This window comes from Pseudomonas sp. QS1027 (assembly GCF_002814235.1).
Lineage (GTDB): Bacteria > Pseudomonadota > Gammaproteobacteria > Pseudomonadales > Pseudomonadaceae > Aquipseudomonas.
On record NZ_PHSU01000009.1, the window covers coordinates 1 to 115343 of the forward strand.

General features: G+C 62.4%; 97 protein-coding genes, 1 tRNA gene and 3 pseudogenes (1 of these 101 running past the window's edge). 55 read left to right on the forward strand and 46 right to left on the reverse strand.

All coding sequences use genetic code 11. From position 1 onward, the window contains the following. The coding region (locus CWE01_RS09760) for a LuxR family transcriptional regulator (protein WP_218274280.1) at positions 1-808 on the forward strand (808 nt) is incomplete at its 5' end. A gap of 156 nt (positions 809-964) precedes the next feature. Here the strand turns inward: CWE01_RS09760 and CWE01_RS09765 are convergent. The 7 genes and pseudogenes from CWE01_RS09765 to CWE01_RS09790 all read right to left on the reverse strand — a co-directional run bounded on the left by CWE01_RS09765 (position 965) and on the right by CWE01_RS09790 (position 7208). Continuing rightward, complete coding sequence (locus tag CWE01_RS09765) at positions 965-1525, reverse strand: alpha/beta hydrolase (protein WP_100940324.1); 561 nt, start codon at positions 1523-1525, stop codon at positions 965-967. Between the two features lie 451 nt (positions 1526-1976). Next, positions 1977-2074 (reverse strand): annotated as a pseudogene (locus tag CWE01_RS34250) (IS3 family transposase); the annotation flags it as partial. A gap of 925 nt (positions 2075-2999) precedes the next feature. After that, positions 3000-3075 (reverse strand) — tRNA-Phe (locus CWE01_RS09770). A 103-nt stretch (positions 3076-3178) separates the two neighbouring features. Then, positions 3179-3451: an oxidative damage protection protein gene (locus CWE01_RS09775; protein WP_100940325.1), complete on the reverse strand. Its 273-nt coding sequence runs from the start codon at positions 3449-3451 to the stop codon at positions 3179-3181. Further along, the gene (gene mutY / locus CWE01_RS09780; RefSeq protein WP_100940326.1) at positions 3448-4515 is read right to left on the reverse strand and encodes an A/G-specific adenine glycosylase; all 1068 of its coding nucleotides are present in this window, start codon (positions 4513-4515) and stop codon (positions 3448-3450) included. The genes CWE01_RS09775 and mutY overlap by 4 nt, the downstream gene beginning before the upstream one ends. Beyond that, positions 4512-6725, reverse strand: a complete 2214-nt coding sequence (locus CWE01_RS09785; RefSeq protein ID WP_100940327.1) for an AsmA family protein — start codon at positions 6723-6725, stop codon at positions 4512-4514. Before CWE01_RS09785 ends, mutY begins: the two co-directional genes overlap by 4 nt. Positions 6726-6809: 84 nt before the next feature. Then, the gene (locus tag CWE01_RS09790) at positions 6810-7208 is read right to left on the reverse strand and encodes an acetyl-CoA sensor PanZ family protein (RefSeq protein WP_100940328.1); all 399 of its coding nucleotides are present in this window, start codon (positions 7206-7208) and stop codon (positions 6810-6812) included. A 281-nt stretch (positions 7209-7489) separates the two neighbouring features. Here CWE01_RS09790 and CWE01_RS09795 point away from each other — a divergent pair, with 281 nt between their 5' ends. From CWE01_RS09795 to CWE01_RS09825, 7 genes are all read left to right on the forward strand, one after another. Next, positions 7490-9151 carry an OFA family MFS transporter gene (locus tag CWE01_RS09795; RefSeq protein ID WP_100940329.1) on the forward strand — a complete coding sequence of 554 codons (1662 nt, stop codon included), beginning with the start codon at positions 7490-7492 and terminating at the stop codon, positions 9149-9151. A 277-nt stretch (positions 9152-9428) separates the two neighbouring features. Further along, positions 9429-10022, forward strand: coding sequence for an imidazoleglycerol-phosphate dehydratase HisB (gene hisB / locus CWE01_RS09800; protein ID WP_100940330.1), 594 nt, complete (start codon positions 9429-9431; stop codon positions 10020-10022). Then, positions 10022-10660 (forward strand): imidazole glycerol phosphate synthase subunit HisH, encoded by a 639-nt coding sequence (gene hisH, locus CWE01_RS09805; RefSeq protein ID WP_100940331.1) that lies wholly within the window; start codon positions 10022-10024, stop codon positions 10658-10660. Before hisB ends, hisH begins: the two co-directional genes overlap by 1 nt. After that, positions 10661-10921 (forward strand): DUF2164 domain-containing protein, encoded by a 261-nt coding sequence (locus CWE01_RS09810; RefSeq protein WP_100940332.1) that lies wholly within the window; start codon positions 10661-10663, stop codon positions 10919-10921. It begins immediately after the preceding gene. Between the two features lie 41 nt (positions 10922-10962). After that, positions 10963-11700, forward strand: coding sequence for a 1-(5-phosphoribosyl)-5-[(5-phosphoribosylamino)methylideneamino]imidazole-4-carboxamide isomerase (gene hisA / locus CWE01_RS09815; protein WP_100940333.1), 738 nt, complete (start codon positions 10963-10965; stop codon positions 11698-11700). A gap of 9 nt (positions 11701-11709) precedes the next feature. After that, positions 11710-12480, forward strand: coding sequence for an imidazole glycerol phosphate synthase subunit HisF (gene hisF / locus CWE01_RS09820; RefSeq protein WP_100940334.1), 771 nt, complete (start codon positions 11710-11712; stop codon positions 12478-12480). 73 nt (positions 12481-12553) lie between these two features. After that, positions 12554-13309 (forward strand): ABC transporter substrate-binding protein, encoded by a 756-nt coding sequence (locus CWE01_RS09825; protein WP_100940335.1) that lies wholly within the window; start codon positions 12554-12556, stop codon positions 13307-13309. Positions 13310-13319: 10 nt separating this feature from the next. Here CWE01_RS09825 and CWE01_RS09830 read toward each other — a convergent pair whose 3' ends face one another. From CWE01_RS09830 to gpmI, 4 genes are all read right to left on the reverse strand, one after another. Further along, positions 13320-14096 (reverse strand): divergent polysaccharide deacetylase family protein, encoded by a 777-nt coding sequence (locus CWE01_RS09830; RefSeq protein WP_100940336.1) that lies wholly within the window; start codon positions 14094-14096, stop codon positions 13320-13322. Position 14097: 1 nt separating this feature from the next. Further along, on the reverse strand, positions 14098-15423 hold the full coding sequence (locus tag CWE01_RS09835) for a S41 family peptidase (protein WP_100940337.1): 1326 nt from the start codon (positions 15421-15423) through the stop codon (positions 14098-14100). A 30-nt stretch (positions 15424-15453) separates the two neighbouring features. Then, positions 15454-16740 (reverse strand): murein hydrolase activator EnvC, encoded by a 1287-nt coding sequence (locus tag CWE01_RS09840; protein WP_100940338.1) that lies wholly within the window; start codon positions 16738-16740, stop codon positions 15454-15456. Between the two features lie 139 nt (positions 16741-16879). Next, positions 16880-18415 (reverse strand): 2,3-bisphosphoglycerate-independent phosphoglycerate mutase, encoded by a 1536-nt coding sequence (gene gpmI / locus CWE01_RS09845; protein ID WP_100940339.1) that lies wholly within the window; start codon positions 18413-18415, stop codon positions 16880-16882. A 148-nt stretch (positions 18416-18563) separates the two neighbouring features. Here gpmI and CWE01_RS09850 point away from each other — a divergent pair, with 148 nt between their 5' ends. Genes CWE01_RS09850 through secB form a run of 3 tightly spaced genes read left to right on the forward strand, consistent with a single transcriptional unit; the run spans position 18564 to position 19763 of the window. Then, positions 18564-18977, forward strand: coding sequence for a rhodanese-like domain-containing protein (locus CWE01_RS09850; RefSeq protein WP_100940340.1), 414 nt, complete (start codon positions 18564-18566; stop codon positions 18975-18977). A gap of 1 nt (position 18978) precedes the next feature. After that, positions 18979-19233, forward strand: a complete 255-nt coding sequence (gene grxC, locus CWE01_RS09855) for a glutaredoxin 3 (RefSeq protein WP_100940341.1) — start codon at positions 18979-18981, stop codon at positions 19231-19233. Positions 19234-19280: 47 nt separating this feature from the next. After that, positions 19281-19763 carry a protein-export chaperone SecB gene (gene secB, locus CWE01_RS09860; RefSeq protein WP_100940342.1) on the forward strand — a complete coding sequence of 161 codons (483 nt, stop codon included), beginning with the start codon at positions 19281-19283 and terminating at the stop codon, positions 19761-19763. Positions 19764-19811: 48 nt separating this feature from the next. Here the strand turns inward: secB and CWE01_RS09865 are convergent, their stop codons facing one another. Next, positions 19812-20267: a tRNA (cytidine(34)-2'-O)-methyltransferase gene (locus CWE01_RS09865; RefSeq protein ID WP_100940343.1), complete on the reverse strand. Its 456-nt coding sequence runs from the start codon at positions 20265-20267 to the stop codon at positions 19812-19814. Here CWE01_RS09865 and CWE01_RS09870 point away from each other — a divergent pair. Next, the gene (locus tag CWE01_RS09870) at positions 20266-20706 is read left to right on the forward strand and encodes a hypothetical protein (protein WP_100940344.1); all 441 of its coding nucleotides are present in this window, start codon (positions 20266-20268) and stop codon (positions 20704-20706) included. The two genes, CWE01_RS09865 and CWE01_RS09870, sit on opposite strands and share 2 nt — an antisense overlap. A 908-nt stretch (positions 20707-21614) precedes the next feature. Here the strand turns inward: CWE01_RS09870 and ntrC are convergent. The 7 genes from ntrC to glnA all read right to left on the reverse strand — a co-directional run bounded on the left by ntrC (position 21615) and on the right by glnA (position 28504). Continuing rightward, entirely contained in the window at positions 21615-23051 is a 1437-nt protein-coding gene (gene ntrC / locus CWE01_RS09875) for a nitrogen regulation protein NR(I) (RefSeq protein WP_100940345.1), read from the reverse strand. After that, positions 23048-24133 carry a nitrogen regulation protein NR(II) gene (gene glnL, locus CWE01_RS09880; RefSeq protein WP_100940346.1) on the reverse strand — a complete coding sequence of 362 codons (1086 nt, stop codon included), beginning with the start codon at positions 24131-24133 and terminating at the stop codon, positions 23048-23050. Before glnL ends, ntrC begins: the two co-directional genes overlap by 4 nt. Before the next feature lie 251 nt (positions 24134-24384). Beyond that, positions 24385-25020 carry a DUF4124 domain-containing protein gene (locus tag CWE01_RS09885; protein ID WP_100940347.1) on the reverse strand — a complete coding sequence of 212 codons (636 nt, stop codon included), beginning with the start codon at positions 25018-25020 and terminating at the stop codon, positions 24385-24387. A 7-nt stretch (positions 25021-25027) separates the two neighbouring features. Beyond that, positions 25028-25567, reverse strand: a complete 540-nt coding sequence (locus tag CWE01_RS09890) for a DUF4124 domain-containing protein (RefSeq protein ID WP_100940348.1) — start codon at positions 25565-25567, stop codon at positions 25028-25030. An 83-nt stretch (positions 25568-25650) separates the two neighbouring features. Next, positions 25651-26220, reverse strand: coding sequence for a chorismate mutase (locus CWE01_RS09895; RefSeq protein WP_100940349.1), 570 nt, complete (start codon positions 26218-26220; stop codon positions 25651-25653). Positions 26221-26505: 285 nt separating this feature from the next. Further along, a complete protein-coding gene (locus CWE01_RS09900) occupies positions 26506-26892 on the reverse strand; it encodes a cupin domain-containing protein (protein WP_100940350.1) in 387 nt (128 codons plus the stop codon). 205 nt (positions 26893-27097) lie between these two features. Further along, positions 27098-28504 (reverse strand): type I glutamate--ammonia ligase, encoded by a 1407-nt coding sequence (gene glnA, locus CWE01_RS09905; protein WP_100940351.1) that lies wholly within the window; start codon positions 28502-28504, stop codon positions 27098-27100. A 331-nt stretch (positions 28505-28835) separates the two neighbouring features. Between glnA and thiI the strand changes: the two genes are divergently transcribed. Continuing rightward, complete coding sequence (thiI, locus tag CWE01_RS09915; RefSeq protein WP_100940352.1) at positions 28836-30290, forward strand: tRNA uracil 4-sulfurtransferase ThiI; 1455 nt, start codon at positions 28836-28838, stop codon at positions 30288-30290. A 139-nt stretch (positions 30291-30429) separates the two neighbouring features. Beyond that, positions 30430-32250 (forward strand): translational GTPase TypA, encoded by a 1821-nt coding sequence (gene typA / locus CWE01_RS09920; RefSeq protein ID WP_100940353.1) that lies wholly within the window; start codon positions 30430-30432, stop codon positions 32248-32250. A 105-nt stretch (positions 32251-32355) separates the two neighbouring features. Here the strand turns inward: typA and CWE01_RS09925 are convergent, their stop codons facing one another. After that, positions 32356-32790, reverse strand: a complete 435-nt coding sequence (locus tag CWE01_RS09925) for a YkgJ family cysteine cluster protein (RefSeq protein WP_100940354.1) — start codon at positions 32788-32790, stop codon at positions 32356-32358. A gap of 265 nt (positions 32791-33055) precedes the next feature. Here CWE01_RS09925 and CWE01_RS09930 point away from each other — a divergent pair, with 265 nt between their 5' ends. From CWE01_RS09930 to CWE01_RS09950, 5 genes are all read left to right on the forward strand, one after another. Further along, positions 33056-35506, forward strand: coding sequence for a glycogen/starch/alpha-glucan phosphorylase (locus CWE01_RS09930; protein ID WP_100940355.1), 2451 nt, complete (start codon positions 33056-33058; stop codon positions 35504-35506). A gap of 96 nt (positions 35507-35602) precedes the next feature. Further along, positions 35603-39244, forward strand: coding sequence for a DUF2339 domain-containing protein (locus CWE01_RS09935; protein ID WP_100940356.1), 3642 nt, complete (start codon positions 35603-35605; stop codon positions 39242-39244). Positions 39245-39276: 32 nt separating this feature from the next. Beyond that, positions 39277-40605 carry a DUF3999 domain-containing protein gene (locus CWE01_RS09940; RefSeq protein ID WP_371917135.1) on the forward strand — a complete coding sequence of 443 codons (1329 nt, stop codon included), beginning with the start codon at positions 39277-39279 and terminating at the stop codon, positions 40603-40605. Positions 40606-40757: 152 nt separating this feature from the next. Then, positions 40758-41768, forward strand: coding sequence for a class 1 fructose-bisphosphatase (locus tag CWE01_RS09945; RefSeq protein ID WP_100940358.1), 1011 nt, complete (start codon positions 40758-40760; stop codon positions 41766-41768). A 4-nt stretch (positions 41769-41772) separates the two neighbouring features. Then, positions 41773-42375: a DUF924 family protein gene (locus CWE01_RS09950; RefSeq protein ID WP_100940359.1), complete on the forward strand. Its 603-nt coding sequence runs from the start codon at positions 41773-41775 to the stop codon at positions 42373-42375. Between the two features lie 134 nt (positions 42376-42509). Here CWE01_RS09950 and CWE01_RS34255 read toward each other — a convergent pair whose 3' ends face one another. Together CWE01_RS34255 and CWE01_RS34260 are read right to left on the reverse strand one after the other, a co-directional pair. Further along, the gene (locus tag CWE01_RS34255; RefSeq protein ID WP_370868260.1) at positions 42510-43388 is read right to left on the reverse strand and encodes a methyl-accepting chemotaxis protein; all 879 of its coding nucleotides are present in this window, start codon (positions 43386-43388) and stop codon (positions 42510-42512) included. Continuing rightward, positions 43368-44402, reverse strand: a pseudogene (locus tag CWE01_RS34260) (cache and HAMP domain-containing protein); the annotation flags it as partial. The pseudogene CWE01_RS34260 and the gene CWE01_RS34255, both read right to left, overlap by 21 nt. A 397-nt stretch (positions 44403-44799) precedes the next feature. On the opposite strand from CWE01_RS34260, the gene CWE01_RS09960 reads away from it, so the two are divergent. Both CWE01_RS09960 and CWE01_RS09965 read left to right on the forward strand, forming a co-directional pair. Beyond that, the gene (locus CWE01_RS09960) at positions 44800-45054 is read left to right on the forward strand and encodes a hypothetical protein (protein ID WP_100940361.1); all 255 of its coding nucleotides are present in this window, start codon (positions 44800-44802) and stop codon (positions 45052-45054) included. Between the two features lie 30 nt (positions 45055-45084). Beyond that, complete coding sequence (locus tag CWE01_RS09965; RefSeq protein ID WP_100940362.1) at positions 45085-45642, forward strand: lipocalin family protein; 558 nt, start codon at positions 45085-45087, stop codon at positions 45640-45642. 208 nt (positions 45643-45850) lie between these two features. On the opposite strand, the gene CWE01_RS09975 is transcribed toward CWE01_RS09965, so the two are convergent. Continuing rightward, positions 45851-47215, reverse strand: a complete 1365-nt coding sequence (locus CWE01_RS09975) for a formimidoylglutamate deiminase (protein WP_100940363.1) — start codon at positions 47213-47215, stop codon at positions 45851-45853. Positions 47216-47359: 144 nt separating this feature from the next. Here CWE01_RS09975 and hutC point away from each other — a divergent pair, with 144 nt between their 5' ends. The 12 genes from hutC (at position 47360) to hutG (ending at position 62049) form a co-directional block, all read left to right on the forward strand. Continuing rightward, entirely contained in the window at positions 47360-48070 is a 711-nt protein-coding gene (gene hutC / locus CWE01_RS09980; protein WP_177144642.1) for a histidine utilization repressor, read from the forward strand. Further along, positions 48067-48645, forward strand: a complete 579-nt coding sequence (locus CWE01_RS09985) for a HutD family protein (protein WP_100940365.1) — start codon at positions 48067-48069, stop codon at positions 48643-48645. The genes hutC and CWE01_RS09985 overlap by 4 nt, the downstream gene beginning before the upstream one ends. A gap of 400 nt (positions 48646-49045) precedes the next feature. Beyond that, a complete protein-coding gene (gene hutU, locus CWE01_RS09990; RefSeq protein WP_100940366.1) occupies positions 49046-50746 on the forward strand; it encodes a urocanate hydratase in 1701 nt (566 codons plus the stop codon). Between the two features lie 124 nt (positions 50747-50870). Next, a complete protein-coding gene (locus CWE01_RS09995) occupies positions 50871-52340 on the forward strand; it encodes a cytosine permease (protein ID WP_100940367.1) in 1470 nt (489 codons plus the stop codon). A gap of 116 nt (positions 52341-52456) precedes the next feature. Next, positions 52457-53425 (forward strand): ABC transporter substrate-binding protein, encoded by a 969-nt coding sequence (locus CWE01_RS10000; RefSeq protein ID WP_100940368.1) that lies wholly within the window; start codon positions 52457-52459, stop codon positions 53423-53425. A 71-nt stretch (positions 53426-53496) separates the two neighbouring features. Then, positions 53497-54348 (forward strand): proline/glycine betaine ABC transporter permease, encoded by an 852-nt coding sequence (locus CWE01_RS10005; RefSeq protein ID WP_100940369.1) that lies wholly within the window; start codon positions 53497-53499, stop codon positions 54346-54348. Next, entirely contained in the window at positions 54345-55175 is an 831-nt protein-coding gene (locus tag CWE01_RS10010) for a glycine betaine/L-proline ABC transporter ATP-binding protein (RefSeq protein WP_100940370.1), read from the forward strand. Before CWE01_RS10005 ends, CWE01_RS10010 begins: the two co-directional genes overlap by 4 nt. A 41-nt stretch (positions 55176-55216) precedes the next feature. Next, a complete protein-coding gene (gene hutH, locus CWE01_RS10015) occupies positions 55217-56740 on the forward strand; it encodes a histidine ammonia-lyase (RefSeq protein ID WP_100940371.1) in 1524 nt (507 codons plus the stop codon). Between the two features lie 109 nt (positions 56741-56849). Then, entirely contained in the window at positions 56850-58388 is a 1539-nt protein-coding gene (gene hutH / locus CWE01_RS10020; RefSeq protein ID WP_100940372.1) for a histidine ammonia-lyase, read from the forward strand. 213 nt (positions 58389-58601) lie between these two features. Continuing rightward, positions 58602-60011, forward strand: coding sequence for an amino acid permease (locus tag CWE01_RS10025; protein ID WP_100940373.1), 1410 nt, complete (start codon positions 58602-58604; stop codon positions 60009-60011). A gap of 17 nt (positions 60012-60028) precedes the next feature. Continuing rightward, positions 60029-61234, forward strand: coding sequence for an imidazolonepropionase (gene hutI / locus CWE01_RS10030; RefSeq protein WP_100940374.1), 1206 nt, complete (start codon positions 60029-60031; stop codon positions 61232-61234). Between the two features lie 11 nt (positions 61235-61245). Continuing rightward, positions 61246-62049, forward strand: a complete 804-nt coding sequence (gene hutG / locus CWE01_RS10035; protein WP_100940375.1) for an N-formylglutamate deformylase — start codon at positions 61246-61248, stop codon at positions 62047-62049. A 1-nt stretch (position 62050) separates the two neighbouring features. Here the strand turns inward: hutG and CWE01_RS10040 are convergent, their stop codons facing one another. After that, positions 62051-62971 (reverse strand): hypothetical protein, encoded by a 921-nt coding sequence (locus CWE01_RS10040; RefSeq protein WP_100940376.1) that lies wholly within the window; start codon positions 62969-62971, stop codon positions 62051-62053. Between the two features lie 272 nt (positions 62972-63243). Between CWE01_RS10040 and pip the strand changes: the two genes are divergently transcribed. The 5 genes from pip to CWE01_RS10065 all read left to right on the forward strand — a co-directional run bounded on the left by pip (position 63244) and on the right by CWE01_RS10065 (position 70305). Next, positions 63244-64215 carry a prolyl aminopeptidase gene (gene pip, locus CWE01_RS10045; RefSeq protein ID WP_100940377.1) on the forward strand — a complete coding sequence of 324 codons (972 nt, stop codon included), beginning with the start codon at positions 63244-63246 and terminating at the stop codon, positions 64213-64215. Next, positions 64212-64649 (forward strand): D-aminoacyl-tRNA deacylase, encoded by a 438-nt coding sequence (dtd, locus tag CWE01_RS10050; RefSeq protein ID WP_100940378.1) that lies wholly within the window; start codon positions 64212-64214, stop codon positions 64647-64649. Before pip ends, dtd begins: the two co-directional genes overlap by 4 nt. A 265-nt stretch (positions 64650-64914) precedes the next feature. After that, positions 64915-66750 carry a glucan biosynthesis protein G gene (locus tag CWE01_RS10055; RefSeq protein ID WP_100940489.1) on the forward strand — a complete coding sequence of 612 codons (1836 nt, stop codon included), beginning with the start codon at positions 64915-64917 and terminating at the stop codon, positions 66748-66750. Further along, entirely contained in the window at positions 66743-69313 is a 2571-nt protein-coding gene (mdoH, locus tag CWE01_RS10060) for a glucans biosynthesis glucosyltransferase MdoH (protein ID WP_100940379.1), read from the forward strand. Before CWE01_RS10055 ends, mdoH begins: the two co-directional genes overlap by 8 nt. A gap of 191 nt (positions 69314-69504) precedes the next feature. Next, on the forward strand, positions 69505-70305 hold the full coding sequence (locus CWE01_RS10065) for a transporter substrate-binding domain-containing protein (protein ID WP_100940380.1): 801 nt from the start codon (positions 69505-69507) through the stop codon (positions 70303-70305). Between the two features lie 123 nt (positions 70306-70428). Here CWE01_RS10065 and CWE01_RS34265 read toward each other — a convergent pair whose 3' ends face one another. From CWE01_RS34265 to ubiE, 11 genes and pseudogenes are all read right to left on the reverse strand, one after another. After that, on the reverse strand, positions 70429-71301 hold the full coding sequence (locus CWE01_RS34265) for a methyl-accepting chemotaxis protein (protein ID WP_371917136.1): 873 nt from the start codon (positions 71299-71301) through the stop codon (positions 70429-70431). Next, positions 71287-72372: pseudogene (locus tag CWE01_RS34270) on the reverse strand (methyl-accepting chemotaxis protein); the annotation flags it as partial. The pseudogene CWE01_RS34270 and the gene CWE01_RS34265, both read right to left, overlap by 15 nt. Positions 72373-72530: 158 nt before the next feature. After that, the gene (locus tag CWE01_RS10075; protein WP_100940382.1) at positions 72531-73238 is read right to left on the reverse strand and encodes a 16S rRNA (uracil(1498)-N(3))-methyltransferase; all 708 of its coding nucleotides are present in this window, start codon (positions 73236-73238) and stop codon (positions 72531-72533) included. Next, on the reverse strand, positions 73235-74020 hold the full coding sequence (tatC, locus tag CWE01_RS10080) for a twin-arginine translocase subunit TatC (protein WP_100940383.1): 786 nt from the start codon (positions 74018-74020) through the stop codon (positions 73235-73237). The genes CWE01_RS10075 and tatC overlap by 4 nt, the downstream gene beginning before the upstream one ends. Continuing rightward, positions 74017-74478 (reverse strand): Sec-independent protein translocase protein TatB, encoded by a 462-nt coding sequence (gene tatB / locus CWE01_RS10085; RefSeq protein ID WP_100940384.1) that lies wholly within the window; start codon positions 74476-74478, stop codon positions 74017-74019. Before tatB ends, tatC begins: the two co-directional genes overlap by 4 nt. A 10-nt stretch (positions 74479-74488) precedes the next feature. Continuing rightward, on the reverse strand, positions 74489-74767 hold the full coding sequence (locus CWE01_RS10090; protein ID WP_100940385.1) for a twin-arginine translocase TatA/TatE family subunit: 279 nt from the start codon (positions 74765-74767) through the stop codon (positions 74489-74491). 23 nt (positions 74768-74790) lie between these two features. Then, positions 74791-75123, reverse strand: coding sequence for a phosphoribosyl-ATP diphosphatase (locus tag CWE01_RS10095; RefSeq protein WP_018929162.1), 333 nt, complete (start codon positions 75121-75123; stop codon positions 74791-74793). 2 nt (positions 75124-75125) lie between these two features. Then, positions 75126-75518 carry a phosphoribosyl-AMP cyclohydrolase gene (gene hisI, locus CWE01_RS10100; protein ID WP_100940386.1) on the reverse strand — a complete coding sequence of 131 codons (393 nt, stop codon included), beginning with the start codon at positions 75516-75518 and terminating at the stop codon, positions 75126-75128. Between the two features lie 80 nt (positions 75519-75598). After that, on the reverse strand, positions 75599-77200 hold the full coding sequence (gene ubiB / locus CWE01_RS10105) for a ubiquinone biosynthesis regulatory protein kinase UbiB (RefSeq protein ID WP_100940387.1): 1602 nt from the start codon (positions 77198-77200) through the stop codon (positions 75599-75601). Beyond that, positions 77197-77820 carry an SCP2 domain-containing protein gene (locus CWE01_RS10110; protein WP_100940388.1) on the reverse strand — a complete coding sequence of 208 codons (624 nt, stop codon included), beginning with the start codon at positions 77818-77820 and terminating at the stop codon, positions 77197-77199. Before CWE01_RS10110 ends, ubiB begins: the two co-directional genes overlap by 4 nt. Then, positions 77820-78590 carry a bifunctional demethylmenaquinone methyltransferase/2-methoxy-6-polyprenyl-1,4-benzoquinol methylase UbiE gene (gene ubiE, locus CWE01_RS10115; protein ID WP_100940389.1) on the reverse strand — a complete coding sequence of 257 codons (771 nt, stop codon included), beginning with the start codon at positions 78588-78590 and terminating at the stop codon, positions 77820-77822. The genes CWE01_RS10110 and ubiE overlap by 1 nt, the downstream gene beginning before the upstream one ends. 154 nt (positions 78591-78744) lie before the next feature. Here ubiE and CWE01_RS10120 point away from each other — a divergent pair, with 154 nt between their 5' ends. The 3 genes from CWE01_RS10120 to CWE01_RS10130 all read left to right on the forward strand — a co-directional run bounded on the left by CWE01_RS10120 (position 78745) and on the right by CWE01_RS10130 (position 80429). After that, a complete protein-coding gene (locus CWE01_RS10120; RefSeq protein ID WP_100940390.1) occupies positions 78745-79020 on the forward strand; it encodes a polyhydroxyalkanoic acid system family protein in 276 nt (91 codons plus the stop codon). Positions 79021-79159: 139 nt separating this feature from the next. Further along, the gene (locus CWE01_RS10125; protein WP_100940391.1) at positions 79160-79582 is read left to right on the forward strand and encodes a phasin family protein; all 423 of its coding nucleotides are present in this window, start codon (positions 79160-79162) and stop codon (positions 79580-79582) included. Positions 79583-79592: 10 nt separating this feature from the next. Next, a complete protein-coding gene (locus CWE01_RS10130; RefSeq protein ID WP_100940392.1) occupies positions 79593-80429 on the forward strand; it encodes a phasin family protein in 837 nt (278 codons plus the stop codon). Positions 80430-80560: 131 nt separating this feature from the next. Here CWE01_RS10130 and CWE01_RS10135 read toward each other — a convergent pair whose 3' ends face one another. The 10 genes from CWE01_RS10135 to CWE01_RS10180 form a co-directional block, all read right to left on the reverse strand. Continuing rightward, positions 80561-81181 carry a TetR/AcrR family transcriptional regulator gene (locus CWE01_RS10135; protein WP_100940393.1) on the reverse strand — a complete coding sequence of 207 codons (621 nt, stop codon included), beginning with the start codon at positions 81179-81181 and terminating at the stop codon, positions 80561-80563. Between the two features lie 63 nt (positions 81182-81244). Then, the gene (gene phaC / locus CWE01_RS10140) at positions 81245-82927 is read right to left on the reverse strand and encodes a class II poly(R)-hydroxyalkanoic acid synthase (protein WP_100940394.1); all 1683 of its coding nucleotides are present in this window, start codon (positions 82925-82927) and stop codon (positions 81245-81247) included. Positions 82928-83056: 129 nt separating this feature from the next. After that, positions 83057-83914, reverse strand: a complete 858-nt coding sequence (gene phaZ / locus CWE01_RS10145) for a poly(3-hydroxyalkanoate) depolymerase (RefSeq protein ID WP_100940395.1) — start codon at positions 83912-83914, stop codon at positions 83057-83059. Positions 83915-84061: 147 nt separating this feature from the next. Continuing rightward, the gene (phaC, locus tag CWE01_RS10150) at positions 84062-85741 is read right to left on the reverse strand and encodes a class II poly(R)-hydroxyalkanoic acid synthase (protein WP_100940396.1); all 1680 of its coding nucleotides are present in this window, start codon (positions 85739-85741) and stop codon (positions 84062-84064) included. Between the two features lie 241 nt (positions 85742-85982). Next, complete coding sequence (locus tag CWE01_RS10155; RefSeq protein ID WP_100940397.1) at positions 85983-86363, reverse strand: gamma-butyrobetaine hydroxylase-like domain-containing protein; 381 nt, start codon at positions 86361-86363, stop codon at positions 85983-85985. A 125-nt stretch (positions 86364-86488) separates the two neighbouring features. Next, a complete protein-coding gene (gene hslU, locus CWE01_RS10160; RefSeq protein WP_100940398.1) occupies positions 86489-87823 on the reverse strand; it encodes an ATP-dependent protease ATPase subunit HslU in 1335 nt (444 codons plus the stop codon). A 44-nt stretch (positions 87824-87867) separates the two neighbouring features. Then, positions 87868-88398 carry an ATP-dependent protease subunit HslV gene (gene hslV, locus CWE01_RS10165; protein WP_100940399.1) on the reverse strand — a complete coding sequence of 177 codons (531 nt, stop codon included), beginning with the start codon at positions 88396-88398 and terminating at the stop codon, positions 87868-87870. A 226-nt stretch (positions 88399-88624) separates the two neighbouring features. Then, positions 88625-89335 carry an SPOR domain-containing protein gene (locus CWE01_RS10170; protein WP_100940400.1) on the reverse strand — a complete coding sequence of 237 codons (711 nt, stop codon included), beginning with the start codon at positions 89333-89335 and terminating at the stop codon, positions 88625-88627. 1 nt (position 89336) lies between these two features. After that, the gene (gene argS, locus CWE01_RS10175) at positions 89337-91076 is read right to left on the reverse strand and encodes an arginine--tRNA ligase (protein WP_100940401.1); all 1740 of its coding nucleotides are present in this window, start codon (positions 91074-91076) and stop codon (positions 89337-89339) included. A 225-nt stretch (positions 91077-91301) separates the two neighbouring features. After that, complete coding sequence (locus tag CWE01_RS10180; RefSeq protein ID WP_100940402.1) at positions 91302-93521, reverse strand: primosomal protein N'; 2220 nt, start codon at positions 93519-93521, stop codon at positions 91302-91304. Positions 93522-93707: 186 nt separating this feature from the next. Between CWE01_RS10180 and rpmE the strand changes: the two genes are divergently transcribed. Continuing rightward, positions 93708-93929, forward strand: a complete 222-nt coding sequence (rpmE, locus tag CWE01_RS10185; protein ID WP_100940403.1) for a 50S ribosomal protein L31 — start codon at positions 93708-93710, stop codon at positions 93927-93929. Between the two features lie 288 nt (positions 93930-94217). Beyond that, the gene (locus CWE01_RS10190; protein ID WP_100940404.1) at positions 94218-95486 is read left to right on the forward strand and encodes a malic enzyme-like NAD(P)-binding protein; all 1269 of its coding nucleotides are present in this window, start codon (positions 94218-94220) and stop codon (positions 95484-95486) included. Positions 95487-95703: 217 nt separating this feature from the next. Here CWE01_RS10190 and CWE01_RS10195 read toward each other — a convergent pair whose 3' ends face one another. Beyond that, complete coding sequence (locus CWE01_RS10195) at positions 95704-98136, reverse strand: penicillin-binding protein 1A (protein WP_371315551.1); 2433 nt, start codon at positions 98134-98136, stop codon at positions 95704-95706. A 205-nt stretch (positions 98137-98341) separates the two neighbouring features. Between CWE01_RS10195 and CWE01_RS10200 the strand changes: the two genes are divergently transcribed. The 12 genes from CWE01_RS10200 to CWE01_RS10260 all read left to right on the forward strand — a co-directional run. After that, positions 98342-99406: a pilus assembly protein PilM gene (locus CWE01_RS10200; protein ID WP_100940406.1), complete on the forward strand. Its 1065-nt coding sequence runs from the start codon at positions 98342-98344 to the stop codon at positions 99404-99406. After that, positions 99406-99972: a PilN domain-containing protein gene (locus CWE01_RS10205; RefSeq protein WP_100940407.1), complete on the forward strand. Its 567-nt coding sequence runs from the start codon at positions 99406-99408 to the stop codon at positions 99970-99972. The genes CWE01_RS10200 and CWE01_RS10205 overlap by 1 nt, the downstream gene beginning before the upstream one ends. After that, complete coding sequence (pilO, locus tag CWE01_RS10210) at positions 99969-100598, forward strand: type 4a pilus biogenesis protein PilO (RefSeq protein WP_100940408.1); 630 nt, start codon at positions 99969-99971, stop codon at positions 100596-100598. The genes CWE01_RS10205 and pilO overlap by 4 nt, the downstream gene beginning before the upstream one ends. Continuing rightward, positions 100595-101122: a type 4a pilus biogenesis lipoprotein PilP gene (gene pilP / locus CWE01_RS10215; RefSeq protein ID WP_100940409.1), complete on the forward strand. Its 528-nt coding sequence runs from the start codon at positions 100595-100597 to the stop codon at positions 101120-101122. The genes pilO and pilP overlap by 4 nt, the downstream gene beginning before the upstream one ends. 11 nt (positions 101123-101133) lie before the next feature. Next, positions 101134-103209: a type IV pilus secretin PilQ family protein gene (gene pilQ / locus CWE01_RS10220; protein ID WP_100940490.1), complete on the forward strand. Its 2076-nt coding sequence runs from the start codon at positions 101134-101136 to the stop codon at positions 103207-103209. Between the two features lie 4 nt (positions 103210-103213). Then, positions 103214-103732 (forward strand): shikimate kinase AroK, encoded by a 519-nt coding sequence (aroK, locus tag CWE01_RS10225; protein WP_026145113.1) that lies wholly within the window; start codon positions 103214-103216, stop codon positions 103730-103732. Positions 103733-103881: 149 nt separating this feature from the next. Further along, positions 103882-104982, forward strand: a complete 1101-nt coding sequence (aroB, locus tag CWE01_RS10230) for a 3-dehydroquinate synthase (protein WP_100940410.1) — start codon at positions 103882-103884, stop codon at positions 104980-104982. 10 nt (positions 104983-104992) lie between these two features. Continuing rightward, entirely contained in the window at positions 104993-106576 is a 1584-nt protein-coding gene (locus CWE01_RS10235) for an AAA family ATPase (RefSeq protein ID WP_100940411.1), read from the forward strand. Between the two features lie 349 nt (positions 106577-106925). Next, the gene (gene gltB / locus CWE01_RS10245; protein ID WP_100940412.1) at positions 106926-111374 is read left to right on the forward strand and encodes a glutamate synthase large subunit; all 4449 of its coding nucleotides are present in this window, start codon (positions 106926-106928) and stop codon (positions 111372-111374) included. 33 nt (positions 111375-111407) lie between these two features. Beyond that, positions 111408-112826 (forward strand): FAD-dependent oxidoreductase, encoded by a 1419-nt coding sequence (locus CWE01_RS10250; RefSeq protein ID WP_100940413.1) that lies wholly within the window; start codon positions 111408-111410, stop codon positions 112824-112826. Between the two features lie 113 nt (positions 112827-112939). After that, positions 112940-114007, forward strand: a complete 1068-nt coding sequence (gene hemE / locus CWE01_RS10255; RefSeq protein WP_100940414.1) for a uroporphyrinogen decarboxylase — start codon at positions 112940-112942, stop codon at positions 114005-114007. Between the two features lie 542 nt (positions 114008-114549). Further along, positions 114550-115343: the 5' portion of a lytic polysaccharide monooxygenase gene (locus CWE01_RS10260; RefSeq protein WP_100940415.1), read on the forward strand. It continues 670 nt past the right edge of the window; the window shows 794 of its 1464 coding nt (coding positions 1-794); its start codon is at positions 114550-114552; the stop codon falls past the right edge of the window.

Here is a 115343-nt window from a genome sequence, read left to right on the forward strand (position 1 = left end):
AAGGCCAGTGCAAATGACCCCACCGCGCCCTGAAGAACACTTTCAGGGTGTCTGCTGCCGGCCAGCTTGTGGCTCTTCGACAGCAACACCATCACCCATCGAATCGTTCTCGGACTTCAATCGGATCAGCACAATTAACGAATGGTGTGCTTGCATGAAGGAGCGGGTCCTGTGTCTGGGGTTCAGCCGTTTTCTGTTCTGTTTGAGATCCAGGGTCAAGGCCGACGGTCGCAGTGCCCTGGTCATCGGCGATTTCCCGACATCCTGGATCGAGGCCTATGATCGTGCCGGTTACGCCAAAATCGATCCGCTGGAGCAACACTGCATGCACAGTGTTCTGCCGGTGATATGGACCGATCGGTTGTACACCAGTAGCAATCAGCGGGAGCTGCGCGAAGAAGCCCGCAGCCATGATCTGATCAATGGTGTGACCTTGGCCCTGCATGGTCCCCAAGGCCAGTTCGGCACTTTTGGCTTGAGCATCGATGGGGTCGATGAGTACGCCGCCAAAGTGGTGATCCAGGCGAATTGGCACGGACTCTCATGGCTCAAGGACACCGCCTTGCAAAGCGCTCTGAAATTTCTCTGCGTACCTGAGGCTGCCAATGATGTTCGACTGACCAGACGTGAAAAAGAAGTCCTTCAATGGAGCGCAATTGGCAAAACCAGTTGGGAAATCTCCAGCATCTGTAACTGTTCGGAAGCCAATGTGGACTTTCACTTCAAGAACATCCGCAGAAAATTCGGGGTGACCAGCCGCCGCGCCGCCGTGGTGCAAGCACTGTCCATGCAGATCATCCAGGTTTAGATTGAATACGAGGCGATTGACTGAACGCTGCGCCCCCCCCCGGGACCAGGGGGATAACGTCGAGACAGTGGACAAAAGTGCAGTGCGTGCAAGCATATCGTCGTCCTGATCGATAGGATCACGCAGGCGCCCGACCGGGCACCTGCACTAGGAGGCTCAAACCATCAGCGCCCGGGTGAAATCTTGCAGAAGGCATAATCCTGTCTGCCAGTAACCCAACTCCGACTTGCCGTTGATGTGCCCCAGCGCCCCGACGTTCACATACTCGCAGCTCAATTGCCGGGCACTGTGCTGGACATATTCAAGGGTGCCATACGGGTCGTCTTCGCTGGAAACTATGGTCAGCGGCAAGCGGCTGGACAAGTTATCGGCCGAGCGAAAGCCAGTGGCCTCTTGGGGAAACCTGGGGCTACGGGGGTCAGGCACCGCCACCAGAAACGCCCCCAAAACCTTGCCCGGATCTGACGCATACTCCGCCGCCCACTCCAATAGCAACAGGCAACCCAGGCTATGGGCGACCACCACCGGGCGCTGGTGGGTCGAGAGCAATCGTTGCAACTCCCCGACCCACTCGTCACGGCATGGTCTATCCCAGTCGCGATGCTCCAGCCACAGGGTATTGGAGTGCTCGGCCTCCCAATGACGCTGCCAGTGAGTTGGCCCGGAGTTGCCAATGCCCGCCAGAAACAGCCAGTCAAACGCCAAATCAGCCTTCATATTCAATCCTCACGCCGTCAAACCACAGGTAATCCTGTAGTCCGTACCTTGTTGTCCGCGTTGTTATAACCATCTTGTATGTGTGAGTCATGAAGCTGTAGTGCAGTAGCAGCGCGTGAGCCTGCATTGAGTAACTAAACTGTCTATGTTATGCGCTGTATAGATATTTTCCAGCGCGCGGCGAACAGCATTCAATATGCTCCCCCCGTTATAAGTTTTTGTCACGGCGATGGAGGATCTCGGCTCTTCCCTGCAATAAACAGTGTGGTGAGGTAACCGAAAATTAACAGCTTTCTGATACGAATAAACCTATCTATTCTGATAGTTTTCAGGTTTTCTCATTTCAGTTAGGTTCCGCTGTGAACCCCTAAATCTCAGGCTACCGTTGCTACCTGCCAACACCGGTTGAAAGCTGCCTCCCCCTGGGGAACGGCAGAAATTTTGGACTGGTTTATGCCGTGAGTCCTAGGCTCTCTCGGTATCCAAGGGGGCTGAGCGAACCAAGGGAGCTTTTGATTCGTTTTTGTTGTACCAGCGGATGTAGGAGTTAAAAAAATAGGAATGAAAAAACGGCGCTAGGCCGGGCTTTGGCTCATTATTTTTTCTGTTTCGGAGCATACATTGAGCTGATCTACCGCACCTCATCCATACCACCGTTCAGTATCGGCGCCTTCTTCAAAATATACTGAGGGAATTTAGTGACCCGGTAACTCTCTGATTCGGCAACTCCTCGACCACTGCTCAATGAGCCACAACCGGTTAAAACTGAAGGTGGGGCGCCTCCTCAATTTTGAGGACACCTCACAATCTGTCTTGGAGACATTTTTGACTTGCTTCGTTTTCAAACGCGACCAAGCGGCCTTGTCGCACCTACTCACTGTCGAAATGAATTTCGACCTCTGACCGGCCTAGCTGCTGCAAGTGTTGGTGAACATAGCCTGTCAGGGTTTCCATAACCCGATCTGTCTCAAGGCCGAGATCGGACGCCACCAGAGGGCCGACTCGGGTTAGCCAGCTCCACCAGTCCCTCGATCTTCTGCGCCTGTCTCGCCGTTTGTCGAGCCGCGTCTGGGTTTGCCATCGGTCATCAGTTGTCGTGCCTCTGATCGCTTCTTGCGGGTCTGCACCAGGGGCTTTGGGGTATGAGCCAAACGCCAGCCGGTTCTCTTTTCCAAGGTGCCGATATTTCAGGCGTCAGAGCTTGGAGCCTGTGGAAATGATTTAGAGATACAGACCCTCGCAGTCAGAGAACTTGTAAGGCTTCTCCTTGGGTTTGGCTGCCTTGAGGGCGGAATCGGTCAGTCAGGGCCGTGGAGCACCATTTTGGGGGCATGCAAGCTGACCGAACCGGCCACGTCCCCAAAATTCTTGGCTGGCAAGGTAGGTTTGGGAAATCACAGGCAACAAAAAACCCGCACTAGGCGGGTTTCTTGTGGGCTTTCAGATGATGTTGACACCACCTGAAACTAATTAGTGGTGCCCAGAGACGGAATCGAACCGCCGACACGGGGATTTTCAATCCCCTGCTCTACCGACTGAGCTATCTGGGCAACGGGGCGCATTAAACTGGTTTTTCGAGGGGTCGTCAAGCGCGATTTCAAAAAATATTTAATTATTACCGTCGCTTACGACCCAAAGCTGTTCCAGCCCTGATTATTCGGCCGGCGGAACGTAGCCTTCGGCCTGGGCGTATTCCTCGCCGGAAAAGAACTTGTCCATCTCGCCCTGGATATATTTGCGGTCTTCGCCGTTCATCATGTTCAGGCGTTTTTCGTTGATCAGCAGGGTCTGGTGCTTCAACCAGTCGCCCCAGGCTTTCTGCGAAATATGTTCGAAAATGTCCTGGCCCTTGGCACCCGGGTACGGAGGGCGCTCAAGGCCGGGCAGTTCTTCGTGGTACTTGCGGCACATTACGGTGCGGGTCATGACGACTCTCCTGCATTCAAAACGTCGGCTGCCCGTTTGAGCAGCTTTTTCACCGGGGCGGCAAGGCCCAGGCGCGGCGGGGTGGCGAGGTTATACCAGAGCCAGTCGGCCTCGGCCACGTGATGGGCACTCTCCTCGACCTGCACCAGCCACGGCTCGATGGCCAGCTGGAAATGGCTGAAGGTGTGGGTCAGGTTCGGCAGCGCCTGTTGCGCGCCCAGTTCCAGCGAGTGCTGCGACGCCAGGTGTTGCAGGTCGTCGAGGTCGTCGAGTTCCGGCAGGCTCCATAAACCGCCCCAGAGGCCGCTGGAAGGGCGACGGTAAAGCAGAATGGCGCCTTCGCGGTTGGCGAGCAGCGGCATCAGGGTGCGCTTCTGCGGCACGCTCTTGCGCGGCTTGGGAATCGGGTAGCGGGTCTCCAGGCCGAGCATGTGTGCTTCGCAGCCGGCTTTCAGCGGGCAGAGCAGGCAACTGGGCTTGCTGCGGGTGCACAAGGTCGCGCCCAGGTCCATCATCGCCTGGGTGTAGTGGTTGACCCGGGTGTCGGGGGTAAAGCGCTCGGCGTTGGCCCAGAGCTGCTTGGCCACCTTGGGTTCGCCCGGGTAGCCCTCCTGGGCCGTGTAGCGCGCCAGCACGCGCTTGACGTTGCCGTCGAGGATCGCCGCGCGCAGGCCCATGCTGATGCTGGCGATGGCGCCGGCGGTGGACAGGCCGATGCCCGGCAGTTCGGTGAGTTTCTCGACGTCGCGGGGAAACTCGCCGCCATGTTCGGCAACGACGATCTTCGCGGTCTTCTGCAGGTTGCGCGCCCGGGTGTAGTAGCCCAGGCCAGTCCACAGGTGCAGTACTTCATCTTCCGGCGCGGCGGCCAGGGCCTCGACCGTCGGCAACGAGGCCATGAAGCGGTCGAAGTAGTTCAGCACGGTGCTGACCTGGGTCTGCTGCAACATGATCTCCGACACCCACACCCGATACGGTGTGATGCCCTGTTGCCAGGGCAGGTCGTGGCGGCCGTGGCGGTCATACCAGTCCAGCACGGCGCTGGAAAACTGCTCGGCTCTCATCGCTTGAACAGCCCCTTGAGTGCGTCCTTGAGTGCAGGGCTGACCTTGTCGCCGAGCTTTTCTTCAACTTTCTCGCTCAGCTTGTTGCCGGCCAGCCGCGCGGCGACCTGGCCGAGGCCGTCCTTGTCGATGCGGCAGGCCTTGGCGCCCAGCTCCAGCGGGCCACGGCAGCGCAGCGGCCATTCGATCCCGGCGAAACGTTCGTTGACCTGGCAGGCCGGGTCCGGCATGTCGCTCTTGTCGCCTTCGACGATGATGCCGATGCGGTAGTCCATGCCCAGCACGCGCAGGTCGATATCGCCGTTGCCGTTGACGCTCAGGCCCGGGATGTTGACTTTCAGGTCCGGGTTGCTGGCCACGCCGTTGTGCAGGTTCAGGCTGCCCTTGAGGTCCTGGAACGGTGTGTCCTTGCCCCGTGGCTCGCCGCTCAGGGTCTTGCGGTTGAGGGTGGCGATGCCGGTGCACAGTTGCTGTTCGAGGTTGGCGTTGAGCAGCAGGCCGTCGTTGAGGACGAAGCTGGCCGTGCCGTTGAGGCTGTCGATCAGGGCTTTCTGGCTGTTGCCGCTGGCGGTGAGGTCGCCGTTGAGGGTCAGGGCGCCCTTGACCGGAGGCTTCTGTCCCTGGGCTTGCAGGACGCGTTCGACCGGCACCCGGTTCAAGCGTGTTTGCAGGCTCAGGCGCGGTACGTCGGGGCGCACGTCGAGGCTGCCCTTGGCGCTGAAGCTGCCGCTGTAGAGTTCGCCGCGCAGGTCGCCGAGGGTCAGTACGCCACCCAGGCCGGTGGCCTTGAGGGCGGCGTTGTTGATCGGCAGCTTCTTCAGGGTCAGTTGGTCGAAACTCAGGTCGGCATCCACATCAACCGTGCGCAGGCGCTCGATGGGCAGCAGCTTGTCGCTGCTCCAGGCGCCCTTGGTCGGGGCTTCCGGCAAGGGCGAGCTACTGGCGATGGCGTTGGCCTCGCTGTTCATCACATCGGCCTGGCGGACTTTCGAGGCGCTGTCGGCGTCGGCCGATTTCGGTGGCAGGTAGCGATCGGCGTCGAACTTGTCGCCCTTGAGCTGCACGCGCAGGGATTGCTTGGCGAAATCCTCGATGGCGACGCGGCCGGTGAAGTTGCTGTCATCGAGCTTCAGGTTGAGGCCGTCCAGCACCAGGCTGGTGGGCGTGCCGGTGAGGTGGGTGACCAGCTCGACCTTGCTCAGGCTGCCATCGGCCACGGTGGGCAGGGGCTGGCCGATACTGTCGAGGAACTTCATCAGGTCCAGCTGGGCAATCGACAGCGTGCCGTTGAGCTGCGGGGTCTTGTTCAGGTCGTTGGCCTTCAGCTCGCCGAGGGCGCGCAGCTGGTTGGCCGACAGTTTCAGGCTGGTCCATTCGGCGACGTTCGCCGCCATGTCCACCAGCAACTGGCCCTGGGCCGAGAAGGTCAGCGGCTTGCCTTGCAGCGGGTCGCCCGAGAGTTCGCCACCCAGGCGCATGTCTTCGAACTGGTAGCGCTTGAGCACGCGGTCGAAACGCAGGTTGCCGCTGAGTTCGGTACGGGCCCGCAGGACTGGCTGGTTGGTGCCGAAGAAGGCGGTCATCTTGACCGGGATTTCCTTGCCGTCATGCACCGCGCCGGTGCTCAGCTGGATGCTTTCCGAGGTGATCTGGCGGCCGGTCTTTTCATCGTTGAACTCGATCCGGGCGTTGTTCACGGTCAGGCTGTCGATGTCCAGGCGGATCGGCTGCGAGGGTTTGTCTTCCGCCTCGGTGCCGGCCGGTTCGGCGGCCTTGTCGGTCTGCGCGGTGACGCTGGCACTGGGGGCCGGGCGGCCGATGTCCTGCCAGTTGCCGTGGCCGTCCTTGTCGCGGGTAAGCCGCAGGTTGAGGCCTTCGACGCGGACATCGCTCATCTGCACTTCGCGGCGCAGCAGCGGCAGGACGCGCACCGACAGGCCGAGCATCTGCAGGTCGGCAAATGGCTGGGTCGGGGTGACCAGGGTCGCCACGCTGGCATCGTGCAGCTCCAGGCCCAGCCAGGGGAAAAGGCTCCAGCCGATGTCGCCATTGAGGGTCAACTCAATGTGGGCCTTGTCGCGGGCAATCTGGCGAATCTCGTTTTTATAGTCGTTGGGATTGAACAGGTGGGTCAGGGCAAAGCCTGCCGCCACGATGATCAGCAACAACCCGAGAAGCCCCAGACCCAGGATTTTGCCGAACGCTTTCATGGGCGAGTCCTTGTAGTCAGTGGAATTTTAAATTTAGCCCGCGAGTATAGCGTCACGGGACTGGCGGCAGGGCAGGGATGATCCCTAGAGCGGATCCAGGGGAATCCGCAGCTTGGCCGCCAGTGCCTGGGCTTCGGGATGTCCGGCGGGGGCCAGGAGCCGCAGTTCCGCGCCGGCCAGCCTGGCCATTCGTGAGGCTTCCGCCACCAGTCGTTCGGCTACCCCACGGCGTCTGGTGATTTTTCTGACGCAAAGTTGGGATAAAAGCCAGAGATCCGCGCGCCGTTCCAGGCGCGCCGCGCCCAGCAGTCGGTCATTGAAGCGTCCGGCGATCAGGCTGCCATCGGCCAGGGCGGTTTCGATCAGTTGCTGGCCGTCGGCTTGCGGCGCGAAAAGCCACGCGGGGGCGTCCAGGTAGATCTTCTGCAGGTCCTGCTGGTCCTGATAGGTGGCTTCGGTGAGGGACTCGACAACGATAGGCATAAATTCCTCGAATATCCGGGACAGGCTTTTCTGTAGGAGCAGGTCGACAATCCCATGGGGTTGGGGATGTCAAGAGCAGTGCAGTTGCATTACATAAAGACCGTATCAGTCTGGTTGTTCTGTGATGCGTAAATGGTAACCTCTCTCGGTTCGCCAGTCCTTCTGCGACGTATTGTCGCGTAACAAGCATCGCTCAATAACACGGCCAAGCCTGCGTGCACCAAGGCCGGGAGTGATGTGTGGCCGGCGGACCATCATTTCAATTGGGGGAGACACTTCAAATGAGCACTAGCATTACGGCGGACATTCAATCCGCTGAACCTGCGTTTCTGTCAAAAGAGCGCATTATCGCCAAACCCGGCTTCAACCGCTGGCTGGTTCCACCGGCCGCCCTGGCCATCCACCTGTGCATCGGCATGGCCTACGGCTTCTCGGTGTTCTGGTTGCCGCTGTCCAAGGCCCTGGGCATCACCGCACCGGTCGCTTGCGCGCCGGACATGAGCTTTATCTCACAGGTCTTCTCGTCGCAGTGCGATTGGCCGATCTCCATGCTTGGCTGGATCTACACCCTGTTCTTCATCTTCCTCGGCTGCTCGGCCGCGATCTGGGGCGGTTGGCTGGAACGTGCCGGTCCGCGCAAGGCCGGTGTGGTGTCCGCACTGTGCTGGTGTGGTGGCCTGCTGATTTCGGCGCTGGGGGTCTATACCCACCAGATCTGGCTGATGTGGATCGGTTCCGGGGTGATCGGTGGTATCGGTCTGGGCCTGGGCTACATTTCGCCGGTCTCGACCCTGATCAAGTGGTTCCCGGACAAGCGCGGCATGGCCACCGGCATGGCGATCATGGGCTTCGGCGGCGGCGCGATGGTCGGTGCACCGCTGGCGGCGGCCTTGATGGGTCACTTCGCCTCGCCCACCAGTGTCGGCGTGTGGCAGAGCTTTGCGGTGATGGCGGCGATCTACTTCGTCTTCATGATCGGCGGCGCGCTGTCCTACCGGGTGCCTCCGACCGGCTGGAAGCCCGAGGGCTGGACCGCACCGGTGAAGAAGAGCAGCAACGCGATGATCACCCACCGTCACGTGCACGTGAACGTGGCCTGGAAGACCCCGCAGTTCCGCCTGGTGTGGCTGGTGCTGTGCCTGAACGTATCCGCCGGTATCGGCATCCTCGGCATGGCCTCGCCACTGTTGCAGGAAGTCTTCGCCGGTAAATTGCTCGGCAACGGCCTGACCTTCAGCCAGCTGGACGCCGCGCAACTGGGCCAGATCGCCGCCATCGCGGCCGGTTTCACCGGTTTGCTCAGCCTGTTCAACATCGGTGGCCGGTTCTTCTGGGCGTCGTTCTCGGACTATATCGGCCGCAAGGCGACCTACTTCGTGTTCTTCGCCCTGGGCTTCGCGCTCTATGCGTCGGTACCGAGCCTCGGTCACCTGGGCAGCGTCGCGCTGTTCGTCGCCGCGTTCTGCGTGATCCTGTCGATGTACGGCGGTGGTTTCGCCACGGTGCCGGCCTACCTGGCGGACCTGTTCGGTACGCAGATGGTCGGTGCGATCCACGGCCGCCTGCTGACCGCCTGGGCGGCAGCCGGGGTGCTGGGGCCGGTGCTGGTGAACTACCTGCGTGAGTATCAACTGAGCGTCGGCGTCGAACGTGCCGCGGCCTACGACATCACCTTGTACATCCTCGCCGGCCTGCTGGTGCTGGGTTTCATCTGCAACCTGCTGGTGCGTCCGGTGGCCGACAAGTACTTCATGACCGACGCCGAGCTCGCCGCCGAACAGGCGCTGGGTCATGACAAGGGCGCCGACAGCACTACGGTGCTGGAGTGGAAAGCGGCGCCAGGCAGCAAGCCGATGGCGATTGCCGCCTGGCTGGTAGTGGGCATTCCGTTGGCGTGGGGCGTGTGGGTCACCCTGCAGAAGACGGCGGTGCTGTTCCACTGATCACCGTGTAGGCGCCGGCTTGCTGGCGATTGCGATTCGACAGGCGACATCTTCGTCGCCTGGCACGCCGCTATCGCCAGCAAGCCGGCTCCTACAGGTGGGTGCAGTGCCGAGGCATTGCGATTCTCTTCAGACAACGTTTCTGCTTGTCCTGACAGGTATATCCCCGGTGCGCCTGGATTCAGCCCGTCCGGGAGTTCACCTTGCGTGTTTCTGTTTGCCGCCCGCGCCCCTATAATGGCTGCCTTTTTCGCCCAATGATTTTGCGGAGCTGGTGATGGCCGAACGTAAGGCGTCCGTCGAGCGCGACACTCTGGAAACCCAGATCAAAGCCTCGATCAACCTGGATGGCACCGGAAAGGCCCGATTTGATATCGGTGTCCCTTTTCTTGAACACATGCTCGACCAGATCGCCCGTCACGGGCTGATCGACCTGGATATCGAGTGCAAGGGCGACCTGCATATCGACGACCACCACACCGTGGAAGACGTCGGTATCACCCTGGGTCAGGCCTTCGCCAAAGCCATCGGCGACAAAAAAGGCATCCGTCGCTACGGTCACGCCTATGTGCCGCTGGACGAAGCGCTGTCGCGAGTGGTCATCGACTTCTCCGGCCGTCCCGGCCTGCAGATGCACGTGCCCTACACCCGCGCCACCGTGGGCGGCTTCGACGTCGACCTGTTCCAGGAATTCTTCCAGGGCTTCGTCAACCACGCCCTGGTCAGCCTGCACATCGACAATCTGCGTGGCACCAACACCCACCACCAGATCGAAACCGTGTTCAAGGCCTTCGGTCGCGCCCTGCGCATGGCCGTCGAGCTCGATGACCGCATGGCCGGGCAAATGCCCTCGACCAAGGGCGTCCTGTAATGCAGACGGTCGCGGTTATCGATTACGGCATGGGTAACCTGCACTCGGTGGCCAAGGCCCTCGAGCACGTGGGGGCCGGCAAGGTGCTGATCACCAGCGATGCCGATGTGATTCGCGAAGCAGACCGGGTGGTATTCCCCGGCGTCGGCGCGATTCGCGACTGCATGGCCGAGATCCGTCGCCTGGGTTTCGACTCGCTGGTGCGTGAAGTCAGCCAGGATCGTCCGTTCCTCGGCATCTGTGTCGGCATGCAGGCCTTGCTCGACCACAGCGAAGAGAACGCCGGCGTCGACTGCATCGGCCTGTTTCCCGGCAAAGTGAAGCTGTTCGCCAAGGACCAGCACGAAGACGGCGAGCACCTGAAAGTGCCGCATATGGGCTGGAACGAGGTGACGCAGGTAGTGGATCACCCCCTGTGGCACAACATCCCGGACCTGGCGCGCTTCTACTTCGTGCACAGCTACTACATCGCCGCCGGTAACCCGCGGCAGGTGGTGGGCCGCGGGCACTACGGCGTCGACTTCGCTGCGGCGCTGGCCGAGGGCTCGCGTTTCGCCGTGCAGTTCCACCCGGAGAAAAGCCATACCCATGGCCTGCAATTGCTGCAGAACTTCGCCGCCTGGGACGGACGCTGGTAAATGGCCGCGAAGAAGACCAAGCCGCCGATCCTGACCCTCACTCCGGAACAGGAGAACGAGGCCAATCAGAAGATCAAGCGCTTCATGGAGGAGCGCTTCGAGCTGGACCTGGGTTCGTTCGAGGCGGCTGAAATCCTCGACCTGTTTACCCGTGAAATTGCTCCGCACTATTACAACAGGGCGATTTTCGATGTGCAGACGCACCTTAAAGAAAGGTTCGAAAGCATCGAAAGCGACCTGTGGGCACTCGAGAAAAACTGATTTCCGAGTAAAGCTGAAAAAACGACTCTAAGGTTTGCCAGATGCTGATTATCCCCGCTATCGATCTCAAAGACGGTGCCTGCGTTCGTCTGCGCCAGGGCCGCATGGAAGATTCCACGGTGTTCTCCGATGACCCGGTGAGCATGGCTGCCAAGTGGGTGGAGGGCGGCTGCCGTCGTCTGCATCTGGTCGACCTGAACGGCGCGTTCGAAGGCCAGCCGGTCAATGGCGAGGTGGTCACCGCCATCGCCAAGCGTTACCCGAACCTGCCGATCCAGATCGGCGGCGGTATCCGCTCCCTGGAAACCATCGAGCACTACGTCAAGGCCGGCGTGAGCTACGTGATCATCGGCACCAAGGCGGTGAAAGACCCGGCGTTCGTCGCTGAGGCCTGCCGCGCGTTCCCGGGCAAGGTCATCGTCGGCCTGGACGCCAAGGACGGTTTTGTCGCCACCGACGGCTGGGCTGAAATCAGCACCGTGCAGGTGATCGACCTGGCCAGGCAGTTCGAAGCCGACGGCGTCTCCGCCATCGTCTACACCGATATCGCCAAAGACGGCATGATGCAGGGCTGCAACGTGCCCTTCACCGCCGCCCTGGCCGCGGCCACCCGGATTCCGGTGATCGCTTCCGGCGGTATCCACAACCTGGGCGATATCAAGGCCCTGCTGGACGCCAAGGCTCCGGGCATCATCGGCGCGATTACCGGCCGGGCGATCTACGAAGGCACCCTCGATGTCGCCGAGGCGCAAGCCTTCTGCGATTCGTACAAAGGCTGAGGACTCACCATGGCGCTGGCCAAACGCATCATCCCTTGCCTGGACGTCGACAACGGTCGCGTGGTCAAGGGCGTCAAGTTCGAGAATATCCGCGATGCCGGTGACCCGGTGGAAATCGCCCGGCGTTACGACGAGCAGGGTGCGGACGAGATCACCTTTCTCGACATCACCGCCAGCGTCGACGGCCGTGACACCACATTGCATACCGTCGAGCGCATGGCCAGCCAGGTGTTTATCCCGCTGACGGTCGGCGGCGGCGTGCGTACCGTGCAGGACATCCGCAACCTGCTCAATGCCGGGGCCGACAAGGTCTCGATCAACACGGCGGCGGTGTTCAACCCCGAGTTCGTCGGCGAAGCGGCGCAGCATTTCGGCTCGCAGTGCATCGTCGTCGCCATCGATGCGAAGAAGGTCTCGCTGCCGGGTGAAACCCCGCGCTGGGAAATCTTCACCCACGGTGGGCGCAAACCCACCGGGCTCGATGCGGTGGAGTGGGCTTCGAGGATGGAAGGCCTCGGTGCCGGCGAGATCCTGCTCACCAGCATGGACCAGGACGGCATGAAAAGCGGCTTCGACCTCGGCGTGACCCGGGCCATCAGCGATGCCTTGGGCATTCCGGTGATCGCTTCGGGTGGCGTCGGCAATCTCCAGCACCTGGCCGACGGGATTCTGGAAGGCCACGCCAGCGCGGTGCTGGCGGCGAGCATCTTCCACTTCGGCGAGTACACGGTGCCGGAAGCCAAGGCCTATATGGCCGCGCGCGGTATTGTGGTGCGCTGAGGGCAACAGGCCACTGGACAGTATGGCGGCCTCAAGTCACTCTTGAGTCCGCCACGGATTCCGGTTGCCTACTATGTCTAAACGCTTTTTCCTTGCGCTGTTTTGCCTGATCGGACTGTTGTCGGGCACGGCGGGTGCGGCGGACGCAGCCGATGATGGCATTGTCCTGCTGACGGAGAACTTCCCGCCCTACAACATGGCGAAAAATGGCAAGAACTTCGCCAAGGACGAGAACATCGAAGGCATCGCCGCCGAGATCGTGCGCGAAACCTTCAAGCGCGCCGGTATTCCCTACAGCCTGACCCTGCGTTTCCCCTGGGAGCGTATCTACAAGCTCGCCCTGGAAAAGCCCGGCTATGGGGTGTTTGTCATGGCCCGGCTGCCGGAGCGCGAGAGGCTGTTCAAGTGGGTCGGGCCGATCGGTCCTGATGATTGGGTGCTGCTGGGCAAGGCGGACAGCCCGATCGCCTTGTCGGACATGGAGCAGGCCCATCGCTACCGGATCGGCGCCTACAAGGGCGATGCCATCGCCCAATACCTGGCGCAGCACGGATTCAACCCGGTGCTGGCCCTGCGTGACCAGGATAATGCGAAGAAGCTGGTCGACGGCCAGATCGACCTGTGGGCCTCGGGCGATCCCGCCGGGCGCTATCTGGCGCGGCAGGAGGGCATTACCGGGCTCAAGACGATCTTGCGCTTCAACAGCGCCTCCCTTTACCTGGCCCTCAACAAAGAGGTGCCCGACGCGGTCGTCGCCAAGTTGCAGTCGGCACTCGATCAACTGCGTCGTGAAGGTGCGGTGGATCAGGCCTTTGCTCGTTACCTCTGAGAGGTCCCAATCAGCGATAAACGCCCTGCTTGCCGTGGGCTTCGCCCGCCTGGTTACCGCGTAGGGCGATCATCGACTTGATATCGATCCAGTCGATGCCCTGCTCCTTGAGCTTGGGCAGCTCGCGTTCGAGGACTGCCAGGGTCTGCGGGTAGGGATGGCCGATCACCACCGCCGAGCCGTGCTTGCGCGCCAGCCTGATCGCTTCTTCCAGTTGCGCGGTGATGGCCGGCTCGGTGCGTTCGTTGTCGAGGAAGACATCCCGCGACACGCTGGGCAGGCCGATCTTCTGTGCTTCTGCCGCGGCGACGGTCTTGGCGCTGGTGCGGCTGTCGACGAAGAACTTGTTGCGCCGCTGCAACTCGCCCATCAGCCAGGCCATGGCCACCGGTTCGGCGGTCATGCGGCTGCCTTCATGATTGTTGATCCCGCTGGTAAAGGGCACGGCCTTGAAGGCCGCGGCCAGGCGCGCTTTCAATTCATCGAGGGGCAGGTCGGGATGCCAGGCGAAAGGCCCGGTGGCCGGGTCCATGGGCATGTGCAGCATGACGATCTTGCCGGCGGCATGGGCCTCGCGGGCAAATTCGGCGGCATGCAGGGTGTCGGGCATGATCGAGGGGGTAACCGGCCCGGGCAGGGCCAGCACCCGACGATCCCGGGGCAGGTTTTGCCCCAGGTCATCGATAATCAGGGTGAGGTAGGCCTTGGCCGGTACCGGCGACTCGACCGGCGCTGCCTGGGCAACGCCGATCAAACAGCCGATAAGGAGCAGCAGCCAATGGCGCATCTCAGTTGCCGCGTGTCACGCTCAGGCCCTTGAGCAGGCTCAGGGCCTGGCCCAGCTGGTAGTCGTCATCCTGCAAGCGTGGCTTGGCCTTGACCGGCTTGACGCTCGGTTTGTCCGCACCGCCGTTGCCGTTGCCCAGGTGACCCTGGAGATCGGCTTCCTTGAAGGTGTCGTCGTCCTGGGCGCCGGTGACCTTGGCCTGGCGCACTTCCACGTCCGGGATGATGCCCTGGGCCTGGATCGAACGACCGTTGGGGGTGAAGTACAGCGCGGTGGTGATCTTCAGCGCGCGATCATTGCTCAACGGCAGCACGGTCTGGACCGAGCCCTTGCCGAAGCTGGTGGTGCCCATCAGCACCGCGCGTTTCTGGTCCTGCAGGGCGCCGGCAACGATTTCCGAAGCCGAGGCGCTGCCGCCGTTGATCAGGACCACCATCGGTACCGCTTCGCTTTCGTCGTGGCCGGTGGCCGAGAAGCGCAGTTCGGAGTTGGCGATACGGCCTTTGGTGTAGACGATCAGGCCCTTGGTAATGAAGTGGTCGACCACTTCCACCGCCGCCTGCAACACGCCGCCCGGGTTGTTGCGCAGGTCGAGGACGATGCCGTTGAGCTTCTTGTTGCCGTTTTCCTTGCGCAGGTCGGCGAGGGCCTTGGAGACCTCTTCGCCGGTCTTGACTTGGAACTGGGTGATGCGGATATAGCCGTAGCCGTTTTCCAGCAACTGGCTGCGCACGCTCTTGGTGCGGATGATCGCCCGGGTCAGGGTCACGTCGAACGGCGTGCCGCCGCCGCGGACCAGGGTCAGGGTGATTTTCTGGCCGACCTTGCCGCGCATCTTGTCGACGGCTTCGGTCATGGTCTGGCCGCGGGTCGGCTGGCCGTTGATCTTGACGATCAGGTCGCCGGCCTGCACACCGGCCTTGGATGCCGGGGTGTCGTCGATCGGCGAGACCACCTTGACGAAGGTGTCTTCCATGCCGACTTCGATGCCCAGGCCGCCGAATTCGCCGCTGGTGTCTTCCTGCAGCTGGGCGAAGTCGTCCGGCCCGAGGTAGGCGGAGTGCGGGTCAAGGTTGCTGAGCATGCCCTTGATGGCATTCTCCAGCAGGGTCTTGTCGTCCACCGGCTCGACATAGGCGGCCTTGATCCGGTCCATGACCTCGGCAAAGGTGCGCAGCTCGTCGAGCGGCAGCGGGGCCTTGGCGGTGACGGCCGGAGCAGCGGCAGCCGGCGCGGGCTGGGCAGGTTGCGCAGCGAACGCGTGGGGCGCACCGATCACCAGGGCGATCGTCAGGGCCAGCGAGGTGAGGCGGGACAAATGCAACATGTCGAACGAACTCCTGATTAAGATGCGGGCCTATCCTTGGGCGCGGCACCATTGGGCCGGATCACTCGGGTGACCCTGCTGACGTATAGCGAAATACAACGCGGGTGCGTCCTGACCGCCACTGTTGCCTACAGTAGAGATCGACTCACCGGCTTTTACCACATCGCCTGCGGACTTGAGCAGCGTCTGGTTGTGCCCGTAGAGACTCAGGTAACCGTTGCCGTGGTCCAGAATGACCAGCAAACCGGCGCCGCGCAACCAATCGGCGAAGACTACGCGGCCACCGTGCACGGCGTGCACCTGGCTACCGGCGGCGGCGCTGATCATCACCCCGTCCCACTTGGTTCGGGCGTCATCGCCACGGGTTTCACCAAAGCGCGCAAGCAATCGACCATCAACTGGCCATGGAAGTTTGCCGCGCGCTGAAGCAAAAGGGCCGCCAAAGGATTCTCCTGCACTCGATACCAGGGCTCCGGGCGTGGTTTTACGCGGTGGGCGTGGGCTGTCGTCGCTGGCGACCGCAGCCTCACGCTGGCGCTTTTTTTCGGCTTCCTGCTGGGCGAGCAGCGCTTTCTGGCGCGCTTCTTCCGCCTCGCGGGCCTGGCGCGCCAGGGTTTCTTCGATGGTCTTGAGGACTTTCGACAGGTCGGCCTGGTCCTGTTCGCGGCTGGCGAGCTTCTGGTCGCGGGCTTTCACGTCGTCACTGAGCTTGGCCAGGGCCGCCTGGCGTTCCTTGCGGACCTTGTCCAGTTCGTCGCGCTGGTTGTCCAGGCTGCTTTTCTGCACCAGCAACTGGGCTTGCTGCAGATTGATGTCGTTTTCGACATTGGCCAGTTGGCGCAGGGTTTCGTTGAAATTCTTCAACTGCTCCATGCGCGCCTTGCTCAGGTAGTCGTAGTAGGTCAGGGTGCGGGCGAATTTTTCCGGGTTTTGCTGGTTGAGCAACAGCTTGAGGTACTCCTGGCGGCCACCCTGGTAGGCGGCGCGGGCCTGGATCGCGATCAGTCGCTGCTGTTCAGTGCGTGCGCTCTGGAGTTTTTTTTTCTCTCCATCGAGCCGCTGCAGTTCGCTTTCGCTCTTTTTCAGCTCTTTCTGCAGGGCATCGACCTGCTTCTCCAGCTTGCCCATCTCGGTTTCGGTACCGCGCAGCTCTTTCTGCACCCCGGATTTTTCTTCCTGTAGCTTGCCCAGGAGCTTTTTCAGCTCAGCGATATCCTGACGCGTGGCGTCCAACTGCTGTTGGGTTTGTGCGCGCTCGTCGGCAAAGGCCGGTTGGAGCAGGCAAATCAGGGCTAGGGCGATAAGGGCGCGAAGCATGGGGCGGGCGACACCTGGGAACGAGACGGCCTAGTATGCCCGCCGCGGGCTGCAAAAAAAACGCCCAAAAGCGGTTGCTTTCAGGCGTTTCCGATAAAGAGGTAGGCCGCAGGCCTGCGGCCTACCTGATTTGTGGCGTTTAGAGGTCAGTCAGGATCGACGTACCAGTCATCTCTTTCGGCTGTTCCAGCCCCAGAAGCTTGAGCATGGTCGGTGCGACATCCGCCAGTACACCGCCTTCACGGACCTTCAACTGACGCTTGCCGACATAGATGAACGGTACCGGCTCGGTGGTGTGGGCGGTGTGGGCCTGACCGGTGGATTCGTCTTCCATTTGCTCGACGTTGCCGTGGTCGGCGGTGATCAGCGCTTCGCCGCCGACCTTGTCCAGGGCCTCGACGATACGTCCTACACACAAATCCAGGCATTCCACGGCTTTAACGGCCGCATCGAACACGCCGCTGTGGCCGACCATGTCGCCGTTGGCGTAGTTGACCACGATCACGTCGAAGCGTTGGTTCTCAATGGCATCGACGATGCGATCGGTCACTTCCGGCGCGCTCATCTCCGGTTGCAGGTCGTAGGTAGCGACTTTTGGCGACGGGATCAGAATGCGTTCCTCACCCGGGAAGGGTTCTTCTCGCCCACCGGAGAAGAAAAAGGTGACGTGGGCGTACTTCTCGGTTTCGGCGATGCGCAGCTGGGTCTTGCCGTTTTTCGCCAGGTAGTCGCCCAGCACGTTTTCCAGGCTGCCCGGGGCGAAGGCCGACGGTGTGTGAATGCTGGCGGCGTACTGGGTCAGCATGATGAAACCGGCGGTTTTCGGCTGGCGGGCGCGTTCGAAGTCCTTGAAGTCGTCTTCGACGAACACCCGGGTCAGTTCACGGGCACGGTCGGCGCGGAAGTTCATGAACACCACGGCATCGCCATCTTCGACCGTGATTTTCTCGCCAATCCCGGTGGCCTTGACGAATTCGTCGCTCTCGCCACGTTCATAGGCGGCCTGCAGGCCTTCCTGGGCGGTGGCGGCGTGGAACTCGGCCTGGCCGTCGACGATCAGGTTGTAGGCCTGGGCGACGCGGTCCCAGCGGTTGTCACGGTCCATGGCGAAATAGCGCCCGACCAGGCTGGCGATGCGGCCCTTGCCCAGGGTGCGGAAGGTTTCGTCGAGCAGCTCGATGGACGACTGGGCGCTTTTCGGCGGGGTGTCGCGGCCGTCTAGGAAGGCGTGCAGGTAGATCTTCTCGGCGCCGCGCTTGAAGGCCAGCTCGGCCATGGCCACCAGGTGGTCCTGGTGGCTGTGCACGCCGCCTTCGGAGAGCAGGCCGAGGATGTGCACCGCCTTGCCCGCGCCCACGGCCTTGTCCACCGCCGCGCAGATGGTCGGGTTCTCGAAGAACTCGCCGTCGCGGATCGATTTGGTCACGCGGGTGAAGTCCTGGTACACCACCCGGCCGGCGCCGAGGTTCATATGGCCGACTTCGGAGTTGCCCATCTGCCCGTCCGGCAGGCCGACATCCATGCCGGAGCCGGAGATCAGGCCGTTGGGCTGGGTCGCGACCAGGCGGTCAAGCACCGGCTTTTTCGCCGAATAGACGGCGTTGTAGTCATGGCTCTCACTGTGACCGAAGCCATCCAGGATGATCAGGACCAAAGGTTTAGGCGTGGTAGTCATGGACGGCACTCGCGGCTGGATTGAAAGGTCATGGAAAAAAGAGTCGCAGTTTAAAGCCAAGTTCAAATGCAGTCACCGCCGGGCGGGGTTTGGCCGACCTTGACGGCTGTGTATACTGGCCCACATTTTAACGCCCTGGAACCTCCTGATGGTCGATCACCTGATTGCATTTGCCACTAGCCACTACCTGTTAGCCGGCGCCTTCGTGCTCCTGCTGGCCTTGCTGATTGCCCATGAAATGAGCCGCGGCGGCGCCAGCCTCAGCACTGGCCAGCTGACCGCGTTGGTCAACCAGGACCAGGGCGTGGTCATCGACCTGCGCCCGAGCAAGGACTTTGCTGCCGGTCACATCGTCGGCGCGCTGAACATTCCCCAGGACAAACTGATGGCTCGCATCGGCGAACTGGAGAAGCACAAGGCCAAGACCCTGATTCTGGTCGACGCCCAGGGCCAGCACTCCGGGACTCACGCCCGTGAGCTGCTCAAGTCCGGTTTCACTGCCGCCAAGCTGTCCGGTGGCATTTCCAGCTGGAAAGCCGACAATCTGCCGTTGGTGAAGTGATATGAGCCAGGTCGTCGTTTATTCCAGCGATTACTGCCCTTACTGCATGCGGGCCAAGTCGTTGCTCGGCAGCAAGAACGTTGCTTTCGACGAGATCAAGGTCGACGGCAAACCGCAGGTACGGGCCGAAATGTCCCAGAAGGCCGGGCGTACGTCCGTGCCGCAAATCTGGATCGGCGACCGGCACATCGGTGGTTGCGACGACCTGTTCGCCCTCGAGCGCGCCGGCAAGCTGGACGCGTTGCTAGAAGCTTGATTCCCCCAACCCTTTAAAGACCTGAAGATCAAGAAGGATCTGCTGCGATGACTGACCAACAGAACACTGCTGCTACCGAAGACGATAGCCAACCGCAATTCTCCTTGCAGCGTATCTACGTGCGCGACCTGTCCTTCGAAGCCCCGAAAAGCCCGGCTATCTTCCGCCAGCAGTGGGAACCGAGCGTCGGCCTGGACCTCAACACCCGTCAGAAAGCCCTGGAAGGCGACTTCCACGAGGTGGTGCTGACCCTGTCGGTGACCGTGAAGAACGGTGACGAAGTGGCCTTCATCGCTGAAGTGCAGCAGGCCGGTATCTTCCTGATCAAGAACCTCGATGCGGCTTCCATGAGCCACACCCTGGGTGCATTCTGCCCGAACATCCTGTTCCCGTACGCCCGTGAAACCCTGGACAGCCTGGTCACCCGTGGTTCGTTCCCGGCGTTGATGCTGGCCCCGGTGAACTTCGATGCCCTGTACGCGCAAGAGCTGCAGCGTCTGCAGGAAGACGGCGCGCAAACCGTTCAATAAACGGATTGCCTGCCCACAAAAAAGCGCCTTTTCCGGCGCTTTTTTTGTTCAGGCAAAGCCCAGCTGGCGCCAGCCTTCGTAGACCGCCACCGCCACGGTGTTGGACAGGTTCAGGCTGCGGCAGCCTTCGCGCATCGGCAGGCGCAGGCGTTGTTCGCCGGGCAGGGCGTCAAGCACCTCGGCCGGCAGGCCACGGCTTTCCGGGCCGAAGAGAAACGCATCACCCTCGGCGAAGCGCGCCTCGTGGAACACTCGCGAACCCTTGGTGGTGAACGCGAACAGGCGCGGGTGGCCGAGGCTTTCCAGGCAACTGGCGAGGTCGGCGTGGGTCTTGAGCGTGGCGTACTCGTGATAGTCGAGGCCGGCGCGGCGCAAGCGCTTGTCGTCCATTTCAAAACCGATGGGCTCGATCAAATGCAGGTGGCAGCCGCTGTTGGCGCACAGCCTGATAATGTTGCCGGTGTTCGGCGGAATTTCTGGTTGAAAAAGGATGACGTGAAACATGCACGGCTCCGAAGATGAAGATGGGCAGCATTCTACCCCCGAAGAGGACCCGCGATCGAAGCTATTGCCGCGGGTGTTGGGATCGCTGGCGATTGTCGGCTTGATGGTCGGGATGATGATCGGTCGCCTGACCGCGCCCGAGCCCCTGGTTTTGCAGCAGGTCGAGGTGGTGCCCGAAGGTGTGGTGGTCTGGTTCAGTGCCGAGCCCAAGGTGCATGGCGAGCAGGTCGACGGCACGGTGGCGTTGCTGTTCGACGCCGAGGGCAAGGCGCAGAACGGCCACTTGCAGGTGGCCGGCAAGGATGCCAACTGGCGTGTGCGCTTGAGTGACAAGGGGTTGTTGCTGACGTTGCTGGCGGCGCGTCCGTTGCACGGCGAATGGGCCGGGGCGAAGGTGGACGGGCGCTGGAGATTGGCGATCAATCTGCGGGAGGAATAAAAGAGGGAATCTGCGGCCTGCCTGTACCGCAGCTCCCGGAACTGCTGTCGGGCTCGTCGCTGTGAGCGGTATGAGTCCTGGTGTAAAGAAGGGAATTCCTGACCTGCCTGTATCAGGGTTCCCAAAAGCGCTTTGGAACTCGTCGCTGTGAGCGGTATGAGTCCCGGTGTAAAGAAGGGAATTCCTGACCTGCCTGTATCAGGGTTCCCAAAAGCGTTTGGGACTCGTCGCTGTGAGCGGTGTGAGTCCTGGTGTAAAGAAGGGAATTCCTGACCTGCCTGTACCAGGGTTCCCAAAAGCGTTTTGGGACTCGTCGCTGTGAGCGGTGTGAGTCCCGGTGTAAAGAAGGGAATTCCTGACCTGCCTGTATCAGGGTTCCCAAAAGCGTTTTGGAACTCGTCGCTGTGAGCAGTGTGAGTTCCGGTGTAAAGAAGGGGAGTCCTGACCTGCCTGTATCAAGGTCCCCGAAAGCATCTGGACTCGTCGCTGTGAGCGGTATGAGTCCTGGCGTAAAGAAGGGAATTCCCGGCCTGCCTGTACCAGGGTTCCCAAAAGCGTTTTGGGACTCGTCGCTGTGAGCGGTGTGAGTCCCGGTGTAAAGAAGGGGAGTCCCTGACCTGCCTGTATCAGGGTCCCCAAAACTGGGTTGTACTGGGGTTGTTGCAGGGCGCGTGCCAGCTTTTGAAAAACGCCAATAATCGGCCTGATAATTTTCAAGATGGGTCTGTAAGCCCCGGAATACGGGGTCTTTCTGCGAGAGCGTAAAAACGCTGGTGACGCCTGCGGGGCCTGATTCCCTGCTCGATAGCGGTTCAAGGCGCATTGCCGTGGTGCACGCTCACCCATTTGCCGGGCAATAAAAAACCCTCTACAGCCAGGCTGTAGAGGGTTTGGCTTGAAGCGACGGATCATCCTTCGTCGCTGTCGTCCTCATCGCCGCCATCGACCTTCATGCCCAGTTCCTTGATCTTGCGGGTCAAGGTGTTGCGGCCCCAGCCCAGCAGCACGGCGGCGTCGCGACGACGGCCGGCGGTGTGCTTGAGGGCGGTCTCGATCATGATCCGCTCGAAACTCGGCACGGCGCTGTCCAGCAGGCTCGATTGCCCGCGTGCCAGCGCCTGGTCGGCCCATTGGCGCAGTGCCTGCTCCCAGTTGGTCACCGGCGCCGAATCCTGTGGCAGGTTCAGCAGCTCCGGCGGCAGGTCGCTGATATGCACCTCGCGACCGGAAGCCATCACGGTGATCCAGCGGCAGGTGTTCTCCAGCTGGCGCACGTTGCCCGGCCACGGCAGGTTCTTCAGGTATTCCTCGGTTTCCGACTTCAGCAGCTTCGGCTCCACCGACAATTCCTGGGCAGCGCGGGCGAGGAAGTGCTTGGCCAGGGTCGGGATGTCTTCGCGACGGTCCGACATCCGTGGGATATGGATGCGGATCACGTTGAGGCGGTGGAACAAGTCCTCACGGAATTTGCCCGCATGAACCAGGGTTTCCAGGTTCTGGTGGGTCGCGGCGATGATGCGCACGTCGACCTTGACCGGCGTATGCCCGCCGACCCGGTAGAACTCGCCGTCCGCCAGCACCCGCAGCAGACGGGTCTGGGTGTCGGCCGGCATGTCGCCGATCTCGTCGAGGAACAGGGTGCCGCCGTCGGCCTGTTCGAAACGCCCGCGACGCAGGTTGGCCGCGCCGGTAAAGGCGCCTTTTTCATGGCCGAACAGCTCGGACTCCATCAGGTCCTTGGGAATCGCCGCCATGTTCAAGGCGATGAACGGTTGGGCCGCCCGTGGGCTGTGGCGGTGCAGGGCGTGGGCCACCAGCTCTTTACCGGTGCCGGACTCGCCATTGATCAACACCGTGATGTTGGAGTGGCTGAGGCGACCGATGGCGCGAAACACTTCCTGCATCGCCGGCGCTTCGCCGATGATTTCCGGGGTCCGGGTCAGGGTCGGCGCCACGGCCATGCCTTGCTGTTCCTGGGCATGCTGGTTGGCGCGCTTGACCAGCGACACCGCTTCATCGACGTCAAACGGCTTGGGCAGGTATTCGAACGCACCGCCCTGGTAGGACGCCACCGCGCTGTCGAGGTCGGAATGGGCGGTCATGATGATCACCGGCAGGCGCGGGTGCTGCTCGCGAATCCGCGCGAGCAGGTCCAGGCCACTGGCGCCGGGCATGCGGATGTCGGAGATGATCACATCCGGCTGCTGACGGACCAGGCGGCTCATCACGCCATCGGCACTGTCGAAGCTCTGGGTGGTCATGCCTTCCTGTTGCAGGGCTTTTTCCAGGACCCAGCGGATAGAACGGTCGTCATCGACGATCCACACGGTTTCACTACGGCTCATGTCGATGTGGCTCCTTGTTCCAGTGGCAGAAAGATCGAGAACGTGGTGTGGCCGGGGTGGCTCTCACATTCGATCAGGCCCTGGTGCTGGCTGATGATGTTCTGGGTAATGGCCAGGCCCAGCCCGGTACCGTCCGGGCGGCCGCTGACCATGGGATAGAAGATGGTTTCCTGCAGCTCGGCGGGAATCCCCGGGCCGTTGTCGATGATCTCGATCTTGGTCACCAGGCGATGGCGCACATGGCCGATGGTGAACTGGCGGATCGCTCGGGTGCGCAGGCTGATGCGGCCCAGGCGCAGCTCGTTCTGGCTGCTGATGGCCTGCATGGCGTTGCGCACGATATTGAGCACGGCCTGGATCATCTGTTCACGGTCGATCAGTACGTCGGGAATACTGGGGTCATAGTCGCGCACCAGATTGATGCAGCCCTGGCTCTCGGCCTCCACCAGGCTGCTGACGTGTTCCAGCACTTCGTGGACGTTGGTCATCGCCAGGGACGGCAGCTTGTTCGAGCCGAGCATGCGGTCCACCAGGTTACGCAGGCGGTCGGCCTCTTCGATGATGACGTTGGTGTAGTCCTTGAGGCTTTCTTCCGGCAGTTCGCGGGCCAGCAGCTGTGCGGCGCCGCGAATCCCGCCCAGGGGGTTCTTGATCTCGTGGGCCAGGCCGCGCACCAGCATCTTGGTGGTTTCCTGCTTGGACAGCTGCGCCTCTTCCTTGGTGATCCGCAGCAGGCGGTCACGGGGATGGACTTCCAGCAGCAGGAGGGTTTCGCCCTGGCTGAGAATCGGCGTCACGGCGTAGTCGACGGTCAGGGTCTGGCCGGTCAGCGCGGTGAGCATGGCTTCGCGCTTGGTGAACGGATGCGCCTGTTCCACGGCCTGGCGCAGGGAGTTCAAGGCCTCGGTCGATTCGGTGAACAGCTCGCTGATGAACTGGCCATGGCTGCGCTGGCCACTGATGGCCAGGAGCATTTCCGCCGCCGGGTTCATGTACTCCAGGCGCAATTCGGCGTTGAGCAGGATGGTCGCGGTGGTCAGGTTGTCGAGTAACAGTCTGTGCAGGGCGTCGCTGATGGTCATGGGGACCTCTTTTGGAGCATGGCAAACGGGGCCGGTCCCGATTTGCGCGCGCGAACAAGGCGCCGATACAAGGAAAATGCAAAAAACAAACCAAGGCTCCGAAAAGAAGCGCGAATTGCCTGAAATGGGCGTTTCAGGCTCGATTGAGTGGCGTTCTGCCAGATGCGACGGGTACTTTCGAACCAAAATGGGATTTGGTTCGGGTAGGTGTGCAGTTTAGTGCACCAATCTGGTGCCATGAAGAGGAGGGGTCAGAGGAACGGCAAAATGCTGCTGCTTTCTTCCTCGGGCTTGTCCGCCAGCGGGCATTCCGGCCGTTGGCCGTAGTCGGCCAGTTGGCAGGGGTTGGCCTGGCGTTTCTGCGCCAGCGAGATGCGCACCATATGGAAAGGCTGGTTGGCCGTGCGCTCGGCGATCCGCCCGTGTTCGTCGAGGATTTCCACCGCCAACTGGTGGCTGCCGCGGTCGATATTGTTCAAGGCGAACACCGGGCTGGGGCCGGGCGCGGCGGTGGGTTTGCCGTCCAGCAGCAATTGGTAGGTGTGCCCGGGCATCAGGCCGGGTTCACTGGTGACGCTGACGATCAGGTTGCCTTCGGTGCTGCGGATGGTGGCATCAGGGTCCGGCACCAGGATGCGTAGCATCTGGTAATGAACAATCGGCTGGATCTTGGGCTTTTGCGCGGTGGCGGGCGTCGGCAGGGGCGTCGCCGGGGTCAGCGACAGGCGATTGACCGGCGGCAGCGGCACCGCCTTGGCGCCGGCCCGGTGCTGATCGGTGAAGACCCGATTGCCCTGGCTGTCGATGTAGGTATAGATCTCGGCCAGCGCCGAGCCGGCGCAGAGCGTCAGGAGCAGCGGCAGCAGGCGGACTAAAACGCGAATCATGAGTGGCTCAAGGCTTGTGTACCCGTTGGACGGTAAAGGGTACGAGGGCGCTTTGCTGCACGACCTGTTCGCCGGCCAGCACCTGGACGCCGAGGGTATGGTCGCCGCGGTCGATATTCACCAGTTGCAGGCGCGGCACATTGCTTGGCTGACCATAGGGCGCGCCGTCGAGCACCAGGCGCAGCAGGTGCTGGCGTTGCAGGCGCGGCTCCATCTTCACGCCGACGGTGAAGGTGCCGTTGTTGGCGCGCAGGGCTTCCTGGGTCGGGATGTCCGTCAGCTCCAGGGTGCTGTAGGCCACGCCGGCATTGGCGGGTGTCGCCGCCGAGGTCGCCGGTGCGGGTGTCGCCGGCGTGGGCAGCGGCAGGGTGTACGACTGCTGCTGGCCCACGCTGTTGAGCGGCGGCAGCTCCACGGTCTGCGCGGGGGTGCCGTCTGGCGGCTGGTTGCTATAGGCGGTGTTACCGCTGGCGTCGGTGTACTTGTAGATCTGTGCGGCGGCCGGCAAGGCGACGGCCATTAGCAGCAAAAGAAGGCTTCGACCCATGGGCGCTCCCGATAATGGTCCTGGCGGTGACATCCCGCCCAGGTGCTTCAGGGTGTCAGCATAGAGCACAACCTTCAACGGCTTCAGCGCCCGCTGAGGCACAACTCGCCCACGGCGCGGATCAGCGCCAGGTCATGGATCTCGTCGGTGCTCAGGACCTGGCGCTCCTGGGCCAGCCAGGCCGGGCACTGCGGGTCCTGTCGGGAGGCGGCGAAGGCGGCGTAATGCTGCAGCAGGCGGACTTGCAGTTGGTCGAGCGCCGGACGGATCTGCTTGACCAGGTCGGGCCGGGCGATGGTCGGGGCCTTGCCCGCGGCGTGCCACTTGGCCAGCAGGGCGTATTGCACCAGCTTGTTGGCTTCGATCTGGGCGGCTAGGAATTGGCTGATGTCTTCAGGATTGAGTTGGTAGGTGGCGGCCTCCTGCGCGGCGTTGGCGATGACTTGCTGTTCGCGCGGGCTGTCCTGGATCGGCTTGCCGCTGTCCCATTTGGTCAAGGCGACCTGATCGGCGATATCCAGCCGTTCGCTCACGGCCTGGAGCAAGGGCGCCAGGGACGCGGGAGCGGGTGTGGGCTTCGGGGTTTCGGCGAAGGCGCCGGTGCTGAGGAGGATAAGTAGCAGCGGGCTGGCAAGGCGTTTTGTCAGGTACATGGAGCGAGCTTCGTCCAGAGGGTGGGCACAGGGCTTCGAGTAAACGTCACAAGCGCGGATGGGCGCCAGTTTCTTTTCATGAAGAAAATGTTGGTGTGTCCCGGGAGGCCATTCGTGGCGTGGGATCTTGAAAACACCACAATACCTGTAGGAGCAGGGCTTGCCCGCGAAGCTTTTAGCGATCTTGAGGCCCCCTTGGCGGCGGTGCGGCGTCCCGACAAGCCTTGCTCCTACAGTTCAGTGTTGAATGCACATTTTGTGTTCGGCAAAAATCTGTAGGGGCTATTAGAGGCCCGATTCCGAGAGCGGCACGCCCTCGGTGCCGGCATAGAACACCAATAGGTCCACCGGCGTCGCGCCGGTCTTGGCTCGATGCTGGATGTTGACCAGGGCTGCGATTGTGTCGCCCTGTTTCAATAACCGGTGATGGCCGCCTTCCCGGGTCTCCACCCACACTTCACCCGACAGGATGTAGGCGGCGCTGGGAACCGGGTGGATGTGCCAGCCCAGTTCGGTGTCGGCCGGGATGTTGACCTGCAACAAGGTCAGTTCCGGTGCGCCCGTGGGGTAGCGTTCGTAAGGGGTGCCGTCCCAGGAGCAGGTACTGCGCAGCAGTACCTGGGCTGAAGGAACAGGCGGGGTTTGTGCTGAGGGAGTCGAGATCGAGATCATGTGCTGGCTTCCAGGTTAACGTCCTTGTACCGCACGCCACGTGCGGTGCCTGTGGTTCCCGTCACAAGGTCGGGAGCCCCTAGTTAACGCCGCGCCACAGCGTCCTGCCAGTCTGGAAACGTTTCAAGAAATCTCGATTTCTGCCCATGAAAAAGGCCACCCGAAGGTGGCCTTTTGTTACGCCGCTTGCGCGAGCGCGACTGGCTTAGCAGCTGTAGTACAGCTCGTATTCCAGTGGGTGTACGAAGGTGCGTACCTTGATTTCTTCTTCGCTTTTCAGCTCGATGTAGGCATCGATGAAGTCGTCGCTGAAAACGCCGCCTTTGGTCAGGAACGCACGACCTTTGTCGAGCTCTTCCAGGGCTTCTTTCAGGCTACCGCACACCTGTGGAATCTCTTTGGCCTCTTCAGGCGGCAGGTCATACAGGTTTTTGTCAGCAGCGTCGCCAGGGTGGATCTTGTTCTGGATACCGTCCAGGCCGGCCATCATCAGTGCGGCGAAGGCCAGGTAAGGGTTGGCAGCCGGATCCGGGAAGCGGGCTTCGATACGACGAGCCTTGGGGCTGTTGACGTAAGGAATACGGATCGAGGCGGAACGGTTGCGTGCCGAGTAGGCCAGCATTACCGGAGCTTCGAAACCTGGGACCAGACGCTTGTAGGAGTTGGTCGACGGGTTGGTGAAGCCGTTCAGGGCCTTACCGTGCTTGATGATACCGCCGATGAAGTACAGGGCGGTGTCGGACAGGCCGGCATAACCTTCGCCAGCGAAGGTGTTCTTGCCATCTTTGGAGATGGACATGTGAACGTGCATACCCGAGCCGTTATCGCCGTACAGCGGTTTTGGCATGAAGGTCGCGGTACGGCCGTAGGCGTCTGCCACGTTGTGTACGCAGTACTTCAGGGTCTGGACTTCGTCAGCCTTGTTGACCAGGGTGTTGAACTTCACACCGATTTCGTTCTGGCCGGCAGTCGCCACTTCGTGGTGGTGAACTTCGACGGTCTGGCCCATCTCTTCCAGTGCGTTGCACATGGAGGTACGGATTTCGTGGTCGTGGTCGAACGGTGGAACCGGGAAGTAGCCGCCTTTGATACCTGGACGGTGGCCTTTGTTGCCGCCTTCCACGTCCTGGTCGGACATCCACGAACCCTGTTCGGAGAAGATCTTGAACATGGAGCCGGAGATGTCGGACTTGAACTTGACCGAATCGAAGATGAAGAATTCTGGCTCAGGGCCGAAGAAAGCGGTGTCGCCGATACCGGTCGACTTCAGGTATTCCTCGGCACGACGGGCGATCGCACGTGGGTCGCGGTCGTAGCCCTGCATGGTCGAAGGCTCGATCACGTCGCAGACCAGGATCAGGGTCGGCTCTTCGGTGAACGGGTCGAGTACGGCGGTGCTGTCGTCCGGCATCAGGATCATGTCGGAGGCTTCGATGCCTTTCCAGCCGGAGATGGAGGAGCCGTCGAACATTTTGCCGATTTCGAAGAATTCGTCATCCAGTGCATCACGGGCCGGCATGGTCACGTGGTGCTGAGTGCCTTTGGTATCAGTGAAGCGCAGATCAATCCATTTAACGTCATGATCTTTGATGAGTTGAACCGACTTCGACATGGTGTCCTCCGGGTGGCTTCGGGCTGGGTAGTGGAGTTAGCCCTGAAAGAGTGGTGATGCCGGCGCGAATATCGGCCAAGGCAACCTGCCTCACAAGAGAGCAAATTGCATGCCAGTGCCCCGCGATGGGTTTTTTGCCCCAATCTCACGCGTTGCAGCGAGCATAGGAGAATTTTCGGGCCTTTGCCGCACCATTATGGGTCTAAAATAATTGGAGACGACCTGTTTTGGTGCGCTCAAAACCATCTGCACAATAACTGGTTAAACCTTGAGCAATTTCCGCTATAATCCGCGCCCCCCTTTTTCGGCCGGCCCTTCGCGCGCTGTTTTCATGAAACTTATCGTAAAAGTCTTCCCCGAAATCACCATTAAAAGCCGCCCTGTCCGGATGAAATTCATCCGCCAGCTGGCCAAGAACATCCGTACCGTGCTCCGTGACCTGGACCCGGACGTGGTGGTGAACGGCGTGTGGGACAACCTCGAGCTGGAAACCGCGCTGAGCGAGCCCAAGGCCTTGCAGGAACTGACCGAACGCCTGTGCTGCATGCCGGGCATCGCGCATTTCCTGCAGGTCGACGAATACCCGCTGGGTGACTTCGACGCGATCACCGCCCAGTGCAAGGAGCACTTCGGCGATGCGCTGCCCGGGAAGATTTTTTCGGTGCGTTGCAAGCGTGCCGGCAAGCACGGTTTCAGCTCCATGGACGTGGAAAAATATGTCGGCAGCCAGTTGCGCCGACAGTGCAATGCCGCCGGGATTTCCCTCAAGGAGCCGGAAGTCGAGGTGCGGATGGAAATTCGCGACCAACGGTTGTTTGTCATCCACAGCCAGCACAACGGCCTGGGCGGCTACCCGCTGGGTTCCATCGAGCAGACGCTGGTGCTGATGTCCGGCGGTTTCGACTCCACCGTGGCCGCCTATCAGATGATGCGCCGCGGCCTGATGAGCCATTTCTGCTTCTTCAACCTCGGTGGCCGCGCCCACGAACTGGGGGTGATGGAAGTCGCCCACTTCCTCTGGAAGAAGTACGGCAGCTCCCAACGGGTGCTGTTTATCAGCGTGCCGTTCGAGGAAGTGCTGGGAGAAATTCTCGGCAAAGTCGATAACAGTCATATGGGCGTAGTATTGAAGCGTATGATGTTGCGCGCTGCTACCGTCATGGCCGATCGCCTGGAGATCGGCGCGCTGGTGACCGGCGAGGCGATCTCCCAGGTGTCCAGCCAGACGCTGCCGAACCTGTCGGTGATCGACTGCGTGACCGAGAAGCTGGTGATTCGTCCGCTGATCGCCAGTCACAAGCAGGACATCATCGACCTGGCGACCCAGATCGGCACGGCGGATTTCGCCAAGCACATGCCGGAATATTGCGGGGTCATTTCGGTGAACCCCAAGACCCACGCCAAGCGCAACCGCGTGGAGTACGAAGAACAACAGTTCGACATGGCGATTCTCGAGCGGGCGCTCGAGCGGGCCAAACTGGTACCCATCGATCGAGTGATCGACGAATTGGGCCAAGATTTGCAGATTGAAGAAGTCAGCGAGGCGCTGGCCGGTCATATCGTGATCGACATCCGTCACCCGGATGCTCAGGAAGACGACCCGCTGGCGATCGCTGGCATCGAGGTACAAGCGATGCCGTTTTATGCCCTGAACGCTCGTTTCAAGGAACTGGACCCTACTCGCCAGTACCTGTTGTATTGCGACAAAGGCGTGATGAGTCGCCTGCATGCCCACCATTTGCTCAGTGAGGGGCATGCCAATGTGCGCGTTTATCGACCGAGCTAAGAGCCCGGGGCTGTTTGCCTGTGGCCTGCGTCACCGGCCCCCCGACTCTGCCGTCAAGCTGTAACGGCTAGGCCTGACTCTACTGTTAATCGCTGCCACGACCTGTCAGCACACCGAATCCTCTGATCGAGATACACAAGTGATCGAAAATCTACGCAACATCGCCATCATTGCTCACGTTGACCATGGTAAGACCACCCTGGTAGACAAACTCTTGCGTCAATCCGGCACCCTGGAGCGCAACGAGCTCAACGACGAGCGCGTGATGGACTCCAACGACCAGGAGAAAGAGCGCGGTATTACCATTCTGGCGAAAAACACCGCCATCAACTGGAACGGCTACCACATCAACATCGTGGACACCCCGGGCCACGCCGACTTCGGCGGCGAAGTTGAACGCGTAATGTCGATGGTTGACTCCGTTCTGCTGCTGGTTGACGCTCAAGACGGCCCTATGCCGCAAACCCGTTTCGTGACCAAGAAGGCTTTCGAAGCCGGCCTGCGTCCAATCGTGGTGATCAACAAGGTCGACCGTCCAGGCGCGCGTCCGGACTGGGTTCTGGACCAGATCTTCGACCTGTTCGACAACCTCGGTGCCACCGAAGAACAGCTGGACTTCAAAGTCGTCTACGCCTCGGCCCTGAACGGCATTGCCGGTCTGGAACACACCGCCATGGCGGAAGACATGACCCCGCTGTACCAGGCCATCGTCGACCACGTTCCAGCTCCACAGGTTGACCGTGACGGTCCGTTCCAGATGCAGATCTCGGCACTGGACTACAACAGCTTCCTGGGTGTTATCGGCGTTGGCCGTATCGCTCGCGGTCGCGTCAAGCCGAACACTCAGGTCGTGGCTATCGACGTTGACGGCAAGAAGCGTAACGGTCGTATCCTCAAGCTGATGGGTCACCACGGCCTGCACCGTATCGACGTTGAAGAAGCAGCTGCCGGCGACATCGTCTGCATCAGCGGCTTCGACCAGCTGTTCATCTCCGACACCCTGTGCGACCCACTGAACGTCGAAGCGATGAAGCCGCTGACCGTTGACGAACCAACCGTTTCCATGACCTTCCAGGTCAACGACTCGCCGTTCTGCGGTCGTGAAGGCAAGTTCGTCACCAGCCGTAACATCAAGGAACGTCTGGACAAGGAACTGCTCTACAACGTTGCCCTGCGCGTTGAAGAAGGCGACACCGCCGACAAGTTCAAAGTCTCCGGCCGTGGTGAGCTGCACCTCTCGGTACTGATCGAAACCATGCGTCGCGAAGGCTTCGAAATGGGTGTTGGTCGTCCGGAAGTGATCATCCGCCTGGTTGACGGCGTCAAGCACGAACCGTACGAAAACGTGACCATCGACCTGCCGGAAGAATCCCAGGGTTCGATCATGGAACAGATCGGTATCCGTAAAGGCGACCTGACCAACATGGTTCCGGATGGCAAGGGCCGTGTGCGCCTTGAGTACAACATCCCGGCTCGCGGCCTGATCGGTTTCCGTAACGAGTTCCTGACCCTGACCTCCGGTGCGGGCATCCTGACCTCGATCTTCGACCGTTACGACGTGATGAAGTCCGGCGACATGTCCGGCCGTCAGAACGGCGTGCTGGTTTCGGTGGCTACCGGTAAGGCACTGACTTACTCGCTGGAAACCCTGCAAGCTCGCGGCAAACTGTTCCTGGGTCACGGTGAAGACGTGTACGAAGGTCAAATCGTCGGCATCAACAGCCGCGACAACGACCTGGGCGTCAACCCAACCAAAGGCAAGAAGCTCGACAACATGCGTGCTTCGGGTAAAGACGAAACCATCGCTCTGGTTCCGCCTATCCGCTTCACCCTGGAGCAGGCTCTGGAGTTCGTGCAAGAAGACGAACTGTGCGAAGTCACGCCTAAGTCCATCCGTCTTCGCAAGAAGATCCTGGGCGAAAGCGAGCGTACCCGCGCTGCCAAGAAGTCCGGTAACTAAGTCATTTAGTTAGCTGGCAAAAAAAACGCCCCCGACCGCAAGGTCGGGGGCGTTTTTGTTTGTGCGGTTTAATTTGATGTCGCCGATGTGGCGAGCAGAAGCCGATCAGAAGTTGTACAGCATCTTGTCCGGCGCCGGGCGTTCCGGAGTCTTGGGCTTGTAGGCGCAGTAGCCCGGGCGTGGCCCGATTTTTGGATGGTTACGGCAGGTGTCCGGACGTTTCTCGTAGATGGTGCACAGCCGTGACTTGCGATCCAGGTACAGGCAATCGTTGTTGCTCATGCGCTGCAAGGTGAAGATCTCGGACTTCTGGTTGTAGCGCTCGACGATCCCTTCCTTCTGCAGGCGCTTGGCGATGTTCTTCGGCGGGTCGCCACGCTCGAATTCGTCGACGATGCCGATGCGGATCAGGTCCTTGATCTTCACTTCCACCGGCAAGGTGCAGCAACTGGAGATGCAGCCTCCGCACATATGGCTGGCGTATTTCTGCCAGGTTTCGAGGCGGTCGAGTTCCGCGGCGGCGATCAGGGTAGGTTTCATCCGGCTGTTGTCCAGGGTGTATCAGGGCGCGGGATGATACCGGGGCTGGTGGATTTGTGAACAACCTTTTGACGGTTTTTCGTACAAACGCGCCTTTGCAGGGAGATTTCCACGGGACTGCATGGTTTTGGGGCAATCCCGGCTCATCGGGTTTTCCCGAGGCGATCTGCAAAAAACGCCGAACCAGCAGCGCCACCCTGTGTCGAACCGTCTAGGCTCAGAAAACTCGTCTTTCAAATCGTCCATCTCGCTAGAGGTTGTACCGATGTCTCAGGAACCGCTTGTCCGTGAAGCCGAGGTCGCTGCCTTTCGCGACGCTGTCCTCGCCAAACTTACATACGCGGTGGGCAAGGACCCGGACCACGCGTTTGATCATGACTGGTTTGAAGCCATTGCCCTGGCCGCCCGCGACCATATGGTCGAACACTGGATGGACCACACCCGGCATATCTACCGCAAGGGCCAGAAGCGGGTGTACTACCTGTCCCTGGAATTCCTGATCGGGCGATTGCTGTACGACAGCCTGAGCAATCTCGGCCTCCTGGAGATCGTTCGTGAGGCGATGGTGGAGCTCGGGGTGGACCTGGAGCGCATTCGCCTCCTGGAGCCCGATGCGGCCCTTGGCAACGGTGGCCTGGGGCGCCTGGCGGCGTGCTTCATGGAAAGCATGTCGACCCTCGGGATCGCCGGGCACGGTTATGGCATTCGCTACGAACATGGCTTGTTCCGCCAGGCCATCGTCGACGGCTGGCAGCAGGAACAGACCGAGAACTGGCTGGACTTCGGCAACCCCTGGGAGTTCGAACGCGCCGAAGTGATCTATCCCGTGGGGTTCGGCGGCCAGGTGCAAACCATCACCGACGAAAACGGCGCGACCCGCCAGGTCTGGACGGCGTCGGAAACCGTGCGCGCGGTGGCTTATGACACGCCGGTGGTGGGTTGGCGCGGCGCCAGTGTGAACACCCTGCGGCTGTGGCGCGCCCGGGCGACCGAAGAGCTGCACCTGGAGCGCTTCAACGCCGGCGACCACCTTGGCGCGGTGGCCGAAGTGGCCCGGGCCGAGAGCATTTCCCGGGTCCTGTACCCGGCCGACAGCACCGAGGCCGGCCAGGAGCTGCGGCTGCGCCAGGAATACTTCTTTGTCTCCGCCTCGTTGCAGGACCTGCTGCGCCGGCACAAGAACATGCACGACTCGGTGCTCAGCCTCGGCGAGCACGCGGCGATCCAGCTCAACGACACGCACCCCTCGATTGCCGTGGCCGAGCTGATGCGCCAACTGGTCGACCTGCACGATATCGCCTGGGATGCGGCCTGGCAGGTCACCGTGGAAACCCTCTCCTACACCAACCACACCTTGCTCCCCGAAGCCCTGGAAACCTGGCCGGTAGGCCTGATGGAACGCATGCTGCCGCGACACATGCAGATCATCTACCTGATCAACGCCCAGCACATCGACTCGCTGCGGGCCAAGGGCATCCACGATTTCGACGTGCTGCGCGCGGTCTCGCTGATCGAGGAGGACAACGGCCGGCGGGTGCGCATGGGCAACCTGGCATTCCTCGGCTCCCACAGCGTCAACGGCGTTTCCGGCCTGCACACCCAACTGATGCGCAGCACGGTGTTCTCCGAACTGCACAAGCTCTATCCGGAGCGGATCAACAACAAGACCAACGGCATCACCTTCCGCCGCTGGCTTTACCAGGCCAACCCGAAACTCACCGCCATGATGGTTGACGCTGTCGGCCCGGAGCTGCTCGACAACCCCGAGGAACTGCTGCTGGGCCTGGAGCCCTTTGCCGAGAAGGCCGGCTTCCGCAAGCAGTTCGCCGAACAGCGCCTGCACAGCAAGCGCGCGTTGGCGGCGCTGATCCATGAACGCCTGGGGATCGCGATCAATCCGGCGGCAATGTTCGACGTGCAGGTCAAACGGATCCACGAATACAAGCGCCAGTTGCTCAACCTGCTGCACACCGTGGCGTTGTACCAGGCGATCCGCGCCGAGCCGGAAACCGACTGGGTGCCACGGGTGAAGATCTTCGCCGGCAAGGCGGCGGCCAGTTATCACCAGGCCAAGCTGATCATCAAGCTGGCCAACGACATCGCTCGCACGGTGAACAACGACCCGACCGTGCGCGGTTTGCTCAAGGTGGTGTTCCTGCCCAACTACAACGTCAGCCTGGCGGAAAGCATCATTCCGGCGGCGGACCTGTCGGAGCAGATTTCCACCGCCGGCTTCGAGGCCTCGGGCACCAGCAACATGAAGTTCGGTCTCAACGGCGCGCTGACCATCGGCACCATGGACGGGGCCAACGTCGAGATGTGCGAGCGGATCGGCGAGGAGCACATGTTCATCTTCGGTCTCAGCGCCCAGCAGGTGGAATCGCGCAAACACAGCGGCGAGTTCAGCGCGGCGGCGGATGTGGCCGCCTCCCATCGGCTCAACGATGTGCTGCAAGCCATTCGTGGCGGGGTGTTTTCACCGGATGATCCGTCCCGTTATGTCGGGCTGGTGGATTCGTTGATCGACTACGACCGCTTCCTGGTCTGCGCCGATTTCGACTCCTACTGGAGTGCCCAGGCCCGGGTCGAAGCCCACTGGCACGACTCCAAGGAATGGTGGCGTTCTGCCGTACTTAACAGTGCGCGAATGGGCTGGTTTTCCTCGGACCGGACCATTCGCGAATACGCCACGGAAATCTGGAAAGCGCTGGATTAACTTTTTGCGGCAAGTTGTGCGGCCGGCCCCACTTTCCGGGGGCCGGATCGATATACTACGCGGCATCTTTTCGGACGCCGCATAGGGATATCGTGCATGCAATGGATTCTGATGCTGGTGGGCCTGGCACTGGGCTGGCTGGTGGACTCGGTGTTCACCGACGCCCTGATCGGTGCTCTTTTGGGCCTGGGCATCGGCCAGAGTTTGCGCTTGATGAGCCTGGGCCGGCGAGCCGCCGAGCAGGTGGTCGAACTGGAACAGGCGCGAAAAGCCCTGGCGACCATCGAGCTGCGCGTGCGCCAACTCGAAATCACTTCGGGCAGGGCGCCGGAACCGTCTGTTGCAGCGCTGGTCACTGAGGCGACGCCCGAAGTTCCTGAGCAAGCGCCGCAAGCCGTTGCCGAACAAGCTCCCGCTGAACAATCCCACGCACCCATCCCTGAAGCCCTGCGGGCCGTTCCCGAGCTGGTCTGGGAGCTACCGGTCGAGCTTCAGGAATCTGCGCGCGAAACCCCTCGATCCGAGAACGTACACCCCGAGGTCGATGCCTGGGCGCCGGAACCGGTCATGGTCGAATCCCGCGAGCCACAAGCGCCGCGCGCCCCACGCGAACCCAACCTGATCGAGCGTGCCCTGGCCGGCGCGCGCAACTGGCTGTTCGGTGGCAACACGGTGTTGCGCGTCGGCGTGCTCCTGCTGTTTCTCGGCCTGGCCTTCCTGCTGCGTTATGCCACCGAAGGCATGGTGGTGCCGATCGAGGCGCGTTATGCCGGGGTCGCCGCCTGCGCCATCGGCCTGCTCGGGCTCGGTTGGTGGCTGCGCCTGCGCAACAGCAACTACGCCTTGATGCTGCAAGGCACCGGGATCGCGGTGTTGTACCTGACGGTGTTTGCCGCGATGCGCCTGCATCCGTTGCTCGACCCCTCGGCCGCCCTCGGCCTGCTGGTGGCGGTCACCGTATTCTCGGCGATTCTCGCCATCACCCAGGACGCTCTCGGCCTGGCTGCCGCTGCCGCCCTGGGTGGCTTCGCCGCGCCGATCCTGACCTCCACCGGCAGCGGCAACCATGTGGCGCTGTTCAGCTACTTCGCCTTGCTCAATGCCGGCATACTGGCCATCGCCTGGTTCAAGACCTGGCGTCTGCTCAACCTGATCGGCTTTGTCGGCACCTTCGGCATCGGTTTCGCCTGGGGCCTGCGTTCTTACAAGCCGGAATTGCTCTGGAGCACCGAACCTTTCCTGGTGCTGTTCTTCCTGATGTACCTGGCGATCGGCCTGTTGTTTGCCCGGCGTAAATTGCGCGAGATGGCCGCCGGTCCCGAGGACGACAGCCGTGAAGCCTTGCTGCACTGGTCGGCCCGCCAGGGCGACTATGTCGATGGCACCATGCTGTTCGGTCCGCCGCTGGTGGGCTTCGGCCTGCAATTCGCGGTGGTCCAGCACCTGGAGTTCGCCGCGGCGTTCAGTGCCCTGGGCCTGGGCATAATCTACATGGGCCTGGCGCGGATACTGGCGGGCGGGCGCGCCTTGTTGCTGGGGGAAACCTGCCTGGCCCTGGGCGTGATCTTCGCCAGCCTGGCGATCCCGCTGGGCCTGGATGCCCGTTGGACTTCGGCGGCCTGGGCCGTGGAGGGCGCGGGGATCTTCTGGCTCGGTCTGCGTCAGCAACGGCCATTCGCCCGAGCGTTTGCCCTGCTGTTGCAGATCGGTTCGGCGCTGGCGTTTCTCGGCAAGCTGCAACTGGGTGAAACCAGCCTGCTGGACGGCGCACCGCTGGGCGCCTTGCTGCTGGGCGGGTCCTTGCTGTTCAGCTTCCAGCAAGTGCGCAAGGCGCTGCCTGAACAGCTCTCGTCCTGGGAGCGCAACCTGGCACCGGTGCTCGCCTGCAGCGGCCTGACCTTTCTCTACCTGTTGGCACCGCTGTTTTTCTTCTCCCAGGGTACGGCCATCAGTTGGGCGCTGGCCGGGTTGGCGACTTTGTTTGTTGGCCTGCGTCTGCAATCACGGAGTTTCCTGTTCAGTGCCTTTGCCGTGCAACTGCTCGGCGGTGCGCTGTTCCTGCTGCGACTGAAAGGCGCGGAGGGCGACTCGACGGCGGTGTTCAACGCCGGCTGGAACGGCCTGATGAGCGCTTCTCTGATCGGCCTGTCGCTGATCGCCGGAATGCTGCTGGCGGCCCGCGATGAGATGGTGCGCAACGATGTGCGCTTGCTCCGTGGTTTGTCGGTGGTGTTGCTGGCGGGGCTGGTGCTGATCAACCTTGCCGTGCTGTTCGTCCTGCCGTGGGAAACCGCCAGTGGGGTCTGGGCCGCCAGCGGCCTGTTGATCATCTGGCTGAGCCTGTATTTGCAGCAGCGGGTGAGTTTCGTCTTCGGCCTGCTGTTGCAGGTGATTGGCGGCGCGGCGTTCCTGATGGCCGAGCCGGAACTGTTCCGCGCGCTGACTGCCGAGGGCCTGCGGCCATTGGCCCACAGTGGCTTCTGGACGCCGATGGTGCTGAGCCTGGCAGCGATGGTCGGCGCCTGGCGCTTGCAACGCGGGACCCCGGCCGCGACCTTTGAGGCCCTGAGCCTGGGCGGCCTGTCCAATGTCCTGCTGGTCTGGGGTGCGCTGTGGTGGGGGTTGGCCTGGGTCAGTGAAATCCTGCGGTTTGTCCCTACGCATCTGCAACCCCAGTTCTTGCTCGGCTGGGCGGCGCTCAGCGTGACGCTCTGGACGCTGCTGGCCTCGCGCTTGAACTGGCCGACCCTGGGCCGGCTCTGCACCTTGCTGACGCCGGTGGCGGTGGTGGTGCTCTACGGCGCCTGGCACCCGGCTTATCACCCGGCGGCCGATTACGGCTGGCTGGCCTGGGCGGCGGTGTTCGTCGTGCATCTGCTGTCCTTGCGCCGCCTGGCGCCGATCCTGCCCGCCAGGGCCCTGAGTTATGCCCATGTGCTGGGCTGCTGGCTGATTCTCGGCGTGCTGGCGCTGGAGTTGCGTTTTGGCCTGATGAGCCTGTCCGAACATTACAACGCCTGGCGCTGGCTGGGCTGGGCGATCCTGCCGAGCCTCTATCTGGTGCTGATGGCCGCACCGCGCCAGTGGCCATGGCCGGTGGCGGCTTACCCGCGCGAATATCGCCTCTACGCCGCCTTGCCCCTGGCCGTGCTGATGCTGGCCTGGTTCTGGCTGGCGAACACCTTCAGCGACGGCCAGGCCGAGCCGCTGCCTTATGTGTCGCTGCTCAACCCGCTGGATCTGGGCCTGATGTTCGCCCTGCTGGGGATCTACCTCTGGTCCCAGAGCGCCGTGGCGCAATGGGCGCTGCGCCGCGACTATGCACAGTTGGTCACCCAGGGCGTGGCCGGGCTTTCGCTGTTCGCCTTTGTCAGCGCGCTGGTGATGCGCACCGCGCACCATTGGGGCGGTGTGCCGTTCAACCTGGATGACCTGCTGGAGTCGATGCAGGTGCAGGCGGGCCTGTCGATTGCCTGGACCCTGATTGCCCTGGGCCTGATGATCGGCGGGCATCTGCGCCACCGTCGCGAGGTCTGGCTGGTGGGCGCGGCGCTGATCGCCGTGGTGGTCGCCAAGCTGTTCTTTGTCGAATTGAGCAACCGTGGCGGACTGGCGCGGATCGTCTCGTTTATCGGCGTGGGCGTGCTGTTGCTGGTGGTCGGTTACTTTGCACCGCTGCCGCCCAAGCGTCCGGACCCAGTGCCTGTGACCGAAGAAACTGAAGGAGTGTCGTCTTGATTCACACATTGAGCCCGCGCTGGTTGGGCGTCATGGCGCTGTGCGCGACGCTGTCGGCGTTCGCCCAGGAAAAACCCACCGACTACAACACCCAGGTGCCCCTGACCCTGAGTGGCGAAGGTCCCTGGTATCGCCTGGAGCTGCCGCTGACGTTGCAACTGAGCGCACGCCAGTCCGACCTCAGTGATGTGCGGGTATTCAATGCCGCCGGTGAGCCCCAGGCCTATGCCCTGGCGCAGGAGCAGGCGCAGGAGACGCAGAGCCGCAGCCTGACGAATGTGAAGTGGTTCCCGCTGTACAACTCGGCCGATGCGCCCCAGGCCACGCCGAGCGTGCGGGTCCGGTCGTCGGCCAACGGCACCCTGGTCGAGGTGAGCCCTTCGGGTCAGCTGGAAGCCGGCGAAGAAGTGCTGCGCGGCTGGCTGCTGGATGCCAGCGCGATCAAGACCCCATTGCAGCAGCTTGTCTTGGATTGGAGCAGCGAGCGCGACGGCTTCCAGCGTTTCAGCATCGAGGCCAGCGACGACCTGCAGCACTGGCAGGCCTGGGGCGATGGGCAGGTGGCGCGCTTGTCCTTTGCCGACGAGCGGGTGGAGCAGCATGAAGTCGCCCTGCCGGGGTTGTCGGCGCGTTACTTGCGCCTGTTGTGGCAGTCGCCGCAGGCGGCGCCGGTGCTCAGTTCGGCGCAGTTGGCCAGCTCCACCACCAGCAGCCTGCCGTTGCCGTTGGTATGGTCGCAGCCGTTGGCCGGGACGAGTACCAAGGCCGGGGAATACACCTGGCAATTGCCCCTCGGCCTGCCCCTTGAGCAGGTGCGGGTCGAGCTGGCGCAGGCCAACAGCCTGGCGCCGGTGAACGTGTACGGGCGCCAGGACGGCAATGCGCCCTGGCAGACGCTGAGCAGCGGTTTGCTCTATCGCCTGACCCAGAATGGCCAGGACGTGGTCCAGGATCAGTTGCAGTTGCCCGGTCTTGCCGTGGCGCAATTGAAGCTGGTGGTCGACGAGCGTGGCGGTGGCCTGGGCGCCCAGGCGCCGACCTTGCGTTTCGCGGTGCGCAGCACCCAACTGGTGTTCCTGGCCCGTGGCGAGCCGCCGTTTTCCCTGGCCCTGGGCAACCCGACGGTCAAGGCGGCGAACCTGTCGCTGTCGACCCTGATTCCCGATTACAGCCCGCAGCGTCTGGCCGGATTGGGCAAGGCCACGGCGAGCGGTGCGGCCGTGACCACGGTGCAGCCGCCGGTGGTGCCGGTTGTGGTGGGCACCGATTGGAAGAAGATCGGTTTGTGGGTAGTGCTGTTGCTGGGTGTGGCGGCCTTGGCCGGGATGGCTTTCAGCTTGTTGCGCAAACCCCAGGCCTAGGTCCTTGCAGCGACCGGAATTCCCGCGCTTTTGGACTACGCTCAACCCGGTCCATGAACTCTCCCTGTCGGAACTCGGTCTGACAGGAAGCAATACATGTCGACTCGCGTTAAACTGCGCGGGTTTTCAGCCCCCCATCTCCGGAGCCATCCATGTCCCGCGTTACCCTGAGTCGCTATTTGATTGAGCAGACCCGCAGCAACAACACGCCTGCCGATCTGCGTTTCCTGATCGAAGTGGTCGCGCGTGCGTGCAAGGAAATCAGCCATGCCGTCTCCAAGGGCGCGCTGGGTGGGGTTCTGGGCAGCATGGGGACTGAGAACGTACAGGGCGAAGTGCAGAAGAAACTCGACGTGATTTCCAACGAAATCCTGCTCGAAGCCAACGAATGGGGCGGTCACCTGGCCGGCATGGCGTCCGAAGAAATGGACAATGCCTACCAGATCCCCGGTAAATACCCGAAAGGCGCCTACCTGTTGGTATTCGACCCGCTGGACGGTTCGTCGAACATCGACATCAACGCACCGGTCGGTACCATCTTCTCGGTGCTGCGTTGCCCGAACGAATACCTGAGCCAGAACGAAGCCTTGAACGAAAAGGCCTTCCTGCAGCCAGGTACCGAGCAGGTCGCCGCCGGTTATGCCATCTACGGCCCGCAGACCATGCTGGTGCTGACCCTGGGTGACGGTGTGAAAGGCTTTACCCTTGACCGTGAAATGGGCAGCTTCGTGCTGACCCATGAAGACATCAAGATCCCGACGTCCACCCAGGAATTCGCGATCAACATGTCCAACCAGCGTCACTGGGAAGCCCCGGTACAACGTTACGTCAGCGAATTGCTGGCTGGCGAAGAAGGCCCGCTGAAAAAGAACTACAACATGCGTTGGGTTGCCGCGATGGTGGCGGACGTGCACCGCATCCTGACCCGTGGTGGCCTGTTCATGTACCCGCGCGACAGCCGCGAGCCGTCCAAGCCGGGCAAGCTGCGCCTGATGTACGAAGCCAACCCGATGTCGTTCCTGGTGGAACAGGCGGGCGGCGCGTCCACCGACGGCCACCAGCGTATTCTCGACATCAAGCCGGATGGCCTGCACCAGCGTGTCGCGGTGTTCCTCGGCTCGAAAGAAGAAGTCGAACGCGCCACGGCTTACCACAAGGAATAAACCCGTGACCGCGCCCTGGCAGCCGTTGCTCGAGTGGTGGTTCGGATCTTGCGAATCACCTGACGACGTAGCGGCTGACAAGGGCCGGTTGTGGTTCGGCAAGCGCGACAGCCAGGACCTCGAGGCGCGAACGCGTTTCGGGGACCTTGTCGAGCAGGCACTGGCCGGCAGATTGACCGAGTGGACGCAATGTCCTGAAGGTTGGCTGGCCCTGGTGTTGTTACTCGATCAACTGCCGCGAATGATCTTTCGCGATACCCCCGAATCTTTCTCCGGCGATCTCCGGGCCCAGGCGCTGGTGGCGCAAGGCATTGCCGCGGACCTTGATCGGCAGCTGCGACCGATTCATCGGACGTTCATCTATCTGGTGTTTGAGCACTGCGAAAACCTGGCGGTGCAGAATGAGGCGGTTTCGCGGTTCATGGATTTGCTGGCGGAGCAGTCGGAAGCGGAGCGGGCGGTGTTTGCCGATAACCTGGACTATGCCGAGCGGCATCGTGACGTCATTGCCCGGTTCGGGCGTTTTCCCCATCGCAATGCCATTCTTGGGCGTGAGTCCACGGCCGAGGAAGTGGCGTTTCTGCGTGAGCCGGGCTCACGGTTCTAACCCGATGTTGAAGCTGATGCACACCTTGTAGGAGCCGGCTTGCTGGCGATGAGGCCGGTACATCCGCCACATCATCTGCGTCACGGACATCGCCATCGCCAGCAAGCCGGCTCCTACAGGTTTTGCGGGGATCTTCAGATCCGGAAACTACCCACCAACTGCTTCAACCGCGCCGCCTGCTGTTCCAGGTCCGCACACGCACGCAAGGTCGATTGCAGGTTTTCCACGCCTTCCTGGTTCAGCGTATTGATCTCGGTAATATCGACGTTGATCGATTCCACCACCGCCGTCTGTTCTTCGGTCGCCGTCGCCACCGACTGGTTCATGCCGTCGATCTCGCCGATCCGCTGGGTCACGCTGCCCAGCCGCTCGCCCGCCTGGTTGGCGATGCCGACGCTGCTTTCGCTCTGACGCTGGCTGTCGGTCATGATGCTCACCGCTTCCCGGGCGCCGACCTGCAACTCCTCGATCATCTTCTGCACTTGCTGCGCCGAATCCTGGGTGCGGTGCGCCAGGTTGCGCACCTCATCGGCTACCACCGCAAATCCACGCCCGGCCTCACCAGCTCGCGCCGCCTCGATGGCCGCGTTGAGCGCCAGCAGGTTGGTCTGCTGGGAAATACCGGTGATCACTTCAAGAATCTGCCCGATATTCACCGTGTTGCTGTTCAGGGTTTCGATATTGCCGCAGGAATCGCTGATCTTGGCCGACAGTTGCTGCATCGCGGTGATGGTTTTTTCCACCACCTGCTGACCGTCTTCGGCCAGGCTGCGGGCTTCGCTGGAGTGCTGCGAGGCGAGGGCGGCATTCTGTGCGATCTCCTGGGCCGCGGCACCGAGCTCGTTGATTGCCGCCGCCACGCTGCTGGTGCGGCTGGCCTGCTGGTCGGAATTGATCATCGACGAGTTGGAGGCGCTGACCACCCGCAAGGCCACTTCGTTGACCTGGCCGGTGGCCGAGGCCACCTCGCGGATCGAGGTGTGGATACGTTCGACGAAGCGGTTGAAGGACATGCCCAGGGTGCCGAATTCATCGTGGCCGTGGATGACCAGGCGCTTGGTCAGGTCGCCTTCACCCTCGGCGATGTCGTGCATGGCACGGCCCATCAGGTGCAGCGGCTGCATCAGCACGCGGATCAGCATGCTCAGCAGGGCGATGATGATGACCACGGCGATCACCGTGGCGATGATCGCCGAGGTGCGGAACTCGCTGAGCATGGAGAACGCGGTGTCCTGGTCGAGCACCAGGGCGACGTACCAGTCCACCGAGGACACGCCGCTGACGTGGGTGAAGGAGATGAACTGCTGCTTGCCGTCCACCTCGACTTCCTTGAGCCCGGCACTGATTTTCGGTGCGCCGCTCGGGTAGGCGTCAGAGAGGTTTTTCAGGATCAACTTACTGTCCGGATGAATCAGGATCTTGCCGTCGGCGCTGACGATGAACGCATGCCCGTGACCGCCGAAGTTCAGCGAGTTGATGATGGCGCTGATGCTGCCCAGGTCGATGTCCGCACCGGTCACGCCGATAAACTGGCCCTGATGCTGTACCGGGGTGGCGAGGGTGATCACCAGCTTGCCGGAGGAGGCGGCAATGTAGGGTTCGGTGACGATGGTCTGTTGCGCGGCGGTAGCAGCTTTATACCAGCCGCGTGAGCGCGGGTCGTAGTCGGCGGGGCGGTTGCCCACCGGAACCGAGGTCATCACGCCCTCCGCGCTGCCGAAATAGCTGAGCTGGAAGTTGCCGCTGTAGGCGGGCAGGCCGATGGCGTGTTTCAGGCTGTCGGCGGAGCTGCCGTCCGCGGCGATCTGCTGGGACAGCGACTGCAACAGCTGGATGCGACTTTCCAGCCAGGTCTGGATATTACTGGTGGTCAGGCTGCCCAGGGCCTGCATCGAGTCCTCGGTGCTGTGGCGCAGGGCCTCGCGTTGGCGGTAGTCGTTGAACAGGATGAAGCAGGCGAACGCCACTGCGACCACCAGGGCCGCCGCCAACAAAATCTTATGGCTGAACTTGAAGTTTTTGGTCATGAAATGGGCTGTCCACAGGGGGCTGGTCAACGAGGGGCGTCAATTTGCCACAGGTCACGACCTGTGGGGCAATTTCTCTTGGTCAACGTCGGCGTCGGAAGTCCTTGTCCTGCTTTTCCATTGCTCGCCATGGCGGGGCGTAGCGCCTTGAATATCGGCTTACGGGCCTTTCATGCAGGCAGAATGGTATTACTCAATTGTGTCGGCACCTTTTCACCGAATATTAATTTGCGGGTGATAAAGCCGACGAAATGCCGGTTTCGCCGAAAAAGTCCCTGAAAATTCTTGAAGGAAATCGCTGTAAGAAAAGCGCCGGGGCTCGGGAACCAGATGGTCCTTTTCTCTTCTAAGCTTGCGGTAGGCAGCCGTGCCCACCTTTGAGCCCCAGGAGTTCCCCATGTCGTTGCGCTCTCTCGCCCTTTTGTCGTTCTGCGTGTTGTTGGTCGCGTGCAGCAAGGTCAATCAGGAAAACTACTCGAAAATCTCCGCGGGCATGGCCAAGGCCGATGTCGAGCAGCTGCTCGGTTCGCCTTCGGACTGTTCCGGCGCACTCGGCATGTCCAGTTGCACCTGGGGTAACAAGAACAGCTTTATCAGCGTGCAGTATGCCGGTGACAAAGTCCTGATGTTTTCCGGGCAAGGCCTGAAGTAAACCGGGGCGACTGCCCGCGGGAGAAGAACAATGTTGCGTTTAGTGGTCACTCTTTTGGCCGGCTTGTTGCTGGCCGGTTGCGCTACGTCCGGCGACGATTTGGCGCCCAAGACCGCAGGTCACGTGGACCTGAACCGTTACCAGGGCACCTGGTACGAATTGGCACGGATGCCGATGTATTTCCAGCGCAATTGCGCGCAGTCCGAGGCCCGCTACAGCCTGATGACGGATGGCAAGGTGGCGGTGTTCAACCGTTGCCTGACCGAGCAGTGGACCTGGGAAGAAGCCAAGGGCACGGCGACGCCGCAGGTGCCGGGGCAGACCGACAAGCTGTGGGTGAAGTTCGATAACTGGTTCACGTCGCTATTGCCGGGCGTGGCCAAGGCCGATTACTGGATTCTGTATGTCAGCGATGACTACAAGACGGCGATTGTCGGCAATCCGAATCGTCGTTATCTGTGGTTGTTGTCGCGTACTACCAAGGTCAGTGCGGAGACCCGCGAGGACCTGCTGAGCCGGGCACGTCAGCAGGGTTACGACACCACGCGGCTGATCTGGCGCACGCCGGACTCGAAGATGCCCAACTGAATTCACTGGCCTTGCAGGAGCCGGCTTGCTGGCGATGGCGTCCGGATGGGCACCGCAAGGCTCAAGGGCCTCTTCGCGGGCAAGCCCTGCTCCTACAGTGTTGCGTCGTTTACAAAATCGGTGAACAACGACGTATTGTAGGAGCAGGGCTTGTCGGATCGCCGCACCGCCGCGAAGGCGTCAGTTTGGGCGATGCAGGTCTTTGGGTTCAGTTCAGCAGATCGCGCAGCACCTGGGTGAATGCCCTGGCGCTTTCTTCTTCGCCCGCGTGCCGTCCACCGCGTACCGCCCACTGGCCGTTGACCATCACGTCGCGCACCTGGCGGTCGCCACCGGCGAACAACCAGCGGTTGAGAATGCCGTCGTCCCGGGCCGTGGCCAGGTACGGATCGCTGCCATCGAGCACCAGCCAGTCGGCGCGCTTGCCGACTTCCAGTCGACCGATCGCTTGCCCCAGTGCCTGGGCGCCGCCGTCCAGTGCCGCGTCATAGAGCGTGCGTCCGACCATCGGCTGATCGGCGCGGTACAGGCGATTACGCCGCTGGTCGCGCAGGCGCTGGCCATATTCCAGCCAACGCAGTTCTTCCACCACGCTCAATGACACATGGCTGTCGGAACCGATACCCATCCGCCCGCCCTGGGCCAGGAAGTTCACCGCCGGGAAAATCCCGTCGCCGAGGTTGGCCTCGGTGGTCAGGCACAGGCCGGCAATCGCCCGACTCTTGGCCATGCGCGTGACTTCCTCGGTGTCGGCGTGGGTGGCGTGCACCAGGCACCAGCGCTCATCCACTTCAACGTTGTCGTACAGCCATTGCAGCGGGCGCTTGCCGCTCCAGGCCAGGCAGTCGTCGACTTCCTTCTGCTGTTCGGCGATATGGATATGCACCGGGCAGTGCTTGTCGCTGGCGGCCAGCACTTGATTGATCTGCTCGGGCGTGACCGCCCGCAACGAGTGGAAGCACAACCCGAGGGCCTGGGCTGGCTGGCTGGCGAGAAACGGCTGCAAACGTGCCTGCAACTTCAGGTAATTCTCGGTGCTGTTGATAAACCGGCGTTGCCCTTCGTTGGGCGCCTGGCCGCCGAAACCGGAATGGCTGTAGAGCACCGGCAGCAGGGTCAGGCCGATGCCGGCGTCGCTGGCGGCCTGGCTGATGCGCAAGGCCAGTTCGGCCGGATCGGCGTAGGGCTGGCCGTTGGTGTCGTGGTGCACATAGTGAAACTCGGCCACCGAGGTGTAGCCGGCCTTGAGCATCTCGATATATAACTGGCGGGCGATGATGCCCATCTGCTCCGGGCTGATCTTGCCCACCAGCCGATACATCAGGTCGCGCCAGGTCCAGAAGCTGTCGTTGGGATTGCCAGCGACTTCCGCCAGCCCGCCCATGGCGCGCTGGAAGGCGTGGGAATGCAGGTTCGGCATGCCCGGCAGCAGCGGGCCGCCCAGCCGTTCGGCACCTTCTGCATGGGAATCGGCCTGGACCTGGCTCAGCACGCCCGCGGCGTCGACCTCCAGGCGTACATTGTTGGCCCATCCACTAGGCAGCAGCGCGCGTTCGGCAAAGAAGGCGGACATGGTTCAGCACCCCATCGTGTGTTATTTGTATATACATATACAGACGTTTGCGTGCCCGGTAAACTCCGGCAAGCTAGCCATCTTTGAATCAAACAAGGATTTCCCGTGCCGACTCCGCCTGCCAACCACCCGCTGGCTGCCCATATGGGCGACAGTCCGGCGCCGCTATACGCCCGCGTCAAACAGATGATCAGCCAGCAGATCGACAGCGGAAACTGGCCGCCGCATTACCGCGTGCCGTCCGAGAGCGAGCTGGTGGAACAGCTGGGCTACAGCCGCATGACCATCAACCGGGCCCTGCGCGAGATGACCGCCGAAGGCCTGTTGGTGCGCATGCAGGGGGTCGGCACTTTTGTCGCCGAGCCCAAGAGCCAGTCGGCGCTGTTCGAAGTGCACAACATCGCCGACGAGATCGCCTCGCGCGGCCATCGGCACACCTGCAAGATCATCACCCTCGGTGAAGAAGCCGCCGGCTCCGAGCGCGCCGTGGCCCTCGACATGCGCGAAGGGCAGAAGGTGTTCCACTCGCTGATCGTGCATTTCGAGAACGATATCCCGGTGCAGATCGAGGATCGGTTCGTCAATGCGCTGGTGGCGCCGGACTACCTCAAGCAGGATTTCACCCTGCAGACGCCTTACGCCTACCTGTCCCAGGTCGCGCCGCTGACCGAGGGCGAGCACGTGGTCGAAGCCATCCTCGCCGAGGTCGAGGAGTGCAAGCTGTTGCAGATCGAGCCAGGCGAGCCGTGCCTGCTGATTCGCCGCCGGACCTGGTCCGGCCGTCAGCCGGTGACCGCTGCGCGGCTGATCCACCCCGGTTCCCGTCATCGTCTGGAAGGACGCTTTAGCAAATGAGTCAGTTGAAAGTCTTGCGCGCGGCGGATTACCCGCGCATGCCGTGGAAAAACGGCGGCGGTAGCACCGAGGAAATCACCCGGGACGCGGGCGAAGGCCTGGACGGTTTCGGCTGGCGCCTGTCGATTGCCGATATCGGCGAGTCGGGCGGGTTTTCCACCTTTGCCGGCTATGAGCGGATCATTACCGTGCTGCAAGGCGCGGGCATGACCTTGCAGGTCGATGGCCAGCGTACGCGCGCCCTGTTGCCGCTGGACCCGTTTGCCTTCAGTGGCGCGAGCCAGGTGAGCTGCACCCTGATCGACGGGCCGATCCGCGACTTCAACCTGATCTATGCGCCGGATCGCTACAGCGCGCGCCTGCAATGGCTCGATGCGGCGCAACCGAAGCGTTTTTTCAGTTCGGCGGTGGTGCTGCTGATTTTCAGCGTCAGCGAGCAATTGCATGTCGGCCTGGGTAACAGCGGCTATGAAGTGCTGGGGCGGCATGACTGCCTGCGACTGGAGAGTAACGACGGGCTGCTGGAAGTGGCGGTGACCGGGCGTTGCTGTGTGATTGAGCTGACGCCCGCCTGACAGACTGCTCCCCATTTGTGGTGAGTGGGCGAGCCCACTCACCACATGGCGTTATCGTTTCCACCCCGCCCCATTTTGTTACCGAACGCCCCAGCATGGCGCAAAACCCTGCCTCGGTAACAGCTTCCTGCCTGCCGCCTGTCATCCTCCTGCAATTTCCTTTCTCGCCAGAAGGCCCGTCCCACGGCCTCTGCAGGCACTTCTGAAAAATTCTTCTGCTCGCGATTTGCAAGTTGGCCGCCTGATTGCATATGCTTGTATGTACAAGTAAAGATGTGTGCGTATGAGTCATTCAGGGAGACCGACGCACCCCCTAGTTTCCGCTTGTGACGGGGTCTTCCCCACAGGCTCGCTTGCCCACTGCCTGGGCTGGTTTGGACGATCGCAGAGGAGTTATTTCGTGACTGAGAATACCCAGAAACCTACCGCCACTTTTACCAAGCGCCGTGACGTCGAAATCCGTGCCGCCCGTGGCAACAAGCTGACCGCGAAAAGCTGGCTGACCGAAGCGCCACTGCGGATGCTGATGAACAACCTCGACCCGGAAGTGGCCGAGAACCCCAAGGAACTGGTGGTCTACGGCGGTATTGGCCGGGCCGCGCGGAACTGGGAGTGCTACGACAAGATCGTCGAGAGCCTGACCAACCTGAATGACGACGAGACCCTGCTGGTGCAATCCGGCAAGCCGGTCGGCGTGTTCAAGACCCACAGCAACGCCCCGCGCGTACTGATCGCCAACTCCAACCTGGTGCCGCACTGGGCGAATTGGGAACACTTCAACGAACTCGACGCCAAGGGCCTGGCCATGTACGGCCAGATGACCGCCGGCAGCTGGATCTACATCGGCAGCCAGGGCATCGTCCAGGGCACCTACGAAACCTTCGTCGAAGCCGGTCGCCAGCACTATGACAACAACCTGAAAGGTCGTTGGGTCCTGACCGCCGGTCTGGGCGGCATGGGCGGCGCACAACCGCTGGCCGCGACCCTGGCCGGCGCCTGCTCGCTGAATATCGAATGCCAGCAGGTCAGCATCGATTTCCGCCTGAACAGCCGTTATGTCGATGAACAAGCCACCGACCTCGACGACGCCCTGGCGCGTATCGCCAAGTACACCAAGGAAGGCAAGGCCATCTCCATCGCGCTGCTCGGCAACGCGGCGGAAATCCTGCCGGAACTGGTCAAGCGTGGCGTGCGTCCGGACATGGTCACCGACCAGACCAGCGCCCACGACCCGCTCAACGGCTACCTGCCGGCCGGCTGGACCTGGGAAGAGTACCGTGCCCGCGCCATCACTGAACCCGCCGTGGTCGTGAAGGCCGCCAAGGCTTCGATGGCCGTGCACGTCAAGGCGATGCTGGAATTCCAGAAGCAAGGCATCCCGACCTTCGACTACGGCAACAACATCCGCCAGATGGCCCAGGAAGAAGGCGTGGAAAACGCATTCGACTTCCCGGGTTTCGTCCCGGCCTATATCCGTCCGCTGTTCTGCCGTGGTGTCGGTCCGTTCCGCTGGGCTGCGCTGTCGGGCGATCCGCAGGACATCTACAAGACCGACGCTAAAGTCAAAGAGCTGATCCCGGACGACGCCCACCTGCACAACTGGCTGGACATGGCCCGCGAGCGCATCAGCTTCCAGGGTCTGCCGGCACGTATCTGCTGGGTTGGCCTGGGCCTGCGCGCCAAGCTCGGCCTGGCATTCAACGAAATGGTCCGCAGCGGCGAGCTGTCGGCGCCGATCGTGATCGGCCGCGACCACCTGGACTCCGGTTCCGTGGCCAGCCCGAACCGTGAAACCGAATCGATGCAGGACGGTTCCGATGCCGTGTCCGACTGGCCACTGCTCAACGCCTTGCTCAACACCGCCAGCGGCGCGACCTGGGTGTCCCTGCACCACGGCGGCGGCGTCGGCATGGGTTTCTCCCAGCACTCGGGCATGGTGATCGTCTGCGACGGTACCGACGAAGCGGCCGAGCGTATCGCTCGCGTCCTGCACAACGACCCGGCCACCGGCGTCATGCGTCACGCCGATGCCGGTTACCAGATCGCCATCGACTGCGCGAAAGAGCAGGGCCTGAACCTGCCGATGATTACCGGTAAATAAGCAGTTGCAGCAAACCCGTCCCCTGTAGGAGCCAGCAAGCCGGCTCCTACAAGGACGGTGCTTTACCTGGAGCCTGTTTCACAACGCTGTGCACCTAACTAAAACAATCCACAGAGGTTGAACAATGTCTGCGTCAAATGATCGTGCAAGCACCAAACCGTTGATCGAAAGGCGTTCGATCGACTACATCCCGGAAGCGGAAAGACACGGTCGTCTACTCAGTCAGTTCACCCTGTGGTTGGGTGCGAACCTGCAAATCACCGCGATTGTCACCGGGGCCTTGGCCGTGGTGCTCGGCGGTGATGTCTACTGGTCATTGATCGGCCTGCTGATCGGGCAACTGATCGGTGGTGGCGTCATGGCGCTGCACGCTGCGCAAGGTCCGCAACTGGGCCTGCCGCAAATGATTTCCAGCCGTGTGCAGTTCGGCGTCTATGGGGCAGTGATCCCGTTGGTGCTGGTGTGCCTGATGTATATCGGCTTTTCGGCCAGCGGCTCGCTGCTGGCCGGGCAGGCGGTGGCGCAGCTGCTGCATGTGGAAGACTGGGTCGGCATCGTGTTGTTCGCCGCCAGCATCCTGGTCTGCACCATCTTCGGTTACCGGGTGATCCACGGCATCGGCCGGATCGCCAGCGTGCTCGGGGTGGTTGCCTTCGTCTACCTGTTCTACAAACTGTTGGCCGGCAACGATATCTCCGCCTTGCTCGGCAACAAGCATTTCTCCCTGGCGAGTTTCCTGTTGGCGATGTCGTTGTCGGCGTCCTGGCAGATCGCGTTCGGGCCTTATGTGGCGGATTACTCGCGTTATCTGCCGCGCAGCACTTCGCCGGTGAAAACCTTCTGGGCCGTGGGCCTGGGTTCGGTGATCGGCGCGCAGGCGTCCATGGTCTTCGGCGTGTTCGCCGCCGCCCTGGCCGGCTCGCAGTTCTCCCACCACGAAGTCTCGTTCATCGTCAGCCTCGGCGGCACCGGCGTGGTCGCGGCGGCGCTGTACTTCGCCGTGGCCTTCGGCAAGGTGACGGTCACCACCCTGAACGCCTACGGCAGCTTCATGTCGATCGCCACCATCATCAGCGGTTTCCGTGGCAACCGGCATATCTCCAGCGGCGTGCGCCTGCTGTACATCCTCATCATGGTCAGCGTATCCGCGGCCCTGGCGCTGCTGGGCAAGGATTCGTTCCTCAAGGAATTCTCCTCCTTCATCCTGTTCCTGCTGGCGTTCTTCACGCCCTGGAGCGCGATCAACCTGGTGGACTTCTACTGCATCACCAAGGAACGCTACGACATTCCCGCGCTGTCCGATCCCAAGGCGCGTTACGGCGGCTGGAACATCCTGGGCATCAGCATCTATGTGTTCGGCGTGCTGATCCAGATGCCGTTTATCAACACCCAGTTCTACACCGGTTCCCTGGTGGCGAGCCTGGGCGATACCGATATCTCCTGGATCATCGGCCTGGTGGTGCCGGCGGCGCTGTACTACGTCGCGGCGAAGAAGTGGCATGGGGCAATTCCTGATCGTCTGATCCTGCCGGTAGAGTCGGGCGTGGAAGCGCCGGCCCAGCCCCGTGGTCGTGTACAACCGGCGTCGAACTGACCGGTTGCAGCCGGGTGTCCACGTGGGTGAGCGTGGACACGGCCTGCTCGCAGGCCAGCCCGGGCCGCTAGTCTTTGGAGCGGTGTTAACCCTTTTATGATTTGGAGCGGCACAGTATGAAGATGACCAAGACCCTGCTGACCTCGGCGCTGTCCCTGGGCCTGTTGGTCGCGGCCGGCGCCAGCCAGGCCGCCGGCTGGTGCGAATCCGGCAAGCCGGTGAAGTTCGCGGGTCTGAATTGGGAAAGCGGCATGCTCTTGACCGATGTGCTGCAATTCGTGCTGGAAAAGGGTTACGACTGCAAGACCGATGCCTTGCCGGGCAACTCCATCACCATGGAAAACGCCCTGAGCAGCAACGATATCCAGGTTTTCGCCGAGGAGTGGGTTGGCCGCAGCGAAGTCTGGAACAAGGCTGAAAAAGCCGGCAAGGTCGTCGGGGTCGGCGCCCCGGTGGTGGGTGCGGTCGAAGGTTGGTACGTGCCGCGCTACGTGATCGAGGGCGATGCCAAGCGCAACCTCAAGGCCCTGGCGCCGAACCTGAAGCACATCGCCGACCTGGGCCAATACGCCGCCCTGTTCAAGGACCCGGAAGAACCGAGCAAAGGCCGCTTCTACAACTGCCCGGCCGGCTGGACCTGTGAGCTGGAAAACAGCGAGATGCTGAAAAGCTACGGTCTGGAAAAATCCTATACCAACTTTCGCCCTGGCACCGGTCCGGCACTGGACGCGGCCGTGCTGTCGAGCTACAAGCGTGGCGAGCCCATTCTGTTCTACTACTGGTCGCCGACACCCCTGATGGGCCAGGTCGACCTGGTGAAACTGGAGGAGAAACCCGGTGTCGACAAGAGCGTGAGCATCAAGGTCGGTCTGTCCAGGACCTTCCACGAGCAAGCGCCCGAGCTGGTCGCCGTCCTGGAAAAGGCTAACCTGCCCATCGATCTGCTGAACCAGAACCTGGGTCGCATGACCAAGGAGCGGATCGAATCGCCGAAACTGGCGAAAATCTTCCTCAAGGAACACCCTGAGGTCTGGCAGGCTTGGGTCAGCGCTGACGCTGCCAAGAAAATCAACGCGGCTCTGTAGGTCGACTACCTCCCGGCTAACCGAGAGGCTGGCCGGGAAGTTCGCCACAACCACTTGATCGAGAGTTTCCAATGTTTCCCGAACGTTTCACATTTTCCATCGCCGACTGGGTCAACAGTTGGGTCGATGCGCTGGTGACCAACTACGGTGATGTGTTCCGCCAGATCTCCGACACCCTGCTGTGGGCCATCGTCAATCTGGAAGGCCTGCTGCGCCTGGCACCCTGGTGGCTGATGCTGGCCATCGTCGGCGGGATCGCCTGGCACGCCACCCGCAAATGGGTGACGACGCTGGTGATCGTCGGCCTGTTGTTCCTGGTGGGCGCGGTCGGCCTGTGGGACAAACTGATGCAGACCCTGGCGCTGATGCTGGTGGCCACGCTGATTTCGGTACTGATCGGGATTCCCCTGGGGATTCTCTCGGCGCGCAGCAACCGCCTGCGTTCGGTGCTGATGCCGCTGCTGGACATCATGCAGACCATGCCCAGCTTCGTGTACCTGATTCCGGTGCTGATGCTGTTCGGCCTGGGCAAGGTCCCGGCGATCTTCGCCACGGTGATCTACGCGGCACCGCCGCTGATCCGCCTGACCGACCTGGGCATCCGCCAGGTCGACGGCGAGGTGATGGAAGCGATCAACGCCTTTGGCGCCAACCGCTGGCAGCAACTGTTCGGCGTGCAACTGCCGCTGGCCCTGCCGAGCATCATGGCCGGGATCAACCAGACCACCATGATGGCGCTGTCGATGGTGGTGATCGCCTCGATGATCGGTGCCCGTGGGTTGGGCGAAGACGTGCTGGTGGGTATCCAGACCCTGAACGTCGGTCGTGGCCTGGAAGCGGGCCTGGCGATCGTGATTCTCGCGGTGGTGATTGACCGCATTACGCAGGCCTATGGTCGTCCACGCCATGAGGTGAGCAAATGAGCGAGCCCATCGTCAGCAAGATCGAAGTCAAGAACGTCTTCAAGATCTTCGGTTCACGCGAGAAGGACGCGATGAACCTGATTCGCCAGGGCAAGACCAAGGACCAGGTGCTGGCCGAGACCGGTTGCGTGATCGGGGTCAACGACCTGTCGCTGAGTGTCAGTACCGGTGAGATCTTCGTGATCATGGGCCTGTCGGGTTCCGGCAAGTCGACCCTGGTGCGCCACTTCAACCGTCTGATCGACCCGACCAGCGGCGCGATCCTGGTGGACGGCGTGGACATTCTCCAGCACGACATGGAGGCGCTGCGCGAATTTCGCCGGCACAAGATCAGCATGGTGTTCCAGAGCTTCGGCCTGTTGCCCCACAAGACCGTACAGGAAAACGTCGCCTACGGCCTCAAGGTCCGTGGCGAGAGCAAGGAAGTCTGCGCCGAGCGCGCCTTGCACTGGATCAATACCGTGGGCCTGAAGGGCTACGAGAACAAGTACCCGCACCAGCTGTCGGGCGGCATGCGCCAGCGCGTGGGGTTGGCCCGGGCCTTGGCGGCGGACACCGACATCATTCTGATGGACGAGGCGTTCAGTGCCCTGGACCCGCTGATCCGGGCCGAGATGCAGGATCAGTTGCTGGAGCTGCAGAAGACGTTGCACAAGACCATCGTGTTTATCACCCATGACCTGGATGAGGCCGTGCGGATCGGCAATCGCATTGCGATTCTCAAGGACGGCAAGTTGATCCAGGTCGGGACGCCGAAGGAGATCCTGCATTCGCCGGCGGATGAGTATGTGGATCGGTTTGTTCAGCGGCGTGCCGCGGTGGTTTAAGCAACTGCATCAATATTCAGGTTGTACAGACGAGGTTGAAGATGTCCCAGGCTGAAAAAATCGTTATCGCCGACGCCCCGTTGCGTTGGCAGGATGTGGTCGCGGTGGCCCGTCATGGCGCGTTGCTCGAACTGGCGCCGCAGACCTGGGCACGGATCGACAATGCCCAGGCCATCGTCCAGCGCATCGTCGTCAGCGGTGAGCGCGCCTATGGCGTGAACACCGGCCTCGGCGCGCTGTGCAATGTCTCGCTGTCCGGCGAACAACTCAGCCAGTTGTCGCGCAACACCCTGCTCAGCCATGCCTGCGGCGTCGGCGCGGTGCTGCCCGACGAACAGACCCGGGCCATCCTCTGCGCCGCCATCGTCAACTACAGCCACGGCAAATCCGGCCTGCACCGTCAGGTGGTCGAAGCCCTGCTGGCCCTGCTCAACCGGGGTATTACCCCGCAAGTGCCGGCCCAGGGCTCGGTGGGTTACCTGACCCATATGGCCCATATCGGCATTGCCCTGCTCGGTGTCGGCCAGGTCAGCTATCGCGGGCAGATCGTCCCGGCGCAACAGGCGCTGGCCGAGGAAGGCCTGCAACCGGTGCAACTGGGGGCCAAGGACGGTCTCTGCCTGGTCAACGGCACGCCGTGCATGACCGGCCTGAGCTGCCTGGCATTGGCCGATGCGACCCGCCTGCTGCAATGGGCCGATGTGGTCGGCGCCATGAGCTTCGAGGCCCAGCGTGGGCAGATCGCCGCGTTCGACGCGGAAATCATTGCGCTCAAGCCCCATCCCGGCATGCAGCAGGTCGGCAACAACCTGCGCAGCCTGCTCGACGGCAGTGAAGTGATCGCCGCCAGCCTGGGGATTCGGACCCAGGACGCCCTGAGCCTGCGTTCCATCCCGCAAGTCCACGGCGCTGCCCGCGACCAGCTGGAGCACGCCACCCGGCAGATCGAAATCGAACTCAACGGTTGCACCGACAACCCGCTGCTGTTGGGTACGCCGGACAACTACCGGGTGATGTCCCAGGCCAACCCCCATGGCCAATCGGTGGCCCTGGCGGCGGACCTGCTGGCGATTGCCATGGCGGAAATCGGCTCGATTGCCGAACGCCGTCTCGACCGTCTGATCAACCCCCATGTCAGCGGCCTGCCGGCCTTCCTGGTGAGCAACCCCGGGGTCAACTCCGGGATGATGATCGTGCAGTACGTCGCCGCGTCCCTCTGTGCGGAAAACCGCCAGTTGGCGCAGCCGGCGGTGCTCGACAACTACGTCACCTCGGGCCTGCAGGAAGACCACCTGAGCCTGGGCACCAACGCCGCGCTGAAATTGCACCGGGCCCTGGAAAACTGCACGCAGATCCTCGCCATCGAGTATCTGCTGGCGGCCCAGGCCTTCGAGTTCCTCAAGGAGCAGCGCTTCGGCGCCGGCACCGAGCGGGCCTGGAAACTGCTGCGCGAGCGCGTTCCGGCCTACGACCAGGACCGCTGGCTGGCACCGGACATCGCCAGCGCGGCGAGCTTGCTCAAAGACCCCCTATTGATCCAGGGCAGGTTTCCCGACCTGCACTGATTCCACGAATAACCAGCGTGCCAAGGCGCCTCCGGCTCAAAAAGTCGGCGGCGACGGATAACGGAAGCTTCCGGAGCGTCTGGTAGTTGATAAAACTCTCAAAAGGAGCATGAATGTGACTGCGTTGAACCTGATTCCCGGCCAACTGAGCCTGGCCCAACTGCGTGCCATCTACCAGCAGCCGGTGAAACTGACCCTGGACCACAGTGCCTCGGCACAGATCGAAGCCAGCGTCGCCTGCGTCGAACAGATCCTCGCCGAGAACCGCACCGCCTACGGCATCAACACCGGTTTCGGCCTGCTGGCCTCGACCCGGATCGCCAGCGAAGACCTGGAAAACCTCCAGCGCTCCCTGGTGCTGTCCCATGCCGCCGGTGTCGGCGTGCCGATCAGCGACGCGCTGGTGCGGCTGATCATGGTGCTCAAGGTCAACAGCCTGAGCCGTGGTTTCTCCGGGATTCGCCGCCAGGTGATCGACGCGCTGATCGCCCTGATCAATGCGGAGGTCTACCCGCACATTCCGTTGAAAGGTTCGGTGGGTGCTTCCGGCGACCTCGCGCCGCTGGCCCATATGTCCCTGGTGCTGCTGGGTGAAGGCAAGGCCCGCTACAAGGGCGAATGGCTGGATGCCCACGCCGCGCTGAAACAGGCCGGCCTGCAGCCGCTGACCCTGGCCGCGAAGGAAGGCCTGGCGCTGCTCAACGGCACCCAGGTATCCACCGCCTATGCCCTGCGCGGTCTGTTCGAAGGCGAAGACCTGTTCGCCGGTGCCCTGGTCAGCGGTGCGCTGACGGTTGAAGCGGTACTGGGTTCGCGTTCGCCGTTCGACCCGCGCATCCATGCCGCCCGTGGTCAACATGGCCAGATCGATGCCGCTGCCGCTTATCGCCACCTGTTGGGCGAGCGCACCGAAGTGTCCGACTCCCACGAGAACTGCGAGAAGGTCCAGGACCCGTACTCCCTGCGCTGCCAGCCACAGGTCATGGGCGCCTGCCTGACCCAGTTCCGCCAGGCCGCCGAAGTGCTGGTGATCGAAGCCAACGCCGTGTCCGACAACCCGCTGGTGTTCGCTGCCGAAGGTGATGTGATCTCCGGCGGCAACTTCCACGCCGAGCCGGTGGCCATGGCCGCTGACAACCTGGCGTTGGCGATTGCCGAAATCGGTTCCCTGAGCGAGCGCCGCATCTCGCTGATGATGGACAAGCACATGTCGCAACTGCCGCCGTTCCTGGTGGCCAACGGTGGCGTCAACTCCGGCTTCATGATTGCCCAGGTGACCGCCGCGGCCCTCGCCAGCGAGAACAAGGCCCTGGCGCACCCCCACAGCGTGGACAGCCTGCCGACTTCCGCCAACCAGGAAGACCATGTGTCGATGGCCCCGGCAGCCGGCAAGCGTCTGTGGGAAATGGCTGAAAACACCCGTGGGATTCTGGCAGTGGAATGGCTGGCGGCTTGCCAGGGTCTGGATCTGCGCAATGGCCTGAAAACCTCGCCGGCCCTGGAAACCGCGCGGGCGACCTTGCGTGAGGAAGTGGCGTACTACGAGAAGGACCGTTTCTTCGCCCCGGATATCGAGGCGGCCACCGAGTTGCTGGCCTCCCGTTGCCTGAATGCGCTGGTCCCGGCGAAGTTGCTGCCAAGCCTGTAAGCGTTGCCCGAGAACGGACTGGGGTTGAGCCCGCTCGCCACAAGGTGGTGGGTCAGCCAGTTTGCGGGTTGTTGCCACCCGGCAGATGCGTTTTGCCTGCGCGTGCCGGGTTGGGTACTCTGCGACCCCTTTTGCGGCCGGGCGGCCGCAAGACACTCGCCATCAGTCTGATTCTCATCGAGTTTTACCGATAAGAATAATTAAGGACGAGCAATGCAACAGCAAGTCAAAGGTTTGAAACGCGGGCTCTCGGCCCGACATATTCGCTTCATGGCCCTGGGGTCGGCTATCGGCACCGGGCTGTTCTACGGTTCCGCCTCGGCCATCCAGATGGCCGGCCCGGCCGTGCTGCTGGCTTACCTGATCGGCGGCGCCGCGGTATTCATGGTCATGCGCGCCCTCGGCGAAATGGCCGTGCACGATCCGGTCGCCGGTTCCTTCGGTCACTACGCCAGCACCTACATCGGTCCCCGTTCCGGTTTTATCCTCGGTTGGACCTATGCGTTCGAGATGGTCATCGTCGGCCTGGCCGACGTCACCGCCTTCGGCATCTATATGGGCTTCTGGTTTCCCGACGTCGATCGCTGGATCTGGGTCCTCGGCGTGGTCTTCTTCATCGGCGCCCTGAACCTGTGCACGGTCAAGGTCTTCGGCGAAATGGAGTTCTGGCTGTCGCTGCTCAAGGTCGGTGCCATTGTCGCGATGATCCTCGGTGGCTTCGGCATCATGTTCTTCGGCATCAGCACGGCCACGCCCTCGGCGAGCGTCGGTATCAGCAACCTCTGGAGCCACGGCGGCTTCATGCCCAACGGCGCGGCCGGGATGATCGCCTCGTTCGCGGTGGTCATGTTCGCTTTCGGCGGCATCGAGATCATCGGCGTCACCGCCGGTGAAGCCCAGGACCCGCAGCGGGTGATCCCCAAGGCGATCAACGCGGTGCCACTGCGCATCCTGCTGTTCTACGTGCTGACCCTGTTCGTGCTGATGTCCCTCTACCCGTGGCAGCAGATCGGCAACCAGGGCAGCCCCTTCGTGCAGATCTTCCAGAACCTGGGCATAGGTTCGGCGGCGACTATCCTCAATATCGTGGTGATCTCGGCGGCCATTTCCGCCATCAACAGCGATATCTTCGGCGCCGGGCGCATGATGTACGGCCTGGCCCAGCAAGGGCATGCGCCCAAGGGCTTCGCCAAGCTGTCCCGCGCCGGCGTGCCGTGGATGACCGTGGTGGTCATGGCCGTCGCGCTACTGCTGGGCGTGCTGCTCAACTACCTGATCCCGGAAGACGTATTCCTGCTGATCGCTTCCATCGCCACCTTCGCTACCGTGTGGGTGTGGATCATGATTCTGCTCACCCAGGTGGCCATGCGCCGTTCCATGAGCCGTGAACAGGCCGCGCAACTGAAATTCCCGGTGCCGTTCTGGCCCTATGCGCCGATGGCGGCGATTGCCTTCATGGTGTTTATCTTCGGCGTGCTGGGCTATTTCCCCGACACCCGGCCAGCGCTGATCGTGGGTGCGATCTGGATCGGCCTGCTGGTGCTGGCCTACCAGGTCTGGGTCAAGCCGACGGCGGCCCGGGTCGCGCGCGCTCAGCAAGAACCTGCTTTGTCTCATCGATAACCTAACGGAGGCCCCGGATGAAAACGCTTTGGCAGAACTGTCACGTTGCAAGCATGGCGCAAGGCACTTACTCGATCATCGAGGATGCCGCCATTGTGACCGTGGCGTCGACGATCGAGTGGATCGGCCCGCGCGCCGAGCTGCCGGCGGCGGATTATCCACGGGTCGAGGACCTGGACGGGGCCTGGGTCACGCCGGGGCTGATCGATTGCCACACCCACACGGTGTTTGGCGGCAACCGCAGCGGTGAATTCGAGCAGCGCCTGCAAGGCGTGAGTTATGCCGAGATCGCCGCCGCCGGTGGCGGGATTGCCAGTACCGTGCGGGCGACCCGAGCCGCCAGTGAGGACGAACTGTTCGCCAGCGCCCGGCAACGCCTGACCTGCCTGCTGCGCGATGGCGTGACCAGCGTCGAGATCAAGTCCGGCTACGGCCTGGACCTGGACAGCGAGCGCAAGATCCTCAAGGTGATTCGCCGCCTTGGCGCCGAGCTGCCGGTCAGCGTGCGCAGCACCTGCCTGGCGGCCCACGCCTTGCCGCCGGAATATACCGGGCGCGCCGACGACTACATCGAGCATATCTGCAGCGAAATGCTTCCGGCCCTGGCGGCTGAAGGCCTGGTGGATGCGGTGGACGCCTTCTGCGAATACCTGGCGTTTTCTCCCGATCAGGTCGAGCGGGTGTTCAAGGTCGCGCAACAACTGGGCTTGCCGGTGAAGCTGCATGCCGAGCAGTTGTCGTCACTGCATGGTTCGAGCCTGGCAGCGCGTTACCAGGCGCTGTCGGCGGACCACCTGGAATTCATGACCGAAGAGGACGCCATCGCCATGGCCGCCTCCGGTACCGTCGCGGTGCTGTTGCCCGGGGCGTTCTACTTTCTGCGCGAAACCCAGTTGCCGCCGATGGATGCCCTGCGCAAGCACGGCGTGAAGCTGGCCATTGCCAGCGACCTCAACCCCGGCACTTCGCCAGCGCTGTCCCTGCGGTTGATGCTGAACATGGCCTGCACCCTGTTCCGCATGACCCCGGAAGAAGCCCTGGCCGGTGTCACCCAGCATGCCGCCACGGCGCTGGGCATGGGGGCGACCCACGGCTCGCTGGAGATCGGCAAGGTTGCGGATTTCGTCGCCTGGCAGATCGAGCGGCCGGCGGACCTGGCCTACTGGCTGGGCGGTGACTTGAGCAAGCGCGTCGTGCGCCATGGTGTCGAAGTACTGATCTAGGAGAGTGTCCTGTGGATAACGTTCTGAGTTTCAAACAAGGTCGCGTGCCGCTGTTGATCAGCATGCCCCATGCCGGTGTGCAACTGACCCCGGCGGTCAAGGCCGGGTTGGTCCCCGAGGCACAAAGCCTGGAGGACACCGACTGGCATATCCCGCGGCTCTATGATTTCGCCGCCGAACTGGGCGCCAGTACCCTGGCGGCCAATTATTCGCGGTTTGTCATCGACCTGAACCGGCCGTCCGACGACAAGCCGCTGTATGCCGGTGCCACCACCGGCCTGTATCCGGCCACCCTGTTCAATGGCGAGCCGTTGTTCGTCGAAGGGCAGGTGCCGTCGGCCGAAGAGCGGGCGAACTACCTGGAGCAGGTCTGGACGCCGTACCACCAGACCTTGCAGCAGGAGCTGGCGCGGCTCAAGGCCGAGTTCGGCTATGCCTTGCTGTTCGACGCCCACTCGATCCGCTCGGTGGTCCCGCACCTGTTCGATGGCAAGCTGCCGGACTTCAACCTGGGCACCTTCAATGGTGCCAGCTGCGATCCGCAACTGGCGGCGCGGCTGGAAGGCATCTGTGCCGCACATCCAGCCTACAGCCATGTGCTGAACGGGCGCTTCAAGGGCGGGCATATCACCCGTCACTATGGCGACCCGGCGCAGGACATCCACGCGGTGCAGCTCGAGTTGGGGCAGTGCACCTACATGGAAGAGTTCGAACCGTTCAACTACCGCAGCGACCTGGCGGAACCGACGCGGGTAGTGCTCAAGGAACTGCTGCAAGGCCTGCTGGCCTGGGGCCGCGAGCACTACGGGCGCTGATTTATCCCGGGAGCACCTCGACGCCCGGGCTCAGGAAGTCGATGTGATAGCCGCTGGCGCCGTCCCCCAGGCCCACATGCACACCGCTGACGCCTTCGTTCATCGGCGAGTTGTGGCTGTAGTTGATGTTCGGTCCGATGGTGTCGTTGACGCCGATGGCGAATTCGCTCAGGAACAGCCCCCGGTCGCCGGCGGCCCGCGCCAGCAGGCCGGCATATTCCTGCCCGGCGACCTTGAACGAGCGCACCTGGTTGTGTTCGATGTGCAGCCAGGCCTGGTGCCTGGCAACACGTTGCATCAATTCCAGCAGCTGTTCGTCGACGCCGCCGGCCGGCGGCGTCCTGCGCCGGCCCTGGGACGTCAGCAGGCCGCTGATGCGCAGGATACCGTTCAGTTGAAAGAGATCGGGACTGTCCGGGCGCATGTGCGCGTAATGCACTTCGAACAACTCCGAGACGGACAGGACGAATTGGTTGCTGATTTCGTCGCGGGTCGTGACGTAGGGGGCCGAGCGGCTTTTCAGCCAGACGTCGGCCCGTGAGCCTTCGCCGGCCAGGTGCAGGCGTTGGTGCCGGCTCAAGAGCTTGAGATGGTCACGCTGGCGCCTCAGGCAGTCGGCGAAATCGCTGCGCAGTAACAGCATCAGGCTGTACAACGCATTTTCCAGGCCCGGGTCGAAGGCGTGCAGCGGGCAGAGGATGCTCTGTTTTTCCCGGGTCCTGGCCGCGCGCTCGTAAAACTGCCGGGCACCCTGGTTGGTGAAGGAAAACACCAGGCTTTGCGCCGGCAGCGGTTCGGTCGAGTCGACGGCGGCGGCGTCCAGCCCCAGTTCCGAGAGGGCGCGGATAAACATTTCGTTGTCAGCGAGGATGATGGCTTTCTCCGGGTAGGAAAGCAGGCCCGGCAAACAGTCTTGTTGCATTGGAAACTCCCTTTCACTTTTGCACGGATACCCCGGCAGAACGGCTCCTGCCGCTCTACGTGACCTGACTATTGAAGCGTTTATCGGACCGACTTGAACACTGACCGAATGGCTAGGCAGCGTCCGACGGAAGGGAAACAGCGACAAATGCACCTGAGCACCCGCACTTTTGACAAGGGCATGCTGATTCTGCGTTTCGGGTTTATGATGCCGAACGACAGAATAATATGAAGTCCCCATCAGGGATGACCTCGACCCCTACGGAGCGCGTGATGCAGACTTTGTACCCGCAGATCAAACCTTACGCCCGGCACGATCTGGCCGTGGATGAAACGCATGTACTGTATGTCGATGAGAGCGGTTCGCCGGAAGGCTTGCCGGTGGTGTTCATCCACGGAGGACCGGGAGCCGGCTGCGACGCCCAGAGCCGACGCTATTTCGACCCCAACCTGTTTCGCATCATCACCTTCGACCAGCGCGGTTGCGGGCGCTCGACTCCCCACGCGAGCCTGGAAAACAACACCACCTGGGACCTGGTGGCCGACCTTGAGCGGATTCGCCAGCACCTGGAAATCGACAAATGGGTGCTGTTCGGCGGCTCCTGGGGCTCGACGCTGTCCCTGGCCTACGCCCAGACCCACGCGGAGCGGGTACATGGCCTGATCCTGCGGGGGATTTTCCTGGCCCGGCCACAGGACGTCGACTGGCTCTACCAGAGCGGCGCCGGCCGTCTGTTCCCGGATTACTGGCAGGACTACATGGCGCCGATTCCGCTGGATGAGCGCGACGACCTGCTCAACGCGTTCCACAAGCGCCTGACCGGCAACGACCAGATCGCCCAGATGCACGCCGCCAAGGCCTGGTCCCTGTGGGAAGGCCGTACCGCGACCCTGCGTCCGAACCCGCTGGTGGTCGACCGCTTCTCCGAGCCGCAGCGCGCGCTGTCGATTGCCCGGATCGAATGCCACTACTTCACCAACGATTCCTTCCTCGAGCCCAACCAACTGATCCGCGACATGGACAAGATCGCCCATCTGCCGGGGGTGATCGTGCACGGTCGCTACGATGTGATCTGCCCGCTGGACAACGCCTGGGAATTGCACCAGGCCTGGCCCAACAGCGAATTGCAGGTGATTCGCGACGCCGGTCATGCGGCTTCCGAACCGGGGATCACCGATGCGCTGGTGCGCGCGGCCGACCAGATGGCCCGACGCCTGCTCGACCTGCCTCTCGAAGAAGCATGAAGGGGCTGTTGCAGCGCGTCAGCGGCGCGCGGGTGGAAGTGGCTGGAGAGATCGTCGGCGCCATCGACCAGGGTTTGCTGGTGCTGCTGGCGGTGGAACCCGGGGATACCCAGGCGCACGCCGACAAACTGCTGAAGAAGCTGCTTAACTATCGGGTGTTCAGCGATGCGCAGGGCAAGATGAACCTGTCCCTGGCGGACACCGGCGGCGGCTTGCTGCTGGTGTCGCAGTTCACCCTGGCGGCCGATACCCAGAGTGGGTTGCGTCCGAGCTTCTCCACGGCGGCACCGCCGGCGCTCGCCGAGGTGTTGTTCGACTACGTAGTGGCACAGGCGCAACGCTTGCATGGGCAGGTGGCGACCGGGCGTTTCGGGGCGGACATGCAGGTGCATCTGGTCAATGATGGCCCTGTGACCTTCCTGTTACAGACCTGAATGCATCAAAAACGACGTACTTGGCTGAAAACAGGGGGTTTTCGCAATAAATACTTTGTTTCACCTGATGCGTTGTAACGCGGCCTACTAGATAATCGCGCGCTACGGTGATCGGCGTTCGTTGGTCCATTTTGACTTAGGTAGAGACTTGTCCGTGACCGTTTGGGGAATCATTTGCCCCCATCGGAGTCGGAACAATGCTCGCCAACCTGGCATATAGATAGCTGGCCGTTGGTTTTTGATCTGTTTTCGGCGAGGGTTGCTCGTGATTGTTAGTCCCTGTAATGCTCCAACACTGACTGCCAAAGGTTTGAGAAAAGCACTGGTGGCGGGCTCGGCACTGCTTTGCCTGCTCAGCGCCGGCCAACTCTTTGCGTTCAATCTGGATGATGTGTCGGCCAAGGCCAAGACGCTGGCCGGACAGAAATACGAAGCTCCGCGCAGCAATCTGCCGAACGAGTTCCGTGACATGAAGTTCGCGGACTACCAGAAAATCCGTTTCCTGACCGACAAGGCCGAATGGGCGGGCGAGAAAACCCCGTTCAAACTGTCGTTCTACCATCAGGGCATGCATTTCGACACGCCGGTGAAGATCAACGAGATCACCGCCGACGATGTGAAAGAGATCAAGTACGACCCGACCCGTTTCGATTTCGGTGATGTCAAGTTCGATCCTAAATCCACCGAACAGCTCGGTTATGCCGGCTTCCGTGTGCTTTACCCGATCAACAAGGCGGACAAGCAGGACGAGATCATGACCATGCTCGGCGCGAGTTACTTCCGCGTCGTCGGCAAGGGTCAGACCTATGGCCTGTCGGCACGTGGCATGGCCATCGACACCGCCTTGCCGTCCGGCGAAGAGTTCCCGCGCTTCACCGAGTTCTGGATCCAGCAACCGAAGCCGACCGACAAGCACCTGGTGATTTTCGCCCTGTTGGACTCGCCACGGGCCACCGGCGCCTACCGTCTGATCCTGCGTCCGGGCACCGACACCATCGTCGACGTCAAGGCGCAGATGTACCTGCGTGACAAGGTCGGCAAGCTCGGCGTGGCACCGCTGACCAGCATGTTCCTGTTCGGCGCCAACCAGCCGTCCAAGGTCCTCAACTACCGTCGCGAGCTGCATGACTCCAGCGGCCTGTCGATCCATGCCGGCAATGGCGAGTGGGTCTGGCGTCCGCTGAACAATCCGAAACACCTGTCGGTGAGCAATTTCTCCGTGGAAAACCCACGGGGCTTCGGCTTGCTGCAACGTGGCCGTGATTTCAGCCACTACGAAGACCTCGACGACCGCTACGACAAGCGCCCAAGCGCCTGGATCGAGCCGAAGGGCGACTGGGGCAAGGGCACCGTCGACCTGGTGGAAATTCCGACCGCCGACGAAACCAACGACAACATCGTGGCTTTCTGGAACCCGGCCGAGCGCGCCGAGGCTGGCCAGCCGATGAACTTCGCCTACCGTCTGCACTGGACCACCGACGAAGCGGCCCTGCATTCGCCGGACAGCGCCTGGGTCAAGCAGACCCTCAAGTCCACCGGCGACGTCAAGCAATCCAACCTGATCCGTCAACCGGACGGCAGCGTGGCCTACCTGATCGACTTCGAAGGTCCGTCCCTCAAGGCCTTGCCTGAAGACGCACCGGTACGCAGCCAGGTCAGTGTCGGCGACAACGCCGAACTGGTGGAAAACAGCCTGCGCTACAACCCGGAAACCCAGGGCTGGCGCCTGACCCTGCGTCTGAAGGTCAAGGATCCGGGCAAGGCCACCGAACTGCGCGCGAACCTGGTCAAGGACCTCGCCACGGCGGATTCGGCCAAGGTTGCGGTCTCTTCCCAGGTGGTCAAGGCCGACAAGGTCGCGGCCAAGCAGCAAGAGAAAGAGCTCGCCCTGGAAAAGAAAGAGCAGGCTCAGGACAAGAAAGATCAGGCTGCTCAGGACAAGAAAGACCAGGCTCAGGATAAGAAAGAGCCGACCCAGGACAAGAAAGAGCATGACGCCGCGGCGCCAGCTCCCGATGCTGCCCCAACCACCCCGGTACCGGTGCCGACTGAGCAAGTCCTGACCGAGACCTGGAGCTACCAGTTGCCTGCCGATGAGTAACCAAAACGTACAGCCAGAGACTCTTTCCGAGTACCTGGCGCATTTGCCGTTGAGCGATGAGCAGCGTGCGGAGCTGGCGAACTGCACCTCGTTCGCCGAACTGCACGAACGCCTGAGCGAGCAACCGGTGGTTGATCCTGCCGAGGCCGCGCAGGCTTCAGTGGGACGCCGCCTGATCCTCGATTCGGCGGCTGAGCTGGAAGACGCCGAGATGCTCGCGGTGGATGCCTCCGGGCGCGTGCGCCTCAAGGCCACGCCGCCGATCCGCCGGACCCGGGTGGTCCCGGAGCCGTGGCGCACCAATATCCTGGTGCGCGGCTGGCGGCGTATGACCGGACGGAGCAATCCGCCGGTACCCAAGGACGACAAACGCGATCTGCCCCATGCGCGCTGGCGTACCGTGGGTTCGATTCGCCGCTATATCCTGCTGGTGTTGATGCTCGGCCAGACCATCGTTGCCGGTTGGTATATGAAGGGCATCATGCCTTACCAGGGCTGGGCGTTCGTCGATCTCAACGAAGTCATGCATCAACCGTTGTTGCAGACCGCTCAACAAGTGCTGCCTTATCTGCTGCAAACCAGCATCCTGGTGTTGTTCGGGATTCTGTTCTGCTGGGTCTCGGCGGGTTTCTGGACTGCGCTGATGGGCTTTCTCGAATTGCTCACCGGGCACGACAAGTACCGTATCTCCGGCGCCAGCGCCGGCAGCGAGCCGATCGCCAAGGACGCGCGTACCGCCATCGTCATGCCGATCTGCAACGAAGACGTACCGCGAGTCTTTGCCGGCCTGCGGGCGACCTTCGAGTCGGTCGCGGCCACCGGTGACCTGGACCGCTTCGACTTCTTCGTCCTCAGTGACAGTAACGACAGCGATATCTGCGTCGCCGAGCAACAGGCCTGGCTGGATGTCTGCCGCGAAGCCTCGGGCTTCGGCAAGATCTTCTACCGCCGTCGCCGCCGTCGCGTAAAGCGCAAGAGCGGCAACCTCGACGACTTCTGCCGTCGTTGGGGCGGTGACTACAAGTACATGGTGGTGCTCGACGCCGACAGCGTCATGAGCGGCGAATGCCTGACCAGCCTGGTGCGCTTGATGGAAGCCACCCCGGACGCCGGGATCATCCAGACCGCGCCACGGGCGTCGGGCATGGACACCCTCTATGCGCGCATGCAGCAGTTCGCGACCCGCGTCTATGGTCCGCTGTTCACTGCCGGCCTGCACTTCTGGCAGTTGGGCGAATCCCACTACTGGGGCCACAACGCGATCATCCGCATGAAGCCGTTTATCGAGCACTGCGCCCTGGCGCCGTTGCCGGGTAAAGGTGCCTTCGCCGGTGCGATCCTCTCCCACGACTTCGTCGAAGCCGCGCTGATGCGCCGTGCCGGCTGGGGCGTGTGGATCGCCTACGACCTGCCGGGCAGCTACGAAGAACTGCCGCCGAACCTGCTCGACGAGCTCAAGCGCGACCGCCGCTGGTGCCACGGCAACCTGATGAACTTCCGCCTGTTCCTGGTCAAGGGCATGCACCCGGTGCACCGCGCGGTATTCCTCACCGGCGTGATGTCCTACCTGTCGGCGCCGCTGTGGTTCTTCTTCCTGGTGTTGTCGACGGCCCTGCTGGCGGTCAACACGCTGATGGAACCGCAGTACTTCATGGAGCCACGCCAGCTCTATCCGCTGTGGCCGCAATGGCATCCGGACAAGGCGGTGGCGCTGTTCTCCACCACCATCGTGCTGCTGTTCCTGCCCAAGTTGCTGAGCATCATCCTGATCTGGGCCAAGGGCGCGAAAGAGTTCGGTGGCAAGTTCAAGGTGACCCTGTCGATGCTGCTGGAGATGCTTTTCTCCATGCTGCTGGCGCCGGTGCGGATGATTTTCCACACCCGCTTCGTCCTGGCCGCGTTCCTCGGCTGGGCGGCGACCTGGAATTCTCCGCAGCGTGACGACGACTCCACGCCATGGAGCGAAGCGGTGCGCCGACATGGCCCGCAAACCCTGCTGGGTGCGCTCTGGGCGCTGCTGGTGGTCTGGCTCAACCCGAGCTTCCTCTGGTGGCTGATCCCGATCGTCGGTTCGCTGATGCTGTCGATCCCGGTCTCGGTGATCTCCAGCCGGGTCAACCTGGGTCTGCGTTCCAAGGATGAGAGCCTGTTTCTCATTCCCGAGGAATACAATCCGCCGCAAGCACTGCTGGCCACGGATGAGTACACCCACGAAAACCGTTGGCATGCGCTGAATGACGGCTTTGTCCGGGCGGTGGTCGATCCACGGCAGAATGCCCTGGCCTGTGCCCTGGCGACGGCCCGTCACGGCCAATCCGAGCCGGTCGAATGGCTGCGTGTCGAGCGTGTTCGCCATGCGTTGAAGGTCGGTCCGTCCGGTCTGGACAATCAGTCGCGCCTGCACCTGCTGAGCGATCCGGTGGCCCTGACCCGCCTGCACGAGCAGGTCTGGAGCGAAGGCCATGCCGAGTGGCTGGGGGCCTGGCGCGAGTCGATCAAGGCTGATCCCCATGCGCCGTTGCTGCCTCTGCAACCGGCCACGGCGGCGGTACAGCCGGCCTGACGCCCGAGGGGCCGCGGTGTGACAAGCACCGCGGCCCCTTTGTCATTTGGTAACAAAAGACTCGTCTCCCCTCGGTGTTGCCCCGCAGCCGAGTACGTTAGGATCGCCCCCCAAAATTGTGCCCGTCCGATCACGGCTGCGGTGTGTCCGCGCAGACTGGCACGACCGGAAAAGCGGCCCTGGGGAGTTTCATGATGAAAAGGTTTCTGTCGATGCTGCTGCTGGGCATCGTTGTGCTCGCTCACGTCTGTGGGGTGCAGGCGGGTGCCATTGACGACGCGCTCAAGCGCGGCACGTTGAAAGTCGGGACCAATCCCACGTATATCCCCTTCGAAATGACGAACAAGCGCGGCGAAATCATCGGTTTCGAGATCGACCTGTTGCGCGAAATGAGCCGCGCGCTGGGGGTCAAACTGGAACTGGTGGCCAGCCCTTACGCCGAGTTGCTCCCCGGCTTGCTGGCGAACAAGTTCGACCTGGTGGCCAGCGGCATGACCCTGACCCAGGAGCGCAACCTGCGGCTCAACTTCAGCGATGCCTTTATCGTGGTCGGGCAGACGCTGCTGATCCCCCTGGAGTTGGGCAGCAAGGTGCAGAGTTTCGAGGACCTCAACGAGGCCGGTTATCGCATTGCCGCCAAGGCCGGGACCACGGGTGAAATCGTCGCGAAGAAAATGATGGGTGAAGCCCAGCTGAGTATCTATGCCAATGAGGAGGAGGGTGTGCAGGCCGTGCTCGACGGCAAGGCCGACGCCTTTGTCCATGACGCGCCCTACAACCTGGTGGCGGTGAACAAGCTGGGCAATGGCAAGCTGTTGTGCCTGGACCAGCCGTTCACCTACGAACCGCTGGCCTTCGGGGTGAAGAAGGGCGATCACGACAGTCTCAACTGGATCAACCACTTTCTCCACCAGATCGCCGAAGATGGCACCTACGATCGGATCCACGACAAGTGGTTCAAGACCAGCGACTGGCTGGCCGAGATCGACTGAAACGCTACACACCTGTAGGCGCCGGCTTGCTGGCGATAGCGGCCGAGCAGGCGATGCAAGGCTCACTGGCCCCATCGCCAGCAAGCCGGCTTGTGTCTGGCGTCAGGGTTAGTCGGCCTTTATTCAGACCTTGAAGCGTTCCACCAGGCGCTGCAACTGAGCCCCCAACTGACTCAACTGCAAGCTCGCGGCGGCGGTCTCGTCGCAGGCGTTGGCGGTCTGCTGGGACATATCCCGCACATGCAGCACGCTACGGCTGATCTGCTCGGCGACGACGCTCTGTTCTTCGCCGGCGGCGGCAATCTGCTCATTCATGCCGAGGATCTGCGACACGCTGCGGCTGATGGCTTCCAGCTTGCCGCCGCTGTGGCGGCTCGACTCGACGCTGTGGCGGGTCAGTTTGCGGCTGTTGTCGAGCATGCCCGCGACCTCCTGGGTCCCGCCCTGCAAGGCTGCGATCAGGTCCTTGATCTCCTGCGCCGAGTCCTGGGTGCGTTGCGCCAGGCAGCGGACCTCGTCGGCGACCACGGCAAAGCCACTCCCGGCGTCGCCGGCCCTGGCCGCTTCGATGGCGGCATTCAGGGCCAGCAGGTTGGTCTGCTGGGATACCGACTTGATCACGTCGAGCACGCTGCCGATCCGTTCGCTTTCGCGCTGGAGCCCACCCATGGCCTGGGAGCAGCGCTGCATGTGTTGCTCGAGTTGTTCGATCTGTTCGATGGCGTCGGCCACGGCACTGTCGCCTTCGCGGGCTTGCTGGTCGGCCTGGGTCGCCGCCACGGAAGCGGTTTCGGCGTGCCGGGCGACTTCGAGCACACTGGCGCTCATCTGTTTCATGGCGGCGGCCACTTGCTCGGTGGCGGCGGACTGGCTGCTGACGCTGGCGTCGGTCTGTTCGGTGCTGGTGGACAGGTGCTCGGCAGCGCGGGCCACCCGTGAAGCGCTGATGCCGATGCCGCGGATCAGCTCCCGCAGGCCCAGGGTCATGCCGCGCATGGCCTGTTGCAACTGACCCAGCTCGTCCTGGCGATCCACCGCGACATCGCGGCTCAGGTCGCCCGTGGCGATATGGTGGGCCAGCTTCAGGCTGCGTGAGAGCGGGATCAGCAGTTGGCGGCTGATGACCCAGGCCGCCAGGGTAGCGATCAGCCAGGCCAGCAAGGCTATCTTCGCCAGCATCCATTTCGCCGCCTGGGCCTGGCGATCACGGGCCAGGGTCTGGCTGCGGCTGAGTTCCTCGTTGCCGGCCAGCAGCCGGTTGCCCTGGCCTTCCATCACATTGTGGGCCGCCTCGGCGAGCAGCTGCGCGTCCTTGAAACGCTGCAGGGCCTCGCGGTAGTGGCGCAGTTCCAGCAGCATGCGCTGGTGGTCGTCGGCCAGTGGTGCTGTCAGCGGTGCCACCTGGGTCTCAAGTTGTCCAAGCCGGTCGATCGCCTTCAGCGCCTGCTCCGAATAGGCTTGCAGCGAATCGGCCAGGTAGGCCGGTGTCTGCACGCTGGCGTGGGTCTCGTTGAGCAATTGACGGAGTTCCTCGACCCGCTTGAGTGGGGCCTGCCACTGCTGCTCGTGGGGACTTTTGCTGGCTTCGCGCAGTTGATGGGCGGCGAAGCGGGCCACCGCCTGGCTGGCCTGGATCAGGCCGGCGTTCATCCGTTTGCGGGCGCGGTCACGGTCGCGAAGGCTTTCATCGAGATCGTCGAGGGTGGTCTGGAAAGCTCGGGCGGCGTGCTGCTGGTCGGTGAGGATCTGTCGTTCGCCCGGGTCTGTCAGGCGCGGCAGCAGCGTGGTCAGCAGTTTCTCGATGCTCGCCAGTTGGCGGGCGATCCGGGTGCGACTCTGTGGGTCGTTGAGCACCCGGAAGGCGATGCGATCGGCGCGCATGTCGCTGGTCAGGCGGCTGAGCCGGGCGATGCTCGACAGCGTATGCGAGCGCTCTACCGTGGTGCTCAGGGCGTGCCAGCCGGTGAGGGTCACCGCCAGGGTCAAGAGCAATACCAGGCCAAAGCCCAGGGCCAGTTTGAAACGGATACTGCGGTCGCGCAGTGCGCGGGTCAGCCAACGGAACATGGTGAATCTCCTGCCAAACAGATAAGTCCATGGCCCTCACGCGCGAATGCGTGGGGCATGTTCTGTCATCGGCTTGGGCGCGGGAGATGCGACCTGAATGGGGCGTGGGAAAGCTCTCTTAAGATTGAAGGTTTTTGCTGTCGGCTAGTTGGGTGGTTTCAGAACAGGCGGGCGAGCAGGGCGGTCACGGCGGTTTCGACCCGCAGGATGCGTTCGCCGAGCTGTACCGGTTGCAGACCGGCCTTGCCCAGCAACTCGATCTCGTAGGGAATCCAGCCGCCTTCCGGGCCGATGGCCAGGGTTACCGGCTCATCCAGGCCACGTGGGCAGGACGGGTAGTCGCCGGGATGGCCGACCAGGCCGAGGGTGCCCGCGCTGATGGCCGGCAGGCGGTCTTCGACGAAGGGCTTGAAGCGCTTCTCGATGACGATTTCCGGCAGCAGGGTGTCGCGGGTCTGCTCCAGGCCGAGGATCAGTTGCTCGCGAATCGCTGCGGGCTCGAGGAACGGCGTCTGCCAGAAGCTCTTTTCCACGCGATAGCTGTTCACCAGCACCACTTTCGGTACGCCGAGGGTGGCGACGGTCTGGAACACCCGCCGAAGCATTTTCGGGCGCGGCAGGGCGAGGATCAGGGTCAGCGGCAGTTTTGCCGGCGGCGCTCGATCCAGGCTGACCCGCAGTTCGGCTTCCGTGGCGTCCAGGCGCAATACCTCGGCGCTGCCCATCAGGCCGCCGATACGCCCGACCCGCAGGCTGTCGCCCACCGCCACGCGATGGACTTCCTGCATATGGGTCAGGCGCCGATCGCGCAGCACCACGAGGTCGGCCGCAATAAAGTCGGCCTCCTCCAGGAGCAGCAGGTTCACGTCAGCGGGGCTGGCGGCTGGGCGTCGTCGCGGTTGGCGGCTTCTTCGTCGCTGCGTTTGCGGACCAGGCCCCCGAACAGGATGCCGATCTCGAACAGCAACCACATCGGCACGGCCAGCAAGGTCTGGGAGAACACGTCCGGTGGGGTCAGGATCATGCCGACCACGAAGCAGCCGATGACCACGTAGGGGCGGATCTTCTTCAGGTACTTGACGTCGACCACGCCGATCCACACCAGCAGCACCACCGCCACCGGGATCTCGAAAGCCACGCCGAAGGCAAAGAACAGCGTCATCACGAAGTCGAGGTAGCTGGTGATATCGGTCATCATTTCCACGCCGGCCGGCGTCGCGGCGGCGAAGAACTTGAAGATCAGCGGGAACACCAGGAAGTAGGCGAAGGCCATGCCGGTGTAGAACAGCAGGATGCTCGACACCAGCAGCGGCACGGCGATGCGTTTTTCATGCTTGTACAGCCCCGGTGCGATAAAGCCCCAGATCTGGTGCAGGATCACCGGGATGGCCAGGAACAGCGAGACCATCATGGTCAGCTTGAGCGGCGTCAGGAACGGCGACGACACATCGGTGGCGATCATCGTCGCGCCCGCCGGCAGGTACTGGCGCAGCGGGATCGAGACGAAGGTGTAGATCTGCTGGGTAAAGGCGAACAGCCCGGCGAAGATCAGGAAGATCGCCGCGACACAGCGCAGCAGGCGGGTGCGCAACTCGGTGAGATGCGAAACCAGCGGCATGTGCTGGTCGTTTTCCGGAATATCGCTCATGGGGCTCGCGGCGGCAATGTAGGGTCATGAGGCGCAGGCGCGGCGGCTGGCGTCGCGCTTGCGGATTCGGTCAGGTGCGGCTCGGGCTCCACGGCACCGAGTACCGGTACCGGCTCGGCGGCGCTCACCGGCGTCGGCGGGATTTGCGCCGACACGGGTGGAACGGCGTGGATCGTCTGCTCCACCACCGGCTCGGCCGGTGTGCTGGTGGCGATCGGCGAGAGGATCTTGCGAGCCTCCTGCTCCAGCGAGAGGATATGCTCGTTGTGCAGTTGCCGACGGATCTCGTCGGCGCCGATCTCGCGTTCCACTTCCTGCTTGATCGCGTTGAAGCTGCGCTTCAAGCGGCCGACCCACAGGCCTGCCGTACGCGCGGCATGGGGCAGGCGCTCGGGACCGAGTACCAACAGGGCCACCAGGCCCACGAGCAGCAGTTCACTGAAGCTGATACCGAACATTAGTCAGTGCTCACGAATTGTTGCGGGGCTCTTCTACTTTTTGCGCCTGCACGTCAATGGTGTGCGGCGTGTTCTGCTGGGCTGTAGCCTGCGGCTGCACCGGAGGTGCCGGCTGCGCGACGGGCGGCACTACCGGCTCGGCAGGCTTTTCTTCGTCGTTCATGGCCTTGCGAAAGCCCTTGATCGATTCGCCGACGTCGGTGCCCAGGTTCTTCAGCTTCTTGGTGCCGAACACCAGCACGACGACAACCAGGATGACGATCCAGTGTTTCCAGTCAAAAATGCCCATGGTGCTGCTCCTCTCGAAAGTTGTTAGGCGGACGGGCGCGAGGCTTTCTCGACGTGTCCGGACAGGCCGAAGCGGCGATCCAGTTCGTCCAGCACGGCCTGCGGATGCTGCCCCAGTTGGGCGAGCATGACCATACTGTGGAACCACAAATCGGCGGTTTCGTAGATGACGTCGCTGCAGTCGCCACTGATCGCGGCATCCTTTGCAGCAATAATAGTCTCGACCGACTCTTCGCCAACCTTTTCCAGGATCTTGTTCAGGCCCTTGTGATAGAGGCTGGCGACGTAGGAACTGTCGGCGGCGGCGCCTTTGCGCTCTTCCAGCACCTGGGCCAGACGGGTCAGGGTGTCAGTCATGTTCAGTGTCCTGCTGCGTAGATGCTGTGCGGGTCCTTGAGGACCGGTTCGACGATCTTCCAGCCGCCATTTTCATACACGCGGTAGAAGCAACTGTGGCGGCCGGTGTGGCAGGCGATGTCGCCGACCTGCTCGACCATCAGGATGATCACGTCGGCGTCGCAGTCCAGGCGCATTTCGTGCAGGTGCTGCACATGGCCCGACTCTTCGCCCTTGCGCCAGAGTTTGCCGCGCGAGCGTGACCAGTAGATGGCGCGGTTCTCGCTGGCGGTCAGTTGCAGCGCTTCGCGGTTCATCCAGGCCATCATCAGCACGCGCCCGGTCTTGTGATCCTGGGCAATGGCCGGCACCAGGCCGTCGCTGTCCCATTTGATCTCGTCCAGCCAGTCTTTCATCTTCGACTCCGACAACCGGACACCACCCGCGTGGTGATGCCTCGGCGAATCAACAGTGTGCCAGCCCGCAGCCTGACTGGCTATCGGCGCACGATCAGATACAAACCCACGGCAACCATGATACCCGCTGGCCAGTGGCCAAGCTCTTGCAACGGCCCGCCGGCGGCCAGTACCGCGCCGCCGCCGAGGTGCGCGCAGCCTAGGAGGCGCAGGAACCAGTCGTCCTTGCGCCTGGTTTTCGGCTCGGGATGGCTGGCGTGGGGTTGGGCCATGCGTTCAAGCAGATCGCGGGTCATAGTGGCCAGGTGCGGCAACTGCTCGATCTGGCCGTGCAGGTTGCCGAGCAGGGTTTTCGGGCTGACGCGCTCGCGCATCCAGCGTTCCAGGAACGGTTGGGCGGTGCTCCACAGGTCCAGGTCCGGGTACAGCTGGCGGCCCAGGCCTTCGATGTTGAGCAGGGTTTTCTGCAATAACACCAGCTGCGGCTGGACTTCCATATTGAAGCGCCGCGCGGTCTGGAACAGACGCATCAGTACCTGGCCGAAAGAGATGTCCTTGAGCGGTTTTTCGAAGATCGGCTCGCACACGGTACGGATCGCCGCTTCGAACTCGTTGAGCTTGGTGTGCGCCGGTACCCAGCCCGAATCGATGTGCAGCTGGGCGACCCGGCGGTAGTCACGCTTGAAGAAGGCGAACAGGTTGCGGGCCAGGTAATCCTGGTCTTCCGGGGTCAGGCTACCGACGATGCCGCAGTCGATGGCGATGTACTTCGGGCTCCACGGGTTCACGGTGCTGACGAAGATGTTGCCGGGGTGCATGTCGGCGTGGAAGAAGCTGTCGCGGAACACCTGGGTGAAGAAAATCTCGACGCCGCGTTCGGCGAGCATTTTCATGTCGGTGCGCTGGTCGGCCAGGGTTGCGAGGTCGGTGACCTGGATGCCGTAGATGCGCTCCATCACCAGCACTTTCGGCCGGCACCAGTCCCAGTAGACCTGGGGCACGTACATCATGTCCGAGCTTTCGAAATTGCGCCGCAGCTGGCTGGCGTTGGCCGCCTCGCGCAACAGGTCGAGTTCGTCGTAGATGGTCTTTTCGTAGTCGCTGACCACGTCCACCGGATGCAGCAGGCGGGCGTCGGCCGAGACCCGTTCGGCGGCCCGGGCGAGCAGGAACAGCCACGCCAGGTCCTGGGCGATGATCGGCTTGAGGCCGGGGCGGATGACCTTCACCACCACTTCTTCGCCGCTCTTGAGCTGGGCGGCGTGGACCTGGGCCACCGAGGCCGAGGCCAGGGGCGCGATATCGAAGCGGCTGAAGACCTCGTCGATCTTCTTGCCCAACTGGGCCTCGATCAGCTTGACCGCGGTCTGCGAGTCGAACGGCGGCACGCGGTCCTGGAGCAGCATCAGCTCGTCGGCGATGTCTTCGGGCAGCAGGTCGCGGCGGGTCGAGAGGATCTGGCCGAATTTGATAAAGATCGGTCCCAGGTCCTGCAGGGCCAGGCGCAGACGTGCGCCGCGGCTCAGGTCCAGGGTCTTGCGCGGGAACCAGCGCCAGGGCAGCGCAAAGCGCAGTGCCAGGAGGAACCAGGGCAGGGGCAATTCGAACAGCAGGTCATCGAGACGGTAACGGATCACGACGCGCTGGATGCGCAACAGACGGCGGACGGCAAGCAGCTTCATGCGTTATCGCTGGATTTGAGGGATCGGGAAAGGCGCTCGACACGCGCCTCGAGACGTTCCAGGTCGAGCTTTACCCGGTCCAGTTCGGCGAAGCGCGCTTCGGCCTCATGGGTGCCGACCAGGGTACGGGACTCTTCACTGAGGTATTCGGCGAGGTTCTGCTTCAGGCTGACAAAACCCTGCTTGTACCAGCCGGCGCGGCTGCGCAGGTGGCCGCTGAGCAGGGGCGTGGCGATCGGCCCGAGCCAGCGCGAGAGTTCGTACTCCCAGTCCAGCTCCAGGTCCTGGAGTACCCCGGCCAGGTCCAGCAGCACGGCGCTGTCGCCTTCCAGGTCGACCTCGGGGCTGTGGAGCACGGCGGTCTTGTCGCGGCTCAGGGCCAGGTTCAGCAGGCTTGAAGCCGGGGCGCGGAGAATGCAGTCGGCTTCGGCGGCCCAGTTGGCGGCCAGCAGCAGGCCTTCGTCGCTGGGCAGGATGAACAGCTTCAGGGCCGGGTTGGCGCAGTCGACTTCGATGACTTTGCCGGTCAGGTGGCCCAGGCGGCTCAAGGCTGTACTGTCGAGGCGCAACACGCGGTTGAGGCCGTGTTCGACGCCGGCGAGAAGGCCGCTGAGAATCATCAGGGCTTGATGCCGCGATGCAGGGCGACGATGCCCGCGGTCATGTTGTGGTAGGTCACGCGGTCGAAACCGGCTTCCACCATCATCGACTTCAGGGTTTCCTGGTTCGGGTGCATGCGGATCGATTCGGCCAGGTAGCGATAGCTTTCCGAGTCGTTGGTGATCAGCTTGCCGGCCAGGGGCATGAAGGCGAACGAGTAGGCGTCGTAGACCTTGGACATCAGCGTGTTGGTCGGTTTGGAGAACTCCAGCACCAGCAGGCGGCCGCCCGGCTTGAGGACCCGCAGCATGGAGCGCAGGGCGTCTTCCTTGTGGGTGACGTTGCGCAGGCCGAAGGCGATGGTCACGCAGTCGAAATGGTTGTCCGGGAACGGCAGTTTTTCCGCGTCGGCCTGGACGAACTCGACGTTACCGGCCACGCCCAGGTCGAGCAGGCGATCACGGCCGACCTTGAGCATGGAGGCGTTGATGTCAGCCAGTACCACCTGGCCGGTAGGGCCCACCAGGTGCGAGAACTTGCGCGCCAGGTCGCCGGTGCCGCCGGCGATATCCAGCACCCGGTTGCCCGTGCGCACGCCGGACAGCTCGATGGTGAAGCGCTTCCAGAGGCGATGCATGCCACCGGACAGCACGTCGTTCATCAGGTCGTACTTGGCGGCCACGGAGTGGAACACCTCGGCGACCTTCTCGGCCTTTTGGCTTTCCGGTACGTTCTTGAAGCCGAAGTGCGTGGTGGGTTCGGCATCGCTGCCTTTGCGCTGATCAGTCATGTCGCTGTCACCAGAAGAGAATGCGGGCATTCTAATCCCGGTGGCCGGCTTTGTCTTGGCAAGGGTGCATGTAAGATAGGCAACCGCCGGGACGTTTTGACGCATTCAGGGTCAGGATTCACCGGGCAAGTCCCGATAGAGCAGGAGTCATTCGATGGCCCGTATTAGTGTTGAACGTGCCCATGGCCTGGGCAAGGCCGGTGCACGCGAGAAGGCCGACCAGTTGGCGCAGAAGCTGGCCGGGCAGTATGGCCTGGAGCCGCAGTGGTCTGGCGATACCCTGAACCTCAAGCGTTCCGGGGTCAAAGGCGCGGTGCATGTGAGCGAAGAAACGATCCGCATCGAGGTCGAGCTGGGCCTGCTGATGTCGGCCATGAGCGGCACCATCAAGGCCGAGATCGAAAAGGCCCTGGACAAGGCGCTGGTCTGATTCGCGGTCCTTGTGGCTGCAAGGATCAGGGCATCCCTGCTGCCGGTTAGGGTGCCCATTCTAATTTTTGTCATTACTTTGTGCATAAGCCCCCATTCCGGTGGGCAGATCCTCCAACCCTTCACGTGTGAGGTGCACCATGGCCAAAGTAAGTCTGAAGAAAAAATCCGACGGTCAGCCAACCGCCCTGGCTGAGGTGAAAGTGTATGCCCGCAAGATCTGGCTGGCGGGTCTGGGCGCTTATACCAAGGTCGGCCGCGAAGGCAGCGAGTACTTCAAGGAACTCGTGGAAGCTGGTCAAGGCGTTGAAAAAGAAGGCAAAAAACTGATTGGCGTGCAGCGTGAAGCGGCCAACAGCCAGATCGATAACGTGAAGAGCGAAGTCACCAGCCTCAAGGGCAAGGTGGAAGAGCAGCTGGACAAGGTCGAGAAGGCCTTCGACAACCGTGTCGCCAGTGCCTTGAATCGCATCGGGATTCCGTCTAAACATGATGTGGAGACACTCTCTGCTAAGCTCGATGAGCTGACGGCATTGCTCGAACGTGTCGCGCGTAAACATTAAGGAGAACGGGATGGCTGGCAAAAAGAATACCGAGAAAGAAAGCAGCTCGTGGATCGGGAAGGTTGAGGAGTACTCCCGCAAAATCTGGCTTGCTGGTTTAGGCGTGTACTCGAAGATCGATACCGACGGCAGCAAACTCTTCGAGACGCTGGTGAAAGACGGCGAGAAAGCCGAGAAGCTGACCAAGACCGCGGTCGACAAAAAAGTCGATGCGGCCAAGGACTCCGCCAGTTCGGCCAAGTCGCGCATCGCCGGGGTCAAGGACCGTGCGCTGGGCAAGTGGGACGAGTTGGAAGGGGCTTTCGACAAGCGCCTGAACAGCGCCATTTCGCGCCTGGGCGTACCGAGCCGCAATGAAGTGAAAGCGCTGCACAGCAAGGTCGATACCTTGACCAAGCAGATCGAGGCACTCACCGGTCACTCGGTGCCCAAGGCCTCGGCGGGGACTGCAGCGGCCAAGCCCGCGGCGAAAGCGGCCGCCAAGCCTCTGGTTAAAGCGGCGGCCAAACCTGCGGCGAAAACCGCGGCCGCCAAACCGGCAGCTAAAGCGCTGGCCAAGCCTGCGGCGAAACCTGCCGCCAAGCCTGCGGCCAAACCGGCAGCAGCGGCGAAACCGGCTGTGAAACCAGCGGCCAAGCCTGTGGCAGCCAAACCGGCCGCCAAGCCAGCCGCAAAACCTGCGGCGAAACCAGCAGCGGCGAAAAAGCCTGCTGTTGCGAAGCCGGCTCCTGCTGCGGCAGCCAAGCCTGCTTCGGCTCCGGTATCGGCCGCCAACTCGGCTGCTCCGGCATCGGCATCCGCTCCAGCGGCTACGCCAACAGCACCGACGCCTGCTTCTCAAGCCTGAGTCGTCGCCCGCTGAATGAAAACGCCCGGCCTGTGAAGGTCGGGCGTTTTTGTGTGGGCCTGTCGAGCACCACTCTTGTAGGAGCCGGCTTGCCCGCGAAGAGGCCGGCACTGGCGCTACAGAAGCCAACGTTAATCGTGGTCCTCCAGGTAACGCAACGCCATCTGCTCCGTCACCAACCGCGCCGGGGGCAGCAGGTGCGGGGCCACCAGCATCATGATCTGGTACACCACCAGTCGGACTTCACCTTCACGCCCCAGGATCCGCTGGTAATCCAGGGAAAACAGCAGCGTCAGGGTAATCTGCTCCACCAACTGCCCCAGGGCCTGGGTTTCACTCAGCAGCATGCCTTGGGCCTTCAGCCGCGCCAGCAGCGACGCCAACGTCCGCTTGAGGGCATTGAGCAGAGTGCGAATGCCCTTGGCCAGCTTGGGCAAACGCCCGGACAGATTGGACAGGTCCTGGAACAGGAAACGGTAATGGGCCAGCCGCTCGACGATCAGGTGCAGGAAGAACCAATAGTCCTCGGGCGCCAGCCGGGCGTCGGCCGGCGGATCGAGCAGGGGCGCCAACTCGGCCTGGAAACGCTCGAACAAGCCCAGCACCAATGGCTCCTTGCCGTGGAAGTGGTAGTACAGGTTGCCCGGGCTGATCCCCATTTCATTGGCCACCTCCATGGTCGAAACGTTGGGCTCGCCTTTCTGGTTGAACAGTTGCAGGGCACATTCAAGGATCCGGTCGCGGGTCTTCATCCAGTCTTCTTAGGTCGTTCCGACCGTTCGCCACGGCTGTGGGTCAGCCGTGGCCGGTAATCATCAGCGCACTCGCACATAAGTGCCGGGTGCCGCCTCCATGGGTGGGTAATTGGCGTTACCCAGGGTCATCTGGGTTTCCCGCTGGGCCCCCGAACGTTCCTGGATCCAGCCCAGCCACTGGGGCCACCAACTGCCGTCAACCTGTTTGCCGTCGTAGTACCAGGCCCGTGGGTCACTGCTCAGCCTGGGGTTGTCGATGTAGTTGGCCTTGGGGTTGCTCGGCGGGTTGAGGATGCTCTGGATATGCCCGCTGTTGGACAGCACGAAGCGCCGATCGCCCCCCAGCAGCAAGGTCGAGCGATACACCGCGTCCCAGGGCGTGATGTGGTCGTTGATCCCGCCAACGCTGAAGCTGTCGACCGTGACCTTCTGCAGGTCGATGGGCGTGCCGCAGACTTCCAGGCCGCCCGGATGGCTCAGCGGGTTGTGCTTGAAGAAGTCCAGCAGGTCGCCGTGAAAGGCCGCGGGCAGGCGGGTGTTGTCGTTGTTCCAGTAGAGAATGTCGAACGCCGGCGGTTCCTTGCCCAGCAGGTAGTTGTTGACCCAGTAGTTCCAGATCAGGTCGTTGGGCCGCATCCAGGCGAAGACCCGCGCCAGGTCGCGACCGTCGAGTACACCTTGCTGGTAGGAGCGGCGCTTGGCGGCTTCCAGGGTCTGCTCGTCGGCGAACAGGGTCGCCGGGCTGTCCAGCTGGCTGTCGAGCAGGCTGACCAGGTAGGTGGCGCTGGACACCCGACGCAGTTGTCGCTTGGCCAGCAGGTGGCCTTGCAGGGCGGCGATGGTCAGGCCGCCGGCGCAGGCACCCATCAGGTTGACTTCGCGGCTGGCGGTGATCGCCCGGCAGATGTTCAGCGCTTCTTCCAGCGCCTCGACATAGCTGGACAGGCCCCATTCGCGGTGCCGCACATCCGGGTTGCGCCAACTGACGATAAACACCTGCAGGCCGTTCTTCAGCGCGTACTGGGCGAAGCTGTTGGACGGGCTCAGGTCGAAAATGTAGTACTTGTTGATCTGCGGCGGCACGATCAGCAGCGGCTTGGCGTACTGTTTTTCACTCATCGGCTTGTACTGGATCAGCTCCAGCAGCTCATTGCGAAACACTACCGCGCCGGGGGTGGTGGCGACGGTCTTGCCGACTTCGAACGAATGCTTGGTGACCTGGCTGGGCAGCCCGTTGTTGTGCAACAGGTCGTCCACCAGATGGCTGATGCCGCGCACGAGGCTGTTGCCGCCGGAGTTGAACACTTCCTTGATCGCCAACGGGTTGAGCAGGGTATTGGACGGCGCCACGGCATCGTTGAGCAGGGCGAAGACAAAGTGCGCGCGGGCGCGGTCGTCGTCGCTCATCCGGCTGTCGTCGATCCAGTGCTTGACCTGTTTCTGCCAGGTCAGATAGGCCTGCAGGCTGCGCCGGTAGAACGGGTTGAGGCTCCAGGCCGGGTCGGCGAAGCGCGGGTCGTTGGGGTTGGGCTTGTGCAGCGTGTCGCCGAGCAGCACCTTGCCCAGTTGTCCGCCCAGGGCCAGGGCATGCCGGGCGGTATGGATCGGGTTGCGCAGGCCGTGGGCGGCCACGCTGCGCAGGGTGGAAAACAGATCCCGGCCGCGCAGACCGGTAATCGCACTCTGTGCGTTGATGAACGCGGCGGGTGTGGGCATCGAGCCCGTCGCTGGTTTGTCTCGCATGAGTCAACACTCCTTCGTCATCAAGCTATCAACCAACACAGGGGGCCGCGACAGACGGGCTTGCCGGTCGCGGGCCTTGTGCGCCGCACGGACGTCCTGCCCGTGTGCGCTTACTGCCAGGGAATACTCCTAGGTACTTTTGAAAGGCGCCGGTTGCGGGTGCATCACCGCCCGTTGGCGTTCTTCCTGGAGGAACTTCATGATGATCGGTGCGACAGCCTCGGCCCGGGTGATCAGGAATAAATGGCCATCGTCGATTATGTGTAGCTGGGCATTGGGGATTCGCCAAGCCAGCAGGCGCATATTGATCAGCGGAATCAGCGGATCGTCGTCACCGGCCAGCACCAGGGTCGGCTGGCGGATCCTGTGCAGCCAGTGAATGCTGGTCCAGCCGAGGCCGGCAAACAGTTGCCAGTAGTAACCCAGCTTGCCGGCGGAGCGGACCTTGGCGGCATGTTCGGCGGCCAGGTGCGGGTCGCGACGAAAGGCGCCGCCGTAGATGGTCGGGGCAATGCGGATCACGTGGGACGGCTGGATATAGCGCCGTGGACTGGCCATGTTCCACAACACCTTGGGCTTGCCCGGAACCATCACCGCACCGGCAGCGGTGGCGGCGAGGATCAGCTTCTTGCAGCGTTCCGGGTAGTCATGGGCGAACTGCTGCGCCAGGGCACCGCCCCAGGACACCCCCACCACGTTGACCTGGCCGTAATCCAGGTAATCGAGCATGCGCGCGGTGAGCTTGGCCAGGCCGGGGAAACGATAAGGCCGGTTGGGGGTCGACGAACCGCCGACGCCGGGGACGTCGAAGGCGATGACTTCCAGGTCCGGGTCCAGGGCCTGGACGAACGGAAACACCAGCTCCAGGTTGGCGCCGATGCCGTTGAAAATCAGCAAGGGCGTCATATGAGGCTTGCCGGGGCGAACCGCGGTACGGATGGTCTGGCCATCCAGATCGATGGTTCGGAAGATGAACGGTTGCGGCATGCTCGAAGCCCTGTGGTTAAAACCTGTTTTTTCCTGATCTAACGCAGTCCCTGCTGGTTCAGGGGATGTCCTGATAGTGAAGCTGAATGCGGCCTTTGTGGGAGCCGGCAAGCCGGCCCCCACCGGTATCGCGGTGTTTTTAAATCCCTAGCGCTCGTGCACGTAAGTCCCCGGCGCCGCCTCGCCCGCCGGGTAGGCCTTGCTGCCCAGGCTGGTCGGTGATTTCTTCAGTTTGCCCGAGCGCTCGGCCTGCCACGTCTGCCAGTGCAGCCACCACGAATCGGTGTGTTTGGTGGAGTTTTCCTGCCAGTCGTCGGCCTTGGCCGGCATCTCGGTGCTGGTCATGTAACGGGATTTCGGGTTGCCCGGCGGGTTCAGTATGCTCTGGATATGGCCGCTGCTGGACAGCACGAACTCAACCTTGCCGCCGAACAGTTGCGCCGACTTGTAGCAGGACTTCCAGGGCGTGATGTGGTCGTTGGTGCCGGCCAGGGCAAAGATATCGGCGTCGACCTTCTTCAGGTCGATCGGCGTGCCGCACACTTCCAGGGCGCCGGGGCGTATCAGTGGGTTGTTCTTGAACATCTCGATCAGGTCGCCGTGGAAGGCGGCCGGCAGGCGCGTGGTGTCGTTGTTCCAGAAGAGGATATCGAACACCGGCGGTTCGTTGCCCAGCAGGTAATTGTTGACCCAGTAGTTCCAGATCAGGTCGTTGGGGCGCATCCAGGCGAAGACCTTGGCCATGTCGCTGCCTTCCAGCACGCCGGCCTGGTAGGAGTGGCGCTTGGCGGCTTCGAGGGTCTGTTCGTCGACGAACAGCGCGACCTGGGTGTCGAGGGTGGTGTCGAGCACGCTGACCAGCAGGGTCAGGGCGTTGACCTTCTTCTCGCCGAGGGCGGCGTAGTGGCCGAGCAGGGCGGTGCAGGTGATGCCGCCGGAGCAGGCCCCGAGCATGTTCACGTCCTTGCTGCCGGTGATGGCGGTGACCACGTCGACGGCTTCCTTGAGGGCGTCGATATAGGTCGACAGGCCCCACTCGCGCTGCGCCTTGGTCGGGTTGCGCCAGCTGACGATAAAGGTCTGCACGTGGCTGCGCAGGCAGAAGCGCGCCAGGCTCTTGTCGGGGCTGAGGTCAAACACATAGAACTTGTTGATCTGCGGCGGCACCACCAGCAGCGGCCGCTCATGCACCTGCTCGGTGACGGGGCTGTACTGGATCAGCTCCAGCACATCGTTGCGAAACACCACCGCGCCTTCGGTGGTGCCCAGGCTCTTGCCGACCTCGAAGGCGCCCATGTTCACCTGGCTGGGCATGCCGCCGTTGTGCACCAGGTCCTTGGCCATGTTCGAGAGACCGTCGAGCAGGCTCTTGCCGCCGGTTTCGAAGAAGCGCTTGACCGCCGCCGGGTTGGCCGCGGTGTTGGTCGGGGCCATGGCCTCGGTCATCAGGTTGATGACGAAGTGACCGCGACTGATGTCCTGTGGCGACAGCGAACTCTCGTCAATCCAGGCATGGAGCTCCTTGCGCCAGGCCAGGTAGGTTTGCAGGTAGCGTCGGTACAACGGGTTCTGGCTCCAGGCCGGATCGTTGAAGCGACGGTCATCGCCTTCCGGCTGCAGGCCGGACTTGCCCAGCAGCACGTTCTTGAGTTCGACGCCAAAATGGGCGACATGCTTGACGCTGTGGATGGGTTGTTTGATGGCTTGGGTCAATACCATTCGTGCAGAAGTAAGAAGATCCTTTCTACGCAAGCCGACGACGGGGTTCAGGCCCAGGGTGTTTTCCGAGGCTTGCCGCTGCAGGTCATCGTTGTTCTTGTTACTCATCTACGACGCTCCATTGTCCTGAGACGAGTACCGGGTACAGCTGTGCAAATGGCACAGCGAATGCCAAGTACTACTGCTCGGGTGACCGTTGATTGCGCATCGTTAAATGCACGGAACTTGCCAGTTCCATTGGTTACCCGAGTTTGATTTTTTTCGCAAGCGGGCCAATCGTTAGCCACGCCGTGGGGGATTGAATCAGATGTGATTAGAAAATGCCCTCCAAAACGACCGGAGGTCCGGACTAGAGCATCAGCCTGACGACCGACTCGGACGGGTCGCGGGATTTTCCGGCCGCTTTCAGTTCGGCAAGATAATCGGCCCACAAGTCATCCTGGCGACGGGCCAGCTCGTAGAGGTAGTCCCAGGTGAACAATCCGCTGTCATGACCGTCGTCGAAGGTCAGTTTCAGTGCGTACTGGCCGGCGGGTTCGAGTTTGCTCAAACCGACGTTGAGCTTGCCGAACTGGAGGATGGGTTTGCCGTGGCCCTGGACTTCGGCGGAAGGCGAGTGCACCCGCAGGAATTCGGCGGGCAGGTGGTATTCCTCGTCCGGGCCGTATTTGAGGGTCAGGGTTTTCGAGGCTTTGTGCAGGTTGATGGCGGTGGGAAGTCGGGTGGTCATGGGAAGCCTGCGATCCGTCTGTGTAAGCGAATCCTGTAGGAGCAGGGCTTGCCCGCGAAGGGGGCCTTGAAGGCGCCAAAAGCTTCGCGGGCAAGCCCTGCTCCTACAGGGGCGCGGTGTGCTCCTTAGAGGATATACCGCGACAGGTCTTCGTTCTTCGCCAATTCACCCAGGTGGCTGTTGACGTAGTCGGCGTCGATGCGGATCGGTTCCGCGTGAGCGCTGGCCAGGTCGCCGGCGCTGAACGAGACTTCCTCCAGCAGGCGCTCAAGCAGCGTGTGCAGGCGACGGGCACCGATGTTCTCGGTCTTCTCGTTGACCTGCCAGGCGATTTCCGCCAGGCGCTTGATACCGTCCGGCAGGAACTCGATGGTCAGGCCCTCGGTTTTCAGCAGCTCGCGGTACTGCTCGGTCAGCGAAGCGTGGGGTTCGCTGAGGATACGCTCGAAGTCTTCCGGGCTCAGGGCCTTGAGTTCGACGCGGATCGGCAGGCGGCCTTGCAGCTCGGGCACCAGGTCGCTCGGCTTGCTCAGGTGGAACGCGCCGGAGGCGATGAACAGGATATGGTCGGTCTTGACCATGCCCAGCTTGGTGTTCACCGTGCAGCCTTCGATCAGCGGCAGCAGGTCGCGCTGCACGCCTTCACGGGAGACATCGGCACCGCCGACGTTGCCGCGCTTGGCGACCTTGTCGATTTCGTCGATAAACACGATACCGTGCTGTTCGACCGCTTCCAGGGCCTTGGCCTTCAACTCCTCGTCGTTGACCAGGCGCCCGGCTTCTTCGTCACGGACCAGCTTGAGCGCTTCCTTGACCTTGAGCTTGCGGCTCTTGCGCTTGCCCTTGCCCATGTTGGCGAACAGGTTCTGCAACTGGTTGGTCATCTCTTCCATGCCCGGCGGCGTGGCGATCTCGACGCCGTACGACTCGGCCACTTCGATTTCGATCTCCTTGTCATCCAGCTGGCCTTCGCGCAGGCGCTTGCGGAACAGCTGGCGGGTGTTGGAGTCCTGGGCTGGAGCTGCGTCTTCGTTGAAGCCCATGCGTGCCGGTGGCAGCAGGGCGTCGAGGATACGTTCCTCGGCGGCGTCTTCGGCGCGATGGCGGACCTTGACCAGCTCCTGCTCGCGCAGCAGCTTGATCGCGGCGTCGGCCAGGTCACGGATGATCGATTCGACGTCACGGCCGACATAGCCGACTTCGGTGAACTTGGTCGCTTCGACCTTGATGAACGGTGCGTTGGCCAGTTTGGCCAGGCGCCGGGCGATCTCGGTCTTGCCGACACCGGTCGGACCGATCATCAGGATGTTCTTGGGGGTCACTTCGACGCGCAGCTCCTCGGGGAGCTGCATCCGCCGCCAGCGGTTGCGCAGGGCAATGGCGACGGCGCGCTTGGCATCGTCCTGGCCAATGATATGGCGATTGAGTTCGTGGACGATTTCGCGGGGGGTCATGGACATAATATGTGGGTCCTCAAGCGGGAACGGGCAGCCGGACGGGCTGGTTATTCCGCGAGGTCCTGCTCCTCGATGGTGACGTTGTGATTGGTGAAGACGCAGATGTCAGCGGCGATACCCAGGGCGGCTTCGACGATTTCCCGGGCCGACAGGTCGGTATTCTTCAGCAGCGCGCTGGCTGCGGCCTGGGCGTAGCCACCACCGGAGCCCATGGCGATCAGGCCATTTTCCGGCTCAACGACGTCGCCGTTGCCGGTGATGATCAGTGAAGCATCTTTGTTGGCGACCGCCAGCATGGCTTCCAGGCGGCTCAGGGAGCGGTCGGTGCGCCACTCCTTGGCCAATTCGACAGCGGCGCGGACCAGATGACCCTGGTGTTTTTCCAGCTGGCCTTCGAAACGTTCGAACAGGGTAAAGGCGTCGGCGGTGGCACCGGCGAAACCGGCGATGACTTCACCGTGGTAGAGGCGCCGGACTTTTTTCGCATTGCCCTTCATGACGGTGTTGCCGAGGGAAACCTGGCCGTCGCCACCCATGACGACTTTGCCGTGGCGACGAACTGAAACGATGGTGGTCAAGGGAGAATCTCCACGCAGCGGGGCGAAAATGCCTGATGGAAACTCATATGGGGGTGGTGGTGGGTTTTTCAACCGTGGGCAGGATGAGGGGATGAGTGGTGTAGGCGGGCGAGGTTTGTTTTGTCTGATCGATTGCCATCGCCAGCAAGCCGGCTTGCTGGCGATAGGGCCGCGAGGGCGCCAGAGCCCTTGCCGGCAAGCACCACCTCCAGAGGTTTCGCGCCCGTCAGCGGCTCTGGCGCTGCTGCAGCAACAGGTTGTTGAAACCGCTGCCGGCCAGTTGTTTCTGGGCCTTGGTCAGCTGTTCGCGGTTGCTGAACGGTCCGACCAATACCCGATACCAGGTCTCGTCCTTCACGGTCCCGGACTCCACCGCCACCGCCTGCCCGAGCAGGATGATCTGCGCCCGGACCTTGTCGGCATCGGCTTCCTTGCGGAACGAGCCGGCCTGCAGGAAGAACTGCGTGACTGCGGCCGGTTTGGTCACTGCCACGGGTGGCGGCGGTGGCGGGGTAATCCCGGACAGCGCGGCCTGGGCCCGTGCGGTATCGATCTTCGCCGCTTCGGCCGGGGTCACCGGGGTGGTTGGCGTCGGCACGGGCTGCGGCGTCGGCAGGGTTTTCTCCGGCACGGCTTCCGGCGGCACGATCACTTCCGATTCCGGCAGCAAGGTGTAGAAGTCGTACTTGGGCTTGACCGGCTGGGTCGGGCTCGGCGGGGTCTTGTTGGCTTCGGCGATCTTGCTCGCCTTCAGCTGTTCCTGCCTGACCCGTTTGACGTCATCGCCCTTGCCCGGCTCCAGCTTCATCAGGAACACGATGAAGGCGCCCACGCTGAGGCCGATCGCCAGCCACAACCAGCCCGGGATCGGCTTTTTCGCAGGAGCTTGGTAACGGCTGGCGCCACGTTTGGGTGCTGGGGTTTTCTTGGCAGCCAACTTACATACGCTCCAGGGTTTCCAGACCCAGCAATTCCAGGCCTTGCTTGAGGGTGCGACCGGTCAGCGCGGCGAGGCGCAGGCGGCTCTGTTTCTGTTCGGCGGTGTCGGCGGACAGGATCGGGCAGTTCTCGTAGAAGCTGGAGAACAGGCCGGCGACATCGTACAGGTAGGTGCACAGCACGTGCGGCGTGCCTTTTTCGGCAACGCTGCCGAGGACTTCGCCGAACTGCGCCAGTCTGGCGGCCAGTTCATGCTCGTGGGGCGCTTCAAGGGCGATCTGCCCTTCAACCTGGCTGAAATCCGTGCCCAGTTTGCGGAACACGCCGGCCACGCGGGTGTAGGCGTACAGCAGGTACGGCGCGGTGTTGCCTTCGAAGTTGAGCATCAGCTCGAAGTTGAAGCTGTAGTCGCTGGTGCGATGCTTGGACAGGTCGGCGTACTTGACCGCGCCGATGCCCACCACGCGTGCGATGGTGCGCAGTTCGTCTTCGGCCAGCTCCGGGTTCTTTTCCTTGACCAGCAGATAGGCGCGGTCCATGGCCTCGGTCAGCAGGTCGATCAGCTTCACGGTGCCGCCATCGCGGGTCTTGAAGGGACGGCCGTCGGCGCCGTTCATGGTGCCGAAGCCCATGTGCTCCATTTCCATCGGGTGGCCGACGAAGCCGGCCTTGCGCGCCACCGCGAACACCTGCTGGAAGTGCAGGGCCTGGCGTTGGTCGACGAAGTACAGTGCACGATCGGCTTTCAGCACGTTGCTGCGGTAGCGCACGGCGGCCAGGTCGGTGGTGGCGTACAGATAGCCACCATCGGCCTTGACGATGATCACCGGCAGCGGCTCGCCTTCGGCATTCTTGAACTCGTCGAGGAACACGCACTGGGCGCCGTTGCTCTCGACCAGCATGCCCTTGGCCCGGAGGTCGTTGACCACGTTGATCAGGTCGTCGTTATAGGCGCTTTCGCCCATGACGTCGGCCATGGTCAGTTTGACGTTGAGCAGCTCGTAGGTGCTTTGGCAGTGGGACAGGGAGATATCGGTAAAGCTTCTCCAGGCCTTGATGCACGCCTCGTCGCCGGCTTGCAGGTCGACCACCAGCTTGCGCGCGCGGTCGGCGAACGCCGGGTCTTCGTCAAAGCGCTTCTTGGCCGCGCGGTAGAAGTCCTCCAGGTCCGACAGAGCGCTTTTGAGCATGTCGGGATTGTCTTCGAGCATGGCCATCAGCATGCCGAACTGGGTGCCCCAGTCGCCGACGTGGTTCTGCCGGATCACGGTGTCGCCGAGGAACTCGAGGACGCGCGCCACGCCGTCGCCGATGATGGTCGAGCGCAGGTGGCCGACGTGCATTTCCTTGGCCAGGTTGGGGGCCGACAGGTCGACCACCACCCGCTGTGCCGGGCCGGCCTTGCGTACGCCGATGTGGGCGTCGGCGAGGGCGGCGTCCAGGCGCGCGGCCAGGGCCTGGGTGTTCTGGAAGAAGTTGATGAAGCCCGGGCCGGCGATCTCGGCCTTGCTCACGCTGTCGGCGGCGGGCAGGGCGGCGATGATCTTTTCCGCCAGGTCGCGGGGTTTGAGGCCGGCCGGCTTGGCCAGCATCATCGCGATATTGCTGGCGAAGTCGCCGTGGGTCTTGTCCCGGGTGTTTTCCACCTGAATCGCCGGCGTCAGCCCTTCAGGCAACACACCTTCGGTGACGAGTTGGGTGATGGCTTGTTGGATCAGCTGGCGAATGGTGTCTTTCATGGTCTTCTCTTTCGACCGCATGCGCGGCGGCGCTTCGATGCGCAGGTGGAAAAACTGGGCATTATCCGTTGCCGGGGCGAGCTTGCCAACCGCTTATGGACTTGTGGTGCCTGGGTGGGCCTCTTCGCGAGCAAGCTCTGCTCCTACAGTTTCGTGTCGTCCACAGTATTTGCGTACGACTCGGTCCTGTAGGAGCAGGGCTTGCCCGCGAAGGCGTCCGTCGGCTCAATACAAATCTACGGGATCGACATCCAACGACCAGCGCACCTGCCGCCCACTGGGCATCTGCTCCAACACCAGCAACCAACTGCTCAACAGTCGGTGCAACGAGGCCCGGCCATTGGCCTGCAACAACAACTGCGCACGATAACGCCCGGCCCGGCGCTCCATCGGTGCCGGAACCGGCCCCAGCAGCTCGATACCGCCCAGGTTCATCTCGGCCAGCAAACGCTCGGCCTCGCTGCAGGCTTCATCGAGAAAACTTTCGGCCTGCCCCGGCTTGTGGGCCTCGGCCCGCAACAGGGCCAGATGCGCAAAGGGCGGCAAGCCTGCCGCCCGGCGTTCGCTCAAGGCCTGCTCGGCAAAGGCGAAATAACCCTGCTCGGTCAGCTGAATCAACAGCGGATGGTCCGCCAGGTGCGTCTGGATAATCACCTTGCCCGGCTCTTCCGCCCGCCCGGCCCGGCCCGCGACCTGGACGATCAACTGGGCCATGCGCTCGCTGGCGCGAAAATCACCGGAGAACAGGCCGCCGTCGGCATCGAGGATCGACACCAGGGTCACCCGGGGAAAGTGATGGCCTTTGGCAAGCATCTGCGTGCCCACCAGGATGCACGGCTGGCCTTTCTGGATGGTGGCGAACAGCTGGTTCATCGCGTCCTTGCGCGAGGTGCTGTCGCGGTCGACCCGCAGCACCGGGTAATCGGGAAACAGGATGCCCAGGCGCTCTTCGGCGCGCTCGGTCCCGGCACCCACCGGGCGCAAGTCGACCTTGCCGCACTGCGGGCAGTTGCGTGGTACCCGTTCGACATAACCACAGTGATGGCAGCGCAGTTCGCCGGAGCGCTGGTGCACGGTCATGCGCGCATCGCAGCGCGAGCATTCGGACATCCAGCCGCAGTCGTGGCACAACAGCGTCGGCGCGAAGCCGCGGCGGTTGAGAAACACCAGCACCTGCTGGCCGGCGGCGAGGGTCTGGCCGATGGCCTGTTGCATCGGTCCGGAAATGCCGCTGTCCAGTGGCCGGCTTTTCACATCCAGGCGCAGGAAGCGCGGCTGCTTGGCGCCGCCGGCGCGCTCGGTCAGGCGCAACAGGCCATAACGCCCGGTGTAGGCGTTGTGCAGGCTTTCCAGGGATGGCGTGGCCGAGCCCAGCACAATCGGGATATTTTCCTGGCGGGCGCGCACCAGCGCCAGGTCGCGGGCGTGATAACGCAGGCCTTCCTGCTGTTTATAGGAGCCGTCGTGCTCTTCGTCGATGATGATCAACCCGGGGTTTTTCATCGGGGTGAACAGCGCCGAACGGGTGCCGATAATGATGTCGGCTTCGCCGTCGCGGGCGGCAAGCCAGGCGTCCAGGCGCTCGCGGTCGTTCACCGCCGAGTGCAGCAGGGCGATACGGGCATTGAAGCGTTGCTCGAAACGCGCCAGGGTCTGCGGCCCCAGGTTGATCTCCGGGATCAGCACCAGCGCCTGCTTGCCGGCTTCCAGGGTTTCGCGGATCAGTTGCAGATAGACTTCGGTCTTGCCGCTGCCGGTGACCCCGGCCAGCAGGAACGCATGAAAACTGTCGAACCCGGCGCGGATCGCTTCGCAGGCGGCGCGTTGTTCGCTGTTGAGCGGCAGTTCCGGTTGCGCCAGCCAGTGTTCGTGGCGCGCGCCGGGGGCATGGCGACGAACTTCCACCTGCACCAGGTCCTTGGCCAGCAGCAGGTCGAGGCTGTCCTTGCTCAGCATCAGTTTGCTCAGCAGTTGATGGGCCACGCCGTGGGGATGCTGCGCCAGGGTCGCCAGGGCCTCGCGTTGGCGCGGGGCACGGGCGATACGCGGATCGTCGAGGCGGGCGCCGGGAACCATCGACCAGAAGCGGTCCTGGCGCGCCTCGGCCGGCTCGCCCTGGCGCAGCAGCACCGGCAGCGCCCAGCTCAGGGTGTCGCCGAGGCTGTGCTGATAATACTGGGCGGTCCACAGGCACAGCTTGAACAGCGCCGGCGGCAGCGGCGTGGTGGCGTCGAGCAGGGCCGTGGCGCGCCTGAGCTTTTCCGCCGGGACCTCGCTGTGCTCGGCGATTTCCACCAGGATGCCGATCATCTCCCGGCGGCCGAACGGCACCCGCAGGCGCATGCCGGGCTGCAACGCGCTACGCGGCACGCCCTCCGGCGCCCGGTAGTCGAACAGGCGGCGCAGTGGCGAGGGCAGGGCAAGGCGCAGGATGGCGTCGGGCACGCGGTTCTCTCTGGGAGGGGTTCATGGAGGGCGCGAGCCTAGCAGACGGCTCGGGCAGTGTCTTCCCGACGGAGGGTGTGCTGGCCACTTGCGTCGGGCAAAAGGTCTGGTATGATCGCCGGCTAAATTACGTGCGGTGTTCAACAATCGTGTTGAGCGGCGGCACGCCAGCCTGAGGAAGTCCCCATGAAAGCCGATATCCATCCAGCATACGTAGACATCGACGTTACCTGCAGCTGCGGTAACAAGTTCGTGACCCGTTCGACCCATGGCAAAGCACTGCCAATCGACGTGTGCAACGAATGCCACCCGTTCTACACCGGTAAGCAGAAGACCCTGGACACCGGCGGCCGCGTACAGAAGTTCGCCGACCGTTTCGGCATGTTCGGCGCTGTCAAAAAGGCCTGAGGCTGATCGTTCCGGGAAAAACCGCTGGTTTTTCCCGGTCGATAAAAAAGGCGTCCCCCGTGGACGCCTTTTTTGTGGGCGCGATTTGTATCAGCGATCCCTGCATAAAAAATTGTAGACATTTTTATTGTTGATTGTGCACAGTCTGCGCCTTGTGTTTCGCGGCTCTTGGGCCAAAGTCGTAGGGACAAGCGCTTGACACCTGTGACTGGTCAGTCTTGTGAGGACTTGGCGACACGCGTATCCTCGGCGGTCCGTCAGTCCCACAGTAAAAAGCGGAATGCCCACATGTCAGATTTGAAAACTGCCGCTCTCGAATATCATGCCAAACCCCGTCCAGGGAAGCTGAGCGTCGAGCTCACCAAAGCCACCGCCACCGCCCGTGACCTGTCGCTGGCCTACAGCCCTGGCGTCGCCGAACCCGTACGCGAAATCGCCCGCGATCCTGAGCTGGCCTACAAGTACACTGGCAAGGGCAACCTGGTTGCAGTCATTTCCGATGGCACCGCGATTCTCGGCCTGGGTAACCTCGGCCCATTGGCTTCCAAGCCAGTGATGGAAGGCAAGGGCGTACTGTTCAAGCGTTTCGCCGGCATCGACGTGTTCGACATCGAAGTCGATTCGGAAAGCCCGCAAGCCTTCATCGACACCGTCAAGCGTATCTCCATCACCTTCGGTGGCATCAACCTGGAAGACATCAAGGCCCCTGAGTGCTTTGAGATCGAACGTGCTCTGATCGAGCAGTGCGATATTCCGGTGTTCCACGATGACCAGCACGGCACCGCGATCGTCACCGCGGCCGGCATGATCAATGCCCTGGAAATCGCCGGCAAGACCCTGCCGGAAGCCAAGATCGTCTGCCTGGGCGCCGGCGCTGCCGCCATCTCCTGCATGAAGTTGCTGGTGAGCATGGGCGCCAAGATCGAAAACATCTTCATGGTTGACCGTACTGGCGTGATCCACGCTGGCCGTGACGACCTGAACCAGTACAAGGCCGTGTTCGCCCACCCTACCGACAAGCGCACCCTGGCTGATGCCCTGAAAGGCGCGGACGTGTTCGTCGGCCTGTCCGGCCCGAACCTGCTGGACGCTGAAGGCCTGCTGTCGATGGCGGCCAACCCGATCGTGTTCGCTTGCTCGAACCCGGATCCGGAAATCTCGCCAGAGCTGGCTCACGCCACTCGCAACGACGTGATCATGGCCACCGGTCGTTCCGACTACCCGAACCAGGTCAACAACGTCCTCGGCTTCCCGTTCATCTTCCGTGGTGCCTTGGACGTTCGCGCCAAGCGCATCAACGAAGAGATGAAAGTGGCTGCCGCCAACGCCCTGCGCGAACTGGCCAAGCTGCCGGTGCCTCAGGAAGTGTGCGACGCCTACGGCGGCATCAAGCTGGAATTCGGTCGTGAGTACATCATTCCGAAGCCAATGGATGCCCGTCTGATCACCCTGATCTCCGATGCCGTGGCCAAAGCCGCAATCGAGACCGGTGTGGCGACCCTGCCGTATCCGAAGAACTACCCGCTGAAAAGCGTGGATGACGTGTTCAACGGCTAAGTCGTTGTAGCGTCAAACAAAAAGCCCCGGCTCGAATGAGTCGGGGCTTTTTTGTGGCTGCCGTTTGGGCGGTACAGGTCAGTCAGGCTGGACGCGGTCCCCTGTAGGAGCCTGGCTTGCCAGCGATGGCGTCCGCATGAGCAGCACAAGGCTCAAGGGGCTCATCGCTGGCAAGCCAGCTCCTACAAAGGGGCGGCGGTTTGGCCGCCCCGCCCGATCAGAACAGATCGATCGGCGCCGCCTCGTCCGCCGGCAGCGGGCTGCCCGGGGCGCTGCCGCCATTGCCGATTTCATTGACCGACGGCGGCGTATCTTCGCTCTTGAACAGTTCGAAGTAGGCGTTCGGCGTGCCCGGTGTCGCCGCGCGGCCGCTGATCGGATCCACCCGCAGGCTGAGGATGCCTTCCGGCTCCGCCTGGGTGTGCAACGGCTTGCCCTTGAGGGCTGCGCCCATGTAGTCCATCCAGATCGGCAACGCCACAGTGCCACCGAACTCGCGACGACCCAGGCTTTCTGGCTGGTCGAAACCGGTCCAGACGGTGGTGATGTAGTCGGCGTTGTAGCCGGTGAACCAGGCATCCTTGGAGTCGTTGGTGGTACCGGTCTTGCCCGCCAGGTCGCCACGGCCCAGGGCCAGGGCGCGACGCCCGGTACCCAGCTTGATCACGTCCTCGAGCATGCTGTTGAGGATAAAGGTGGTCCGTCCGTCGATGATTCGCTCGGCCACCGCTGGCGCCTGGGCGGCCGGAGCCGGGGTGTCATTGGTGCTGTTGACGGTGAACGACGGCTGGCTCGGTGCCGCGATGCCGCTGCTGGCCGCCGCGCCGGTCGGCACGCTCGGTGGGTTGGCGACGAACAGGGTTTCGCCATTGCGGCTTTCGATCTTGTCGATCAGGTACGGGGTGATCTTGTAGCCGCCATTGGCAAAGGTGCTCCAGCCGGTGGCAATTTCCATCGGCGTCAGGGTCGCGGTACCCAGGGCCAGGGACAGGTTGCGCGGCAGATCCTGCTTGTTGAAGCCGAACTTGGCGATGTAGTCGATGGTCTTGTCGACGCCCAGGCTTTGCAGCAGGCGAATCGAGACCAGGTTACGCGACTTGTACAGCGCCTCGCGCAAGCGGATCGGGCCGAGGAAGGTGTTGGTGTCGTTTTTCGGCCGCCAGACCTTGTCCAGGTACTCGTCGACGAACACGATCGGCGCATCGTTCACCAGGCTCGCCGGGGTGTAGCCGTTGTCCAGCGCGGAGCTGTAGATGAACGGCTTGAAGCTCGAGCCCGGTTGGCGCTTGGCCTGGGTGGCGCGGTTGTAGTTGCTCTGCTCGAAGGCGAAACCGCCGACCAGGGCACGGATCGCGCCGTTTTGCGGGTCAAGGGAGACCAGTGCGCCCTGGGCCACCGGTACCTGGCTGAACTTCAGGCTGTTGTCGGCCTGGCGCTGGACGCGGATCAGGTCGCCGACCTGGGCTACGTCAGACGGTTGCTTGGGGGCGGCGCCGAGGCTGTTGGTATTGAGGTACGGACGGGCCCATTTCATGCTGTCCCAGTTGACGATTTCCGGGCCGTTGCGGGTCAGGACGTGCAGGCTGGTCTTGTCCACCTGGGTAACGATGGCCGGATCCAGGCCGCTGATGGTGCGCTGTTTGCCCAGCTCGGCGATCCAGGCATCGCGGGTCTTGCCCGGCAGGCGCGACTCCGGCCCACGGTAGCCGTGGCGCTGGTCGTAGGCGATCAGGCCTTCTTCGATCGAGTGGTTGGCCAGCTCCTGCAGGTTGCTCGGCACGGTGGTGGTGACGCGGAAGCCTTCGGTGTAGGCTTCGCTGCCATAGCGACCGACCATTTCCGCACGGGCCATCTCGGCGATGTACGGCGCGTTCACTTCCGGCGTCGGCACGTGATAGCTGGCGTTGATCGGCTCGACGATGGCGGCCTGGTAGGCGGCCTCGTCGATCTTGCCCAATTTGTACATGCGGCCGAGGATCCAGTCGCGACGCTCTTTGGCGCGCACCGGGTTGGCCAGCGGGTTGAACCGCGACGGCGCCTTCGGCAGGCCGGCGATCATGGCCATCTGGGCGAGGGTGATGTCGCGGATCGACTTGCCGTAATAAACCTGAGACGCCGCTTCGATACCGTAGGCACGGTTGCCCAGGTAGATCTTGTTCACGTACAGCTCGAGGATCTCGTCCTTGGTCAGCTGGCGTTCGATTTGCAGGGCGAGAAGAATTTCGTTGGTCTTGCGCGAGAAGCTACGCTCGCTGGAGAGGAAGAAGTTCTTCGCCACCTGCATGGTGATGGTGCTGCCGCCGGACTGGATGTGCCCGCTCTTGACCAATTGGGTCGCGGCGCGCATCAGGCTGCTCGGGTCGACGCCATAGTGGTTGGCGAAGTTGTCGTCCTCGGCACTCAGCAGGGCATTGATGAAATTCGGCGGAATGTCTGCGAATTTGAGGGGCGAACGGCGCATCTCGCCGAATTCGGCGATCAGCTTGCCATCGCTGGTGTAGACCCTGAGCGGAATCTGCAATTGTATGCTGCGCAAAGTCTCGACGGACGGCAGGCCCGGACTAAGATAAAGAAAAGCGCCGCTCAGGACGAGCAGCAGCCCGCAGAACACGGCGACGAAAGACCACCCGAAAAACTTCAGCAGACGAATCAAGGCTTGTGGATTTCCAGATAAAAGAATGGGTTAGGCGTCAGGCTAAATTCGCAGCAAGCGCTGGTTCGGCGATTCGGAAAAAACGCTGGGCATTATAAGCATTTTTGGACGTGAGCGTCATTTGCGCTTATGTCAAGACTGCTATTAAATGCCCATCATCATAAAGGGTCCGTAAGTCGCGGATAGTAATAGGGAATCGGTAGTGCTTGGACTCTTTGGCAAAAAAGCGCATTCGCTCCTGGGGATCGACATCAGTTCCACCTCGGTAAAGCTCCTCGAATTGAGCCGTTCAGGCAATCGATATCGGGTCGAGTCCTACGCCGTGGAACCGTTGCCGGCCAATGCCGTGGTCGAAAAGAACATCGCCGAGCTCGAAGGCGTCGGGCAGGCCCTTGCACGGGTGCTGCTCAAGGCCAAGACCAATGTGCGTGGCGTGGCGGTGGCCGTGGCCGGCTCCGCGGTGATCACCAAGACCATCGAGATGGACGCCGGGCTTTCCGATGACGAAATGGAAAACCAGCTGAAGATCGAGGCCGACCAGTACATTCCCTATCCCCTGGAAGAAGTGGCCATCGATTTCGAGATCCAGGGCTATTCGGCGCGTAATCCCGAGCGTGTCGAAGTCCTGCTTGCCGCCTGTCGGAAAGAAAACGTCGAAGTCCGCGAAGCGGCCCTGGCCCTGGCCGGACTCGAAGCCCAGGTGGTCGATGTCGAGGCCTACGCCCTGGAACGCTCCTTCGGCCTGCTCGCGGCGCAACTGGCCAGCGACCACGAGAAGCTGACGGTGGCGGTGGTGGACATCGGCGCCACCATGACCACCCTCAGCGTCCTGCATAACGGCCGGATCATCTACACCCGCGAACAATTGTTCGGCGGTCGCCAGCTCACCGAGGAAATCCAGCGCCGCTACGGCCTGTCCAACGAAGAGGCGGGGCTGGCGAAGAAACAGGGCGGGCTGCCCGACGACTATGTTGCCGAGGTGCTGCAGCCATTCAAGGATGCGGTGGTCCAGCAGGTGTCGCGTTCCTTGCAGTTCTTCTTTGCTTCCGGGCAGTACAACGATGTCGACTACATCCTGCTCGCCGGCGGTACTGCCTCGATTGCCGGGCTCGATCACCTGATCCAGCAGCGGCTCGGTACGCCGACCCTGGTGGCCAACCCCTTCGCCGACATGGCCTTGAGCAGCAAGGTCAACGCCGGGGCCCTGGCCAGTGATGCGCCGGCCCTGATGATCGCCTGCGGTCTGGCCTTGAGGAGTTTCGACTGATGGCGCGGATCAACCTTCTGCCCTGGCGCGAGCAACTGCGTGAAGAGCGCCGCAAGCGTTTCCTGACCGCCCTGGTCGGCGTCCTGGTGGCGGCGGTCGGCGTGGTGTTGCTGACCGACCAGTACTTCAGCGGTGCCGTTGATCGCCAGGTCGCGCGCAATGCCTACATGAACAAGGAAATCGCCCAGCTCGACGGCCGGATCAAGCAGATCAGCGAGCTCAAGGCGCGTCGCCAGCAACTGATCGAGCGCATGAAAATCATCCAGGACCTGCAGGGCAACCGCTCCATCAGCGGACGGATCTTCGATCAACTGGTGCGGACCCTGCCGGACGGCGTGTACTTCACCGAAGTGAAGATGACTGACAAGACCATCGCGATCAGCGGCGCGGCCGAGTCCAACAACCGCGTGTCGGACCTGATGCGCAACCTCGAGGCCTCCGATTGGCTGACCGCGCCGACGCTGACCGAGGTCAAGGCGACCACCGCCGGCGCGGTGGACCAGGCCAACACCTTCCAGCTGAGCGTGCGCCAGACCCAGCCAAAATCCGAGGGGGCGGCCAAATGAATGTCTCCCTCTGGTTGGAAAACCTGCGCAAGGTCGATCTCGGCGACCTCGACATGCAGAACATCGGTTCCTGGCCGGCGGTGGTCAAGGTCGCAAGCGGCATACTGACCGCGATCCTGGTGCTGGCCCTGGGCTACAACTTCTACATCAAGGACCTCACCGATCAACTGGACCAGCAGCGCTTGACGGAAGTGACTCTCAAGGAGCAATTCGCCACCAAGGCCCACCTGGCCGCGAACCTTGAAGCCTATACCCGGCAGATGGAGGATATGGAAACCTCCTTCGGCACCCTGCTCAAGCAGTTGCCGAGCGACACCGAGGTGCCGGGGCTGCTGGAGGACATCACGCGCACGGGGCTGGGCAGCGGGCTGGAGTTCGAGGAGATCAAGCTCCTGCCGGAAGTCACGCAACAGTTCTATATCGAACTGCCGATCCAGATTACCGTGACCGGCGCCTATCACGACCTGGCCACCTTCGTCAGCGGCGTGGCGGCCCTGCCACGGATCGTGACCCTGCATGATTTCGAGATCAAACCGGTGGCGGCATCACCGGCCGGCGGCACCAAATTGCGCATGAGCATCCTGGCCAAGACCTATCGCTACAACGACAAGGGGCTGCAGAAATGAGCCGCTTGCATGGGATCTGCCTGACCCTGTTGGCGCTGATGCTGGCCGGCTGCGGCAATAGCAACGATTTCAGCGACCTCGATGCGTACATGAAGGAAGTGCGCGCGCGGCCGGCGGGCAATATCGAGCCGACGCCGAAATTTCGTGCCTTCGAGATGTTCACCTACAGTGCCGCTGCGCTGCGCAGCCCGTTCCAGCCGCCGATGAAGATCGATATGGTCAATCGCCAGAAAGGTTCCCACGAGGTCAAGCCTGATCCGAACAGGACCAAGCAATTCCTCGAGGGCTTCAACATCGAGCAGTTCGAAATGGTCGGCACCCTCTCCAATGCCAGCGGCACCTTTGCCCTGGTGCGTGGGGCCGGTGGTGTCCATCGATTGAAAGTGGGCGACTACCTGGGACGCAATGATGGCCGTATCGTGGCTATCACCGATTCCCAGGTCGAGGTGATCGAGATCGTTCCGGACGGCGAAGGCGCCTGGCTGGAACGACCGCGCTCCATCCCTTTGAAAGAGCACTCATAGTGGAATTCGATATGAACAGGATTATTTCATCCCTCGGCATTTCGCTATGGATAGCGCTGGTGTCGCCGATGGTGTTGGCGGCCAACCTGCAAACCCTGGATGTGGCGTCGTTGCCCGGCGATCGGGTCGAGCTGAAGCTGGGCTTCGACGGCCCCCCTGCCGCGCCCCACGGCTACACCACCGACCAGCCGGCGCGTATCGCCCTGGACCTGACCGGTGTCACCAGCCAGTTGGTCAAGAAGACCCGCGACCTGGGCGTGGGCAATGCGCGCAGCGTGACCGTGGTCGAGGCCAAGGACCGCACGCGGCTGATCATCAACCTGACCAAGCTGGCGCCTTACAGTACGCGTATCGAGGGCCGCAACCTGTTCGTGGTGGTGGGCCAGGGCGGCAACTCGGCCGCTCCGGTCCAGACCAGCGCATCAAGGCCTGTCGCGGCAGTGACGTCGCCGGCGCGGACCGCGCCCAAGCCCTATGTGGCGGCGGGGCGGGCGATCCGCAATGTCGACTTCCAGCGTGGCGAGCAGGGTGAAGGCAATGTGGTCATCGAATTGTCCGATCCGACCATCAGCCCGGATATCCAGGAGCGTGGCGGCAAGATCAGCGTGGAATTCGCCAAGACCCAGCTGCCCGATCCCCTGCGGGTGCGCCTGGACGTGAAGGATTTCGCCACCCCGGTGCAGTTCGTCAATGCCAGCGTGGTCGCCGACAAGGCGAGCATTTCCATCGAGCCCAGCGGCGCCTTCGATTACTCGACCTACCAGACCGACAACAAGCTGACCATCAGCGTGCGTCCGCTCACCGTCGACGACCTGCAGCGGCGTAATGCCGAGCGGTTTGTCTACAGCGGCGAAAAGCTCTCGCTGAACTTCCAGGACATCGACGTGCGTTCGGTGCTGCAACTGATCGCCGACTTCACCAACCTCAACCTGGTGGCCAGTGACACGGTGCAGGGCGGTATCACCCTGCGCCTGCAGAATGTGCCCTGGGACCAGGCGCTGGACCTGGTGCTGAAAACCAAGGGCCTGGACAAGCGCAAGATCGGCAACGTACTGCTGGTGGCCCCGGCGGACGAGATCGCCGCCCGCGAGCGCCAGGAACTGGAGTCGCAGAAACAGATCGCCGAACTGGCGCCGTTGCGCCGCGAGCTGTTGCAGGTCAACTACGCGAAAGCGGCGGATATCGCCAAATTGTTCCAGTCGGTGACCAGTGCCGAATCCAAGGCCGACGAGCGTGGCTCGATCACCGTGGATGACCGTACCAACAACATCATCGCCTACCAGACCCAGGACCGCCTCGACGAACTGCGGCGCATCGTCGCCCAGTTGGACATCCCGGTGCGCCAGGTAATGATCGAGGCGCGGATCGTCGAAGCCAACGTCGGTTACGACAAACAGCTCGGTGCCCGTTGGGGCGGCAAGATCAGCGGCGGCAACTGGAACACCTCTGGCGGCTCGCCGACCCTCACCAGCCTGACCGGCCAGAGTGCCAGCACCCCGTTCGTCGACCTCGGCGCGACCACCGCCACCTCCGGGATCGGCATCGGCTTCGTGACCAACAACACGACCCTGGACCTGGAACTCAGTGCCATGGAAAAAACCGGTAACGGCGAGGTGGTGTCCCAGCCCAAGGTGGTCACTTCCGACAAGGAAACCGCGAAGATCCTCAAGGGCACGGAGATTCCGTACCAGGAATCCAGCTCCAGCGGCGCGACCTCGGTGTCCTTCAAGGAGGCTTCGCTGTCCCTGGAAGTGACCCCGCAGATCACCCCGGACAACCGGATCATCATGGAAGTGAAGGTGACCAAGGATGAACCGGACTACCAGAACGTGTTGAACAACGTGCCGCCGATCAAGAAAAACCAGGTCAACGCCAAGGTCCTGGTCAACGACGGCGAGACCGTGGTAATCGGTGGCGTGTTCTCCAATACCCAGAGCAAAACCGAAGAGAAGGTGCCATTTCTCGGCGATGTGCCGTATGTTGGCCGCCTCTTCCGTCGAGACATTGTCTCGGAAGCAAAATCCGAGCTGCTGGTATTCCTGACTCCGCGTATCATGAATAACCAGGCGATTGCTGTGAGTCGTTGATTCTGTGCGAAATTTGATTCTTGTAGGGCCTATGGGGGCTGGAAAAAGCACCATAGGCCGTTTGCTGGCCAAAGAGCTGCGCCTGCCTTTCAAAGATTCCGACAAGGAAATTGAACTGCGTACCGGTGCGAATATTCCGTGGATCTTCGACAAGGAAGGCGAGCCCGGCTTTCGCGACCGCGAGCAGGCGATGATTGCCGAGCTGTGCGCGTCCGACGGCGTGGTCCTGGCCACCGGCGGCGGCGCGGTCATGCGCGATGAAAACCGCCAGGCCCTGCACGCCGGCGGTCGGGTGGTCTACCTGCACGCTTCGGTTGAGCAGCAGGTCGGGCGTACGGCCCGTGATCGCAACCGGCCGTTGCTGCGCACCGCCGACCCGGCCAAGACCCTGCGCGACCTCTTGGCGATCCGTGATCCGCTGTATCGGGAAATCGCCGATCTGGTGGTGGAAACCGATGAGCGGCCGCCACGCATGGTGGTACTGGACATCCTTGAACGCTTGCAGCAGCTGCCTCCCCGTTAAAGCGCGGGAGGAAATGCGCTATCCTCGACCACCGCCATGCTCGGTGTCGGTCATGGCTTGAAGCCATCGGGCCGCGTCGATACCAGACGCCGCCGACAATCGTTAATCCTGAGACTGGACGCCAGCGTCCATCTTCACTGTGGGGACACATGCAGACACTTAAGGTCGATCTTGGCGAGCGCAGTTACCCGATTCACATTGGCGAAGGGCTGCTGGACCAGCCCGGGCTGCTGACGCCGCACATTGCCGGTCGGCAGGTTGCCATTATCTCCAATGAAACCGTCGCTCCGCTCTATCTCGAGCGCCTGACCCGCAGCCTGGCGGCCTATTCCGTGGTCTCGGTGGTGTTGCCCGACGGTGAGGCCTTCAAGACCTGGGAAACCCTGCAACTGATCTTCGACGGCCTGCTGACCGCCCGTCATGACCGCCGCACCACCGTGATCGCCCTCGGCGGCGGGGTGATCGGCGACATGGCCGGTTTTGCCGCGGCCTGCTACCAGCGCGGCGTGGATTTCATCCAGGTACCGACCACCCTGTTGTCCCAGGTCGATTCGTCGGTGGGTGGCAAGACCGGCATCAACCATCCGCTGGGCAAGAACATGGTCGGCGCCTTCTATCAGCCCAATGTGGTGCTGATCGATACCACCACCCTCAACACCCTGCCGCCGCGCGAGCTGTCGGCGGGCCTGGCGGAAGTGATCAAGTACGGCCTGATCTGCGACGAGCCGTTCCTGACCTGGCTGGAAGAGCATGTCGACCAGCTGCGCGCCCTGGACCAGAGTGCCCTGACCGTCGCCATCGAGCGCTCCTGCGCGGCCAAGGCCGCGGTGGTCGGTGCCGATGAGCGCGAGTCCGGCGTGCGTGCCACGCTCAACCTCGGGCACACCTTCGGCCATGCCATCGAAACCCACATGGGCTATGGTGTCTGGCTGCACGGTGAAGCCGTGGCGGCGGGCACCGTGATGGCGCTGGAAATGTCCACACGCCTGGGCTGGATCAGTGCCCAGGAGCGTGATCGCGGTATTCGCCTGTTCCAGCGAGCCGGTTTGCCGGTGATTCCGCCGGAGGAAATGACCGAAGCCGATTTTCTCGAACACATGGCAATTGACAAGAAAGTGATCGACGGTCGCCTGCGCCTGGTGTTGTTGCGCCGAATGGGCGAAGCCGTGGTAACCGACGATTATCCGAAAGAAGTTCTACAGGCCACGCTGGGGGCGGACTACCGCACTCTGGCTCAGCTTAAAGGTTGATAGGATTCCGATGACCAGTTTGCATGCCGACGAGGCTTTCCTCGGCCATTACCAGTTAAGTCACGACCCTTTCGCTCCCCGGGTGCCTGGCTTCAAATTCTTCCCCGCCCAGCGCAAGCCGGTGCTCGGGCAATTGCACCACCTGGCCCGCTACAGCCAGCTGCTGCTGGTGGTCACCGGCCCCCAGGGCAGCGGCAAGACCCTGCTGCGCCAGGCGCTGGTGGCGAGCACCAACAAGCAGTCGGTGCAAAGCGTGGTGGTTTCCGCGCGTGGTGCCGGCGATGCGGGAGGTGTGCTGCGCCAGATCGCCCAGGCGCTGAACGTCGCCCAGGCCGAGGTCCACGAGATCCTCAAGCAGGTGGTACAACTGGCGCTGACCGGCCAGGAGGTCTACCTGCTGGTGGACGATGCCGAGTCGCTCGACGACTCCGCTATCGAGGCCCTGCTGGCCCTGGCGGCCGGCGCGCCGGAAGGTCGCCCGCATGTGTTCATGTTCGGCGAGTCGTCGCTGATCGCGGCGCTGGAGCAGCACGGCGCGGAGGAAGAACGCTTCCACGTGATCGAATTGCAGCCTTACACCGAAGAAGAAACACGTGAATACCTGGCCCAGCGTCTTGATGGCGCCGGCCAGGGAATCGAACTTTTTTCCGCTGAGCAGATCACTGAGATTCACGAAAGCGCCGAAGGTTGGCCTGGCAACATCAACCAGGTCGCCCGTGACGCCATGATCGAAGCGATGATCGCCAGCCGCTCCGCGGTGAAGCGTCCAAGTATGGGGTTCAAGATGCCTAAGAAGCAGGTATTGGCGTTGTCCGCCGTGGTAGTGGTTGCCGTCGCGGCGGCCTGGATGATTCCGGGTCGCAACAAGGCACCGTCCACCGCTGGCACCACCGCCAGCGAACAGGCGCAACTGCCTTTGGGGCAGGCGCCGAAGCCGAACGCCTCGGGTAATCCGACGGTGGAATTCGCCGGCAATTCGCAGCCGATGCCGCTACCGTTGGTCGGTCAGTCGCAGCCGGTGATGCGCGGTCCGCTGGCGGAAGCCGCGGGTGGCAGTATCGAGGGCGATGATGGTATCGCGCCGCCGGTTGACGGTGGCCCGGCCAAGCCGCCGACCGTCACCACCACTGCACCGCCTGTCGGCGTGCCAGCAGGCCCGACACCGACTCCTGTGGCTAAACCGGTGCCGGCCCAGGTCGCTACCGCCAAGCCGGCCCAGACCCCGGTTCCGGTGCCCAAGCCGGTTGCCAAGGCGCCGGAGAAGGCCGTTGAGAAGCCAGCCGTGGTGGCCAAGGCCGCTGCGACCGGTCACAGCTGGTACACCGGCCAGGCGCCGGGCAACTACGTGGTCCAGATCCTCGGCACCAGCTCCGAGACCACCGCGCAGAATTTCGTCAAGGAACAGGGCGGCGAGTACCGTTATTTCAAGAAAGTGCTCAACGGCAAGCCGCTTTACGTGATCACCTACGGCAGCTTCGGCAGCCGCGATGCGGCCGTCAGCGCCATCAAGGCCTTGCCAGCGAAGGTTCAGGCTGGTAAACCTTGGCCTCGTACTGTCGCCAGCGTCCAACAGGACCTGGCCACAACTCGCTGAAGAATCGGCGGCCTTATCCAGGCCGCCTTCCCGGCACCTCAAAATTTCCGCAAGGGCATGCTGCTTCCAAAGCCGCGTGCCTTGTGGTGTCTGCGTCACAGTGGTTTTGAGTCGTCACGGTCAAAATTCAAAAATGTTTTGACTAGCACGAGATATCGCTTTAAACCTTTCATAAATGCGACATGAATTTTCGACTAATCGTCGTTAAATTTGTGGGCGTGAATGTCGGTGTGTACAATGACCTCCCTTTTGCCCCTGCAAAGCCGGCGTACGTTCGGCGTGGATGGTAAGCGGTTGAATTGAAAAGAAATTTGCCTCGATAAAGAGGCAGCCTGGTGAGAAAGTGTCTATGAAAGCAGGTCTGTACCAACCAGATGAATTCAAGGATAACTGTGGTTTCGGCCTGATTGCCCATATGCAGGGCGAGCCCAGTCATCACCTGTTGCAGACGGCCATTGAGGCTCTGACCTGCATGACCCACCGCGGTGGGATCAATGCCGACGGCAAGACCGGTGACGGTTGCGGCCTTCTGATCCAGAAGCCGGACCAGTTCCTGCGCACCGTCGCCAAAGCGACATTCGGTAGCGATTTGCCCAAGCAATATGCGGTGGGCATGGTGTTCTTCAATCAGGACCCGGTCAAAGCCGAAGCCGCCCGCGAACACATGAATCGCGAAATCCTCGCCGCCGGCCTGCAACTGGTGGGCTGGCGCAAGGTGCCGATCGATACCAGCGTCCTCGGCCGCCTGGCCCTGGAGCGCCTGCCGCAGATCGAGCAGGTCTTCATCGGCGGCGAGGGCCTGAGTGACCAGGCGTTCGCCATCAAGCTGTTCAGTGCCCGTCGTCGCTCATCGGTGGCCAATGCCGCCGATACCGACCACTACATCTGCAGCTTTTCCCACAAGACCATCATCTACAAAGGCCTGATGATGCCGGCGGACCTCACCGCCTTCTATCCGGACCTCAGCGACCCGAGCCTGAAAACCGCGATCTGCGTGTTCCACCAGCGCTTCTCCACCAACACCCTGCCGAAATGGCCCTTGGCGCAGCCGTTCCGCTTCCTGGCGCACAACGGCGAGATCAACACCATCACCGGCAACCGCAACTGGGCCCAGGCCCGGCGCACCAAGTTCGCCAACGACCTGATCCCCGATCTCGACGAGTTGGGCCCGCTGGTCAACCGTGTCGGTTCCGACTCCTCGAGCATGGACAACATGCTCGAACTGATGGTGACCGGTGGTATCGACCTGTTCCGTGGCGTGCGCATGTTGATTCCGCCGGCATGGCAGAACGTCGACACCATGGACGCCGACCTGCGCGCGTTCTATGAATTCAACTCCATGCACATGGAACCGTGGGACGGCCCGGCGGGCGTGGTGATGACCGAAGGTCGTCACGCGGTCTGCCTGCTCGACCGCAACGGCCTGCGTCCAGCCCGTTGGGTGACCACCAAGAACGGCTATATCACCCTGGCGTCGGAAATCGGCGTGTGGAACTACCAGCCGGAAGATGTCATCGCCAAGGGCCGTGTCGGTCCTGGGCAGATCTTTGCCGTGGACACCGAAACCGGCCAGATCCTCGACACCGATGCCATCGACAACCGCCTGAAGTCGCGCCACCCGTACAAGCAGTGGCTGCGTAAACACGCCCTGCGTATCCAGGCGACCATGGAAGACAACGACCATGGTTCGGCGTTCTACAACGTCGAGCAGCTCAAGCAGTACATGAAGATGTACCAGGTCACGTTCGAAGAGCGCGACCAGGTGTTGCGTCCGTTGGGCGAGCAGGGCTATGAGGCGGTCGGCTCCATGGGCGACGATACGCCGATGGCGGTGCTGTCCCAGCGTGTGCGCACGCCGTACGACTATTTCCGCCAGCAGTTCGCCCAGGTGACCAACCCGCCGATCGACCCGCTGCGTGAAGCCATCGTCATGTCGCTGGAGATCTGCCTCGGTGCCGAGCGCAACATCTTCGAAGAGTCTCCGGAGCACGCTTCGCGGGTGATCCTCAGCTCGCCGGTGATCTCCCCGGCCAAGTGGCGCTCGCTGATGAACCTCGAGCGTCCGGGCTTCGCTCGCCAGGTCATCGACCTGAACTACGACGAGAGCGTCGGGCTGGAAGCTGCGGTGCGCAACATCGCCGACCAGGCCGAAGAAGCCGTGCGTAGCGGGCGGACCCAGATCGTCCTCAGCGACCGCCATATCGCCCCGGGCAAGCTGCCGGTGCATGCGTCCCTGGCGACCGGTGCGGTGCACCACCGCCTGACCGAGAAAGGCCTGCGCTGCGACAGCAACATCCTGGTGGAAACCGCCACCGCACGCGATCCGCACCACTTTGCCGTGCTGATCGGTTTCGGTGCCTCGGCGGTCTATCCGTTCCTGGCCTACGAAGTGCTGGGCGACCTGATCCGTACCGGCGAAGTGCTGGGCGATCTCTACGAAGTCTTCAAGAACTACCGCAAGGGCATCACCAAGGGCCTGCTGAAGATCCTCTCGAAAATGGGGATTTCCACCATCGCTTCCTACCGCGGTGCGCAGTTGTTCGAAGCCATCGGCCTGTCCGAGGAAGTGGTCAACCTGAGCTTCCGTGGCGTACCGAGCCGGATCAAGGGCGCGCGTTTCGTCGACCTCGAAGCCGAACAGAAACTGCTGGCCGGCGAAGCCTGGAGCGCGCGCAAGCCGATCCAGCAAGGCGGCCTGCTGAAGTTCGTCTACGGCGGTGAGTACCACGCCTACAACCCGGATGTGGTCAGCACCCTGCAAGCTGCCGTGCAGCAGGGCGACTACGCCAAGTTCAAGGAATACACCGCGCTGGTGGACAACCGTCCGGTGTCGATGATCCGCGACCTGTTCCAGGTGAAAACCCTGGAGACGCCGCTGGCGATCAGCGAAATCGAACCGCTGGAGTCGATCCTCAAGCGCTTCGACTCGGCGGGTATTTCCCTCGGCGCCCTGTCGCCGGAAGCCCACGAAGCCCTGGCGGAAGCCATGAACCGCCTGGGCGCGCGTTCCAACTCCGGCGAAGGCGGCGAAGACCCGGCGCGTTACGGCACCATCAAGAGCTCGAAAATCAAGCAGGTGGCCACCGGCCGTTTCGGTGTGACCCCGGAATACCTGGTCAATGCCGAAGTGCTGCAGATCAAGGTCGCCCAGGGCGCCAAGCCCGGTGAAGGCGGGCAACTGCCCGGCGGCAAGGTCAACGGCCTGATCGCCAAGCTGCGTTATGCGGTTCCGGGCGTGACCCTGATCTCGCCACCGCCGCACCACGACATCTATTCCATCGAAGACTTGTCGCAGCTGATTTTCGACCTGAAACAGGTCAACCCGAAGGCGCTGGTCTCGGTGAAGCTGGTGGCGGAAGCCGGTGTCGGCACCATCGCCGCCGGCGTGGCGAAAGCCTATGCCGACCTGATCACCATTTCCGGTTATGACGGCGGCACCGGTGCGTCACCGCTGACGTCGATCAAATACGCGGGTGCCCCGTGGGAACTCGGCCTGGCCGAAACCCACCAGACCCTGCGCGGCAACGACCTGCGCGGCAAGATCCGGGTGCAGACCGACGGCGGCCTGAAAACCGGCCTCGATGTGATCAAGGCGGCCATCCTCGGCGCCGAAAGCTTCGGCTTCGGCACCGCGCCGATGATCGCCCTGGGCTGCAAGTACCTGCGCATCTGCCACCTGAACAACTGCGCCACCGGCGTCGCGACCCAGAACGAGAAGCTGCGCAAGGACCACTACATCGGGACCGTCGACATGGTGGTGAACTTCTTCACCTACGTCGCCGAGGAAACCCGTGAGTGGCTGGCCAAGCTCGGCGTGCGCACCCTTGAGGAACTGATCGGGCGTACCGATCTGCTGGAAATCCTCAAAGGCGAAACCGCCAAGCAGAACCACCTGGACCTGACGCCGCTGCTGGGCAGCGATCACATCCCGGCGGACAAGCCGCAGTTCTGCCAGGTCGAGCGCAACCCGCCCTTCGACAAGGGCCTGCTGGCCGAGAAGATGGTCGAGATGGCCCTGCCGGCGATCAACGACTTGAGCGGCGCGGACTTCTCCCTGGATATCTGCAACTGCGACCGTTCCATCGGCGCGCGGATCTCCGGTGAAGTCGCCCGTCGTCACGGCAACCAGGGCATGGCCAAGGCACCGATCACCTTCCGCTTCAAAGGGACGGCGGGTCAGAGCTTCGGCGTGTGGAACGCCGGTGGCCTGCACATGTACCTGGAAGGTGACGCCAACGACTACGTGGGCAAGGGCATGACCGGCGGCAAGCTGGTGATCGTTCCGCCTAAAGGCAGCATCTACAAGACTCAGGACAGTGCCATCATCGGCAACACCTGCCTGTACGGCGCAACCGGCGGCAAGCTGTTTGCGGCGGGTACGGCGGGTGAGCGTTTCGCGGTGCGTAACTCCGGTGCCCACACCGTGGTGGAAGGCACGGGCGATCACTGCTGCGAATACATGACCGGTGGTTTTGTCGCGGTTCTGGGCAAGACTGGCTACAACTTCGGCTCGGGCATGACCGGCGGTTTCGCCTATGTGCTCGACCAGGACAACACCTTCGTCGACAAGGTCAACCACGAGTTGGTCGAGATCCAGCGGATCAGCGGCGAAGCGATGGAATCCTATCGCAACCACTTGCAGCATGTGCTGGACGAATACGTCGAGGAAACCAACAGCGAATGGGGTCGCAACCTCGCTGAAAACCTTGATGATTACCTGCGTCGTTTCTGGCTGGTCAAGCCCAAGGCTGCCAACCTGAAATCGTTGCTTTCCAGCATCCGTGCGAACCCGCAGTGATATGCGCCTGAAGAGTTTGATGAGGTTTTTGTAATGGCTGAACGTCTGAGTAACGACTTCCAGTTCATCGATGTCGGGCGCAAGGATCCGAAGAAGAAACTGTTGCGTCAGCGCAAGAAAGAGTTCGTGGAGATCTACGAACCCTTCAAACCCCAGCAGTCGGCCGACCAGGCCCACCGCTGCCTGGGGTGCGGTAACCCGTATTGCGAATGGAAGTGCCCGGTGCACAACTTCATTCCCAACTGGCTGAAGCTGGTGGCCGAGGGCAATATCCTCGCCGCCGCCGAGCTGTCCCACCAGACCAACACCCTGCCGGAAGTCTGCGGCCGGGTGTGCCCGCAGGATCGTCTGTGCGAGGGTGCCTGCACCCTCAACGACGGTTTTGGCGCGGTGACCATCGGTTCGGTGGAGAAGTACATCACCGACACCGCGTTCGCCATGGGCTGGCGTCCGGACATGTCCAAGGTCAAGCCGACCGGCAAGCGGGTCGCGATCATCGGTGCCGGGCCTGCGGGCCTGGGTTGTGCCGACGTGCTGGTGCGCGGCGGGGTGACCCCGGTGGTGTTCGACAAGAACCCGGAAATCGGCGGTCTGCTGACCTTCGGCATTCCCGAGTTCAAGCTGGAAAAGAGCGTGCTGAGCAATCGCCGCGAAGTCTTCAGCGGCATGGGCATCGAGTTCCGCCTCAACACCGAGGTGGGCAAGGACGTGACCATGGAGCAACTGCTCGCCGAATACGATGCCGTGTTCATGGGCATGGGCACCTACACCTACATGAAGGGCGGCTTTGCCGGCGAGGACCTGCCGGGCGTCTACGATGCCCTGGATTTCCTCATCGCCAACGTCAACCGTAACCTGGGCTTTGAAAAGTCGCCGGAAGATTTCGTCGACATGAAGGGCAAGAAGGTCGTGGTCCTTGGTGGTGGCGATACGGCGATGGACTGCAACCGGACCTCGATTCGCCAGGGCGCCAAGTCGGTGACCTGTGCCTATCGTCGGGACGAGGCGAACATGCCCGGCTCGCGCAAAGAGGTGAAGAACGCCAAGGAAGAAGGCGTGAAGTTCCTCTACAACCGCCAGCCGATCGCGATTGTCGGTGAAGACAAGGTCGAAGGCGTGAAGGTGGTCGAGACCCGTCTCGGCGAGCCGGACGCCCGTGGCCGTCGCAGCCCCGAGCCGATCCCGGGCTCCGAGGAGATCATCCCGGCCGACGCCGTGGTCATCGCCTTCGGTTTCCGGCCGAGCCCGGCGCCATGGTTCGAGCAGTTCAGCATCGAGACCGACAGCCAGGGCCGCGTGGTGGCTCCGGAACAGGCTCAGTTCAAGCACCAGACCAGCAACCCGAAGATTTTTGCCGGTGGCGATATGGTGCGCGGTTCCGACCTGGTGGTGACGGCGATCTTCGAAGGGCGCAATGCCGCTGAGGGGATTCTCGATTACCTGGGTGTCTGATCGACACCTGATGTCCGCGACAAATTGACCCGATAGACAAAAGGCACGGCTCTTGCCGTGCCTTTTGCGTCGCGCTCTGAGAAAATGCCCGTACTTTTTTTCCGGATGCCGACATGACTGCCCTGAAGAACGACCGTTTCCTTCGCGCCCTGCTCAAGCAACCCGTGGACGTCACTCCTGTGTGGATGATGCGCCAGGCCGGTCGCTACCTGCCGGAATACCGCGCCAGTCGCGCCAAGGCCGGCGACTTCATGAGCCTGTGCATGAACCCGTCGTTCGCCTGCGAGGTCACGATGCAGCCCCTGGACCGTTATCCGGGCCTGGACGCCGCGATCCTCTTCTCCGACATCCTGACCATCCCCGACGCCATGGGCCAGGGCCTGTACTTCGAAACCGGCGAAGGTCCGCGCTTCAGGAAAGTCGTCAGCACCCTGGCCGATATCGAGGCGCTGCCGATCCCCGATCCGCAGAAGGACCTGGGTTATGTCATGGACGCGGTCAGCACCATTCGCCGCGAGCTCAATGGCCGCGTGCCGCTGATCGGCTTCTCCGGCAGCCCCTGGACCCTGGCCACCTACATGGTCGAAGGCGGCTCGTCGAAAGACTTCCGCAAGACCAAGGCCATGCTCTACGACAATCCCCAGGCCATGCACCTGCTGCTGGACAAGCTGGCGCAGTCGGTCACTTCCTACCTCAACGGCCAGATCCTCGCCGGGGCCCAGGCCGTGCAGATTTTCGACACCTGGGGCGGCAACCTCTCGGCAGCGGCCTACCAGGAGTTCTCCCTGGCCTATATGCGCAAGATCGTCAGCGGCCTGATCCGCGAGCACGAAGGGCGCAAGGTTCCGGTGATCCTGTTCACCAAGAACGGCGGCCTGTGGCTGGAAAGCATTGCCGAAGCAGGGGCCGATGCCCTGGGCCTGGACTGGACCTGCGATCTGGGCGAAGCCCGTCGTCGTGTCGGCCACCAGGTCGCCTTGCAAGGCAACATGGACCCGACCGTGCTCTACGCCAAGCCCGAGGCCATCCGTACCGAAGTGGCGCGTATTCTCGCAAGCTTTGGCGAAGGTTCCGGCCATGTGTTCAACCTCGGCCATGGCATCACGCCGGAAGTCGACCCGGAACATGCCGGTGCGTTTATCAACGCCGTGCACGAGTTTTCCGCGCAGTACCATCGCTGATCTTCCCCGCGTCTCCTCAATGACCCCGCCTCGGCGGGGTTTTTGCGTTTAGTCCTTCGTGTTTTTCCTTATCCTGCTGCTACTGGTTCATTCTTCGCAATCTATTCGGGGTGCTGTCCGGATAACCACCGGCTTATCGACTTGTCCGTAAAGCCTTCCTCTATGGGGCGTCGGAGTATTCTTTTCTGGGCGTTAATGCGGAGACGTCTACTCAACATCTTCATGTTTGGTCGTGTCTAGTTACAAAGTCTTGGACGGAATTCGAACGCCTGGGTGAATAAGTGAAGTGGAGAGCTGTCGCGCGTCTTCACAGGATCTTTCCTACATATAAAAAAATACAGCTTCGTACAATGCGTACTCCGAAATTTAATTGTTTTGTAAGACGTGACGCCTTTGATGGGGTATGGAACTTTCGCGGTTGATCTTTGCGGTCAGGACGGCGGCGTAGATTGATTGGGTATCGATGGAAGTAAGAGGGGGACGTTCATCTTGGAGGGATGTCTGGCCACCCGATAAATAGGATAAGTCTGGAGTTGAATCGCATGAAAAGAAAGATGTCGGCACTTGGCAAGGCGTCGGGGTGTGTCTCTTCCCTGGCGGTCATCGCGACCCTGGTCGCCTCGCAGCATGTCGCCGCGCACGGTTATCTGAATGATCCGCCGTCCCGGGCCTTTGCTTGCCAGAAGGGCTTGAACAAGGATTGCGGTGGCGCGCAGTACGAGCCGCATAGCGTCGGTGAAACCGCCAAGGGCTTCCCGGCTACCGGCGTGGCTGATGGCAAGATTGCCAGTGGTGGGATAGCCCTGTTCGCTGCAATGGATATCCAGTCGGCCAGCCGCTGGTACAAGACCGAAATCACTGATCGTACGATCAACTTTGACTGGTACTACAAGGCCAGCCACCCGGCAACCAAGTATGAGTACTTCATTACCCAAAACGGCTGGAACCCCAACCTGCCGTTGACACGTGCTTCGTTCGATCTGACGCCGTTCTGCTTTGTGGATGCGGGCGGTCGACAGCCCATCGACAAGCCTCAGGGCAGTGAAGGGCCGGCTCGTGAGAAACATGAGTGCCAGATTCCCGCCGACAAGAGCGGGCATCATGTGATCCTGGGCATATGGACCGTGGATGACACCGGCAGTGCGTTCCACAACGTGGTCGACGTGAATATCGTGGCCGAGGAACAGGCGCCGGATGGCTGGAAAACCGTCGGTAACATCACGCCGACCCAAGCCCTGCTGGCCGGTGACAAGGTCAAGGCCCGCGCCATGACCGGTGAGGGTGAAAGTGCCGAGTACAGCACTGAAATCACCATCGCCGACAACGAGGAGGGCAA

What these genes read in the sequence shown, in the direction of transcription:
- CWE01_RS09890 (WP_100940348.1), bottom strand. Translation starts at nt 25,567, where the DNA reads ATGGGTCGAAGCCTTCTTTTGCTGCTAATGGCCGTCGCCTTGCCGGCC.
- rpmE (WP_100940403.1), top strand. Translation starts at nt 93,708, where the DNA reads ATGAAAGCCGATATCCATCCAGCATACGTAGACATCGACGTTACCTGC.
- hutH (WP_100940372.1), top strand. Translation starts at nt 56,850, where the DNA reads ATGAATGTGACTGCGTTGAACCTGATTCCCGGCCAACTGAGCCTGGCC.
- CWE01_RS09895 (WP_100940349.1), bottom strand. Translation starts at nt 26,220, where the DNA reads ATGTACCTGACAAAACGCCTTGCCAGCCCGCTGCTACTTATCCTCCTC.
- CWE01_RS09785 (WP_100940327.1), bottom strand. Translation starts at nt 6,725, where the DNA reads ATGAAAGCGTTCGGCAAAATCCTGGGTCTGGGGCTTCTCGGGTTGTTG.
- pilQ (WP_100940490.1), top strand. Translation starts at nt 101,134, where the DNA reads ATGAACAGGATTATTTCATCCCTCGGCATTTCGCTATGGATAGCGCTG.
- CWE01_RS10190 (WP_100940404.1), top strand. Translation starts at nt 94,218, where the DNA reads ATGTCAGATTTGAAAACTGCCGCTCTCGAATATCATGCCAAACCCCGT.
- hutH (WP_100940371.1), top strand. Translation starts at nt 55,217, where the DNA reads ATGTCCCAGGCTGAAAAAATCGTTATCGCCGACGCCCCGTTGCGTTGG.
- CWE01_RS09765 (WP_100940324.1), bottom strand. Translation starts at nt 1,525, where the DNA reads ATGAAGGCTGATTTGGCGTTTGACTGGCTGTTTCTGGCGGGCATTGGC.
- hisH (WP_100940331.1), top strand. Translation starts at nt 10,022, where the DNA reads ATGCAGACGGTCGCGGTTATCGATTACGGCATGGGTAACCTGCACTCG.
- CWE01_RS09900 (WP_100940350.1), bottom strand. Translation starts at nt 26,892, where the DNA reads ATGATCTCGATCTCGACTCCCTCAGCACAAACCCCGCCTGTTCCTTCA.
- CWE01_RS10095 (WP_018929162.1), bottom strand. Translation starts at nt 75,123, where the DNA reads ATGACTGACACCCTGACCCGTCTGGCCCAGGTGCTGGAAGAGCGCAAA.
- mutY (WP_100940326.1), bottom strand. Translation starts at nt 4,515, where the DNA reads ATGAGAGCCGAGCAGTTTTCCAGCGCCGTGCTGGACTGGTATGACCGC.
- ubiB (WP_100940387.1), bottom strand. Translation starts at nt 77,200, where the DNA reads ATGAAGCTGCTTGCCGTCCGCCGTCTGTTGCGCATCCAGCGCGTCGTG.
- CWE01_RS34265 (WP_371917136.1), bottom strand. Translation starts at nt 71,301, where the DNA reads ATGCGCGGCATGACCCTGGGCCTGCGGGAGCTGATCCGCGGCATCGGC.
- CWE01_RS09925 (WP_100940354.1), bottom strand. Translation starts at nt 32,790, where the DNA reads ATGAAACCTACCCTGATCGCCGCCGCGGAACTCGACCGCCTCGAAACC.
- hutC (WP_177144642.1), top strand. Translation starts at nt 47,360, where the DNA reads ATGGGCGACAGTCCGGCGCCGCTATACGCCCGCGTCAAACAGATGATC.
- CWE01_RS09945 (WP_100940358.1), top strand. Translation starts at nt 40,758, where the DNA reads ATGTCCCGCGTTACCCTGAGTCGCTATTTGATTGAGCAGACCCGCAGC.
- CWE01_RS09775 (WP_100940325.1), bottom strand. Translation starts at nt 3,451, where the DNA reads ATGACCCGCACCGTAATGTGCCGCAAGTACCACGAAGAACTGCCCGGC.
- gpmI (WP_100940339.1), bottom strand. Translation starts at nt 18,415, where the DNA reads ATGACTACCACGCCTAAACCTTTGGTCCTGATCATCCTGGATGGCTTC.
- dtd (WP_100940378.1), top strand. Translation starts at nt 64,212, where the DNA reads ATGAAGGGGCTGTTGCAGCGCGTCAGCGGCGCGCGGGTGGAAGTGGCT.
- pilP (WP_100940409.1), top strand. Translation starts at nt 100,595, where the DNA reads ATGAGCCGCTTGCATGGGATCTGCCTGACCCTGTTGGCGCTGATGCTG.
- CWE01_RS34255 (WP_370868260.1), bottom strand. Translation starts at nt 43,388, where the DNA reads ATGTCCTTCAACCGCTTCGTCGAACGTATCCACACCTCGATCCGCGAG.
- CWE01_RS09825 (WP_100940335.1), top strand. Translation starts at nt 12,554, where the DNA reads ATGTCTAAACGCTTTTTCCTTGCGCTGTTTTGCCTGATCGGACTGTTG.
- mdoH (WP_100940379.1), top strand. Translation starts at nt 66,743, where the DNA reads ATGAGTAACCAAAACGTACAGCCAGAGACTCTTTCCGAGTACCTGGCG.
- CWE01_RS09840 (WP_100940338.1), bottom strand. Translation starts at nt 16,740, where the DNA reads ATGCTTCGCGCCCTTATCGCCCTAGCCCTGATTTGCCTGCTCCAACCG.
- ubiE (WP_100940389.1), bottom strand. Translation starts at nt 78,590, where the DNA reads ATGACTGATCAGCGCAAAGGCAGCGATGCCGAACCCACCACGCACTTC.
- hutI (WP_100940374.1), top strand. Translation starts at nt 60,029, where the DNA reads ATGAAAACGCTTTGGCAGAACTGTCACGTTGCAAGCATGGCGCAAGGC.
- argS (WP_100940401.1), bottom strand. Translation starts at nt 91,076, where the DNA reads ATGAAAGACACCATTCGCCAGCTGATCCAACAAGCCATCACCCAACTC.
- hslU (WP_100940398.1), bottom strand. Translation starts at nt 87,823, where the DNA reads ATGTCCATGACCCCCCGCGAAATCGTCCACGAACTCAATCGCCATATC.
- CWE01_RS09975 (WP_100940363.1), bottom strand. Translation starts at nt 47,215, where the DNA reads ATGTCCGCCTTCTTTGCCGAACGCGCGCTGCTGCCTAGTGGATGGGCC.
- CWE01_RS10205 (WP_100940407.1), top strand. Translation starts at nt 99,406, where the DNA reads ATGGCGCGGATCAACCTTCTGCCCTGGCGCGAGCAACTGCGTGAAGAG.
- gltB (WP_100940412.1), top strand. Translation starts at nt 106,926, where the DNA reads ATGAAAGCAGGTCTGTACCAACCAGATGAATTCAAGGATAACTGTGGT.
- CWE01_RS09930 (WP_100940355.1), top strand. Translation starts at nt 33,056, where the DNA reads ATGTCTCAGGAACCGCTTGTCCGTGAAGCCGAGGTCGCTGCCTTTCGC.
- hisB (WP_100940330.1), top strand. Translation starts at nt 9,429, where the DNA reads ATGGCCGAACGTAAGGCGTCCGTCGAGCGCGACACTCTGGAAACCCAG.
- CWE01_RS10235 (WP_100940411.1), top strand. Translation starts at nt 104,993, where the DNA reads ATGACCAGTTTGCATGCCGACGAGGCTTTCCTCGGCCATTACCAGTTA.
- tatC (WP_100940383.1), bottom strand. Translation starts at nt 74,020, where the DNA reads ATGAGCGATATTCCGGAAAACGACCAGCACATGCCGCTGGTTTCGCAT.
- CWE01_RS10110 (WP_100940388.1), bottom strand. Translation starts at nt 77,820, where the DNA reads ATGATTCTCAGCGGCCTTCTCGCCGGCGTCGAACACGGCCTCAACCGC.
- CWE01_RS10065 (WP_100940380.1), top strand. Translation starts at nt 69,505, where the DNA reads ATGATGAAAAGGTTTCTGTCGATGCTGCTGCTGGGCATCGTTGTGCTC.
- CWE01_RS10090 (WP_100940385.1), bottom strand. Translation starts at nt 74,767, where the DNA reads ATGGGCATTTTTGACTGGAAACACTGGATCGTCATCCTGGTTGTCGTC.
- CWE01_RS10135 (WP_100940393.1), bottom strand. Translation starts at nt 81,181, where the DNA reads ATGAAGACCCGCGACCGGATCCTTGAATGTGCCCTGCAACTGTTCAAC.
- CWE01_RS10250 (WP_100940413.1), top strand. Translation starts at nt 111,408, where the DNA reads ATGGCTGAACGTCTGAGTAACGACTTCCAGTTCATCGATGTCGGGCGC.
- hisI (WP_100940386.1), bottom strand. Translation starts at nt 75,518, where the DNA reads ATGAAAGACTGGCTGGACGAGATCAAATGGGACAGCGACGGCCTGGTG.
- CWE01_RS09795 (WP_100940329.1), top strand. Translation starts at nt 7,490, where the DNA reads ATGAGCACTAGCATTACGGCGGACATTCAATCCGCTGAACCTGCGTTT.
- CWE01_RS10155 (WP_100940397.1), bottom strand. Translation starts at nt 86,363, where the DNA reads ATGACCACCCGACTTCCCACCGCCATCAACCTGCACAAAGCCTCGAAA.
- CWE01_RS09960 (WP_100940361.1), top strand. Translation starts at nt 44,800, where the DNA reads ATGTCGTTGCGCTCTCTCGCCCTTTTGTCGTTCTGCGTGTTGTTGGTC.
- CWE01_RS09935 (WP_100940356.1), top strand. Translation starts at nt 35,603, where the DNA reads ATGCAATGGATTCTGATGCTGGTGGGCCTGGCACTGGGCTGGCTGGTG.
- tatB (WP_100940384.1), bottom strand. Translation starts at nt 74,478, where the DNA reads ATGTTCGGTATCAGCTTCAGTGAACTGCTGCTCGTGGGCCTGGTGGCC.
- hemE (WP_100940414.1), top strand. Translation starts at nt 112,940, where the DNA reads ATGACTGCCCTGAAGAACGACCGTTTCCTTCGCGCCCTGCTCAAGCAA.
- CWE01_RS09790 (WP_100940328.1), bottom strand. Translation starts at nt 7,208, where the DNA reads ATGCCTATCGTTGTCGAGTCCCTCACCGAAGCCACCTATCAGGACCAG.
- hisF (WP_100940334.1), top strand. Translation starts at nt 11,710, where the DNA reads ATGGCGCTGGCCAAACGCATCATCCCTTGCCTGGACGTCGACAACGGT.
- CWE01_RS10025 (WP_100940373.1), top strand. Translation starts at nt 58,602, where the DNA reads ATGCAACAGCAAGTCAAAGGTTTGAAACGCGGGCTCTCGGCCCGACAT.
- CWE01_RS09985 (WP_100940365.1), top strand. Translation starts at nt 48,067, where the DNA reads ATGAGTCAGTTGAAAGTCTTGCGCGCGGCGGATTACCCGCGCATGCCG.
- CWE01_RS09810 (WP_100940332.1), top strand. Translation starts at nt 10,661, where the DNA reads ATGGCCGCGAAGAAGACCAAGCCGCCGATCCTGACCCTCACTCCGGAA.
- CWE01_RS09830 (WP_100940336.1), bottom strand. Translation starts at nt 14,096, where the DNA reads ATGCGCCATTGGCTGCTGCTCCTTATCGGCTGTTTGATCGGCGTTGCC.
- phaC (WP_100940396.1), bottom strand. Translation starts at nt 85,741, where the DNA reads ATGAGTAACAAGAACAACGATGACCTGCAGCGGCAAGCCTCGGAAAAC.
- thiI (WP_100940352.1), top strand. Translation starts at nt 28,836, where the DNA reads ATGAAACTTATCGTAAAAGTCTTCCCCGAAATCACCATTAAAAGCCGC.
- phaC (WP_100940394.1), bottom strand. Translation starts at nt 82,927, where the DNA reads ATGCGAGACAAACCAGCGACGGGCTCGATGCCCACACCCGCCGCGTTC.
- grxC (WP_100940341.1), top strand. Translation starts at nt 18,979, where the DNA reads ATGAGCCAGGTCGTCGTTTATTCCAGCGATTACTGCCCTTACTGCATG.
- CWE01_RS09850 (WP_100940340.1), top strand. Translation starts at nt 18,564, where the DNA reads ATGGTCGATCACCTGATTGCATTTGCCACTAGCCACTACCTGTTAGCC.
- CWE01_RS09995 (WP_100940367.1), top strand. Translation starts at nt 50,871, where the DNA reads ATGTCTGCGTCAAATGATCGTGCAAGCACCAAACCGTTGATCGAAAGG.
- CWE01_RS10125 (WP_100940391.1), top strand. Translation starts at nt 79,160, where the DNA reads ATGGCCAAAGTAAGTCTGAAGAAAAAATCCGACGGTCAGCCAACCGCC.
- CWE01_RS09865 (WP_100940343.1), bottom strand. Translation starts at nt 20,267, where the DNA reads ATGTTTCACGTCATCCTTTTTCAACCAGAAATTCCGCCGAACACCGGC.
- glnL (WP_100940346.1), bottom strand. Translation starts at nt 24,133, where the DNA reads ATGACCATCAGCGACGCCCTGCACAGACTGTTACTCGACAACCTGACC.
- CWE01_RS10120 (WP_100940390.1), top strand. Translation starts at nt 78,745, where the DNA reads ATGGCCCGTATTAGTGTTGAACGTGCCCATGGCCTGGGCAAGGCCGGT.
- ntrC (WP_100940345.1), bottom strand. Translation starts at nt 23,051, where the DNA reads ATGAGCCGTAGTGAAACCGTGTGGATCGTCGATGACGACCGTTCTATC.
- pip (WP_100940377.1), top strand. Translation starts at nt 63,244, where the DNA reads ATGCAGACTTTGTACCCGCAGATCAAACCTTACGCCCGGCACGATCTG.
- pilO (WP_100940408.1), top strand. Translation starts at nt 99,969, where the DNA reads ATGAATGTCTCCCTCTGGTTGGAAAACCTGCGCAAGGTCGATCTCGGC.
- CWE01_RS09835 (WP_100940337.1), bottom strand. Translation starts at nt 15,423, where the DNA reads ATGTTGCATTTGTCCCGCCTCACCTCGCTGGCCCTGACGATCGCCCTG.
- CWE01_RS09885 (WP_100940347.1), bottom strand. Translation starts at nt 25,020, where the DNA reads ATGATTCGCGTTTTAGTCCGCCTGCTGCCGCTGCTCCTGACGCTCTGC.
- hisA (WP_100940333.1), top strand. Translation starts at nt 10,963, where the DNA reads ATGCTGATTATCCCCGCTATCGATCTCAAAGACGGTGCCTGCGTTCGT.
- CWE01_RS10130 (WP_100940392.1), top strand. Translation starts at nt 79,593, where the DNA reads ATGGCTGGCAAAAAGAATACCGAGAAAGAAAGCAGCTCGTGGATCGGG.
- CWE01_RS09965 (WP_100940362.1), top strand. Translation starts at nt 45,085, where the DNA reads ATGTTGCGTTTAGTGGTCACTCTTTTGGCCGGCTTGTTGCTGGCCGGT.
- CWE01_RS10010 (WP_100940370.1), top strand. Translation starts at nt 54,345, where the DNA reads ATGAGCGAGCCCATCGTCAGCAAGATCGAAGTCAAGAACGTCTTCAAG.
- CWE01_RS10005 (WP_100940369.1), top strand. Translation starts at nt 53,497, where the DNA reads ATGTTTCCCGAACGTTTCACATTTTCCATCGCCGACTGGGTCAACAGT.
- CWE01_RS09870 (WP_100940344.1), top strand. Translation starts at nt 20,266, where the DNA reads ATGCACGGCTCCGAAGATGAAGATGGGCAGCATTCTACCCCCGAAGAG.
- aroB (WP_100940410.1), top strand. Translation starts at nt 103,882, where the DNA reads ATGCAGACACTTAAGGTCGATCTTGGCGAGCGCAGTTACCCGATTCAC.
- glnA (WP_100940351.1), bottom strand. Translation starts at nt 28,504, where the DNA reads ATGTCGAAGTCGGTTCAACTCATCAAAGATCATGACGTTAAATGGATT.
- CWE01_RS09940 (WP_371917135.1), top strand. Translation starts at nt 39,277, where the DNA reads ATGGCGCTGTGCGCGACGCTGTCGGCGTTCGCCCAGGAAAAACCCACC.
- CWE01_RS10040 (WP_100940376.1), bottom strand. Translation starts at nt 62,971, where the DNA reads ATGCAACAAGACTGTTTGCCGGGCCTGCTTTCCTACCCGGAGAAAGCC.
- secB (WP_100940342.1), top strand. Translation starts at nt 19,281, where the DNA reads ATGACTGACCAACAGAACACTGCTGCTACCGAAGACGATAGCCAACCG.
- CWE01_RS10000 (WP_100940368.1), top strand. Translation starts at nt 52,457, where the DNA reads ATGAAGATGACCAAGACCCTGCTGACCTCGGCGCTGTCCCTGGGCCTG.
- phaZ (WP_100940395.1), bottom strand. Translation starts at nt 83,914, where the DNA reads ATGCCGCAACCGTTCATCTTCCGAACCATCGATCTGGATGGCCAGACC.